General features: G+C 72.0%; 103 protein-coding genes (2 of these 103 running past the window's edge). 52 read left to right on the plus strand and 51 right to left on the minus strand.

Annotation, left to right across the window (positions count from 1 at the left end; translation table 11 throughout):
- The 3 genes in view from BLV39_RS28215 to BLV39_RS28225 are tightly spaced (at most 45 nt apart) and all read left to right on the plus strand, a layout consistent with a single transcriptional unit that may run on beyond the window.
- Positions 1-602 carry the 3' portion of a DUF998 domain-containing protein gene (locus BLV39_RS28215; protein ID WP_090799405.1) on the plus strand. Its footprint begins 16 nt before the window's first position, so only the last 602 of its 618 coding nucleotides appear in the window; its start codon lies off the left edge, out of view; it ends in the stop codon at positions 600-602.
- Between the two features lie 21 nt (positions 603-623).
- Positions 624-1,208 (plus strand): RBBP9/YdeN family alpha/beta hydrolase, encoded by a 585-nt coding sequence (locus BLV39_RS28220; RefSeq protein ID WP_090799408.1) that lies wholly within the window; start codon positions 624-626, stop codon positions 1,206-1,208.
- Positions 1,209-1,253: 45 nt separating this feature from the next.
- Positions 1,254-2,015, plus strand: coding sequence for an isocitrate lyase/PEP mutase family protein (locus BLV39_RS28225; RefSeq protein ID WP_090799411.1), 762 nt, complete (start codon positions 1,254-1,256; stop codon positions 2,013-2,015).
- A 119-nt stretch (positions 2,016-2,134) separates the two neighbouring features.
- Here BLV39_RS28225 and BLV39_RS28230 read toward each other — a convergent pair whose 3' ends face one another.
- Positions 2,135-2,704 (minus strand): GNAT family N-acetyltransferase, encoded by a 570-nt coding sequence (locus BLV39_RS28230; RefSeq protein ID WP_239083435.1) that lies wholly within the window; start codon positions 2,702-2,704, stop codon positions 2,135-2,137.
- 186 nt (positions 2,705-2,890) lie between these two features.
- On the opposite strand from BLV39_RS28230, the gene BLV39_RS28235 reads away from it, so the two are divergent.
- From BLV39_RS28235 to BLV39_RS28250, 4 genes are all read left to right on the plus strand, one after another.
- Complete coding sequence (locus BLV39_RS28235) at positions 2,891-3,187, plus strand: DUF3040 domain-containing protein (protein WP_176985111.1); 297 nt, start codon at positions 2,891-2,893, stop codon at positions 3,185-3,187.
- Positions 3,184-4,764 (plus strand): non-homologous end-joining DNA ligase, encoded by a 1,581-nt coding sequence (gene ligD, locus BLV39_RS28240; RefSeq protein WP_218137096.1) that lies wholly within the window; start codon positions 3,184-3,186, stop codon positions 4,762-4,764. The genes BLV39_RS28235 and ligD overlap by 4 nt, the downstream gene beginning before the upstream one ends.
- Before the next feature lie 108 nt (positions 4,765-4,872).
- Positions 4,873-5,646, plus strand: coding sequence for a D-Ala-D-Ala carboxypeptidase family metallohydrolase (locus BLV39_RS28245; RefSeq protein WP_090799419.1), 774 nt, complete (start codon positions 4,873-4,875; stop codon positions 5,644-5,646).
- Between the two features lie 35 nt (positions 5,647-5,681).
- A complete protein-coding gene (locus tag BLV39_RS28250) occupies positions 5,682-6,068 on the plus strand; it encodes a VOC family protein (protein WP_090799422.1) in 387 nt (128 codons plus the stop codon).
- A 296-nt stretch (positions 6,069-6,364) separates the two neighbouring features.
- Here the strand turns inward: BLV39_RS28250 and BLV39_RS28255 are convergent, their stop codons facing one another.
- Positions 6,365-7,561 (minus strand): cytochrome P450, encoded by a 1,197-nt coding sequence (locus BLV39_RS28255; RefSeq protein ID WP_090799425.1) that lies wholly within the window; start codon positions 7,559-7,561, stop codon positions 6,365-6,367.
- A 203-nt stretch (positions 7,562-7,764) separates the two neighbouring features.
- Here BLV39_RS28255 and BLV39_RS28260 point away from each other — a divergent pair, with 203 nt between their 5' ends.
- On the plus strand, positions 7,765-8,388 hold the full coding sequence (locus tag BLV39_RS28260; RefSeq protein WP_176985112.1) for a lamin tail domain-containing protein: 624 nt from the start codon (positions 7,765-7,767) through the stop codon (positions 8,386-8,388).
- A 136-nt stretch (positions 8,389-8,524) separates the two neighbouring features.
- Here the strand turns inward: BLV39_RS28260 and BLV39_RS28265 are convergent, their stop codons facing one another.
- Positions 8,525-9,751: an EAL domain-containing protein gene (locus BLV39_RS28265; RefSeq protein ID WP_090799428.1), complete on the minus strand. Its 1,227-nt coding sequence runs from the start codon at positions 9,749-9,751 to the stop codon at positions 8,525-8,527.
- A gap of 143 nt (positions 9,752-9,894) precedes the next feature.
- Between BLV39_RS28265 and BLV39_RS28270 the strand changes: the two genes are divergently transcribed.
- Positions 9,895-10,701, plus strand: coding sequence for a DUF4328 domain-containing protein (locus BLV39_RS28270; RefSeq protein ID WP_176985113.1), 807 nt, complete (start codon positions 9,895-9,897; stop codon positions 10,699-10,701).
- 79 nt (positions 10,702-10,780) lie between these two features.
- On the opposite strand, the gene BLV39_RS28275 is transcribed toward BLV39_RS28270, so the two are convergent.
- Positions 10,781-11,632, minus strand: a complete 852-nt coding sequence (locus BLV39_RS28275) for an arylamine N-acetyltransferase family protein (RefSeq protein WP_090800737.1) — start codon at positions 11,630-11,632, stop codon at positions 10,781-10,783.
- 81 nt (positions 11,633-11,713) lie between these two features.
- Here BLV39_RS28275 and BLV39_RS28280 point away from each other — a divergent pair, with 81 nt between their 5' ends.
- Positions 11,714-13,633, plus strand: a complete 1,920-nt coding sequence (locus BLV39_RS28280; RefSeq protein ID WP_176985114.1) for an MFS transporter — start codon at positions 11,714-11,716, stop codon at positions 13,631-13,633.
- On the opposite strand, the gene BLV39_RS28285 is transcribed toward BLV39_RS28280, so the two are convergent.
- A complete protein-coding gene (locus tag BLV39_RS28285) occupies positions 13,617-14,714 on the minus strand; it encodes a pyridoxal phosphate-dependent aminotransferase (protein ID WP_090799437.1) in 1,098 nt (365 codons plus the stop codon). The two genes, BLV39_RS28280 and BLV39_RS28285, sit on opposite strands and share 17 nt — an antisense overlap.
- A gap of 175 nt (positions 14,715-14,889) precedes the next feature.
- Here BLV39_RS28285 and BLV39_RS28290 point away from each other — a divergent pair, with 175 nt between their 5' ends.
- Positions 14,890-16,299 carry an OFA family MFS transporter gene (locus BLV39_RS28290; RefSeq protein WP_176985115.1) on the plus strand — a complete coding sequence of 470 codons (1,410 nt, stop codon included), beginning with the start codon at positions 14,890-14,892 and terminating at the stop codon, positions 16,297-16,299.
- Complete coding sequence (locus tag BLV39_RS45135) at positions 16,296-16,394, plus strand: MFS transporter small subunit (protein WP_425304718.1); 99 nt, start codon at positions 16,296-16,298, stop codon at positions 16,392-16,394. Before BLV39_RS28290 ends, BLV39_RS45135 begins: the two co-directional genes overlap by 4 nt.
- Here the strand turns inward: BLV39_RS45135 and BLV39_RS28295 are convergent.
- Entirely contained in the window at positions 16,378-17,349 is a 972-nt protein-coding gene (locus BLV39_RS28295; RefSeq protein ID WP_218137097.1) for an SLAC1 family transporter, read from the minus strand. The genes BLV39_RS45135 and BLV39_RS28295 overlap by 17 nt on opposite strands.
- Positions 17,350-17,408: 59 nt before the next feature.
- Between BLV39_RS28295 and BLV39_RS28300 the strand changes: the two genes are divergently transcribed.
- Positions 17,409-17,648, plus strand: a complete 240-nt coding sequence (locus BLV39_RS28300; protein ID WP_090799442.1) for a hypothetical protein — start codon at positions 17,409-17,411, stop codon at positions 17,646-17,648.
- Here BLV39_RS28300 and BLV39_RS28305 read toward each other — a convergent pair.
- Positions 17,632-18,282, minus strand: coding sequence for an O-methyltransferase (locus BLV39_RS28305; RefSeq protein WP_090799446.1), 651 nt, complete (start codon positions 18,280-18,282; stop codon positions 17,632-17,634). The two genes, BLV39_RS28300 and BLV39_RS28305, sit on opposite strands and share 17 nt — an antisense overlap.
- A gap of 215 nt (positions 18,283-18,497) precedes the next feature.
- On the opposite strand from BLV39_RS28305, the gene BLV39_RS28310 reads away from it, so the two are divergent.
- The 3 genes from BLV39_RS28310 to BLV39_RS28320 are packed head-to-tail and all read left to right on the plus strand — an operon-like array spanning position 18,498 to position 22,332.
- The gene (locus tag BLV39_RS28310; protein ID WP_090799449.1) at positions 18,498-19,340 is read left to right on the plus strand and encodes an SMP-30/gluconolactonase/LRE family protein; all 843 of its coding nucleotides are present in this window, start codon (positions 18,498-18,500) and stop codon (positions 19,338-19,340) included.
- Positions 19,337-22,102, plus strand: coding sequence for a glycoside hydrolase family 2 TIM barrel-domain containing protein (locus BLV39_RS28315; protein ID WP_090799452.1), 2,766 nt, complete (start codon positions 19,337-19,339; stop codon positions 22,100-22,102). Before BLV39_RS28310 ends, BLV39_RS28315 begins: the two co-directional genes overlap by 4 nt.
- Before the next feature lie 50 nt (positions 22,103-22,152).
- The gene (locus tag BLV39_RS28320) at positions 22,153-22,332 is read left to right on the plus strand and encodes a hypothetical protein (protein WP_090800742.1); all 180 of its coding nucleotides are present in this window, start codon (positions 22,153-22,155) and stop codon (positions 22,330-22,332) included.
- A gap of 1 nt (position 22,333) precedes the next feature.
- On the opposite strand, the gene BLV39_RS28325 is transcribed toward BLV39_RS28320, so the two are convergent.
- A complete protein-coding gene (locus tag BLV39_RS28325) occupies positions 22,334-22,783 on the minus strand; it encodes a carboxymuconolactone decarboxylase family protein (protein WP_090799455.1) in 450 nt (149 codons plus the stop codon).
- An 84-nt stretch (positions 22,784-22,867) separates the two neighbouring features.
- On the opposite strand from BLV39_RS28325, the gene BLV39_RS28330 reads away from it, so the two are divergent.
- Positions 22,868-23,713, plus strand: a complete 846-nt coding sequence (locus BLV39_RS28330) for a sigma-70 family RNA polymerase sigma factor (protein WP_090799458.1) — start codon at positions 22,868-22,870, stop codon at positions 23,711-23,713.
- On the opposite strand, the gene BLV39_RS28335 is transcribed toward BLV39_RS28330, so the two are convergent.
- A complete protein-coding gene (locus tag BLV39_RS28335; RefSeq protein ID WP_090800744.1) occupies positions 23,695-24,744 on the minus strand; it encodes an SDR family oxidoreductase in 1,050 nt (349 codons plus the stop codon). The genes BLV39_RS28330 and BLV39_RS28335 overlap by 19 nt on opposite strands.
- 77 nt (positions 24,745-24,821) lie before the next feature.
- Between BLV39_RS28335 and BLV39_RS28340 the strand changes: the two genes are divergently transcribed.
- Entirely contained in the window at positions 24,822-25,379 is a 558-nt protein-coding gene (locus BLV39_RS28340; protein ID WP_090799461.1) for a TetR/AcrR family transcriptional regulator, read from the plus strand.
- Positions 25,380-25,472: 93 nt separating this feature from the next.
- On the opposite strand, the gene BLV39_RS43170 is transcribed toward BLV39_RS28340, so the two are convergent.
- Positions 25,473-26,591, minus strand: coding sequence for an alpha/beta hydrolase (locus BLV39_RS43170; protein ID WP_176985116.1), 1,119 nt, complete (start codon positions 26,589-26,591; stop codon positions 25,473-25,475).
- 73 nt (positions 26,592-26,664) lie between these two features.
- Positions 26,665-26,883, minus strand: coding sequence for a hypothetical protein (locus BLV39_RS28350; RefSeq protein ID WP_090799470.1), 219 nt, complete (start codon positions 26,881-26,883; stop codon positions 26,665-26,667).
- Positions 26,884-27,084: 201 nt separating this feature from the next.
- Here BLV39_RS28350 and BLV39_RS28355 point away from each other — a divergent pair, with 201 nt between their 5' ends.
- Positions 27,085-28,611, plus strand: a complete 1,527-nt coding sequence (locus BLV39_RS28355; RefSeq protein WP_090799473.1) for an alkaline phosphatase D family protein — start codon at positions 27,085-27,087, stop codon at positions 28,609-28,611.
- Here the strand turns inward: BLV39_RS28355 and BLV39_RS28360 are convergent.
- Positions 28,608-29,447 (minus strand): aldo/keto reductase, encoded by an 840-nt coding sequence (locus tag BLV39_RS28360; RefSeq protein WP_090799476.1) that lies wholly within the window; start codon positions 29,445-29,447, stop codon positions 28,608-28,610. The two genes, BLV39_RS28355 and BLV39_RS28360, sit on opposite strands and share 4 nt — an antisense overlap.
- Positions 29,448-29,469: 22 nt before the next feature.
- On the minus strand, positions 29,470-30,375 hold the full coding sequence (locus tag BLV39_RS28365; protein WP_090799478.1) for an AraC family transcriptional regulator: 906 nt from the start codon (positions 30,373-30,375) through the stop codon (positions 29,470-29,472).
- An 87-nt stretch (positions 30,376-30,462) separates the two neighbouring features.
- Between BLV39_RS28365 and BLV39_RS28370 the strand changes: the two genes are divergently transcribed.
- A complete protein-coding gene (locus BLV39_RS28370; RefSeq protein WP_090799480.1) occupies positions 30,463-31,341 on the plus strand; it encodes an NADP-dependent oxidoreductase in 879 nt (292 codons plus the stop codon).
- Here BLV39_RS28370 and BLV39_RS28375 read toward each other — a convergent pair whose 3' ends face one another.
- Complete coding sequence (locus BLV39_RS28375) at positions 31,342-32,022, minus strand: TetR/AcrR family transcriptional regulator (protein WP_090800747.1); 681 nt, start codon at positions 32,020-32,022, stop codon at positions 31,342-31,344.
- Positions 32,023-32,077: 55 nt separating this feature from the next.
- On the opposite strand from BLV39_RS28375, the gene BLV39_RS28380 reads away from it, so the two are divergent.
- Together BLV39_RS28380 and BLV39_RS28385 are read left to right on the plus strand one after the other, a co-directional pair.
- On the plus strand, positions 32,078-33,088 hold the full coding sequence (locus BLV39_RS28380; protein WP_090799483.1) for an aldo/keto reductase: 1,011 nt from the start codon (positions 32,078-32,080) through the stop codon (positions 33,086-33,088).
- Positions 33,089-33,097: 9 nt separating this feature from the next.
- Positions 33,098-33,568 carry a PPOX class F420-dependent oxidoreductase gene (locus BLV39_RS28385; protein WP_090799486.1) on the plus strand — a complete coding sequence of 157 codons (471 nt, stop codon included), beginning with the start codon at positions 33,098-33,100 and terminating at the stop codon, positions 33,566-33,568.
- Here BLV39_RS28385 and BLV39_RS43715 read toward each other — a convergent pair.
- Together BLV39_RS43715 and BLV39_RS44845 are read right to left on the minus strand one after the other, a co-directional pair.
- Positions 33,565-33,960, minus strand: a complete 396-nt coding sequence (locus BLV39_RS43715) for a LysR substrate-binding domain-containing protein (RefSeq protein WP_204082589.1) — start codon at positions 33,958-33,960, stop codon at positions 33,565-33,567. The genes BLV39_RS28385 and BLV39_RS43715 overlap by 4 nt on opposite strands.
- The gene (locus BLV39_RS44845) at positions 33,906-34,106 is read right to left on the minus strand and encodes a type 2 periplasmic-binding domain-containing protein (protein WP_204082588.1); all 201 of its coding nucleotides are present in this window, start codon (positions 34,104-34,106) and stop codon (positions 33,906-33,908) included. The genes BLV39_RS43715 and BLV39_RS44845 overlap by 55 nt, the downstream gene beginning before the upstream one ends.
- 186 nt (positions 34,107-34,292) lie before the next feature.
- Here BLV39_RS44845 and BLV39_RS28395 point away from each other — a divergent pair, with 186 nt between their 5' ends.
- Together BLV39_RS28395 and BLV39_RS28400 are read left to right on the plus strand one after the other, a co-directional pair.
- Positions 34,293-34,733, plus strand: a complete 441-nt coding sequence (locus tag BLV39_RS28395) for a PhzF family phenazine biosynthesis protein (protein WP_204082587.1) — start codon at positions 34,293-34,295, stop codon at positions 34,731-34,733.
- Positions 34,730-35,368: a maleylpyruvate isomerase N-terminal domain-containing protein gene (locus tag BLV39_RS28400; protein WP_090799491.1), complete on the plus strand. Its 639-nt coding sequence runs from the start codon at positions 34,730-34,732 to the stop codon at positions 35,366-35,368. Before BLV39_RS28395 ends, BLV39_RS28400 begins: the two co-directional genes overlap by 4 nt.
- A 143-nt stretch (positions 35,369-35,511) precedes the next feature.
- Here BLV39_RS28400 and BLV39_RS28405 read toward each other — a convergent pair whose 3' ends face one another.
- Positions 35,512-36,462 (minus strand): RNA polymerase subunit sigma-70, encoded by a 951-nt coding sequence (locus tag BLV39_RS28405; protein ID WP_090799494.1) that lies wholly within the window; start codon positions 36,460-36,462, stop codon positions 35,512-35,514.
- A gap of 92 nt (positions 36,463-36,554) precedes the next feature.
- Here BLV39_RS28405 and BLV39_RS28410 point away from each other — a divergent pair, with 92 nt between their 5' ends.
- Together BLV39_RS28410 and BLV39_RS44370 are read left to right on the plus strand one after the other, a co-directional pair.
- Positions 36,555-37,115 carry a dihydrofolate reductase family protein gene (locus BLV39_RS28410; RefSeq protein ID WP_090799497.1) on the plus strand — a complete coding sequence of 187 codons (561 nt, stop codon included), beginning with the start codon at positions 36,555-36,557 and terminating at the stop codon, positions 37,113-37,115.
- A gap of 62 nt (positions 37,116-37,177) precedes the next feature.
- Positions 37,178-37,870 carry a hypothetical protein gene (locus BLV39_RS44370; protein WP_239083428.1) on the plus strand — a complete coding sequence of 231 codons (693 nt, stop codon included), beginning with the start codon at positions 37,178-37,180 and terminating at the stop codon, positions 37,868-37,870.
- 5 nt (positions 37,871-37,875) lie between these two features.
- Here BLV39_RS44370 and BLV39_RS28420 read toward each other — a convergent pair whose 3' ends face one another.
- Positions 37,876-38,826 carry an NAD(P)-dependent alcohol dehydrogenase gene (locus BLV39_RS28420; RefSeq protein ID WP_090799499.1) on the minus strand — a complete coding sequence of 317 codons (951 nt, stop codon included), beginning with the start codon at positions 38,824-38,826 and terminating at the stop codon, positions 37,876-37,878.
- Between the two features lie 17 nt (positions 38,827-38,843).
- Positions 38,844-39,278: an Rrf2 family transcriptional regulator gene (locus tag BLV39_RS28425; protein ID WP_090799502.1), complete on the minus strand. Its 435-nt coding sequence runs from the start codon at positions 39,276-39,278 to the stop codon at positions 38,844-38,846.
- A gap of 130 nt (positions 39,279-39,408) precedes the next feature.
- On the opposite strand from BLV39_RS28425, the gene BLV39_RS28430 reads away from it, so the two are divergent.
- The gene (locus tag BLV39_RS28430) at positions 39,409-40,164 is read left to right on the plus strand and encodes an SDR family NAD(P)-dependent oxidoreductase (protein WP_090799504.1); all 756 of its coding nucleotides are present in this window, start codon (positions 39,409-39,411) and stop codon (positions 40,162-40,164) included.
- Positions 40,165-40,176: 12 nt separating this feature from the next.
- Positions 40,177-40,725: an LOG family protein gene (locus tag BLV39_RS28435; RefSeq protein ID WP_090799507.1), complete on the plus strand. Its 549-nt coding sequence runs from the start codon at positions 40,177-40,179 to the stop codon at positions 40,723-40,725.
- Here the strand turns inward: BLV39_RS28435 and BLV39_RS28440 are convergent.
- The 6 genes from BLV39_RS28440 to BLV39_RS28465 are packed head-to-tail and all read right to left on the minus strand — an operon-like array spanning position 40,718 to position 49,677.
- Positions 40,718-41,773 (minus strand): glycoside hydrolase family 172 protein, encoded by a 1,056-nt coding sequence (locus BLV39_RS28440; protein ID WP_090799510.1) that lies wholly within the window; start codon positions 41,771-41,773, stop codon positions 40,718-40,720. The genes BLV39_RS28435 and BLV39_RS28440 overlap by 8 nt on opposite strands.
- Positions 41,770-44,391 carry a glycoside hydrolase family 2 protein gene (locus BLV39_RS28445; protein WP_204082586.1) on the minus strand — a complete coding sequence of 874 codons (2,622 nt, stop codon included), beginning with the start codon at positions 44,389-44,391 and terminating at the stop codon, positions 41,770-41,772. The genes BLV39_RS28440 and BLV39_RS28445 overlap by 4 nt, the downstream gene beginning before the upstream one ends.
- Positions 44,388-46,457 carry an MGH1-like glycoside hydrolase domain-containing protein gene (locus tag BLV39_RS28450; RefSeq protein WP_090799515.1) on the minus strand — a complete coding sequence of 690 codons (2,070 nt, stop codon included), beginning with the start codon at positions 46,455-46,457 and terminating at the stop codon, positions 44,388-44,390. The genes BLV39_RS28445 and BLV39_RS28450 overlap by 4 nt, the downstream gene beginning before the upstream one ends.
- A gap of 3 nt (positions 46,458-46,460) precedes the next feature.
- Positions 46,461-47,312, minus strand: coding sequence for a carbohydrate ABC transporter permease (locus BLV39_RS28455; RefSeq protein WP_090799518.1), 852 nt, complete (start codon positions 47,310-47,312; stop codon positions 46,461-46,463).
- A 14-nt stretch (positions 47,313-47,326) separates the two neighbouring features.
- Positions 47,327-48,277, minus strand: a complete 951-nt coding sequence (locus BLV39_RS28460) for a carbohydrate ABC transporter permease (protein WP_090799521.1) — start codon at positions 48,275-48,277, stop codon at positions 47,327-47,329.
- Entirely contained in the window at positions 48,274-49,677 is a 1,404-nt protein-coding gene (locus tag BLV39_RS28465; RefSeq protein ID WP_176985117.1) for an ABC transporter substrate-binding protein, read from the minus strand. Before BLV39_RS28465 ends, BLV39_RS28460 begins: the two co-directional genes overlap by 4 nt.
- Positions 49,678-49,935: 258 nt before the next feature.
- On the opposite strand from BLV39_RS28465, the gene BLV39_RS28470 reads away from it, so the two are divergent.
- The 5 genes from BLV39_RS28470 to BLV39_RS28490 all read left to right on the plus strand — a co-directional run bounded on the left by BLV39_RS28470 (position 49,936) and on the right by BLV39_RS28490 (position 56,999).
- Entirely contained in the window at positions 49,936-50,982 is a 1,047-nt protein-coding gene (locus tag BLV39_RS28470) for a LacI family DNA-binding transcriptional regulator (protein WP_239083427.1), read from the plus strand.
- A gap of 70 nt (positions 50,983-51,052) precedes the next feature.
- A complete protein-coding gene (locus tag BLV39_RS28475) occupies positions 51,053-52,924 on the plus strand; it encodes a glycoside hydrolase family 127 protein (protein WP_090799526.1) in 1,872 nt (623 codons plus the stop codon).
- Entirely contained in the window at positions 52,921-55,323 is a 2,403-nt protein-coding gene (locus tag BLV39_RS28480; RefSeq protein ID WP_090799529.1) for a glycoside hydrolase family 38 N-terminal domain-containing protein, read from the plus strand. The genes BLV39_RS28475 and BLV39_RS28480 overlap by 4 nt, the downstream gene beginning before the upstream one ends.
- Positions 55,320-56,450, plus strand: a complete 1,131-nt coding sequence (locus tag BLV39_RS28485; RefSeq protein WP_176985118.1) for a Gfo/Idh/MocA family protein — start codon at positions 55,320-55,322, stop codon at positions 56,448-56,450. The genes BLV39_RS28480 and BLV39_RS28485 overlap by 4 nt, the downstream gene beginning before the upstream one ends.
- 9 nt (positions 56,451-56,459) lie before the next feature.
- The gene (locus BLV39_RS28490; protein WP_090799535.1) at positions 56,460-56,999 is read left to right on the plus strand and encodes an isochorismatase family protein; all 540 of its coding nucleotides are present in this window, start codon (positions 56,460-56,462) and stop codon (positions 56,997-56,999) included.
- Here BLV39_RS28490 and BLV39_RS28495 read toward each other — a convergent pair.
- The gene (locus tag BLV39_RS28495; RefSeq protein ID WP_204082585.1) at positions 56,989-57,987 is read right to left on the minus strand and encodes a hypothetical protein; all 999 of its coding nucleotides are present in this window, start codon (positions 57,985-57,987) and stop codon (positions 56,989-56,991) included. The two genes, BLV39_RS28490 and BLV39_RS28495, sit on opposite strands and share 11 nt — an antisense overlap.
- 103 nt (positions 57,988-58,090) lie before the next feature.
- On the opposite strand from BLV39_RS28495, the gene BLV39_RS28500 reads away from it, so the two are divergent.
- A complete protein-coding gene (locus BLV39_RS28500) occupies positions 58,091-58,915 on the plus strand; it encodes a peptidoglycan-binding domain-containing protein (protein WP_090799538.1) in 825 nt (274 codons plus the stop codon).
- Here the strand turns inward: BLV39_RS28500 and BLV39_RS28505 are convergent.
- The 3 genes from BLV39_RS28505 to BLV39_RS28515 form a co-directional block, all read right to left on the minus strand.
- Positions 58,912-61,080, minus strand: coding sequence for an MMPL family transporter (locus tag BLV39_RS28505; RefSeq protein WP_090799541.1), 2,169 nt, complete (start codon positions 61,078-61,080; stop codon positions 58,912-58,914). The two genes, BLV39_RS28500 and BLV39_RS28505, sit on opposite strands and share 4 nt — an antisense overlap.
- 85 nt (positions 61,081-61,165) lie before the next feature.
- Entirely contained in the window at positions 61,166-61,930 is a 765-nt protein-coding gene (locus BLV39_RS28510) for a YaaA family protein (RefSeq protein ID WP_090800754.1), read from the minus strand.
- Positions 61,931-62,014: 84 nt separating this feature from the next.
- Entirely contained in the window at positions 62,015-62,962 is a 948-nt protein-coding gene (locus BLV39_RS28515) for a quinone oxidoreductase family protein (protein WP_090800755.1), read from the minus strand.
- A gap of 137 nt (positions 62,963-63,099) precedes the next feature.
- Between BLV39_RS28515 and BLV39_RS28520 the strand changes: the two genes are divergently transcribed.
- The gene (locus BLV39_RS28520) at positions 63,100-63,522 is read left to right on the plus strand and encodes a MarR family winged helix-turn-helix transcriptional regulator (RefSeq protein ID WP_090799544.1); all 423 of its coding nucleotides are present in this window, start codon (positions 63,100-63,102) and stop codon (positions 63,520-63,522) included.
- A 24-nt stretch (positions 63,523-63,546) separates the two neighbouring features.
- Here BLV39_RS28520 and BLV39_RS28525 read toward each other — a convergent pair whose 3' ends face one another.
- From BLV39_RS28525 to BLV39_RS28535, 3 genes are read right to left on the minus strand one after another with little or no spacing between them, the layout of a single operon-like run.
- Complete coding sequence (locus BLV39_RS28525) at positions 63,547-65,778, minus strand: FtsX-like permease family protein (RefSeq protein WP_090799547.1); 2,232 nt, start codon at positions 65,776-65,778, stop codon at positions 63,547-63,549.
- The gene (locus BLV39_RS28530) at positions 65,775-66,452 is read right to left on the minus strand and encodes an ABC transporter ATP-binding protein (RefSeq protein ID WP_090799550.1); all 678 of its coding nucleotides are present in this window, start codon (positions 66,450-66,452) and stop codon (positions 65,775-65,777) included. Before BLV39_RS28530 ends, BLV39_RS28525 begins: the two co-directional genes overlap by 4 nt.
- Entirely contained in the window at positions 66,449-66,970 is a 522-nt protein-coding gene (locus BLV39_RS28535) for a PadR family transcriptional regulator (protein WP_090799552.1), read from the minus strand. The genes BLV39_RS28530 and BLV39_RS28535 overlap by 4 nt, the downstream gene beginning before the upstream one ends.
- Positions 66,971-67,127: 157 nt before the next feature.
- Between BLV39_RS28535 and BLV39_RS28540 the strand changes: the two genes are divergently transcribed.
- Genes BLV39_RS28540 through BLV39_RS28550 form a run of 3 tightly spaced genes read left to right on the plus strand, consistent with a single transcriptional unit; the run spans position 67,128 to position 84,312 of the window.
- A complete protein-coding gene (locus BLV39_RS28540) occupies positions 67,128-76,550 on the plus strand; it encodes a Tc toxin subunit A-related protein (protein WP_090799554.1) in 9,423 nt (3,140 codons plus the stop codon).
- Entirely contained in the window at positions 76,547-83,854 is a 7,308-nt protein-coding gene (locus BLV39_RS28545; protein ID WP_090799558.1) for a SpvB/TcaC N-terminal domain-containing protein, read from the plus strand. Before BLV39_RS28540 ends, BLV39_RS28545 begins: the two co-directional genes overlap by 4 nt.
- Before the next feature lie 5 nt (positions 83,855-83,859).
- Positions 83,860-84,312, plus strand: a complete 453-nt coding sequence (locus tag BLV39_RS28550; RefSeq protein WP_090799561.1) for an immunity 26/phosphotriesterase HocA family protein — start codon at positions 83,860-83,862, stop codon at positions 84,310-84,312.
- On the opposite strand, the gene BLV39_RS28555 is transcribed toward BLV39_RS28550, so the two are convergent.
- Genes BLV39_RS28555 through BLV39_RS28565 form a run of 3 tightly spaced genes read right to left on the minus strand, consistent with a single transcriptional unit; the run spans position 84,298 to position 87,336 of the window.
- Positions 84,298-85,065, minus strand: coding sequence for a class I SAM-dependent methyltransferase (locus tag BLV39_RS28555; protein WP_090799564.1), 768 nt, complete (start codon positions 85,063-85,065; stop codon positions 84,298-84,300). The two genes, BLV39_RS28550 and BLV39_RS28555, sit on opposite strands and share 15 nt — an antisense overlap.
- 9 nt (positions 85,066-85,074) lie before the next feature.
- Entirely contained in the window at positions 85,075-86,619 is a 1,545-nt protein-coding gene (locus BLV39_RS28560) for a glycosyltransferase 87 family protein (RefSeq protein ID WP_090799567.1), read from the minus strand.
- 9 nt (positions 86,620-86,628) lie between these two features.
- On the minus strand, positions 86,629-87,336 hold the full coding sequence (locus BLV39_RS28565) for a hypothetical protein (RefSeq protein ID WP_090799570.1): 708 nt from the start codon (positions 87,334-87,336) through the stop codon (positions 86,629-86,631).
- A gap of 137 nt (positions 87,337-87,473) precedes the next feature.
- Here BLV39_RS28565 and BLV39_RS28570 point away from each other — a divergent pair, with 137 nt between their 5' ends.
- From BLV39_RS28570 to BLV39_RS28600, 7 genes are all read left to right on the plus strand, one after another.
- On the plus strand, positions 87,474-88,490 hold the full coding sequence (locus BLV39_RS28570) for a dihydroxyacetone kinase subunit DhaK (RefSeq protein ID WP_090799572.1): 1,017 nt from the start codon (positions 87,474-87,476) through the stop codon (positions 88,488-88,490).
- Between the two features lie 8 nt (positions 88,491-88,498).
- The gene (locus BLV39_RS28575; protein ID WP_090800757.1) at positions 88,499-89,119 is read left to right on the plus strand and encodes a DAK2 domain-containing protein; all 621 of its coding nucleotides are present in this window, start codon (positions 88,499-88,501) and stop codon (positions 89,117-89,119) included.
- 193 nt (positions 89,120-89,312) lie between these two features.
- Positions 89,313-89,879: an RNA polymerase sigma factor gene (locus tag BLV39_RS28580; RefSeq protein ID WP_090799574.1), complete on the plus strand. Its 567-nt coding sequence runs from the start codon at positions 89,313-89,315 to the stop codon at positions 89,877-89,879.
- Positions 89,872-90,423: a hypothetical protein gene (locus BLV39_RS28585; protein ID WP_090799577.1), complete on the plus strand. Its 552-nt coding sequence runs from the start codon at positions 89,872-89,874 to the stop codon at positions 90,421-90,423. Before BLV39_RS28580 ends, BLV39_RS28585 begins: the two co-directional genes overlap by 8 nt.
- Before the next feature lie 8 nt (positions 90,424-90,431).
- Positions 90,432-90,785, plus strand: a complete 354-nt coding sequence (locus BLV39_RS28590) for a hypothetical protein (RefSeq protein WP_090799580.1) — start codon at positions 90,432-90,434, stop codon at positions 90,783-90,785.
- A 61-nt stretch (positions 90,786-90,846) separates the two neighbouring features.
- Positions 90,847-91,338: a SigE family RNA polymerase sigma factor gene (locus BLV39_RS28595; protein ID WP_090799583.1), complete on the plus strand. Its 492-nt coding sequence runs from the start codon at positions 90,847-90,849 to the stop codon at positions 91,336-91,338.
- Positions 91,335-92,729 carry a hypothetical protein gene (locus BLV39_RS28600; RefSeq protein WP_090799586.1) on the plus strand — a complete coding sequence of 465 codons (1,395 nt, stop codon included), beginning with the start codon at positions 91,335-91,337 and terminating at the stop codon, positions 92,727-92,729. The genes BLV39_RS28595 and BLV39_RS28600 overlap by 4 nt, the downstream gene beginning before the upstream one ends.
- 203 nt (positions 92,730-92,932) lie before the next feature.
- On the opposite strand, the gene BLV39_RS28605 is transcribed toward BLV39_RS28600, so the two are convergent.
- Both BLV39_RS28605 and BLV39_RS28610 read right to left on the minus strand, forming a co-directional pair.
- Positions 92,933-93,211 carry a hypothetical protein gene (locus BLV39_RS28605; protein ID WP_090799589.1) on the minus strand — a complete coding sequence of 93 codons (279 nt, stop codon included), beginning with the start codon at positions 93,209-93,211 and terminating at the stop codon, positions 92,933-92,935.
- Positions 93,212-93,310: 99 nt separating this feature from the next.
- Positions 93,311-95,482 (minus strand): MMPL family transporter, encoded by a 2,172-nt coding sequence (locus BLV39_RS28610; protein ID WP_090799592.1) that lies wholly within the window; start codon positions 95,480-95,482, stop codon positions 93,311-93,313.
- A 104-nt stretch (positions 95,483-95,586) separates the two neighbouring features.
- Between BLV39_RS28610 and BLV39_RS28615 the strand changes: the two genes are divergently transcribed.
- The 5 genes from BLV39_RS28615 (at position 95,587) to BLV39_RS28640 (ending at position 99,719) form a co-directional block, all read left to right on the plus strand.
- Positions 95,587-96,159 (plus strand): TetR/AcrR family transcriptional regulator, encoded by a 573-nt coding sequence (locus BLV39_RS28615; RefSeq protein WP_090799596.1) that lies wholly within the window; start codon positions 95,587-95,589, stop codon positions 96,157-96,159.
- Positions 96,160-96,270: 111 nt separating this feature from the next.
- Complete coding sequence (locus BLV39_RS28620) at positions 96,271-97,035, plus strand: SDR family NAD(P)-dependent oxidoreductase (RefSeq protein WP_090799600.1); 765 nt, start codon at positions 96,271-96,273, stop codon at positions 97,033-97,035.
- A gap of 10 nt (positions 97,036-97,045) precedes the next feature.
- Positions 97,046-97,819, plus strand: a complete 774-nt coding sequence (locus BLV39_RS28625; protein ID WP_090799605.1) for an NAD(P)H-binding protein — start codon at positions 97,046-97,048, stop codon at positions 97,817-97,819.
- Positions 97,820-98,161: 342 nt separating this feature from the next.
- Entirely contained in the window at positions 98,162-99,016 is an 855-nt protein-coding gene (locus BLV39_RS28635) for an ADP-ribosylglycohydrolase family protein (protein ID WP_090799608.1), read from the plus strand.
- 28 nt (positions 99,017-99,044) lie between these two features.
- Positions 99,045-99,719, plus strand: a complete 675-nt coding sequence (locus BLV39_RS28640; RefSeq protein WP_090799611.1) for a YdcF family protein — start codon at positions 99,045-99,047, stop codon at positions 99,717-99,719.
- Here the strand turns inward: BLV39_RS28640 and BLV39_RS28645 are convergent.
- From BLV39_RS28645 to BLV39_RS28655, 3 genes are all read right to left on the minus strand, one after another.
- Positions 99,702-100,286 carry a TetR/AcrR family transcriptional regulator gene (locus tag BLV39_RS28645; RefSeq protein WP_090799613.1) on the minus strand — a complete coding sequence of 195 codons (585 nt, stop codon included), beginning with the start codon at positions 100,284-100,286 and terminating at the stop codon, positions 99,702-99,704. The two genes, BLV39_RS28640 and BLV39_RS28645, sit on opposite strands and share 18 nt — an antisense overlap.
- 158 nt (positions 100,287-100,444) lie before the next feature.
- On the minus strand, positions 100,445-101,332 hold the full coding sequence (nudC, locus tag BLV39_RS28650; protein WP_090799617.1) for an NAD(+) diphosphatase: 888 nt from the start codon (positions 101,330-101,332) through the stop codon (positions 100,445-100,447).
- 21 nt (positions 101,333-101,353) lie between these two features.
- A complete protein-coding gene (locus tag BLV39_RS28655) occupies positions 101,354-102,604 on the minus strand; it encodes a lipase family protein (protein ID WP_090799620.1) in 1,251 nt (416 codons plus the stop codon).
- 242 nt (positions 102,605-102,846) lie between these two features.
- Between BLV39_RS28655 and BLV39_RS28660 the strand changes: the two genes are divergently transcribed.
- The gene (locus BLV39_RS28660) at positions 102,847-103,422 is read left to right on the plus strand and encodes a hypothetical protein (RefSeq protein WP_143049912.1); all 576 of its coding nucleotides are present in this window, start codon (positions 102,847-102,849) and stop codon (positions 103,420-103,422) included.
- Here BLV39_RS28660 and BLV39_RS28665 read toward each other — a convergent pair.
- From BLV39_RS28665 to BLV39_RS28685, 5 genes are all read right to left on the minus strand, one after another.
- On the minus strand, positions 103,419-104,168 hold the full coding sequence (locus BLV39_RS28665; RefSeq protein ID WP_143049913.1) for an endonuclease/exonuclease/phosphatase family protein: 750 nt from the start codon (positions 104,166-104,168) through the stop codon (positions 103,419-103,421). The genes BLV39_RS28660 and BLV39_RS28665 overlap by 4 nt on opposite strands.
- 94 nt (positions 104,169-104,262) lie before the next feature.
- On the minus strand, positions 104,263-105,102 hold the full coding sequence (locus BLV39_RS28670) for an ABC transporter permease (RefSeq protein WP_090799629.1): 840 nt from the start codon (positions 105,100-105,102) through the stop codon (positions 104,263-104,265).
- The gene (locus tag BLV39_RS28675; protein WP_090799632.1) at positions 105,099-106,061 is read right to left on the minus strand and encodes an ABC transporter ATP-binding protein; all 963 of its coding nucleotides are present in this window, start codon (positions 106,059-106,061) and stop codon (positions 105,099-105,101) included. The genes BLV39_RS28670 and BLV39_RS28675 overlap by 4 nt, the downstream gene beginning before the upstream one ends.
- Positions 106,058-107,128 (minus strand): hypothetical protein, encoded by a 1,071-nt coding sequence (locus BLV39_RS28680; protein ID WP_090799635.1) that lies wholly within the window; start codon positions 107,126-107,128, stop codon positions 106,058-106,060. The genes BLV39_RS28675 and BLV39_RS28680 overlap by 4 nt, the downstream gene beginning before the upstream one ends.
- Complete coding sequence (locus tag BLV39_RS28685) at positions 107,112-107,663, minus strand: sigma-70 family RNA polymerase sigma factor (protein WP_239083425.1); 552 nt, start codon at positions 107,661-107,663, stop codon at positions 107,112-107,114. The genes BLV39_RS28680 and BLV39_RS28685 overlap by 17 nt, the downstream gene beginning before the upstream one ends.
- Positions 107,664-107,813: 150 nt before the next feature.
- On the opposite strand from BLV39_RS28685, the gene BLV39_RS28690 reads away from it, so the two are divergent.
- Positions 107,814-108,521, plus strand: coding sequence for a hypothetical protein (locus tag BLV39_RS28690; protein ID WP_090799639.1), 708 nt, complete (start codon positions 107,814-107,816; stop codon positions 108,519-108,521).
- A 165-nt stretch (positions 108,522-108,686) separates the two neighbouring features.
- On the opposite strand, the gene BLV39_RS28695 is transcribed toward BLV39_RS28690, so the two are convergent.
- The 6 genes in view from BLV39_RS28695 to BLV39_RS28720 are tightly spaced (at most 27 nt apart) and all read right to left on the minus strand, a layout consistent with a single transcriptional unit that may run on beyond the window.
- Positions 108,687-108,962, minus strand: a complete 276-nt coding sequence (locus BLV39_RS28695) for a YciI family protein (RefSeq protein ID WP_090799643.1) — start codon at positions 108,960-108,962, stop codon at positions 108,687-108,689.
- Positions 108,963-108,989: 27 nt separating this feature from the next.
- Entirely contained in the window at positions 108,990-109,916 is a 927-nt protein-coding gene (locus BLV39_RS28700) for an amidohydrolase family protein (protein WP_090799646.1), read from the minus strand.
- On the minus strand, positions 109,909-111,057 hold the full coding sequence (locus BLV39_RS28705) for a vWA domain-containing protein (RefSeq protein ID WP_090799650.1): 1,149 nt from the start codon (positions 111,055-111,057) through the stop codon (positions 109,909-109,911). The genes BLV39_RS28700 and BLV39_RS28705 overlap by 8 nt, the downstream gene beginning before the upstream one ends.
- Positions 111,044-111,910: an AAA family ATPase gene (locus BLV39_RS28710; protein WP_090799652.1), complete on the minus strand. Its 867-nt coding sequence runs from the start codon at positions 111,908-111,910 to the stop codon at positions 111,044-111,046. Before BLV39_RS28710 ends, BLV39_RS28705 begins: the two co-directional genes overlap by 14 nt.
- Positions 111,910-112,929: a xanthine dehydrogenase family protein molybdopterin-binding subunit gene (locus tag BLV39_RS28715; protein ID WP_090799655.1), complete on the minus strand. Its 1,020-nt coding sequence runs from the start codon at positions 112,927-112,929 to the stop codon at positions 111,910-111,912. The genes BLV39_RS28710 and BLV39_RS28715 overlap by 1 nt, the downstream gene beginning before the upstream one ends.
- Positions 112,926-112,977: the 3' portion of a xanthine dehydrogenase family protein molybdopterin-binding subunit gene (locus BLV39_RS28720; protein ID WP_090799658.1), read on the minus strand. 1,325 nt of this gene lie beyond the right edge of the window; 52 of the gene's 1,377 nt are visible here — the last part of the coding sequence; its start codon lies beyond the right edge, outside the window — the gene reads right to left on this strand; the stop codon is at positions 112,926-112,928. Before BLV39_RS28720 ends, BLV39_RS28715 begins: the two co-directional genes overlap by 4 nt.

The raw sequence follows: 112,977 nt of genomic DNA on the forward strand, positions 1-112,977 counted from the left end.
GGTGGGCCCTGGTCTCGGCGATCCTGGCCCCGATCTTTCTCCTTGCTGGACTCGTGCTGGGCACCGCCCGCCAGTCGGCCAGCTACAGCTCGACCCGCGACACCATCAGCGCGCTCGGCGGGCTCGGTGCCACCGACCGCTGGATCATGGTGATCGGCTTCACGGGCATGGGCATCTGCTTCATCCTGACCGGCATCGGCCTGCGCCCCGCCATGATGGCCGGCCGGGTCGTGATGGTCTTCGGCGGCAGCGTCTCACTGATCTCCGCGTTCTTCCCGCAGCCGGTGCAGGGCACCTCCGCGATGCACGGCCTGGTGGCCGGGGCGGCCTTCGTCGCGCTGGCGGTCTGGCCCGCCTTCGCCTTCCGCACGGACGACCTCGCGCCCTGGTCGTTGCGGCCGACCGCGTCGCTGGTCGCGACCGGGATAATGATCGGCCTGATGTTCTGGTTCGCCACCGAGCTGTTCAACCGCGGGGACCAGATCGGTCTCACCGAACGCTTCCTGGCCGCCGCCGAGTGCCTCTGGCCGGTCGTGGTGGTGTTCAACGCCCGCCAACTCGCCCCGGTGGTCAGCCACGCGGTCACCGACGAGCCGGGTTGACGGACGCAGCATGCTTTCCCCATGGCGCCCAACGCGGTCATCGTCCACGGCATGCCCCCATGGAACGAGTTCTACGATCCGACGCAGCCCTCCCCCTCCAACCACCATTGGCTGCCCTGGCTGGCCAAGCAGCTGATCATCCGGGAGATCCCGGCACACACACCGGAGATGCCGCACGCGTTCCGGCCCGAGTTCGGCGCCTGGAGCCGCGAGTTCGCCCGCTACGACGTGGGACCCGAGACGCTGCTGGTCGGGCACAGTTGCGGCGCCGGTTTCCTGGTGCGGTGGCTGACCGAGCACCCCGCGGTGCGGGTCGGGCGGGTGCTGCTCGTCGCGCCCTTCCTTGACCCGACCGGCCGGCGGGCGACCGGAATGCGGTTCCGTGAGGTGCTGCTGCGGCCCACGCTGGTCGGGCAGACCGCCGGACTGACCATCCTGCACTCCGACGACGACAACCCCGACATCCAGCGCAGCGTCGCCGAGCTCCGGGCGGCCCTGCCGGATGCGGGCTACGTCGAGGTGCACGGGCGCGGCCACCTGGCCGACGGTCCGGGCAGCACGCTGCCGGAGGCGCTCGTCGCGCTCGGGCTCGGCCCGCCCCGATAGGACATTGCCGCCGCGCGGCCCGGTGCGGCCCGGTAGCGTCCGGGCATGACGTTCCGAGAGCTCCACGACGGCGCGTTGCCCCTGCTGCTGCCCAACGCGTGGGACGTCGCCTCGGCGCTCGCGTTCGTCGAGGCCGGCTTCCCCGCGGTCGGCACCACGAGCTTCGGTGTCGCCGCGGGCCTGGGCATACCGGACGGCCGGGCCGCGACCCGCGACGCCTCCCGTGCCCTCGCCCACGCCCTGTCGGCCCTGCCGGCCTTCGTCTCCGTCGACATCGAGGACGGCTACTCGGCCGACCCGGGTGAGGTCGCGGAGTACGTCGCGAGCCTGGGCGTCGCGGGTGTCAACGTGGAGGACAGCACCGACGGACGGCTGGTCGAACCGGCCGCGCACGCCGAGAAGATCGCCGCGATCAAGGCCCGCAACCCCGACGTGTACGTCAACGCCCGCAGCGACACGTACTGGCTGGGCCAGGACGCCACCCTGTCGGCGACGCTGGAGCGGGCCGCGGCCTACGTCTCGGCCGGTGCGGACGGCATCTTCGTTCCCGGCGCGACGAAGCCGGCCGAGTTGCGCGACCTGGCGGTCAACCTCCCGGTGCCGCTCAACGTGTTGGTGATCCCGGAGCTGTCCCTGCCGCATCTGGCCGACCTGGGCATCCGCCGGGTCAGCACGGGCTCACTCCCCTACCGGGCCGCCCTCGACGCGGCGGTCGCGGTGGCCATCGGCGTACGCGACGGGGTGGCGCCGCCGGCGGTGACCTCATATGCGGAGATACAGGACCGCCTGATCCGCTACGCCCGTTAGTCCATGGCCAGGTCGTTCGTGGCCCGGCCGTTCGTGGCCCGGCCGTTCGTGGCCCGGCCGTTCGTGGCCTGGCCCGTTCGCGGCCTGGCCCGTTCGCGGCCCGGCCTGTTCGTGGCCCGTTAGTCCGTGGCGAGGCGGGCGTGCAGGTGCGTGTCGTGCCACCCGTCGGCGTGCTTGGCCTCGGCCCGCTTGGTGCCCTCCAGGACGAAGCCGGCCCGTTCGGCGACCGCGCACGAGGCCGGGTTGGCGGTCGAATGGGCGACCTCGATCCGGTGCAGCCCGAGCTTGCCGAACGACCAGCCCGTGAGCGCGGTCAGCGCCCGCCCGGCGATCCCGGCGCCGCGGGCGGTGGGTAGCACCCAGTAGGAGACCTCCGCCAGACCCTCGGCCAGATCGATCCGGCGCAGGCTGATCTGGCCGGCCACCGCGCCGTCGCGCTCGATCGCGAAACCGGCGCCGCTCTCCCCGCTCCAGCGGCCGCGCCACGAGGCGATCCAGGCGTCGGCCTCCAGCGGGGTCATCGAGCGGCAGTGCCAGCGCTGGACGTCCGGGTCGGCGTAGCCGGCCAGCACCAGCTCGCGGTCATCCGGACGCCAGGGCCGCAACCGGACACCGTCGCCGTCGATCTCGGGCTGTTTGGTCGCGGACATCGCGCCGGGCGGCACCGCGGGAGTCACAAGAGAAGGCACCCGGCGACGATATCCGCGCTGATCAGCCTGTTGCTCCGGGGGGCTTTGCTCTGCACCCACATACGCACCACCCCTGGGCGGCGGTGGTGCGTATGTGGGTGCAGAGCAAAGGACTGGGCGGCATGAAGGTCGCCGGGCTGGGTATGCGCCGATATGTACGGCATGACCACAGGTTGTACGGAGGCGATGGCCGTGCTCAGTCAGAGCGACCGGCAGCGGTTGGCCGAGATCGAGCGGCACCTGGCGCTCGAAGATCCGCGGTTCGCCAGGCGGATGCGAGGGCGCAGCCGGCAATGGTTGGGGCTCGTGGTGCCTATCGTGATCATCGTCGCGCTGCTCGCCCTGACGCCGATGATGCTGATCATGTGGAACCGGCCCGGCGTGGCCGCGCTGGGTGTCGTCGCGGCGCTCGCCATGATGACCTGGTTCGTCGGCCGCACCGCCTCCCCGCGCTGGCGCCGACGATCCCGCAACCCGTGGTGACCGCACGCGAGAAGCTCGCGCCCTATCGAGGCAAGCGGGACTTCGGCAAGACGCCCGAGCCGTCCGGCGCACGGAAGGCCGGCCCCAACTCTCCCGAGCGGCGCTTCGTGGTGCAGCGGCACCGGGCCCGCAACCTCCATTACGACTTTCGCCTCGAGATCGACGGTGTGCTGGTGAGCTGGGCGGTGCCGAAGGGCCCGACGCTCAGTGCCGGGGTGCGCCGCGGCGCGTACCACGTCGAGGACCACCCCATGGAGTACATCGACTTCGAGGGCGTGATCCCGGCCGGCGAGTACGGCGGCGGCGACGTGATCGTCTGGGACATCGGCACGTGGGAGCCGCAGGAGCAGGACCCGGCCAAGGCGATCGCCGACGGTGAGTTGCACGCCGACCTGCACGGCGAGAAGCTCAACGGCCGGTTCGTCTTCGTACGCACCCGGGCCGACGACTGGATCCTCCTGCACAAGAAGGACGCGTACGCGAAGCCGAACTGGGATCCGGAGAAGCATCCCCAGTCGGTCCTCTCCGGGCGCACCAACGACGAGGTGAAGGCGGACCCGGACCGGCTGTGGCGGTCGGACCTGCCGGCGGCGACGGCCAGCCTGGCCCTGAAGCCCGACGCCGGGACCGAGGCCGACCCGGACGAGCTCAAGGCGCTGGACCGGCTCAAGACCCAGGGCACCTGGCACGTCTTCGGCCGCGACCTCAAGGTGACCAACCTCGACAAGGTGCTGTTTCCGGGGCGCGGGCGGGGCAAGCCGATCACCAAGCGGGACTTCCTGCGCTACACGGCCCAGATCGCGCCGACGATCCTGCCCTACCTGACCCGGCGGCCGCTCAACCTGCACCGCTATCCCGACGGCGCGGGCACCAAGGGGTTCTGGCAGAAGGAGCTCCCCGGGCACGCGCCCGACTGGCTCGCCCGCTGGGACAACCCGGACGCCGCACCGGGCGACTCGCGGACCTATCTTGTCGCCGACGAACCGGCGGCGCTGCTGTGGGCGGCCAACTCCGGGGCGCTGGAGTGGCACGCGTGGACGTCCCAGGTGGACAAGCCGGACAAGCCGACGTACGCCCTGATCGATCTCGACCCGGGCACCGACACGAAGTGGGCGGACCTGGTGGCGCTGGCCCGGCTGCACCGCGACGCGCTGGACCATCTCGGCGTGCTGTCCCGGGCCAAGCTGACCGGCAAGCGCGGCATCCAGATCTGGATCCCGATCACCCGCGGCCCGTCGTACGCGACCACGCGCGCCTGGGTCGAGAAGCTGTCCCGCACGGTCGCCGCGGCGGCACCGGAGCTGGTGAGCTGGAAGTGGCAGAAGTCCGAGCGGGACGGTCTGGCGCGGCTGGACTACACCCAGAACGCGATCGGCAACACGCTGGTCGCGCCCTACAGTCCCCGGCCGGCGGCCGGTGCGCCGGTGTCGGCGCCGATCCACTGGGACGAGCTCTCCGACCGCAAGCTGCGACCGGACACGTTCACCATGAAGACGGTTCTGCGTCGGCTGGCGACCGAGGGCGACCCGTTCCACGACGTGGTGGTGGCCCGGCAGAAGCTGCCCCGGCTGAAGTGACGGAACTTTTTGCCGCGCGGCTGTCGTTAACCGGCGATTATTGACGTCGCCATCTCGCATGGAGATACTTCCATCCGTCAATGTTTCCCACTTGACGGGAGGCGCTCCATGCGCCGCGTACTCACCAAGCTTCTCGCAGTCCTCTCCCTCGCCGTCGCGTCGACGGCGGTCGGCCTGGTCACGACCGCGGGCGCCGCGCAGGCCGACGGTTGCTACACCTGGGGTCGCACGCTGTCCGAGGGCATGTCCGGCGAAGACGTGCGCCAGCTTCAGATCCGAGTCGCCGGCTACCCCGGCACCGGCGGCGTCATCGGGATCGACGGCGCCTTCGGCCCGGCGACCCGGTCGGCGGTGGTCCGGTTCCAGCAGGCGTACGGCCTGGGCGCCGACGGCATCGCCGGCCCCAACACGTTCAACCGCCTCTACGCGCTGCAGGACGACGACTGCACGCCGGTCAACTTCGCCTACGCGGAGCTCAACAACTGCAACAGCACCTGGGCGGGCGGCAACGTCTCGGCGGCCACGGCGCGGTTCAACGCCCTGGTCACCATGTGGAAGCTCCAGGCGCTCCGGCACGCCCTCGGCGACCAACAGATCCGGGTCACGAGCGGGTTCCGCAGCCAGGCCTGCAACTCCGCGGTCGGCGGGGCGAGCAGCAGCCGTCACCTCTACGGCGACGCCGCCGACCTCGGCGCCGGGCCGCACTCGCTGTGCACGTTGGCCCAGGCGGCCCGCAATCACGGGTTCGCGGGCATCCTCGGCCCCGGCTACCCGGACCACAACGACCACACCCACGTCGACGGCCGCCCGAGCCGCTTCTGGTCGGCACCCAACTGCGGCGTCGGCGGCCGAAGCATGCGGGACCCGCTAGACGACAACTGACCCCTTCGGGCGCCGCGGCACGGCATGTTGGAGCCATGGAGGTACTCAGCAGCCGCATCCTGCTCCGACCGTCCGACGTCGAGCGCAGCCAGCGTTTCTACCGGGAGGTGCTCGGGCTCGCGGTCTACCGCGAGTTCGGGCCGCCTTCGCATCCGGGGCTGGTCTTCTTCCTCGGCCAGGGGTTGCTGGAGGTCTCCGGCGGCTCGCCCGGTGAGGCGCCGGGGCCGGTGCAGATCTGGCTCCAGGTGCGCGACGTGCGGGCCGAGCATTCACGTCTGGTCGCGGCCGGGGTGACCGTCACCCGTTCGCCACGGACGGAGCCCTGGGGGCTGGTCGAGATGTCGATCGAAGATCCGGACGGCGTACGTATCGTCCTCGTCGAAGTGCCGCCTGAGCACCCGCTGCGCCGCGATCCTCGGTGACCGCACGCCGGCGAGCCCTGTCGAAGTGCCGCCTGAGCACCCGCTACGCCGCGATCCTCGGTGACCGCACGCCAGCGAGCCCTGTCGAAGTGCCGCCTGAGCACCCGCTGCGCCGCGATCCTCGGTGACCGCACGCCAGCGAGCGCTGGGCGCGGACGGCGACCCGCGCGGGTGACCCGCCGCCGCGACCCTGCGCCGTGAACCGCCCTCCGCCGCGACCGTCGGTGGATGCGGCGCGGACGCCGCACTGTCCGGTGTGGTCACACCCTCTAAAGCGTCCTAGGAAGATGGATTGGTCAGGTCGTGGTGACCGGGAGCGTGGCGTAGCCGCGCAGGACCAGGCGGTCGCGGCGCTCGGCGCCCTCGGCCAGGGCCAGCCGGGGCAGCATGGTCAGCAGGAGCGGGAACGCGACCTGGGCCTCGAGCCGGGCCAGCGGCGCGCCGAGGCAGTAGTGGGCGCCGCCGCCGAAGGAGACCGGCTGGATGTTGGGGCGGTCCGGGTCGAAGCGGTGCGGGTCCGGGTAGCGAGCCGGGTCCCGGTTGGCGGCGCCGAGCAGGATGGTCAGATCCGCTCCCGCCGGCAGCGTGAGCCCGTCCCCGACGTCGAGCGGCTCGGTGGTGGAGCGGGAGGTTAGCTGCACCGGCGAGTCGTACCGCAGCATCTCCTCGACGTACGCCGGCGCGAGGTCCGGATCGGCGCGCAGCCGGTCGGCGAGATCTGGACGCTCCAGCAGGATCGCGATGCCGGTGCCGAGCAGGTTGGTGGTCGTCTCGAAGCCGGCGACCAGCAACAGCACGAGGTTGGCCAGTAGTTCCGCGCCGGTCAGGCCGGCGTCGTCGGCCGCGGCGGCGACGAGGGCGCTGGTCAGGTCCTCCTGCGGTGCCCGCTGGCGCTCGGCGATCAGGCCGATGAAGTAGTCCTCCAGGTCGCGCCCGGCCACGTCCGCGAGCCGCATCTCCTCCTCGGTGCTGACCATCTCGAGCACCGCGGTCAGGTCGGCGGCCCGCTGGCGGAACCACGGCCGGTCGGCCTCCGGAATGCCGAGCAGAGCGCAGATCACACCGATCGGCAGCGGGTACGCGAACGCGGTCATGAAGTCCGCCTCGCCCGGCATCTCCTTGACGAGGTCCTGCGCCTGGGCGGCGATGACGTCGCGGAGGGCGGCGACACGCCGGGCGGTGAAGGTTGCGGCGGCTGCCCGGCGTACCCGCGTGTGGTCCGGCGCGTTGGTCTGCAACATGGACAGCACGATCGACGCGACACCACGGTTGTCCCGCCAGGTCGGCCAGAAACCGTCGTAGTCGGCGGCGTCCGCGACACGCAGGCCCGGGTCGCGCAGCAGGCGGCTGGTCAGCGCGTGGGTGCTGACGTACCAGCGGCCGTCCGGCGTGTCGAAGACCGGCGCGTGGGCGCGGATGACGTCGTACGCGGGGTACGGATCGAGGCGTCCTTCCGGCCTGGACAGCGACGTCAGAGCGGTCTGAAAGTCCATTTCGTGCCCTCCCCTGCCCCCAGCCACCCTAACGGCCGCGGGCCAATGCCGAGCGGACAGCTGATCATGACTGATCCGACGACCGCAATAGGATGAATTGGACGATTCGGACGTTACGGGACGTTTTTGACGTGCTTTTGGTGCCAGATGTCCGCAATGATCTGAACATCCCCGTTACACCAAGGACACCTTCGGAGGAAGTTGTGCGCAAGATCGTCGGAATCGCTTCCGCTTCACTGATCGCCCTCGGGTCCGTCCTCGTCGGTGCCGCATCGGCCTCGGCGGCGCCGCGCCCGCAGCGTCCGGCTCCGGCCGTCGTGCAGATCCAGTCGATCCAGTACGACGCACCCGGCCGCGACACCCGCACCAACCAGAGCCTCAACGGCGAGTTCCTGACGCTGGTCAACCACGGCCGCCGCGCCGTGAACCTGAACGGCTACGAGATCTCGGACCGCGTGAACCACGTCTACCGGTTCGGCAACGTGTGGATCGCGGGCGACGGCGGCACGGTCCGCCTGCACACCGGTAACGGCCGCAACACCAACCGCGCCGTCTTCTGGCGGAGTGGCAACCACATCTGGAACAACGACGGCGACACCGCCACCCTGACCGGCCCGCGCGGCCGGGCGATCGACAGCTGCTCGTACCGCGAGCGCGACTTCCGTGACGGCGATGGCCGTGACGGTCGCGATGGCCGTGACGGTCGTGATGGCCGTGACGGTCGTGACGGTCGCGATGGCCGTGACGGTCGCGATGGTGACGGTCGCGATGGCCGTGACGGCCGGGGCGACCGCGACCGCGACGGGGTGGGCCGGGTCGCCTGCTGACCCAGGTTTGATCGGGGAGGGCTCCGGTGGCTTCTGCCACCGGAGTCCTCCCGTTTTACCGTGGGCAGCCCTCGCGGTGCGTTAGCAAGGGTCCCTTCCTATGCGGAAAGCGTTAACAAGGGTCCCTTGCTTGGTCTTAGATCTGCTCGACGCGGCTGACCAGCGGCAGGGTGGCTTCGACGACGCGATCCCACTCGTAGCAGGTGCCGGCGACGAAGGCGTCGCTGCCGGGCTGGCGGCGGGCGAAGACACCGCTGCCGTAGCTGCTGCCGACCAGCAGGGTCGTCCGCTCCTGGCGCAACGGGTCGTCCTCGGCCAGCGGGATGCCGCGCACCCGGCCGCCCGGGGTGAACGGCACGCCGTGGCCGACCAGGAAGACCTCGACGCCGCGGCTGTTCAAGTAGGCGTACGTGATCAGGCTGTCCACCGCCATGTACCGCAGGTCGCCGATGTTGACGACGAGGATCGCCGCGTCCTTCGCCTGGGTCGCCTGGTTCTCGATCTGCGCCGACATCGCGTCCAGTTCGGCGGCCGCAGTTGGGCTGACCGGTTCGGTGCGGGCCAGCACGTCGTACGGGGTTGTGCGCTGCGCCGGCCGCGGGCCCACCCGCGCGAGCAGTTGGTCCGACGGACGGATGGCGGTCGGCAGCGGCCCCGGCCGGCCGAAAAGCCACCCCTGGCCGAGGGTCGCGCCGAGTGAACGGGCGACGTCCACGTGCTCGTGCCGCTCGACTCCCTCGGCCACGATCTGCGCGCCACGCAGCAGCGCGTCCTCGAGGACGGCGTTGATGACATGCGAGTCCGCCGCGTCGTTCTGGATGATCGTGCGGTCGAGCTTGATCACGTCGGGGTTGATCAGCGGCATCGCGGCCAGGCTCGCCGGGTCGACGCCGATGTCGTCGAGCGCGATCCGCGCGGTGCGCTTACGCGCGTCGCCGACGGCGTCGAGCAGCCCGGCGGGGCGGCGGGTCACCGCCTTCTCGGTGATCTCCACGACCACGTTGCTGTCACCCATCACCTCGGCGTACGCGGGTGTCACCCCGTCCTCGGTCTCGTTGCTGAGGGTGTCGGGGTTGAAGTTGATGAACAGGGCGAGCTCCCGCATCCCGGCGTCGTGGAACGCCCGGCTCGCGAGGACCGCGCACAACTCGTCGAGCTCGGCCGCCCGGCCGGCCTCCGTGGCCGCCGCGAACAACGCGGCCGGGCTACGCAGCCGACCTTCCGGCCCCCGGGCGAACGCCTCGTAGCCGACCGGCCGTTGGTCGACGAGCGAGACCACCGGCTGGAAGACCGGCTCGATCAGCCGCTCCCGCATGATGTCGTCGAACTCTTCGTCAACCGGAAGGTCTACCTCGAAGCCCATACTCCGAGCCTGCGATGAAGGCCGTGTCACCGCCACCGCTTCTGGTAGCTCGGGTCCGTTTTTATCCCGACGAAGAGCCAGTAAGAACCCATAGCGGGACGACCGCCATACTCTCCGGAAGCCGCGAAGGAGGTGTGGCCCCAGTGGCGGACCCGCCCGGACCCACGACGACGAGCCGGCTGGCGGTATGGGCGCTGGTCGCACTCGCCGCCGCCGACGTGCTGCGCACGGTGCTCGCGGTGGGCCATTACGAGCAGCGGATCGACTCGGTGACGCACGGGAACCTCGACCCGATCACGCCCGCGCTGTACGCCTATCTGCTGCTGGACCACCTCTCTCCGACTGGTGTTGAACCGTCCACTGTGGGGCGTCAGGTGTGGTTCGTCGTCGCTCTGGTCGCCGGGGCCGCCTTCATCGCCTGGCTGTACCAGGCGTCCCGCACCGCGCAACGACTCGCCGGCGCGTCGACCTGGGCGCCTGGGTGGGCGGTGGGCGGCTGGTTCATCCCGATCGCCAACCTGGCCATCCCCTACCTCGTGGTGCGAGACCTACACCGGGCCAGCGACATTCGGCCGCCCGACCAGGCGCGCGACCTGCACCAGGCCAGCGACATTCGGCCGCCCGACCAGATGCGCGACCCGCACGGGGGCGGCGACGCTCTGCCTCCTGAACAGGTGCTTCGGTCGCCTCGGCGTCAGCCGGAGCAGCGAATCCGGATCGGTCGATGGTGGACGCTCGTTCTCCTCACCGTTGCCTGCGTCGTGGTGCGGTGGCTCTACGACCTGACCACCGCGCGCGGTGGCGCATTGCACGGGACACAGGCCGACATGCGGTTCGTGACGTATCCCTTGTGGACTATCACCACCATCCTGTTCGTGAGAACGGCGAACCGCAGCGTCCGCCTCGTCAGGGAGGTGTGGCAGGGCCTGGGTTCTCTCTCGAAGGGCTGACCGGCCCGGACCAGGCCGACGAGACCGCGGCCTGGTCCGGGCCTCGCCTCGGTCCGCCGCTCACCGACTCGCGCGGACCCTACGCCGCCACCCGTGCTTCGTGGGTGGCGCGGACCCGGTCCCACAGGGCCGTGCGTTCCTCGGCGGTCACGTCGTCGAGGCCTAGGTTGAACAGGCCGGCAAGCATGGCCCACCACTCTTCCCGGTTGGTGACGTCGCGCCGGGCGATGCCGGTTGCGCTGACCGTCGTCAGGGTCAGGCCGCGCAGGATGTCGGCTCCCGCGACGTGCCTGCGTTGGGCGGTCAGTGTGCGGACGAAGCCGGACTCCGGCGACGTGGTCAGCTCGACGTGCATCGCCGCGAAGTCGGCAGGCATCGCCTCGGCCGTGCGGAAGTCCATGCCGACGAAGGCGCCGAACGGGGCGTGGGTCAGGCGCCAGCCGTCGGGCTCGACCGCCGAGTGGCCTAGGTGGAACGCGTAGGGGCCCTGCTCGAAGGAGCCCGGCGTCAACGGGACCGGTGCGTGCAGGCCGTCGCCTAGGCCCACGTCGGCGAACCAGACGCCGGCCGGGCACTCCGGTGTGGGTAGGCCGTGGACGGTCAGCACCAGGTGGTTGCCGTTGGCACCGACCGGCTCGGCGGCCGCGTGGCCCTGGACGCCGCCCACGTGCCAGCGCACGTCGTAGCCCAGCTCGGTGAGCAGCGCGGACATCGCGCCGTTGAGGTGGTAGCAGTAGCCGCCCCGGCCGAGACGGGCGATCCGGTCGGCTGACTCGAGCGGATCGACAGTGGTGGTGCGGCCGAGGTGGATGTCGAACGTGGTGTAGGCGATGCGCTCGGCGTGGGCACGGTGCAGCGTGGCGAGGGCGGCGGCGCTCGGCGGCTCGGCGCGCAGGCCGAGCCGACGGAGGTAGGTGGACACGTCGATCATGCGGTGACGCTAACGCGAGGGTGCGACGTTTTCCGTGGCGCGCCCACGCATCCCGGGCGGTGCGCCGGGTATGCGGCATTGGTGGAAGGCCGGCTGCCGGGGGTACGCGCGGGGGCCGGGCCGAGGCGTTTGATCGCCCGACTGTCGGAAGCTCTGGGCGGGCCGGTCCGGGCCCGCGTGATCGTCCTGTTGGCGTTCGTGCTGGCGCTGAACTCCGCCGACAGCGGGACGATCGGAGCGGTCGGCGCGCCGTTGGAGGCCGACCTCGGCATCTCGCACGCGCAGCTCGGCCTCTTCGCGACCGTCTCGTCCGGGGTCGGCGCTGTCGCCGCCCCGATAGCCGGCGTGCTCGCCGACCGGACCCTCCGGGTCCGGCTGCTCGCGATCACGATCGCCGTCTGGGGCGCCTCGATGGTGGTCGGCGGGCTCGCGCCGGACTACCTCTGGCTGCTGCTGTCCCGGATCACCCTCGGCGCCGCGGTGGCCGCCTCCGGCCCGATCGTCGCTTCGCTGATCGGCGACCTCTTTCCCGCCGGCGAACGGGCGAAGATCTACGGCTGGGTACTCACCGGTGAGCTGGTCGGCGCCGGCCTCGCCCTACTGGTCGGCGGCGACGTCGCTGCCTGGCTCTCGTGGCGGGCGCCCTTCCTCGGGCTTGCCGTGCTCAGCCTCGGGCTGGCTGCCGCGCTCTGGCGGCTGATGCCCGAGCCCAGCCGCACCGGCGCCAGCCGCTTACCACCCGCCGCAGGCCTGCACCGGCGACGGGACCAAGACCGCAGCCAGGATCCGATCCACGGCCGGGACCACGGCCGGGACCACGGCCCGGACCACGGCCCGGACCACGGCCCGGACCAGAGCCACAGCCGGGACGACGGCCAGCACCAGGTCCGCAGTCGGGACCTGGACCAGGGTCAGGATCCGGACTACGGCCAAGGCCAGGAAATGGGCCACGGCCGAAAACAGGCGGCGGACCACGCCCAGGAACAGGCCGCAGACCACGCCCAGGAACAGGCGCTGAGCCCCAGCCGGAAGCAGGCGCCGGACCGCGGTCAGGAACAGGCCGCAGACCACGCCCGGGAACAGGCGCTGAGCCCCAGCCGGAAGCAGGCGCCGGACCGCGGTCAGGAACAGGCCGCAGACCACGCCCGGGAACAGGCGCTGGGCCACGGCCGGGAACAGGCGCTGGGCCACGGCCGGGAACAGGCGGCGGACCCCGATCACGGCCAGGTGTTGGACCGTGGCCGGGAGGCTGTTCTTGACGAGGGGGTTCCGCCCGATCCGGGTCGGGTGCTGCGTGACGACCCGAACGCCATGAGCTTCTGGCAGGCCGCGCGGTACGTGCTCGGTATTCGTACTGTCCGGACGCTGATCGTTGCCACCGCGATCGGGTACTTCTTCTTCGCCGGGCTGCGCACCTTCGCATTGATCTTCGCCCTCGATCGGTACGGGCTGTCGCAGGGTCTGGTCAGCCTGGTCGTCATTCCGATCGGGCTGGGGGCGGTGGCCGGCACCCTGTTCGGCGGCCGGCTGACCGACCGGGCATTACGCCGACGCCACACGCGGGCGCGGGTCACGGTGCCGGCGGTCGCTTACTCGGCGGCCGCACTGTTCTTCCTGCCCGGCCTGCTCGTCGCCGAGATCTGGTTGTCGATCGGCTTCTTCACCCTCGGCGCCTGCTGCCTCGCCGCCGCCAATCCGCCGCTCGGCGCCGCCCGGCTCGACATCGTGCCCGCCGCGCTGTGGGGGCGCGCGGAGAGCGTGCGCACCGTGCTCCAGCTCGCCGCCGAAGCGGCCGGCCCCGTCGCCTTCGGATTCGTCGCCGACGAGCTCGGTGGCCCGGCCGGGCGCGGTGGCGGGCTGCGCTCCGCGTTCCTCATCATGCTCGTGCCACTGCTGCTCAACGGCCTGCTCCTGCTTCGGGCCCGGCGCACCTACCGCACCGACGTGGCCACCGCCGCCGCGGCCCGCCCGGCCGACACCCAGCTCACGAAGCCGCGTTGACCGCGGAGCCCAGCCGCTCCAGAGCCTCCCCGAAGACGTCCGGCGGCAGGTGTCCGAACCCCAGCCGGAACACCCGGTCGGACTCGAAGAACCAGGACCCTCGCCCCACCCGCACATCGCGCGCGGCAAGCGCGGCGTAGAACCGCGAGACCGACACCTCCGGCCGCAACCGCAGGCAGCAGAGCGCGCCGGCATCCGGGCGAAGCAGCTCCAGCGAAGGCACCTCCGACACCCAGGACGTCAGGGTGGCCAGGGCAAAGCCCAACGCCTCCCGCCGCGAACCCAGCACCGAATCCCGCTGCCGCAGCACCTCCAACGCCAGCAGCTCGTCGACGCCCGACCCGGTGATCAGCGTCGTGAACTTGGCTCGGCGCAGCCGCTCGTACAACGCGGGCGCGGTCGCGGTCAGCCAGCCGACCCGCAGGCCTGGGGCGCCATAGGCCTTCGACAGCGACGAGCACGTCACCACCGACGGGCCGAGCGACGCGGCCGACGGTGCCGGCACACCGTCGTACGCGCCGTCCCGGTAGGTCTCGTCCACCAGCACCACCGCGTCCGGTGCCACCGCCGCCACCCCGGCCACCAGGTCGGCCAGGTCGCGGGCGGCAAGACGTACGCCGGACGGGTTCTGGGGTGAGGCGACCGAGACCAGCCGGGTCGTGGGGCGGACGGCCGCCACAACAGCGGGCACGTCGAGCCGGTAGCCCGCGTCGAAGGACAGCGGCACCGTCGAGACCGAGGCGCGCAGTGAGTTCAGCACCGACACCGCCGGCGGGAAGCACGGCGTCGCCACCACCGCGTGGTCGCCGGCCTCGCAGGTGACCATGGCGAGCAGGAACATCCCCGCGACACCGCCGGGCGTCAGCAGCACCTCGTCGGCGTCGACACCAAGATCCTTGGCCACCACGGTACGCAGCGCGGGCGAACCGGGCGTCGTCCCGTACCCGATGGCCAGGTCGTCGAGCAGCCCCGGAGTGAGCAGCGAACCGAGGCGCAGCGGCGGGCTCGTGCTCTCCCCCAGGTCGTACCGGCACGGCTCGTCGACGAGGTCGGACATCGGCGTGGGCGGAAAGCGTTCCATCCACCGATGGTGGCCACAAAGCCGACGCGAGAGGCAGAGCCAATCGGCGGACGGTGGTCCGGTCGGCGACCCACCACGACCGCTCACCGCGAAGATCCGACCGCGCGCTTCGACATGCGAGACATTCATGATCGTCTTACTATCGAAACGGTTCATTGCGGCAGGAGGCACACCAATGGCCCTGTTATCCGCTCTCGATCGTGAGCACACCGTCGCACCCCCGGGGTTCAGCAGGTGGCTGATTCCCCCCGCGGCGCTCGCCGTGCATCTGTGCATCGGCCAGGCGTACGCCACCAGCGTCTACAAGAACTCGTTCGTCGCGCACTTCGGCGCGAGCCAGACCGCGATCGGCATCATCTTCAGCATCGCGATCGTCATGCTCGGCCTGTCGGCCGCCGTCGCCGGCACCTGGGTGGAGAACAACGGACCGCGCAAGGCGATGTTCGTCTCGGCCTCGTTCTGGGCCACCGGCTTCCTGGTCAGCGCGCTCGGCATCGCGACCGAACAGCTCTGGCTGGTCTACCTCGGGTACGGGGTGATCGGCGGCATCGGCCTGGGCATCGGCTACATCTCCCCCGTCTCCACCCTGATCAAGTGGTTCCCCGACCGGCCGGGCCTCGCCACCGGGCTGGCCATCATGGGCTTCGGCGGCGGCGCGCTGATCGCCGGCCCGGCCTCTCGCCAGCTCCTGTCGTTCTACGACGCGGGCTACGACCCCAACGTCAGCACCTCGGTCGCGTCGGGCGGCGCGCTCGTGGCGCTCTTCCTGACCCTGGGCATCGGGTACTTCCTGATCATGATGTTCGGGGTGTTCAACGTGCGGGTGCCGGCCGAGGGCTGGCGGCCGGAGGGCTTCGACCCGGCCACCGTGGCGGCCAAGCCGCTGGTCACCACCGCGAGCGTGTCGGCCGCCAACGCGATCAGGACGCGCTCGTTCTGGCTGCTCTGGATCGTGCTGTTCTGCAACGTGACCGCCGGCATCGGCATCCTGGAGCAGGCCAGCCCGATGATCCAGGACTTCTTCCGGGAGGGTACGACGTCGACCGTCGCCGTCTCGGCGGCCGCCGGCTTCGTCGGCGTGCTCTCGCTGTTCAACATGGCCGGCCGGTTCGCCTGGTCGTCCACCTCGGATCTGATCGGCCGCAAGCCGATCTACCTGGTGTACCTCGGCGTCGGCATGGTGCTCTACGCCCTGCTGGCCTCGGTCGGGCACACCGCGACCGCACTGTTCGTGCTGCTCGCGGGCGTGATCCTGTCGTTCTACGGCGGCGGGTTCGCGACCGTGCCGGCGTACCTGCGCGACCTGTTCGGCACCTACCAGGTGGGCGCGATCCACGGCCGGCTGCTGACCGCCTGGTCGGCGGCGGGCGTGGCCGGACCGCTGATCATCAACGGGTTCCTCGACGCGCAGGGCAAGCCTGGCTCGCTGACCGCCGAGGCGTACCGGCCGGCGCTGTTCACCATGGTCGGTGTGCTGGCGATCGGGTTCCTGGCGAACCTGCTGATCCGGCCGGTGCCGGAGCGGTATCACGAGCAGGCGGCAACTCAGGCGAAACCGACCAAACACAAGGAGGCGGCGGCATGAGTACGCGGCTCGCGGTGTCCTGGACCTTGATCGCGATCCTGTTGGGCTACGGAGTGGTGGAGACCGTGATCACCGCGGTCAAGCTGTTCCAGTGACCTTCGTCGGCGGCGTCGGCCTGGGCAGGTATCGGCCGCGGGCGACCGCGACCAGCGTGCGCAGGGCGATGCCGCCGACCAGCAGTGTGATCAGGCCGATCACCAACCAGCTCAGCGCGAGGTGGGGCGCCGGCCGGCCCATGTTGATCCAGATCAGCGTGACGTTGGCGACGACGGCGTAGGCGAACGAGAACGCCCAGAACCCGGGGCCGAACTTCAGCCGGACGAACGCGGGCAGGAAACGGAACTGGGCGATCACGAGGAGCACGCCGTACCCGGCGATGGCCGTGGCGACCAGGTCGATCCGGTTGCCGTTGAGTGCGAGGTAGGCCAGGCTGGCGACCGCCGCCGGCGCCGCCTCGATGGCCAGCGTCGGGATCAGTGGCGGCGCCAGCAGCGGGTTCACGAACAGCCGGTTCATGATGATCGAACCCATCACCAGCCAGCAGATCAGGCCCAGCCCGAACAGGAACTCGGCGAGCCGGCGCTGGCCGATGTCGGACGCGGCGGCGGACGCGACGAGTCCACCGGCGACGGTGGGCAGGAAGTAGCCCGGATGGATCTTCGGCGCGTCCAGCGGTGCGTAGATCCATTGCCCCGTGATCCAGCCGCCGAACAGCACCGTGAGCGCGATGAAGACGTCGACCACCGCCACCGCTGCCGTGTGCGCCCGAGGTTCCAGCCCCTGCGCGGCCAGCAGCATGGGCGTGATCAACGCGAGCGAGATGAACGGCGCGAAGATGTCGTCGGTCAGGTCGGCCCGCACGTCGCGGGGATGCCGGAAGTAGACGACGCAGCACACCGCCCAGACGACCCCCGCCAGGACCAGCAGTGCGTCGGTGACCCCCGCCGGGGAGATGCCGTACGACTGCGCCGTCTCCCAAACCCCCGCCAGGCCGGTCAGTCCGAACGGCATGCTGAAGACGTTTGGTGGCACTTTGGTGTGAGCTGCCACGAATGCGACGTTACCGGCTCAGGGTTCCCTCGCGCGGCCGCATCCGGCATCCTCGATGGATGGGTGAGGTCTACCCGCTCCCGGGAGTTGGCGACACCTTCGACGACGTACGCGACGGCGGACGCCGACTGCGGGTCAGCGTGTACGCGGACCGCGGCATGGTGGTGCTCTCGCTGTGGTCCGGTGTGGCCTGCCGGGCGTCGTTCCGGCTGGCCGCCGCCGACGCCGAGCGGCTGCGGGCCGCCCTCGAACTGCCGGCGGAGACCGCACCGGACCCGCCCGTCAGCGCTTGCGGATGAGAGTGACCCCGTCGCGCACCGGCAGCATGACGACACTGACCCGCGGGTCGGCGACGACGCGGTCGTTGATCTCGCGGATCGCGAGGTCGCCCTCGTCGGTGGCCGTCGGGTCGACGACCCGGCCGCCGCGCAGCACGTTGTCGAGCACGATCAGGCCGCCCGGGCGCAGCCGGGTGACCAGCTCCTCGTAGTACGCGGGGTAGCCCGGCTTGTCGGCGTCGATGAAGGCGAAGTCGATGTTCTCCTCGGCCGGCAGCGCCCGCAGCGTCTCGATCGCCGGCGCGATCCGCAGGTCGATCCGGTCGGCGACGCCGGCCCGGTCCCAGTAGCGCCGGGCGATCGAGGTCCACTCGTCACTGACGTCGCAGGCCAGCAGCGTGCCGCCGGGCGCCAGCCCCCGGGCGACGCAGATCGAGGAGTAGCCGGTGAACACACCCACCTCGACGGCCCGGGTGGCGCCGACGAGCTGGACCAACATGGTCAGCAGCTCACCTTCGTCGTGCGAGATCTGCATGCCGGCCGCGTCGGGAAACGCACGGTTGGTCTCGATGGCGAGCTCGCGCAACAGGTTGTCGGCCGCCGAGGAATGGGCAAGCACGTAGTCACTGATGGCTGGGCTGGTGATGTCGGGCATGATCCCTAGCCTAGGTCGTGTCCTGTCGCTCATCGCGAGCCGAGACGGAGTCCAGGTGTCGTCTGGTGGTGGCCCGGGATTGCCGGGATACCGGTGTTGTATCTCGGTGATCCCGGGACGCCGCCAGGCGGCGGCTGGGCCCGTCGCAGGCCGCGATGAGCGACAGGACACGACCTTTGATCGTGGGCACGCCGGGGTGGCAGGATGAGGCGGTTATGAAGATCAACGTTGAACAGGTCACCGACCGGCTTGCCGGGCACGGTGAGGGTCCGGCGTGGGACGCCGCGACCGGCCGCCTGCACTGGGTCGACATGCTGGCCGGCGACATGCTCTCGCTCGATCCCGGCGACGGCGCGGTCACCCGTACCCCCGTCTCGTCGGTGGTCTGCGCGATCCGGCCGCGCCGCGACGGTGGCCTGGTGCTCGCCGTCGAACGCGGTTTCGCGCTGCTCGACGCCGGCGCGGACGTGCCGAAGATCCTGCCCGAGCTGTGGCCGGCCGGTCCGATCCGGATGAACGACGGCGGCTGCGACCCCCAGGGCCGGTTCTACTGCGGCTCGATGGCGACCGACGAGTCGAAGGGCGCCGGCAAGCTCTACCGCCTCGACCCGGACCTGAGCGTGACCGTCGTGCTGGAAGGCGTGACCATCTCCAACGGGCTGGCCTGGTCGCGCGACGGCGGCACCGCCTACTACGTGGACTCGGGCACCCAGCGGATCGACCTGTTCAACGGCGATCTCTCCGACCGGCGCCCGTTCGTGACCGTACCGACCGACGTCGGCACCCCCGACGGGCTATGCCTCGACGCCGAGGGTGGCGTCTGGGTGGCGCTCTGGGACGGCGCCGCCGTCCACCGCTACGGTCCCGACGGCGACCTCGACGCGGTCATCCCGATGCCGGTGGGCCGCCCGACCGCCTGCGCGTTCGGCGGTCCGGACCTGACCGACCTCTACATCACCACCTCGCGCCCGTCGGCCGACGACCCGGCGCCCAGCGGCGCCCTGTTCCGCGCCCGGCCGGGTGTGGCCGGCTTCGCCGGCTACGGGTTCGCCGGATGAGCGCGCACATCGGCGACTTCGGGCGCCCGCACGGGACCGTCCCGCCACGGGCGGCGCTGCACACCGACGCGCCGTCGATCGACCTGTCCGGCGCGTGGCGGTTCCGGCTCTCCCCCACCGCGACCGGTCTCGACGAGTTCTGGGCCGAGGGTTACGACGACTCCGGCTGGGACGCCCTGCCGGTGCCGTCGAGCTGGCCGATGCACGGTTACGGGCAGCCGGCGTACACCAACATCACCTATCCGTTCCCGGTCGACCCGCCGCACGTGCCGACCGAGAACCCGACCGGCGACCACCGGCGCGTCATCGAGGTGCCCGCGGACTGGGCCGGGCAGCGGGTGCTGCTGCGCTTCGAGGGTGTCGACTCGTACGGGCGGGTCTGGGTCAACGGCGCCGAGGTCGGTGCCACCCAGGGCAGCCGGCTGACCCACGAGTTCGACGTGACCGCGCACCTGCGGGCCGGCGAGGCCAACGTGGTCGCGGTGCGGGTGCACCAGTGGTCGGCCGGCAGCTACCTGGAAGACCAGGACATGTGGTGGCTGCCCGGCATCTTCCGCGCCGTCACGCTGGAGGTCCGGCCATCGGGCGGGATCGACGACGTGTTCGTGCACGCCGGGTTCGCGGACGGCCGGGGCACGCTGCGGGTCGACGCGCCCGACGGTGCCCTGCTGTCGGTGCCTTCGCTGGGACTGCGCGATGTCGCCGTCAACACCGACCACGTGCTCGACCGCGTCGAGCCGTGGACACCCGAGACACCCACGTTGTACGAGGCCGCGGTGTCGACGGGCGCCGAGACCGTGTCCCTGCGGATCGGCTTCCGCACGGTCGCGGTGGTCGACGGACTGCTCACCGCGAACGGGCAGCGGATCTTCTTCCGCGGCGTCAACCGGCACGAGTTCCACCCCGACCTCGGGCGGGTCGTGCCGTTGGACGCCGTGCGGGCCGAGCTCGAGCTGATGAAGACGCACCACGTCAACGCGATCCGGACGAGCCACTACCCGCCCGACGCCGCGCTGCTCGACCTCTGCGACGAGCTCGGCTTCTGGGTGGTCGTCGAGAACGACTTCGAGACGCACGGCTTCGAGCAGAACGGGTGGCGGAACAACCCCACCGACGATCCACGGTGGACGGACGCGCTGGTCGACCGGATGCGCCGGACCGTGCAGCGCGACAAGAACCACCCGAGCGTCGTGATGTGGTCGCTGGGCAACGAGGCCGGTGTGGGCCGCAACCTGGCGTCCATGGCCGCCGTGGCGCGCGAGCTCGATCCGGACCGGCCGCTGCACTACGAGGGCGATCGGTCCAACGCGCACACCGACGTGCACAGCCGGATGTACGCGACGCCGGACGAGGTGGCCGAGATCGGCGCCGCGCCCGACGGGCTGCCGTTCGTGCTGTGTGAGTACGCGCACGCGATGGGCAACGGCCCCGGCCTGCTGAGCACCTACCGCGAGCTGTTCGAGCGCTATCCGCGCTGCCAGGGCGGCTTCATCTGGGAGTGGCTCGACCACGGCATCCGGCGCGGCAACCACTTCGCGTACGGCGGCGACTTCGGCGAGCCGGTGCACGACGGCAACTTCGTCATCGACGGCCTGGTCTTCCCGGACCGCACCCCGTCGCCGGGGCTGACCGAGCTCGGCGCCATCTTCGCGCCGGTCCGCCTCGTGCCCGACGGCGACGCGCTGACCGTCCGCAACGGCTACGACCACCGCGACCTGACCGGCGTCACGCTGGACTGGACCGTGGCGGTGGACGGCACGACGGTCGCCGCCGGCTCCCAGGCGGCGCCGGACCTCGCGCCCGGCCAGTCGGCCCCGCTGCCCGCGCTGCACGCCGATGTGCCGGCGGGCCGGGGCGAGGCCTGGCTGACCGTCACCGCCCGACTGGCCGGCGCGACCGTCGGCGCGGGCCAGGTCCGGCTGCGGTCGGCCGCGGACCGGCCACGCCGCTCCGGGCGCAGGCTGGTGGGCGACACACTCGGCCCGGCCGTGTTCCGGGGCGGCGACCTCGTCGCGCTGGGCGGGCTGGCGCTGCGCGGCCCCCGGCTGGACGTCTGGCGGGCACCGATCGACAACGACGTGTTCGGCCCCGACCCGGTCGCCGACCGCTGGCGGAAGGCGGGGCTGCACCGCCTCACCCACCGGGTCGTGGACGCCGCGGACGGCGCCGACGGCTACGTGGTGACCAGCCGGGTCGCGCCGGCCGGCAGCGACCGGGCCCTGCTCGCCACCTACACCTGGACGGCCGACGACGACGCGGTCACGCTGGCGCTGCACGTCGAGCCGACCGGCGACTGGGACGTCCCACTCCCCCGGGCCGGCGTGTCCATGGCGATCCCGGGCCGGCTGGGTGCGGTGGAATGGTTCGGCGGCGGGCCGGGTGAGGCCTATGTGGACTCTTCCGTGGCGGCCTTGGTCGGCCGCTACGAGTCCACGGTGGACGCACTGCAGACGCCTTATGTGCGGCCGCAGGAGAACGGCAACCGGACCAAGGTGCGCCAGGCGTCGTTCACCGACCCGACCGGTGCCGGGCTGGAGCTCATCGGGCATCCGACGTTCGAGCTGACCGCCCGCCGGTGGAGCACCGCCGAGCTGACGTCGGCCCGGCACACCGACGACCTTAGGCCGGGTCGCGACGTGCATCTTCACCTGGATTACGGGCACCACGGGCTGGGCACCGCGGCCTGCGGACCGCCGCCCGCCCCGGAGGCCTGGCTGCACGCCGAGCCGTTCGACCTCGTCGTCACCCTCCGCGCCAGATGATGTTCCGCCGGGCCGCCCCACGGGTGGCCCGGCGGATGCATCATGTGAGCATGGAGGACGACGAGCGCGTGGTGTTCAACGACGAGGAGGCCGCGTTCCTGCGGCACGCCCGGTTCGGCGAGCTGCCGCCCCGGGTGCTTCCGGACGAGCTGGTCGAGCTCCAGGAGACCGAGCCGCGCCCGATCCGGCCCGACGTGCTCCCCGACGAGGACGTCTGGCGCTCTTCCTGACTCACCAGGTCTTGCCGGCCCGCTCCTGGAGCGTCCGGTTGATCCGGTTGAAGAAGTTGGTCAGCGCGATCTCCGTGACGATCGCCGACAGTTGCGCCTCGTCGAAATGGGCGGCCGCCGCCTCCCAGATCGCGTCGGTCACGCCCGGCGAGCCGTCCTGGATCCGGGTCGCGGCCTCGGCCAGCGCGAGCGCCGCCCGCTCCGCCTGGGTGAACAGGGCCGTCTCGCGCCACGCGACCACGTTGTGCAGCCGCTCGTCCGTCTCGCCGTGCCGCTTGGCCGACGCGACTCCGGCGTACACGCAGGGGCTGCAGCCGTTGATCTGACTGGCCCGCAGATGGACCAGCTCGAGCACGAGCGGATCGGCGCCACCGGCCTGGATCCCCTTGATGAGCTGCTGGATCGCGCTCACGACGTCGGGGTTGCTCTGGTTCTTCAGACGTGCTGACATCCTTGCTTGCTCCTTCATCGGTTACCTGTGCGGTTCCGGGAGCGTCATCACCCATGACGGAGCAAGCGCGAGGAAGGTAACACCATGCTGGCCGAGGCCTTCGAAGCCCAACGCGACCGCCTGCGGGCGGTCGCCTATCGCCTGCTCGGCTCGCACGCCGATGCCGAGGACGTGGTCCAGGAAGCCTGGCTGCGGCTCTCCCGCCAGGACCCGGCCGGCATCCACAACCTTTCCGGCTGGCTGACCACGGTCGTCGGCCGGATCAGCCTTGACGTGCTGCGGTCGCGCCGCCCTTCGGCGTCGTACGACGAGCTCGTCGTGACAGTCGACGACGGCTCATCGCCCGCGGACGACGCCGCGCTGGCCGACTCGGTCGGGCTGGCGCTCCTGGTCGTCCTGGAGTCGCTGCGGCCGGACGAACGGCTGGCGTTCGTGCTGCACGACCTGTTCGCGGTGCCGTTCGAGGAGATCGGCCAGATTCTCGGCAGGTCCACCGACGCGACCAAGATGCTCGCCAGCCGCGCCCGCCGGAAGGTGGGCGGGACCTCTCCGCCGGTCTCGGACCTACGCGCGCAGCGCCAGGTGGTCCGGGCCTTCCTGGGCGCGGCGCGCACGGGCGACTTCGCGGCGCTGCTGCGCGTGCTCGACCCGGACGTGCGGCTGACCGCCGACACCGCCGACGGGGCGACCGTGACCATCGGTGCCACCGAGGTCGCGGCCGGGGCACGGTTCGGCGCCCAGGACGGCGCGCGCGGGCGCGGGGTGCTCGTCAACGGCCGACCAGGCTTCCTGGCCTGGCGCGCGGACGGCAGCCCGCTCACGCTCCTCGCGTTCGTCGTGGCCGACGGGAAGATCACCGCCATCACGACGATCAGCAATCCGGCCCGGCTCGCGGCTCTCGACCTGCCGGCTCAGCCGACCTGGAAGTAGTGGCCCTTCTCGAGGTCGTCGAGCAGCCCCGGCTGCATCGGCCGCCAGTCGAGCAGGTCGCGGGTCAGCGCGCTGGACGCCGGGTTGTCCAGCGCGATCACGTGCGCGAGCCAGCCGAAGTGCGCGCCCGGGTCGGTCACTTCGACGACGGGCAGGTCGAGCTGCCGGCCGATCACCTCGGCGACGGCGCGGATCGGCACACCCTCGTCGGCGACGGCGTGCAGAACGGTGCCCGCCGGTGCCTGCTCCAGCGCGAGGCGGAACAGCCGGGCGGCGTCGAGGCGGTGGACGGCGGGCCAGCGGTTGGCACCGTCGCCCAGGTAGCCCGAGAGCCCCGTCGCCCGGGCGATGCCGACGATGCTGGCCATGAAGCCGTTGTCGCCGTCGCCGTGGACGGTCGGGGGTAGGCGCAAGACGGTCGAGCGCACTCCGCGTTCGGCCAGGGAGAGGGTCAGGTCCGCGGTCGCGTGCCGGGCCTGCGGGCCGTCGGTGGGCCTCGGGACCGCGGTCGCGTGTCGGCCCTCGGGGCCACCGGTGGACCTCAGGTCCGCGGTGGCTTGCCGCGCCTCCGCGCCGCCGGCAGACCCCGGGTCCGCAGTGGCTTGCCGCGCCTCCGCGCCGCCGGTGAGCCGGGCCGCCGGCGCGTGGCCGTCGTGCTCGGTCGCTATCCGTCCGGGGGTGAGCCCGGCCAGGCCGGAGGCGATCACCAGCGGCCGGTCGGTGCCCGCGAGCGCCGCGCCGAAGGTATCGACGGCGCGGCGGTCGGCCGCGGCCGCACCCGCGAAATCGCCGGTGAACGCGATGTCGTGCTTGAACGCCAGGTGGATCACGGCGTCGGAGCCGGCCGCCGCGGCGCTGAGCGTGTCCAGGTCGTCCAGGTCGCCGCGGAGCACTTCCGCGCCGGCCGCGGTCAGGGCGGCGGCCGAGGCGTCCGACCGGGCGAGCCCGATGACCCGGTGACCCGCGCCGATGAGCTCGGGGACCACGGCCGAACCGATCCAGCCGGACGCGCCGGTGACGAAAACCCGCATGAGGGGTACCTCCATGTCAGTGACTGACATCAGCCTAGCACTGTGATGTCAGTGGCTGCCATCACTATGATCAGGGCATGGGTCGATGGGAGCCGAACGCGCGGGGGCGGCTGGAAGAGGCGGCGCTCGCGCTCTACGGCGAGCGCGGGTACGAACAGGTCACCGTGGCCGAGATCGCCGCCCGCGCCGGGCTCACCGAGCGCACCTTCTTCCGGCACTACGCCGACAAGCGCGAGGTGCTGTTCGCCGGTTCGGGGCTGCTGCGGGAGATCCTGGTCAAGGGCGTCGCCGAGGCACCGGCCAGTGCGGCACCGATCGATGTCGTCGCCGCGGCGCTGGCCGGCGCCGGCGCGCTGCTGGAGGAGCGTCGCGAGCTGGCCCGCGCTCGGCAGGTCGTCATCGACGCGAACCCGGAGCTCCAGGAGCGCGAGGTGGTCAAGCTGGCGACGCTCGCCACCGAGGTCGCCGGGGCCCTGCGCGACCGCGGGGTCGCGGAGCCGGCCGCGAGCCTGGCCGCGCAGACGGGCATCGCGGTGTTCCGGGTCGCCTTCGAGAGCTGGGTTGGCGACACCGGCCGGCGCGAGCTGCCAGACATCGTCCGGGAGTGCTTCGCCGAGCTCGGCACGCTGATCTAGGGCGTGTCCCGCCGATCAACATGAGCCGAGCCGGCGTCACCGCCAGGCTGCGGCTGGGCCCGTCGTAGGCCGCGTTGATCGGCAGGACACACCCTAGGCCACGCGGTCGAGGAATGTCGTGACGGCGGCCGCGTACCCCTGTGGGTCGACGTTCCAGGATGCGACGTGGCCGCCGTCGCGGGTTGAGACCAGGGTGACCAGGTCCGGGCGGGCCGACGCGTACGCGTGCGCCCGATCGGTGCGGACGAGCTGGTCGGCCTCGTCGACGAAGAGCAGCGCGGGCACGGTCAGCTCGCCCGGGTCCTGGTCGAGGCCGGCCAGCGACAGCCCCCCGCGCCACTCGGTGAACCGCTTCGCCGACCAGGTGATCGGGGCCGGCAGGTGGCGCAGCGCGGCCTGGAAGTCGATCACCGCGTCCCAGGACAACACGGGGCTGTCCAGAACCACGCCGCGGACCAGCGCCGCGTCCGCCACCGGCAGCCGGCTCAGCGCGGTCAACGCGGCGCCGCCACCCATGGACCAGCCGAGCAGGACGATCCCGGTCGCGCCGTTCTCCCGCGCGTAGCGGATCGCCGCGGCCAGGTCACGCCACTCGGTGTCGCCCAGGTGGTAGTAGCCGTCCGGACTGGCCGGCGCGTCCGGGTCGTTGCGGTAGCCGATCACCAGCGTGGTCAGCCCCGCGCCCGCCACGGTCGGCAGCACGCGCAGCGCCTCGTGCCGGCTCGCCCCCCGGCCGTGCATGGCGATCGCCCAGACGCCGGAGCGCTCGGCGCCCGGAGGTGGCACCAGCCACGCCGGCAGGTCGCCCAGCTCACCGAGCACCGGCACGGTCGCGAAGTCCAGTCCGAACGCGGCCTTGGGGTCGGTGCTGAACACGTTGTAGTCGACGTGGGCCGCGAGGCCGGCCCTCAGGTCGCCTAGCTCGCGCTCGGCGACCTGGCGCACCACGGTGTCGCCGTCCACCCGCGCGGACGTCGTGAGCCGGGCCGCGCCCTCGGGCCACATCAGCCCCAGCTCGATCGGCTTCGTGGTGTCCAGGTCGCGGCTGAGCGTGACCTCGTCGCCGTCGACCGCGAGCACCCGTACCGCGAGGTCACGGGTCCGGTCGACACCGAGCAGCTCGCCCGCGAAGTAGTAGCCGGCGCCGGCGGTGCTGAACACCCCGGTCACGGCCGCGGCGACGGCGCCGCCGACCAACCGCCGTCGGGTCACGATCACACCGGCAACATCATCACAAAACCCAAGATCATGAGACCGGAGTGTGACCTAGTCGGCCCGTCGGAGGCTAGTAACGGCGGCGCAGGAACAGGACGACGGCGCCGGACGGCACGACCAGGGCGAGCACGGCCAGGCTCACCAGCGAGACCATCGGCCATTCGGACGGCGGGACGGCTGCCGGGCGGGACCGGCCTTCGGCCGACGGCGCGAAGAACAACACGGTCACGGCGACCACGACGATCGCGATGGGCACGGCGCGGAGCAACCGGCGAAGCAGCAGGGACATGTGAGCCTCCGGTGGGCGTCCGGGGGGACGGGCTCACGCTAACCGGGCGACGCGCCGACCGACGCCGAATTAACAGTCATCTAATCCAGACTTGCAGATGCGTTATTCCATGACGGCTTCATCGCGCGGCCATCCGCCCGTCGCCCGCCCCCGGTAGGTCTGTCTGCGACAAACGCAGTCCCCATCGGAGGGAGCACGCACGTGGCATCGCAGAACTGGAGTCGTCGAGGGCTGTTGGGCGCCGCCGCCGCACTCGGCACGACAGCGGCGTTCGGCGGCGTACCCGCCTTCGCCGGCACACCCGGGCTGGTCCGCCGCGGCCGACCCGTGCTGACCCACGGCGTGCAGACGGGTGACGCGTACGACGGCGCCGCCAGTGTCTGGACCCGGGCGGACCGCGTCGGTCGGATGCTGGTCGAGGTGAGCGACCGTCCCGACCTGCGGCGTGCGCACACCGTGCTCGGCCCCGTGCTCGGTCCGGGCACCGACTTCACCGGCCGGACCCGGCTGCGCGGCCTGCGTGCCGGCACCAGGACGTACTACCGGGTGCGCGTCGTCGGCGAGCGCGGTGCGGAGAGCGAGCCGCTGACCGGCTCCCTGAGCGTGCCCGGCGCCCGCGACGACCTCTCCTTCGTGTGGACCGGCGACATCGCGGGGCAGGGCTGGGGCATCAATTCCGACATCGGCGGCATGCGGATCTTCGAGGCGATGCGGCGCGTACGCCCGGACTTCTACCTGTGCAGCGGCGACACCGTGTACGCCGACGGGCCGCTGACCGAGTCAGTCACCCTGCCCGACGGCCGGGTGTGGCGCAACGTCGTCACCCCCGAGAAGAGCAAGGTGGCCGAGACGCTGGCCGAGTACCGGGGCCAGTTCGCTTACAACCTGCTCGACGCCAACGTGCGCCGGTTCTTCGCCGAGGTGCCGCAGCTCAACCAGTGGGACGACCACGAGGTCACCAACAACTGGTACCCCGGCGAGATCCTCGACGACCCGCGCTACACCGAGAAGCGCGTCGACGTGCTGGCCGCCCGCAGCCGGCAGGCCTTCTACGAGTGGACGCCGATCGCTCCCGGGCCGGTCTACAAGAAGGTGTCGTACGGGCCGCTGCTGGACGTCTTCGTCCTGGACATGCGCACCTACAAGGACGCCAACGACGGCAACGTGTACGCGGACCCGCGCCGCGGCCTGCTCGGCGAGACGCAACGGCGTTGGCTGACCGAGGGTCTGCGCCGCTCGACCGCGACCTGGAAGATCATCGCCAACGACCTGCCGATCGGGCTGGTCGTGCCGGATGGCCCGGCCGCGCAGGAAGGCGTGGCGCAGGGCGACGACGGCGCGCCGCTCGGCCGTGAGCGCGAGTTCGCCGGCATCCTGCGGGACGCGCACCGGCACGGGGTGACCGGCATCGTGTTCGTCACCGCGGACGTGCACTACACGGCGGCGCACCACTACGACCCGGCGCGGGCCGCCATCGGCGACTTCACGCCGTTCTGGGAGTTCGTCTCCGGGCCGGCCAACGCCGGCGCCTTCGGCCCGAACGCTCTGGACGGCACATTCGGGCCGACGGCCGCCTTCGTGCACGCCCCGCCGGTGGCCAACACCTCACCGATGGACGGCTTCCAGCACTTCGGCGAGGTACGGATCGACCGCCGCAGCAAGGACCTCACGGTGAACCTCCGCGACCTCGACGGCGCGGTGCTCTGGACGAAAACCCTGCGGGCCTAAAACTCTTCCCAGGTACGCGGGTCCTGCTTGACGGGCTTGCCGACGTCGATGGCCGTCATGGCCGCGACGTCGGCGGGCTCGAGCGCGAAGCCGAAGATGTCGGCGTTGAGCCGCTGCCGGTCCGGGTTCGTCGACGCGGGCACGCTGGTGATGTCGCGGTCGACCAGCCAGCGGAGCACCACCTGGGCCGGCGCGATGGCGAGCCGTTCGGCGATGCCGGTGACGGTGGGGTGTTCCAGGATGCCGCTGTTGCGCTCCAGCGGGCTCCACGCCTGCACCACCGTGCCGTGGCGGGCCACCCCGTTGACGACGTCGACCTGGGCATGGGTCGGCGAGACCTGGAGCTGGTCGACTGCGGGGACCACGCCGGTCTCGGCGACCACGGCGGTGATGTGCTCGTCGAGGAAGTTGGACACGCCGACCGAGCGGATCAGGCCCTCCTGCTGGAGCGCCACCATCTCGACGTACGACTCGACGTAGCGGCCGACCTTCGGCAGCGGCCAGTGGATCAGGTAGAGGTCGACGTAGTCGAGGCCGAGGCGCTCCAGCGACGCGGAGAAGCCCTCCCGGACGTACGGCTTGCCCTGGTGGCGGCCGGCCAGCTTGCTCGTGACGAAGAACTCCTCGCGCGGCAGCCCGCTCTCCCGGATGGCGGTGCCGACCGCGTCCTCGTTGCCGTAGTTATAGGCGGTGTCGATCAGCCGGTAGCCGGACTCGATGGCGGCCAGGATCGCGTCGACCGCCGCGCGGCCCTTCGCGGGGTAGGTGCCGAGCCCGAGCCAGGGCATTTCGCGGCCGTCGGGCAGGGTGCGGGTCGGAATGGAGATCGGTGCCATGATCCCAGCCTAGATCGGCTGATCAGGCTGTCCTCCGCCAGCGTCCGGGTGCCGCACCGAACTGCCGCTTGAACGCCGCCGCGAAGGCGAACTCGGAACCGTAGCCGACCGTGGCCGCGATCTCTGCGAGCGGGGCGTCGCCGTCGCGGAGCAGCCCGGCGGCGAGCGTCATCCGCCAGCAGGTGAGGTAGCGCAATGGCGGCTGGCCGACCAGCCGGGCGAACCGGGCGGCGAACGGGGCGCGGGACAGCCCGGCCTCGGCGGCCAGACCCGCGACCGTCCACTGTGTCTGCGGGCTGCGGTGGACCGCCTGGATCGCGGTAGCCACCACGGGGTCGCTCAATGCGGCCGACCAGCCGCGCGCCGGGGTGTCCGCGACCGCGGTGTCGAGGCAAGCGCGCAGGATCAACAGCAGCAGCGTGTCGAGCAGCGCCGGCACGATCGCGTCGGTGCCCAGCCTCGGCCGGTCCAGCTCGGCGGCCAGCAGGTCGACGCAGGCACGCAACTCCGAGCGCTCGCCCGGCAGGTGCACGACTTCGGGCAGGTCGTGCAGGAGCGGATGGGTCCGGGCCGGGTCGAGCTCGTACGCGCCGCAGAGCGTGACCACCGCGGGCTCGGCCACGTCGACGACGGACCGGGCGGGGTACGGGCCGAGGGCATCACAGGCCGGCCCGAGCGGCCGGCTGTCCGGGTGGTCGGCGAGCACGTGGCCGCGTCCGTGCGGCCGGAACAGCACGTCGCCCTCGGCCAGCGGCACCGGCGGGCCGGCGGGCGGCACCAGCCAGCACGATCCGCGCAGGATCACCTGGAACCCGGCGGCGCCCGGCACCGGCGCGAACTCCTGCGCCCACGGCGCGGCGAACGCCACCCGGGCGGACCGCGGCCGGCCGGTGCGCAGGATGGCGACCACGTCGCTGAGCACGTCCACCCGGCGAGCCTAGAGCGAGACGATCACGTATGAAACAGGGACGGCGACCCATGGATCGTCCTCGCCGGCCCGCTTACGGTTCGTCGCATGAGAGCGATGCGCATCCACGGGTACGGCGGACCGGACGTGATCGTGGCCGACGAGGTGCCACGTCCGGTGCCGGGCGACGGCGAGCTGCTGGTGCGGGTCGCGGCGACGGCGTTCAACCCGTCGGAGGTCGGGCTGCGGCGCGGGCTGTTGCGGGAGGTGCTGCCGATCGGGTTCCCGTACACGCTGGGTTGGGACGTGTCCGGCACCGTGGTCTCGGCGGGTGCCGGTTTCGCGGCCGGTAACCCGGTCGTGGGCAGGCTCGATGCTGGCGGCGCGGCGGCGGACTACGTGGTGGCGCCGGCCGGCGCATTGGTGGGGTTGCCGCCAGGCGTGCCGGTGGCGGCCGCGGCGGCCCTGCCCGTCGCCGGTCTCACCGCGATGCAGGCCGTAGCCGACCTGCGGGCCGGTCAGCGGGTGCTGGTCAACGGGGCGGGCGGCGCGGTCGGCTGGTTCGCGGTGCAGCTCGCCAAGCGGGCCGGCGCGCACGTCGTGGCCACGGCCAGCGCGCGAACCGCCGCCACGGTCGCCCGCTCCGGGGCCGACGAGATCATCGATCACACGACGACCCCGCTGGACGGCGTCGGGGCGGACGTGTTGCTGCACCTGGCGCCGGCGGCGGCACCCGTTGGCGCGGTCCGGCCGGGCGGGGCGATCGTTTCCGCCACCGGCCCGGTCGTGGCGCCGCCGTCGGTGCGCTCGACCCACTTCGTCGTGGCCGCGGACCCGCGGCGGCTGGCCGAGCTGGTCGCCCTCGTCGCGGCCGGCGAGCTGCGGATCGAGATCGCGGCGACCCGGCCCCTGACCGACCTCCCGGCGGTGCACCAGGATGCCGAGGGCGACCGCCTACGCGGCAAGGTGTTGTTGGTGCCGGCCTGATCAGCGGGCGATGCGGTCCAGCCACTCGCCGAGCAGCACCTGCTCGGCCGCGCTGAACCGGTCGGCGACACCGGGCAGGGCGGCCTTGAGGGCCAGGGCGCGCGCCTGCGCACCCTCCGGCGCCGGGCCGGTCAGCACGGTGGCCAGCACGGCGTCGCGCAGGTCGGCGGAGAGGCCGGCGTGCGTGTCGAGGGTGCCGTCGCCCTGCGCGGCGATCAGCGCGAGGGCGGCGCCGACGCTGGCGGCGTACACCATGGGCGCGGCCGACTCCACCGGAACCCGCAGCCGGCCCGCGGCGGCGACCCGGTGCAGGATGCCGCTGAGCAGCTCGTGTCCCTTGCCGCTGACCGCCGAGGGCTGGCCGGGGCGCGGGTCGCCGTTGATCAGCTTGTAGAGCGCCGGGTTGTCGAGCGCGAACTGGACGTGCAGGTTCCAGCCGGCGATCAGGTCCTCGACCGCGTCGGCGCGGTGCTCCTCCGCCTGCTTGAGGGTCAGGTAGCGGGTCCACGCCTCGTACGCGACCGCGTCGAGGAGCCCGGCCATGTCGCCGAACTGGCGGTAGATCGTCTGCGCCTGCACGCCGGCCGCCGCGCTGACCGCTCTGGTCGAGACGGCCTCGCGACCGCCGCTGGACAGCAGCGCCTCCGTCGCGTCGAGAATCCGTTGCCGCGGTGTTGTCATCACCACATGTTAGCACCGATCACGTTTCAGCGTGATCGATGCTAACGTCTCGGCCATGACGACAATCGGCACCCGCAAGCTCAGCACGACCGGACCGGTCGTGGGCGCCCTCGGCCTCGGCGCCATGGGCATGTCTGACATGTACGGCCCGGCGGACGAGGACGAGAGCATCGCCACCGTGCACGCCGCCCTCGACGCCGGCATGAACCTGATCGACACCGCCGACTTCTACGGCTCCGGCCACAACGAGCTGCTGGTCTCCCGCGCCCTGCGCGGCCGGCGCCGCGAGGACGTCGTGATCAGCGTGAAGTTCGGCAGCCGCAAGAACCCGGACGGCACCTTCCAACCGGTCCCCTACGACGTCTCGGCCTCGGCGGTACGCGACCGGCTCGCCCAGTCGCTGCGCCGGCTGGACACCGACTACATCGACATCTACCGGCCGTCGCGGCTCAACCCGGCCATCCCGGTCGAGGAGACCGTCGGTGCGCTGAAGGACATGCAGGAGGCCGGCTACATCCGCCACATCGGACTGTCCGAGGTGGGCGCGGAGAACATCCGCCGGGCGGCCGCGGTCGCCACGATCAGCGACGTGCAGATCGAGTACTCCCTGCTCTCGCGCGGCCCGGAGGAGGCCATCCTGCCCACGCTGCGCGAGCTGGGCATCGGACTGACCGCGTACGGGGTGCTCTCCCGCGGGCTGCTCAGCGGCCACTGGACGCTCAACCGCGAGGTCGCCACCCGCGACTTCCGCGCGGCGCTGCCCCGCTTCAACGGCGAGAACCTGGCCGCCAACCTGCGGCTGGTCGAGGAGCTCGGCCGGATCGCCACGGAGCTCGGCGCGACCACGAGCCAGGTCGCCATCGCCTGGGTCGCGGCCCAGGGCACGGACATCGTGCCACTGGTCGGCGCCCGCCGCCGGGACCGCCTCGAGGAGTCGCTGGGCGCGGCCGAGCTGACCCTCTCCCCCGAGGTCCTGGCCCGAATCGAGGCCGCCATCCCCGCCGGAGCCGCCGCCGGCGGCCGCTACATGGACCAGCAACTGCACCTCTTGGACAGCGAGCGCTAGCCTTCTCAGGTGCCTAAGATCGCAACCGCCGACCGGGTCGGACGTGCTGAACTGATCGAGTTCGTCCGCACCCGGCACCGGCTCACCCTGGTCACCATCCGCCGCGACGGCCGCCCGCAGCTCTCCCCGGTCTCCGGTGGCGTCGACGAGGCGGGCCGGATCGTGATCTCCACCTATCCGGACCGCGCGAAGGCGGTCAACCTGCGCCGCAACCCGGCTGCCAGCGTGCTCGTGCACTCCGACGACTGGAACGACCCGTACGTCCAGGTCGACGGCACCGCCGAGGTCCTCGACATGCCGTCGACGGACACCGAGGACGCGCTGGTCGAGTACTTCCGCTGCATCTCCGGCGAACACCCGGACTGGGCCGAGTACCGCGAGGCGATGCGCCGCCAGGGCAAGTCCCTGATCCGCATCACCATCGACTCCTGGGGCCCGATCGCGACGGGCGGCTTCCCACCGGACCGCGCGCCGGCCTAGACCAGAAGGCGGAGAAGAGCCTCGGTCGCGTCTGTCAGCGGGTCGCCTTCCGTGCCCGGCCGGCGGACCAGGCCGAGCTCGACGTCGGGCAGGTCCGGCAGGCTCGACACCTCCGTGCCCGGATCAGCGACGGCCGGCAGCACGGCGGCGAAGCCGATCCCGGCCCGGACCGCGGCGAGCACACCGGCGAGGCTGGTGCTCTCGAAGGCGATCCGCCAGCCGCGGCCGGCGGCTTCCAGGGTGTCGAGCAGCGGTGCCCGCCACCGGCACGGCTGCGAGAACAGCACCAACGGCAACGGGTCCGCGCTCCGGTCGGCGCCAGGACCGCCGACCCAGGTCAGCGGCAGCCGGACCGTCCACCGTGGCGGGTCGGGGAAGTAGGACGGGTCCACAGCGCCAGGTGCAGGCGCCCCGCGCTGAACGCCTCGCGCATCGCCGGGCCGGCGGCCGTGAAGACCTCCAGCGTTGCGGCCGGATGCAGCCGGGCGAAGTCGGCCAGCGCCTGCGACAACGGCGCCCCGGCCGGGTCCTCGATCATACCCACTCCACAGTGACCGGTCAGGTCCTGCCGTGGCGCCCGCAGCGCCTGCGCCGATAGGGCCAGGATCCGCTCGGCGTACGGCAGCAGCGTCTCGCGCCCGGTCGCTACAACGGCGTCCTCGACCAGGGGTGGCCCGCGTTCCTGGGCGGTGCCGACGTCGCCGGCCTCCTTCCGGCGCTGTCGTTGTCGCCGGACGACCTCGACCCGGCGCTGGCGCCGGAGGTCGTGTCGACGGGGTTGCGCTACCTGGTGCTACCCGTCCGAGGCGATGCGCTGGCCCGCGTCCGGATCACGGCCGACCTCACCGCGCCGCTGGCCGCCCTGGGTGCCGAGTTCGCCTATCTGCTCGACGCCGCGGGCCTGGAGGGGCGGCACTGGAACAACGACGGGGTCGTCGAGGACGTGGCCACCGGGAGCGGGGGCGGGTGCGCCGCCGCCTATCTCCGGAGACACGACCGCATCCCCGACGGCGTGCCGACCGTGCTGCGGCAGGGCCGGTTCGCCGGCCGTCCGAGCGAGATGACCGTGACCGCACACGGCCGACCCGACGACATCCGCTCGGTCGAGGTCGGTGGCGACGTCGTCCTGCTCGCCGAGGGACGGCTGCGGGAGCTTCCCCGATGACCGGCGTACGCGGCGCCTACCTCGACGCCGCACGAGTCGCGTCCACCCTCCTGGCCGTGCCGGCCGTCGCCGCCGGCTGGGAGCGGCCGAGCGCGCTGGAGCGCTACGCGGTCAGCGGGCTGGCCGGGCACCTCGGTGGCCAGATCTTCTTCGCCGAACGGGCGTTGGCCGGGCCGGAGCCCGGCACCGCGCCCCTCACGATCCTCGACTACTACGCGCGCGTGGCGTGGATGAGCGCGGGCCACGACGGCCCGGAGCACCTGCGCATCCGGCGCGGCAGCGAGCAGGCGGCCGAGGCCGGACCCGCCGACCTGGCCCTGCGTGCCGCGGCCGCCGTCGACCGCCTGCCCGACCTCTTCGCCGCGACGCCCGCTTCCCGGCTGGTCCGGCTGCCGACCTGGCAATGGACGCTGACCTTCGACGACTTCCTGCGCAGCCGGCTGGTGGAGCTGGCCGTCCACATCGACGACCTGGCCGTGAGCGTGGATCTACCGACCCCGCCGCTGCCGCCGCAGGTCACCGAACCGGTGCTCGACCTGCTCACACGGCTGGCCGTCCGCAAGCACGGCCCGGTCGCGCTGCTGCGGGCGCTGAGCCGCGCGGAACGCGCGCCGGGAACCGTTGCCGCGCTCTGACCGCGCTGCTGCGGGCGTTGAGCCGCGCGGAACGCGCGCCGGAAACCGTCACCGCGCTCTGACCGCGCTGCTCGGCCGAGGGCCAGGCGGCTTCCGCGTGCGGTCCGCCGTCGGCTGGGCATGGCGGCCCCGCAGGACGGACCCTAGGGCGTCGGGATCGAGCGGGGCAGGCCGAAGCGGGGCAGGACGCCGTTCTCGAAGCGGGTCAGTGCGCTGATCCGGTCGCCGGCCAGAGTCAGCACGTAAAGGCCGACGCCGTGGCTGAGGCCGTCGGTGCCGCGGAGATACGCGCCGAAGGCCGGCTGGCCGTTCGCCCGCGTCGGGACCAGGTCGAAGCGGCGGCCCGCGCCGAAGATGGCGGCGCTGAAACGGGCGACCGCGTCACGCCCCACGTACTCGAACGGGATCGGCGGCATCGACATGAACACGTCGTCGGTGAGCAGGGCCACCAGGGCGGCGACGTCGGCCGACTGCCAGGCGGCGACGAAGCGGGCCACCACCGCGTCCTCGACCGGCGGCTCCGCGGGCGCGGGCGCCGGCATGGCGGCCCGGGCCCGCTTCAACGCGCTCTTGACCGACTCGACGCTGGCGTCCAGCATCTCCGCCACCTCGGCGGCGTGGAAGCCGAGGACGTCACGCAGGATGAGCACCGCGACCTGCCGCGGCGGCAGCGTCTGCAGTGCCGTGACGAAGGGCAGCGAGACCGACTCCGTCCGCTCGAAGCTGGCCTCCGGGAGCATGGTGTCCGGGAACGGCTCCAGCCAGACGACCTCGCCGAGGCGGGTGGGCTCGGGCGGCTCGACCTGCGGCACGTCCCACGCCTTGGCCGGGCGCCGGGCGGCCGACCGGCGGGCGTTCAGGCAGCGGTTGGTGGCGATCTTGTAGAGCCAGGTGCGCGGCGCGGCGCGGCCCTCGTACCCGGAGAGGCCCTGCCACGCGGCCAGCAGCGTGTCCTGGAGGACGTCCTCGGCGTCCTGAATCGAACCCAGCATCCGGTAGCAGTGCACCAGCAACTCCCGGCGGTACGGCTCCGTCAGCTCACGGAACGCCGCACCGTCGCCGGCTCGGGCCCGCGCCAGCACCTCGGTTGTCATGTCTCCACCCTTTCGCGCTTCTCCCTGTAAGGACACCGGCCTTGGGCAGAAGGGGGCGCCCCCTTCGAAGGGCAGGGGGTGTCTGTACCGGCATGGGAAAGATCATTGTTAGTGAGAACGTGACCCTCGACGGCGTCGGACAGGATCCGACCGGCGAGGAGGGCTTCGACCGCGGCGGTTGGTTCACCCGGATCTCGGACGCCGACCGCGCCGCGTGGGCCGAGGTCGAGCAGGCGGAGGCGATGGCCGCCGCGGCCTTGTTGCTGGGCCGGCACAGCCACGACTGGTTCGCGACCCGCTGGGCGGACCGCACCGGCGCGTGGGCGGACCGGCTCAACGCCCTGCCCAAGTACGTCGTGTCCACGACCCTGGACGAGCCACGATGGGCCAACTCGACAGCCCTGCCACCGACCGAGGTCGCGAAGCTCAAGGACACGATGGACGGAGACATCGTCGTGTACGCCAGCCGCCAACTGGTGCACACCCTGTTCGAACAGGACCTCGTCGACGAGGTGCGGCTGATGGTGTTCCCGTTCGTCCTCGGCGCCGGCGACCGGGTCTTCGGCGAAGCGGCCGGCTCCATGCGACTGGTGGAGGCCCGCCGGATCGGCGCCGACCTCACCTTCCTGACCTACCGAACTGTCCGTTTCTAGGATGCCGCGACCTTCCACGGTCACTACCGTGTCGCATCGACGTCCGTGGAAGGGGAGCCGAGATGTTCAACCGGCGCTGGGCGGCGGCGTTCGTCGACAACCATCTGGTCATCGAGCGCCGCCGCCTCCTGCCCTGGTCGAAGCCGGAAGTCAGGCGGATTCCGCTGGCCGCCGTCCGCGACGTCCGGTCCCTGTCCGCGACCGACTGGCAGCGCCGCCGCGCGCGGGTCACGGTCCAAGAGCAGAACTTCCTCGTCGGGTACGACGTGCGGTTCGCCGCCGTGCCGCCGCCGGTGGACACCGCACCACCGCGGCCACCCGCACCACCGGTCGCGGCACCGCCGCCCCGCAACGCCCGCGTCACCAGCCGTCCCGTGCGCGCCGGCGACGGCCGCCGGCCGGTCTGGCTGTGGCCCGAGAACGGGCGGGTCCACGCCTCGCTCTCGCCCGTCAGCGGGACGACGTCGCGCAACCTGACTCCCGCCGGGCTCGCGCGTCTGCTGCTCGCCGAGCCGGCCCGGTCGATGCCCGCGATCCGTGCCGTGACCGGCATCGACGACGACGCGCGGGCACTGGCGTGCATGCGGACCTGGGAGGAGCCCCCGGTACGAATCGTCACACCGGTCGACCTCAGCGCCGCGGACGCCGCCGGCCGCAACCTGGAGGCCCTGCAGCGGCCGGCGGGCATGGACCCGGACGGCAACGTACGCACGGTCTCCGGTGGCCTGCCCGGTCTGGGCAAGCGACACGGCTGAGGTCGTCAGGTGACCGTGACGACGACCTTGCCGAGTGCGCGGCCTTCACCGAGATGGCTCAGGGCCGCAGGCACCTCGTCGAGCGGGTAGCGCCGGTCGATGTGGGTGACGACGGTGCCGGCCAGACACAGTGCCGCCATCTCCAGCAGGTCGCGGGTGCTGTTCCGGACGACCAGCAGCCGTTGCCGGCCGACTAGCGGACCCGCGAGGAGGACCTGGAAGAGCGTGCCGACCGCGCCGCCGACCCAGAGGTAGCGGCCACCCGGTGCCAGGGCGCGGCGATGCGCCAGCACCGAGTGGTGGCCGGCCAGATCGAGCACCAGGTCGTAGCGGGACCCGTCCCGCGTGAAGTCGGTCTTCGTGTAGTCGAGAACATGGTCGGCGCCGACCGTGCGCATGAAGTCGAGCTTCGCGGCGTTGTCGACCGCGGTCACCTCGGCGCCGTCGAGTTTGGCCAGTTGGATCGCGTAGGCGCCCGTCCCGCCGCCGGCCCCGTTGACCAACACCCGCTGGCCGGGCCGCACGTGGCCCTTGGTCCGGATGCCCTGCCACGCGATCACCCCGGACTGGGGCAGGGCGGACGCCTCGTCGAACGACAACCCGGGCGGCTTGAGCGCGAGCACCCGCTCGCGCGCGATGGCGTACTCCGCGAAGCCGCCCTTGCGTTCGAGGTTGTCTCCGAAGACCTCGTCGCCGACCTGGAACCGGGTGACCGCCGGCCCGACCGCCTCGACCCGGCCGGCGATGTCAGAGCCCAGCGTCGGGACCCGCGGCCGGCGCAGGCCGCCGATCCGGGAGTAGAGCGGGCGGCCGACCAGCGTCTCCCAGTCGGAGGCGTTCACGGACACCGCCCGCACCGCCACGAGCACCTCGTCGGCCCGGGGCACCGGCCGGTCGACCTCCGCGAGGCGCAACACCGAAGGAGGGCCGTACGTGCTGTACGTCACCGCTTTCATGGGACGCAGTATGCCGCTCAGCGCGGTGCGGCGAGGACCTCACGGAGCACGTCTTCGAGCGTCACACCGGCCAGCTCACGCCTCAGGTTCTCCTCGATGCCGTCGTAGATCCCGCGCAGTGCCGGCTGGATGCCGTAGCCGATCACGCAGCCCTGGTCCGGGGTGGAGCGGTGCAGCGCGAACAACGGCCCGGGTTCGACCGCGTCGTGGACGTCGAGCAGGGTGATCGACTCCAGGTCGCGTGCCAGCGCCCAGCCCGCGCCCGCACCGCGCCGCGACTCCACCAGCCCGGCCCGGCGCAGCTCGCCGAGCAACCGCCTGATCACGACGGGGTTGGTGTTGGCACTGGTGGCGATCTGCTCGGACGTGGCGACCGCGTGGCCCTGGCGCTGGTAGAGACCGATCCAAGCCACGGCGTGCGCGGCGATGGTCAGCCTGCTGTTGGCGCTCACGAGAATCCCCCTTGCTGTAACCACCCATGTTACGACCAACACAGTCGTAACAACAAAGGTGGCGACTGCCGTCGTAACGGTTAGTGTTACGACCGACAGCGACGACGACCGATCAGGCGAGGTAGAAGACATGCAGAAGCCGCTCACGGGCAAGGTGGCCCTGGTCACCGGTGGTTCCCGGGGACTCGGAGCCGCGACCGTCCGGCTGCTCGCCGCACAGGGCGCCGACGTCGCCTTCACCTACATCAGCTCGGCGAAGCGGGCGCAGGAGGTGGTCGACGAGGTGACCGGCACGGGTGCGAAGGCCCTCGCCTTCCAGTCCGACCAGGCGGACACCGGCGGGGCCGTGGCGCTCATCGAGCAGGTGGTCGCGCAGTTCGGCGGGCTGGACATCCTGGTCAACAACGCGGCGATCTCGCCGGAGCAGGGCCGCACGGTCGACGACCCGGACGCCGACCACGCCGCGCTGGACCGGATGCACGCCACCAACTACCTCGGAGTGATCGCCATCATCCGGGCCGCGTCGCGGGTGCTGCGCGACAACGGTCGCATCATCACCATCAGCTCCGGGCTGGGCAGCCGGGTGGGCGTGCCCGGACTGGCCGACTACTCGGCCACCAAGTCGGGGATCGAGCGGTACACCATGGGCGTCGCGCGCGACCTCGGGCGGCGGGGCATCACCGCCAACGTCGTGGAGGCCGGGCTGATGGAGAGCGGGATGGAGCCACCGGACGCCGAGACCCTCCAGGCCATCGTCAGCGCCCTGTCCATCCAGCGGATGGGCCACCCCGATGAGATCGCCAGTGCGATCGCCTTCCTGGCGAGCCCGGCCGCGTCTTACGTCACAGGTGCCGTGTTGGACGCGCACGGCGGCTACAACGCCTAGTTCACTACAGCCGTGAACATCTGCGTCTTCCTCTCCGCCGCCGATCTCGACGAGCGCTACACCCGACCGGCCCGCGCACTCGGCGAGCTCATCGGCCGGGGCGGGCACACCCTGGTCTGGGGCGGCTCCGACACCGGGCTGATGAAGGTGGTCGCCGACGGTGCACACGAGACCGGTGGTCGGCTCGTCGGCATCTCGGTCGAGTTCCTGCGCGGTTTCGCCCGCACCGGCGCCGACGAGCTCGTGGTCGCCACGGACCTGGCCGAGCGCAAGGCGTTGCTGCTGGCCCGCTCCGACGCGGTGCTGGTGCTGGCCGGCGGCCTCGGCACGCTCGACGAGGTGACCGAGATCCTGGAGCTGCGCAAGCACGGGCTGCACGACAAGCCGGTGGTGCTGCTCAACACCGCGGGCTTCTACGACGGGCTGACCCAGCAGCTACGCCGGATGGAGGCGGAGGGCTTCCTGCCGGTGCCGCTGGACACGCTGGTGCACGTGGCGGACGAGCCCGCCGACGCGCTCGCGTACCTCGAGCGCCTGCCCACGGCGCCGCAGGTCAGATGACCTCGAGGTGGTCCGGGTCGAAGGCGGGCACCGGGCCGTGGTCACGGCCGGCGGCGTACCACCAGGCCGTGGAGGCGATGTCGTCCCGCAGCGGCAGGTAGCGGCCACCGGATCGCCAGCCGAGCGCCTGCACGGTGACCCGAAGGTCGGTGGCGAAGCGGATCGGGTCCGGGAGGTGCCACCGGTACATCCCGAACCGCTGCTGGCTGCGGTACAGGCCGTCCGGGCGGAGCACCTGCGGCATTCCCAGGTACGGCGTGCTGTACGCCGTGTACCCCTGCCCGGGCACGTCGAAGTTCCAGGCACCGCCGAAGTAGTCCTCGGTGCCGGTGCCGCAGATCGTCGGAAGCTCGTCGTCACCGTCCAGATAGAACTTGAGCTCGCCCTCGCCCCACCAGCCTGAGGTGTTGACGCCCCAGGCCAGGTACGTGCCGACGTAGTGCCCCGGCCCGGACACACCGTCCACGATGGTGTGTGGCTCGCGATCCGGCAGCGGGTTGCTCCGACGCCACAAAGCATGCAGGTACGCGGCGCCGGGCGGCACGTCGGTGAGCTCGTAGTCGATCTGGTAGAACAGCAGCGCCGGCTCGGGCCCGAGGTTCTCGACCGTCAACCGGGCACCGACCCGGTAGGGCATCTCCCAGTAGGCGTTGAACCCCCCGTGCGGGTTGACCGCCACCGGGACGGAGCTGACCTGGGCGAACTCGCCCCACCCCGAGCAGAAGAAGTCGCCGAGCGGCACGGCGACGGCCGGCTCCGGCGCGCCGTCCCAGTGAATCCGCACGATCAGCGAGCGCCAGTGCCGGGGGTGCGTGGTGCACCACAGATGCCGGATCACACCCGGGCCCGGCAGGTCGCCGAGCAGGTGCGTGGCGCCGGCCGGCACCTCGACGCTGGGCGAGATCTTCCAGCCGGGACCGAGGTCACGGGCCGCGGCGGCACCGGTGCCCGTGGTGGCCCCGCCGCCCGCGCCCTTCTCGCCGGTGGGGTTCTCCGGACTCACCGAGCGGCTCCGGCCAGACGTCAGCAGCGACGGACCCAGCGTCATCGTTCCCCTCCCAGCGCGCGCACCAACTGCCCGAGCAGGTAGGCCGCGCCCGTGTTGCGGCGCAGTCCCAGCGGCTGGTCGCCGCGGGAGCCGTCGAAGCGCAGCGTGGTGACGACCACCCGGCCGGCACCGTGCGGCACCTCGACCGCGTAGTCGTGCAGCACACCCGTCCGAGTGTCGACGCGGCGCAGCAGCGGCCGGGCGCCGACCGGCAGCGTCGCCGCGGAAAGGGCCAGGTCCGGGGCCAGCCCGGCGAACTGGAGGTCGGTCCAGCCGTCGTGCGGGAAGTCGCCCCAGGCCTCGTGCGACTCGATCACCTTGACCGCCTCACGCCAGAACGGCATCTCCGCGACCGGCAGGGGCGGGTTGGCGCAGGCGGCGTCGACCAGCAGGACGGCGTTGCCGCCGACCCGGACGTGCCGGCGCACCGGCTCGGTCCAGGCGGTCGCCAGCAGCACCGCGTCCGGTGTGTCCGCCGGGACCACCGCCGACGCGACGGAGGACAGGTCCGCCAGGCGGCCGGCCGGGTCGACCACCGCGACCGACCCGGCGCCGGACCAGCCGTTGTCGGGCAGGAACCAGAAGGACCAACTGTTGGAGGTGTGCTGGCCCGCGCAGTCGACCTCGACCCGCAGCACGGCCCGGCGCGGGCGGTCGACCACGGGTGCGACGAACTCGGCGATGCCCAGCCCGGTGACGCCGCCCGGCGCCGCGGAGGCGGCCAGCCGCCCGGACGCGACCGGCGCCCCGTCGACGAGGTCCACCCGCCAGGTCACCTCGGCCGGGCCGCCGCGCCGCCCGTGGTGGGCCAGCACGAGTTGGGGCCGGACCCGCGCGCCGGCCACGTAGCACCAGGTGTCCCAGGGTGCCGGCCGGTCGCCGCCCGCGACCCAGGCCCTCCGGCGGTCCCAGTCGAGGGAGACCACCAGGTCGGCGTTGAACTGCGCGAACTCGGGCGGCGACACCTTCAGCACGCCGAAGTCGTCCCACAAGCCGGCGGTGCTGATCGGGGTGTCGCGCTCCCCCGTGATCACGTAGCCGCTGGTGTCAGCGCGGGCGCGGACCGCCTCCAGGGTGACCTTGCGGTGCAGCACCGCCTGCTTCGCCGAGATCCGTTCCAGCTCGTCGCCGCGGTCCCAGAAGCCGTTGTCGCGCAACGTGTCCTCGTGTGCGGGCACGTCGTACTGCCAGCGGGCGCCCTGTGGGTTGACCGCCGGGTCGGCGCTGGTCCACCACGGCCGGCCGGCGGGGTCGAACCGGCGCAGGTCGCGGAACGTGTCCAGGTCGCAGAACTCGCCGAACAGCCACGGCCGAGGGGTACGCCACCGCGGCGCGAAATGCTCGAGGGTCGAGCGGAAGTACGCCGGCTCGCAGTAGAAGTGGTGGTCGTCGAAGTCCGCGAACTCGTCGAGCAGCCCGCCGTATGCCTCCCCGGAGCCGCTGTTGTCGCGCACGAGCGTGCCCGGCGCCAGCCGCTTGACCAGGTCGTAGAGCGGTCCGAGCACGTCGGCGCCGACAGCGGCGGACAGCTCGCAGCCGAGCGTGAGCAGGACGACCGACGGGTGGTTGGCGGCGGCCCGGACCAGCCGTTCGGCCTCGGCGGAGAGCTGCGACCGGAAATGGGGCGTCGGGTGTGGCAGCCACATCGGCAACTCGACCCAGAGCAGCATCCCGAGCTCGTCGGCGATCGCGAAGTAGTAGTCGGGCGGGAACCACAGGCAGAGCTTGACGCCGTTGAAGCCCAGCCGGCGCAGCTCCAGCAGATCCGCCCGTACCCGCTCGGGGCCGGGGTCGGGGTGCAGTCGGTCCGGATACCAGCCCCAGGACAGGATCATCCGAGGGAAGACCGGGTCACCGTTGAGCCGCAGCAGCGAGCCGTCCGCGGCGAACGTACGCAGTCCGGTGTGGACGGTGCGTTCGTCGCCGTCGGACGTGCGCAGGGTGACCGCGTAGAGCGCGGGGTCGTCCGGCGACCAGGGCCGCGGATCGGGGACGGTCAGCGAAAGAGGCCCGCTGCCGTCGCGCCACGCCGACGCGACCGGTTTGCCGTCCGGGTCGTGCACCTCGACGGTGAGCGAGCCCGGCGCGAGCAGCTCGGCCGTGACGGTGAGCAGGCCATCGGCGGTGCCGGCCACGTCGACGGCACCCAGCGCGCACGAGCCCGTCACCAGCAGCTCGACCGGTTGCCAGACGCCGCCGTGCGAGTGACCCCAGACGTACGGCAGGAAGCCGGCCAGCGTCTCACGGGCGGGAAAGGCACCCGGCACCGGCGGCGCGTCCGGCCCGCCGGTGAGGCTGGCCGGCTTCTCCGCACGGACCAGCAACGAGGCCGGCCGGCCCGGCGTCACGAGACCGGTGATGTCGACGTCGAAGCTGTCCCACATGCCGACGTGCCGACCCGCCGACCGGCCGTCGACGAGCACCTCGCACGCGTAGCTGACGGCGCCGAACCGCAATCGGATCCGGTCGCCCGCCGGGGGCACGACGGTGGCCCGGTACTCCACCGGCCCGGGATGGTCGAACGGGATGCCGGCCTGCTCCCACGAGCCGGGCACGGACACGGGCCGCCACTCGTCGGTGCCGACCAGCCGGCACTCCCAACCGGAGACGACGCTCACCGGTCCAGCTCCCAACTCTCCTCGTGCGCCCAGGCCAGAACGACGGCTCGGCCGGCCACCTCCACCTCGCACCCGTCGGCCCGCGGCCGCAGGGTCACGGTCACCGGGCGTCCGCGGTGGCTCAGCCGCACCGAGTAAGAACGCCCAGGCACCCGAAGGGAGGCCGGCAGGTTCGGGCGGACCAGCAGGCGGTCGCCGACGAACCGGGCACCGACCAGGACACCGAGCAGCAGGTGCACGCCGAACGCGCCCCAGCCGTAGCCCTCACCGCCGCAGCGACCCGACAGCGGCCAGTACTCGCAGGCGATCCCCGGCAGTGTCCGCTCGTCGTCGGTGGTCCGGGCGTCCCAGAACGTGTACGCGCGGTCGACGATGTCCGCGGCCACCGTGGCCGCCGCGTCGTGCTCCCCGGCGGCGCGCGCGGCGTCGACCACGGTCCAGACGAACATGGGCCACACCAGGTCTGCCGGGTCGACGGCCCGGATCGCGGCGCGCAGTCCCTCGGTCTGCTCGTCCCCGGCCAGGCCGAGGGCCACCGGCGCCAGCAGCATCACGTCGTCGACCTCGGTCGGCTCGCCGGTGCCGGCGTCCACATCGGCGTACCGCGTGCCGGTGAACAGCTCCGCGGTGGCATCGGTGTAGCGCCGGGCGAGGGTGTCCCAACCCGCCACGTCGCGGTCCCGGCCGAGGACGCCGGCGAACCGGGCCATCGTCCGGGCCGCGTGCGCGACGGAGGCGTGCAGGTCGACCGGGCGCAGGTGGCGGGTCGGATGTCCGCCGCCGAGGGGCTGGTCGCCGAACCGCGGCGAGAGGTCCTGGCCGGACTCCCAGCTACACGCGTGCGACAGCCAGCCGGCCGGGTCGGCCCGGTGCGCGAGCCACCAGTCGAGGTACGCGCCGAGATGCGGGTAGATCCGCTCCAGCCAGTCCCGGTCGGGGTTGGCGTCCCACAGGTGGTCGAGCACCAGCCACGGGTAGCCCCACTGTGGACCGGTGCCGCACACGCTGCCGTCGGCGGAGACCATGTTGTAGCTGCCGTCCTCGCGTGAGCACGGCACCTGGGGTTCGGGCGCGTCCGCGAAGGTGCCCAGCAGGAGGCGCTGCGCCAGCGCGGGGTCGGCGTAGCCGAGCAGCAGCGCGTCGATGGCCGCCTCGCCGAGCACCACCCGGGGCGCCTGGATCTGCATGGCGTCCCACGGCAGGGTGTAGACGCCGACCGGCGGCTTGACCATCATCCGCAGCGTCTCGAGGTCGTAGACCAGGCCGCGCCGCCAGTGTGCGGGCCAGTCGCCGGAGAGCACGGGTGCGGTGGCCCAGAACCGCCGGTCCTCCTCGACCAGGGCGGCGCGGACCGTGCGATGCCGCGAGCGGGCCTCGGCCAGTCGCTCGCGCGCCGAGGTGGCGGTGTGGCCGCGGGCCAGCAGCACGGTCAGGTCGTGGTCCCGCTCGCCGGCAAACTCGACGACCGCGGCCAGGTCGACCCGCTCACCCCGGTCGCCCAGCACGGTGACGGGCCCGGGCACGGTGTCCGGGAGACCGAGCGAGGTCCACCGGTCGGCCGCGGAAGCGTCGGTGGTGACGGCGACCGTGCCGCCGGGGTCGGAGACCCACAGCGCGAACGCCTCACCGTCCTCGAAGCCCTGGAGCACCACGGTGTCACCGTCCTGCCGGCCGACCAGGCCCGACTCGCCCCAGCCGAGGTCGGCGCCGATCTGGCGGGTGTAGTCGGCCCGGATCGTCAACCGGCTGCCGACCCGGCCGCACACCCGCGCGACCAGCACGTCGGGGCCGGCCAGGTGGAACTCGACCGACAGCGGGCCGGACCGGAACTCCATGCGGTCCTTGGAGTGGTACGGCGCGCTGTCCGGGGTGGTCACCCCGTCCGCGGCGATCCGCACGCCGGCCCGGTAGACCTCGCGGCGCCCGCCGTAGGCCTTCGCGTACGCCGGGAAGTGCCAGCGGAAGCCGATGTCGTGGGAGCGGACGACGCCCTGCGGGGTGAGCTTGCGGGTGTGGGTCGGGATGTCGAGGTAGCCGTGCGGGGTGTAGTCGTCGATCGGGAACAAGGATCAGCCCTTCACTCCGGAAAGCGAGATGCCGGCGACGAAATAGCGTTGCGCGCACAGGTAGACCAGCACGACGGGCAGCAGGGAGACCACGGACGCGGCCATCATCAGCGGCCAGTTCGGCTGCTCGTACGCCGAGGACGTGACGTTGAAGTAGGCCAGGCCGAGCTCGACGGTCCGCATGCTCTCGTCGCGTCCGATCAGCAGCGGCCACAGCAGGTCGTTCCAGGTGCCCATGAAGGCGAACACGGCCACCGTGGCCAGGGCCGGCTTCACCAGCGGCAGGAAGATCCGGAAGAACACGGTGAACTCGCCGGCACCGTCGATCCGGGCGGCGTCCTGGTAGTCGCGCGGGATCGTCAGGAACGCCTGCCGCAGCAGGAAGATGGCGAACGCGCTGGAGATGCCCGGCACGATCAGGCCCTGGTACGTGTTGACCCAGCCCAGTTTGAAGACGATCAGGAACAGCGGGATCATCGTGACCTGGAACGGGATCATCATCGTGGCCAGGAACAGCACGAAGATGGACTTCGAGCCGGCGAAGCTGAGCCGGGCGAACCCGTACGCGGCCGCGGCGCAGAACGCCACCTGCCCGACCACCGTCAACGTGGTGACCACGACGCTGTTGAGCACGTACGTGCCGAACGGCGCGAGGGTGAACAGGTTGACGTAGTTGCCGAAGTCGAACGTGTCCGGGATCAGGTCGGGCGGGTACGAGAACGTCGTGCCGGACGGCTTGAGCGACGTCGTGATCATCCACAGGAACGGCACCAGCATGAAGGCGCCGACGAGCGACAGGATCACGTAGGTCGGCAGGGCGCGCAGCACGCCGAGCAGGGTCTTGCGTCGGGACATCGGGTTCTCCGTCGTCAGATCAGGTTCGACTCGCCGCGCCGGCGGATGAACCACAGCTGCAGCAGGGTCACTACGAAGATCACCGCGAACAGCACCCAGGCCTGCGCGGAGGCGTAGCCCATCGAGAACTCCTCGAAGGCCCGCTGGTAGATGTGGTAGACCGCGACGTCGGTGGCGCCGAGCGGGCCGCCCTCGGTGATCACGTACATCGGGGTGAAGACCTGGAATCCGCCGATCACGCCGGTGATGACCAGGAAGATCGTCGTGGGTGCCAGCAGGGGCAACGTCACGTTCCAGAACTGCCGCCACTTGCCGGCGCCGTCGATCGAGGCGGCCTCCAGCAGCTCGGGCGGCACGGCCTGCAGGCCGGCGAGCCAGATCACCATGCTGAACCCGGCCGTCTTCCACGTGTTGATCAGGACGATCGCGAACATGGCGGTGTGCGGGTCGTCCAGCCAGTTCTGCTGCGGCAGGTGCAGCAGCCGGAACAGGTAGTTCACCAGGCCGGCGTCCGGGGACAGCAGCGTGATCCAGATGACCGAGACGGCGACCCACGAGGTGATCACCGGCATGAAGAACACCGCGCGGAACACGTTGACGCCGCGCAGCTTCTGGTTGACCACGACCGCGAGGGCCAGGCTGACCGCCATCCCGATCGGCACGGACAGCACCGTGTAGTACGCGGTGTTGTACATCGCGTGCCAGAACGGGTCGTCGCTGAACAGCGAGATGTAGTTGTCGAGCCCGACGAAGGGCGCGTCGAGGAAGCTCGGCGACGTCCACTCGTGGAAGGAGAGGTAGAGGCTGAACAGGATCGGCACCAGTGCGAACAGCACCAGGTGGGCGGTGGCCGGCAGGATGAACAGGTAGCCGACCCGCTCGTTGCGCCGGCGCCGGCGGCGCCGGGCCGGACGCTGCCCCGAAGGGGCGTCCAACCCGGCACCGACTCGGGCGGCGGTGGTCACTTGGCCAGTTCCCGGTTGATCGCGGTGATGGTCTCGCCGATCGTGCCGGCGACGGGTGCACCGCGGAGGATCTTCTCCATCATCCCGTCCAGGGCCTTCTCGATCGTCGGGTAGACGCCGATCTTCGAGCCGTACGGCGGTCGGCCGGCGGTCGTGGCGTCGACGAAGACCTTGTCGAGGCTGGCGAACTTGGCGTCGACGCTCGTCAACGACCCGGTGGCGGCCTCCGAGTTGGCCGAGATCGCGATGCCGGTGATCGCCTTGGTGTCCTGGTAGCCGCGGTTCGTGGCCGCCTCGATGAACTGTGCGGCGGCCTTGTACTTCTCCTTCGGCAGGTCGTGCCGGAGCACGAAGCTCGACTCGTAGAGGGCGGTGGCCTCGGTCGCCCGCTTGGGCTGCGGCACCACGCCGACCTTGTCGGCCGAGTAGCCCTTGGCGCCGGTCAGGCCGACCAGTGCCCAGTGGCCGCTGTCGTACATCGCGAACTTGCCGTCGAGGAACAGCGCGTTGGCGTCCGAGGCGTTGGTCATCTTCTCCAGAGTGGACGGTGAGGGTGCCACCTTGTGCTTGAGGACGAGGTCGGCGTACCACTGGATCGCCTCGACGGCGGGCGCCGCGTCCAGGAAGCCGCTCGCGGTCTTGTGGTCCGGCGAGACGACGTCGCCACCGTTCTGCCAGATCCGGTAGACCCACTGGTACGCGTACTGGCTGAGGCGGTAGCCCCACTGCACGACGTTGGCCTCGTCGAAGGCCGGGTCGAGCCGGTTGCGGCCGTTCTTGTCGAGGGTGAGCTTCTGCGCGGCGGCGAGCTGGTCGTCCCAGGTCCACCCGCGCTGCGGCGGTGTGATGCCGGCCTTGGTGAACAGCGTGGGGTTGTAGTAGACGACCATGGGGGTGAAGTCGTTGGGCAGGCCGTAGATGCCGCCGTCCTCGCCCTTGTGGATCTCGAGCACCTGCGGGAAGAACCGGTCGGTGGTCAGCGCCGGCAGCGCCTCGGTGACCTTGCGCATGTCGAGCAGCAGCTTGCGCGAGATCAGCGGCGCCAGGCTGGACGCGTCCTGGGACCACAGGTCGGGGGCGCTGCCGGAGGCCAGGTCGACGATGATCTGCGTGTCGAAGTTCGGTGGCGCCTGGATCGGGTCAATCTTGATCTTGGGATTCGCGGTCTGAAAATCGGCGAGGAACTTCTGGTACGCCTTGTCGAGCTCGGAGCCCTTCTCCTCGGGCGGTACCTGGAAGCCCACCACCTTCAGCGTGACCTCGCCGTCGGCCGTGACCTCGTCGTCACCGGAGCCGCAGGCGGCCAGCAACGGGCTGGCGGCGGCCACGGCGGTGGCGCCGAGTCCCCAGCGCAACAGCACTCGGCGGTTCACCGAGCTGCGCACGTCGTTGTCGTTCATCTCGCTCCTGCCGGGGGGATGTGGGGGGCGCGACGAGGGCCGACACCTCGCCGGTCGCCAGAAGCGTTCCGTCGGAAACTGGCTGGGAACGTAACCACCGCAGGGAAACGCCGTCAATGGTTGAGCTGTGGGAAACCAGTTTCTCAACATGAACCGATCTGGGCCTCTAGCTTTCCCCGCTCAGCGGCTCTACGTTCGATAGCCATCCGGCACCGAGCGTGCGCAATCGGTTTCTCGCACTGGCCTGAAGGGGTGGTAGTGGCGACAACGATCCGTGACATCGCCCGCGCCGCCGGCGTCTCGGTGGCCACCGCCTCCAAGGGGCTCAACGGCAAGGGACGGATGCGCCCGGAGACCCGGCAACGCATCCTGGACACCGCTCGGGACCTCGACTTCCGGCCCAACCGCAACGCGAGCTCGCTGACCACCGGACGCACGTACACGGTCGGCCTGCTGACCCGCGACGGCTACGGCCGATTCACGCCGCCCCTGCTCGGTGGCGTCGAGGACTCGCTGTCGGTCGACACCGCGAGCCTGCTGCTCTGCGACGCGCGCCGCGACGCCGTGCGCGAACGGCACTACCTCGACGTGCTGGCGGCCCGCCGCGTGGACGGGCTGATCGTCACCGGCCGGGCCACCGACCCGGCCCCGCCGCTGCCGCGCAGCCTGCCGTTCCCGGTGCTGTACGCGTACACCACCTCCAGCAACCCCGACGACAGCAGCATCACCGTCGACGACGAGCACGGCGGCTGGCTGGCGGCCCGGCAACTGCTGCGCCAGGGCTGCCGGCGGATCGCCCACATCACCGGCCCCGTCTCGGTGCTCGCCGTCCGGGATCGCGTCGTCGGCGCCCGGCGGGCCCTGGCCGAAGCCGGCCTGGAACTGCCCGACGACCTGATCACCTACGGCCCGTTCGCCGAGCGGACCGGCTTCCACGCCGCGCAGAAGCTGATGGCGAACGAACAGGTCGACGGCATCTTCTGCGGCAGCGACCAGATCGGCCGCGGCGTCGCCGACGCCCTCGGCGGGATCGGTGTGCGGATCCCGGACGACGTGGCCCTGGTGGGCTTCGACAACTGGACCCTGATCGCCAACGCCACCCGGCCGGGGCTGTCCTCGGTCGACATGAACCTCTACCGGCTGGGCCGGCTGGCCGCCGAGAGCCTGCTGCGCGCCATCGACGGCACCCCCGAGCCGGGCGTCCGCCGGCTGCCGTGCTCGCTGGCGATCCGCGCCTCCTGTCCCGCCCCGATCACCGACACCACCGAGTGGCTGGACGACAGCCCGCTAGTCCCCGACGCCTAGACCCGCCTTCTGTCACATCACGCCGGCCCGCACGGGGCTCGGCGGCACCTCACCGCGCTTGGAGTTCCGCATGTCTGAAAACCGCCATGGACCCGTCGTCGACACGTCGGCCAGCCGGCACGCGCGGCTCCGGCCCGTCGCGCCGCAGGACGTGCGGGTGACGGACGACTTCTGGGCGCCTCGGCTGCGCCGCAACCGGGACGTCACCATCCCGGCGCAGCACGCGCAGTGCGAGACGACCGGCGCGCTGCGCAACTTCGCCCGCGCCGCCGGCAGCGTCGGCGGCGACTTCAGCGGTCGGTACTACTCGGACTCCGACGTGTACAAGTGGATCGAGGCCGCGTCGTGGAGCCTGGCCACCGACCCGTCAGCGGAGCTCGGCGACCGGCTCGACGCGGTCATCAAGCTGGTGGCCGGCGCGCAGGACACCGACGGCTACCTCAACACCTACTTCTCGGTCGACCGAGAAGGCGAACGCTGGACCGACCTCGTGGTGCGGCACGAGATGTACTGCATCGGGCACCTCGTGGCCGCGGCCGTGGCACACGTGCGGGCCACCGGCGAGACCGCGCTGCTCGACGTCGCCCTGCGGGCCTGCACGCACATCGCCGAGCGGTTCGCACCCGGCGAGGTGCCCGGCACCTGCGGCCACCCCGGCCTGGAGATGGCCCTGGTCGAGCTCTACCGGACGACGGGCGACGAGCGCTGGCTCACGCTGGCCACCTGGCAGCTCGACTCCCGCGGCGCCGGTGTGCTGGACGGCAGCGAGTACCTGATCGACCACGAGCCGGTCCGGAACCAGTCGCGGGTAACGGGGCACGCCGTCCGGGCGCTCTACCTGTACGCCGGGATGGCCGACGTGGTCCTGGAGACCGGCGACGCGGAGCTCCGAGCCGCCCTGGAACGGCTCTGGGCCGACCTGTCCGGCGGCAAGACCGCGGTCACCGGCGGGGTGGGTGCGCGCTGGGACGGTGAGGCATTCGGCGACGCGTACGAGCTTCCGGACCGCGCCTACAACGAGACCTGCGCGGCGATCGCCCACATCTTCCTGGCCTGGCGCCTGCTGCTGCTCACCGGCGAGCCCCAGTACCGCGACGTCGTCGAGACCGCGCTGCACAACGGGGTGCTGCCCGGCCTCTCGCAGTCGGGCACGGAGTTCTTCTACCAGAACCCGCTCGCCGACGCCGGCCGGCACCGCCGGGAGCCGTGGTTCAGCTGCGCCTGCTGCCCGCCCAACATCGCCCGTCTGCTCGCGTCGCTGCCGGGCTACCTCTACACCACCAGCGACGAGGGGCTGTGGGTCCAGCTCTACATCGGCAACCAGGCCGACCTGCGGCTGGCGGACGGGACGACGGTGCGGGTCGAGCTGACCACCGGGCTGCCCTGGCGGGGTGCCGTCGGACTGACCGTGTCGCCGGCCGCGCCCACCGAGTTCACGCTGTTCCTCCCCGTGCCTGGCTGGGCCGGCGACGACGTGACGGTGACCGTCAACGGTTCCGCCGTGCCGGTGACCGCCGGATCGCGGCAGGTCGCGCTGCGGCGCACCTGGTCGGCCGGCGACACCGTGGAGCTGACCTTCGGCACCGAGGTCCGGGCGCTCGTGGCGCACCCTCGGGTGGCGGCCACCCACCACCGGGTCGCGCTGGCCCGTGGGCCACTGGTCTACTGCGTCGAGCAGGCCGACCACGACGCCCCGGTCGCGGCCATCCGCCTGCGTGGCACCGAGGAATGGGCCGCCGAGCACCAGCCGGACCTGCTCGGCGGGGTCACCACGCTGACCACCGCCGGGACGGCCGTGGCGGTCGACGACGGGCCGCTGTACCGGCCCTACTCGGCCGTGGCGGACGAGGCCCAGGTGTCGGTAACAGCCGTCCCGTACTACGCGTGGGCCAACCGGGAGCCCGGTGAGATGCGGGTGTTCATCCCCTTGGCTTCTCGATGAGCCGGCCGGTCTGGTACACGTTCGGCAACCACTTTCACTGGGTCGACATGCAGTGGCTGTGGGGGTACGGCGTGCTCGGCGCGTCCATCCGGGACATGCTGGCGTTCACCGCCGCCACGGGTGCCCGGGGAAACCTGAACTTCGACGGCGTCGGGTACGAGCGGATGGCGGCGGAGGAACCCGAGGCGCTGGCTTTACTGCGGCAGGCGGTCGCCGACGGCTCCGTGGAGATCGTCGGCGCCAGCTACGGCCAGCCGTACCCGCTTTTCCACCACGGCGAGTCGGCAGTACGCCAGCTCACCTACGGGATCCGCGCGGTCCAGCGGCTCGTCGGCGTGCGGCCGGTCAGCTTCTGGGAGGAGGAGTTCTCCTTCTATCCCCAGTTGCCGCAGCTTCTCGCCGACACCGGCTACCGGTACGCCTCGCTGTTCTTCCAGTGGACCTGGCACACCCCGCACGTGCCCGTCGAGGACGCCCCGGCCATCTGGTGGGAGGGCCTGGACGGGACCAGGATCCTGAGCACCCCGCGCGGGCCGCTCAACCTGCACCAGTGGCCGGAGGACTTCGCGGCGTTGCAAGCCCATCCGCTGCTGGCCGACTCACCGGCGCCGGTCATCCAGCAGTGGCTGGAGCTGCTCCCGTCGGCCGACTGGATGTGCCGGTCCGAGCTGCTGGTCGACGGGATGAAGGAGCTGCTGTCCACGCCGGGGCTCGACGTCCGGTTCGGCACGCTGTCCGAGGTGCTCGACGCCGTCGGCGAGCACGCGCCCGTACGGGCGTACACGATGGACGACGTCTTCCACGGGATGAGCCTGGGCAAGAACGGCGACCGTGGGCACCGGCGCAGCCGGGAGACCGAGCAGACGCTGCTGTCCGCCGAGTCGTTGAGCGTGCTCGCGAGCCGCCTCGGTCGACCGTATCCCCACTGGGACGTCTATCCGGTGTGGGAGCTCGAGGAGGGCTGGCGGGAGCTGCTGGCCTTCCAACATCACGACAACGACGAGTGCGAAGGGCTGTGCGGCCACGTCGGGTACGCCGGGCTGGAGCGCGGGCACACGTTGGCGCGGGCGGTGCTGGACCGGACCGTGGCTCACCTCGCCGGGCGGACCTCCGGGCGGACCGTGGTCGTCAACCCGCTCGGCTGGGAGCGGTCGGCGGTAGTCGACGGCCACCGCGTCACGGTGCCGGCGCTCGGGTGGACGGTGCTGTCCGACGGTCAGGCTGTTGCCCCGGTGACAGCGGTCGAGTCGGCGGACACCGTGACGTTGCGCCGGGGTGACTTCGCGGTCACCGTCGACCGGCGGCGTGGCGTGCTGACCCGGATCGGCAGCCTTGACTGTGGACCCTCCGGGATCGGCGGGTTGCGCTGTGAGCGCGACGGCGTCGAGGTCTCGTACACACCCGTTGCGGTCTCCCTCGACGGGGACCGGGTGGTGATCCGGCTGGGCTCGCTCGCGGGCGACGAGATCAAGCTGACCGTGGCGCTCGCGCCGGAGGTCGACGCGGTCGACCTGTCCTTCGACTCCGACGCGATCGCTACCCCGGACGGCCGGCACCACGCCAGCCTGATGACGCTCGTGGAGCCGGACCTGGACGTGCGGACCGTGCTGCACGACACCCCGTACGCGGTCACCCCGATCACCGGTCGCGGCCGCTACCCGCGCAAGTACCCGACCGGCGACTGGATGACCTCACCGCAGGCGTTCGAGGAGATCGTCGACCCGTTCACGGGGCTACAGCTTGTGGACCTCCTCGACGACGAGGGCAACGGGCTGCTCTGGCTGCACGACGGCAGCCAGGGCTTCCTGCGGGCGACGACCGGGTTCTGGAACGTGCTGTCCATGCGCGACCCGTGGGACGAGGACCAGTTCTCGGCGGAGCTGCACGCACGGGTGCGAGTCCTCCCGCACCACGGCCTGGACGCCGCCACGCGTTGGCGGCTGGCACAGGAGTTCACCCGGCCGGTCTTCGTGGCGCGGCCTGAGCGACCCGGCGGGGACCAGCCGGACTCCTACTCGCTGTTGCGGCTCGACGGGCTGCCGGGCGCCGCGGTCACGGCCGTCTACCGGGAGACGGGATACGCGGGAACCGGCCTGACCGACCACGCCACGGCGACGCTGGACCGGCCCGTCCTGGTCCGGCTCGTCGAGTTCGCTGGCGTCGGCGGATCGGCGGACCTGGTGGTGGACGGCACGGTCACCGGCGCCTGGCGGGCAAGCACACTCGGTGAGCTCCGCGAGGAGTTGCCGGTGGTCGCCTCGCGGGTCACGGTCGCGCTTCGGCCCTTCGAGATCACCACCGTCGTGCTGGACCTGGTCGAGGCCGCCAAGCAGTCCCGGGACCTGGACGCCCACCGCGAGGTGTGGGCGACCGTCCACCGCACGGAGGAGCCGTCGTGACCCACTTTCCCCGCGTCGCCCGCGGCGTGCACTCGTACCCCCGGGACGACTCGGATCCCGCGCCGCTCGGCCTCGGTGTCGTCGGCCTGCACGAGGGCCGCACGGCGCTGCTGGCCGCGTACCGGACCCGCGGTGTGCGCCCGGTGGCGGGCTGCGACCTGGACCCCGTCGCCCGGGCGGAGGTGGGCGCGGAGGTGCCGGAGGTGGCGATGACCGCCTCGTACGCCGACCTGCTGGCCCGCGAGGACGTACGGATCGTGGGCGTCTACACGCCGGACCACCTGCACGCCGAGCACATCATCGCGGCCTTCGAGGCGGGCAAGGACGTGGTGTGCACCAAGCCGATCGTCAACGACCTCGGCGCGGCCCGCGAGGTGCTGGCCGCCGGCCGGCGCACCGGAAGGCGCCTGCTGGTCGGCCAGTCCACCCGGTTCTTCGAGTCGTTCCGCCGGCAGCGGGCGGCGTTCGAGCGGGGTGAGGTGGGCGACGTCGAGGTGGTGGAGGCCCACTACACGCACCGGATGGACTGGTACTACGACCGGGCGCCGTGGATCGTGGACGGCACCGACTGGGTCTACCTCGGCCTGAGCCACCCGCTCGACCTGCTGCGCTGGTACCTCGGTCCGATCGCGACGGTGTCGGCCGTGGGCTCCCGCTCGGCGCTGGCCCGCACGCACGGCTGTGCCTCGTTCGACATCTACTCGGTCAACGCGACGACCGTCGACGGCCGCATCGGCCGGGTGTTCGGCCACTACGGGACGCACGAGCTGCCCAGGGCCCGCAACTCGATCGAATGCCTGCTGTACGGGGCGGCCGGCACCTCGATGGCGCAGTACCACGACATGCGCTACCTGCACACCGCGCCGGACGGCACCGAGGTGGTGGAGGACATGCTCTACGAGTACCGCCACTACCACTTCAACAACGAGGTGCACGGCATGCACTACGGGGAGTTCGCCAACTACCTCCAGTACTTCGCCGACGCGCTCACCTCGGGCGCCGACCACTCCCCCGACCTGACGGAGGGCATCGAGACGTTCTGCCTGATGGAGGCGGTCCGCCGGTCCGCACTGGCCGGCGGCGCCCCGGTCGACGTGGCCGAGCTGCTGGAGCAGGTCAAGTGTTAGGGTCGCGGCGTGCCTTCACCCCTTACTGAGCCGCTCCTCGCCGCACGCACGGCGCTGATCGTGGTGGACCTGATGCCGCGGATCGTCGAGCAGGACATGGGTCCCCACAAGGGTGCCGACGTGGTGGCCCGGGCGAGCCGTCTGGTGACGGCGTTCCGCCGGGCGGGCGGCACCGTGGTGCTGGTCCGGGTGGATCGGCCGGGCATCGCCGAGCAGCCACCCGGCAGTGGTTTCGTCCCGGAGATGCGGCCGCAGCCCGGCGACATCACCGTGGTGAAGCAGACCATCGGCGCGTTCTACGGCACGGGCTTGGCCGACCAGTTGCGCGACCGCCGCGTGGAGACGGTGGTCATGGCCGGCCTCGCCACGACGATGGGTGTCGAGTCGACCGGGCGCGCCGCCGCCGATCACGGGTTCGAGGTCGTCTTCACGGCCGACGCGATGAGCGGCGTGACGGCGGCCGAGCATGACCACGCGCTGACGGTGGTGCTGCCGCGGTTCGGCGACGTGGTGACCACCGACGAGGTGCTCGCCCGGCTCAGTAGCTGACGAACCCGTACAGCGCCTGGTGGTTGGACTTGGTGGCCGGGACGGTGTGACCGACCGGCGACGACTGCACGGTGCCCCGGACGAACAGGTAGTCGATCTTGCTTGATCCGCTGGTGGCCGCGGTGCCGTACCCGGTCATGCCGTAGCTCGACAGCACGCTGGCCGGGAGTCCGGTGCGGTTCGCGTCGATGCCGACGATCCGGATCGTCGACGCGTTGAGCAGGCTCGTCGCGTCGGCGCCGAGGTGGATGCCGCTGGCACCGATGCCCTTGTCACCCGCGCCGGCGCAGGCGTTCTGGCGATTCTCCTCGGGCAGGTGCATGGTGGCGGCGAACACCGTCGTCCCGGAGTCGCGGAGGGTGAACCGGGCCGCGATGGCGCTGGTCCGCTTCCACTTGTACTCGTTGACACTGGCGGCGTCGTTGCTCGGTGGCTTGTAGAGGGTGCAGCCGGCCCCGTTCGCGTACGCGGTGCCGGGCTTGAGCCAGCCCGCGCTCCAGTACTTCGAGACGTCGCCGGCCGCCAGGCTGAGCCGCTGCGAGTTGTAGATCAGGCCGTTGGTCTGCTTCTTCTTCAGGTCACCCAGGTCCTGCTGGCTGCACTTGTGCGTGCTGCCCCACGGCTCGGGATCGTCCCACGCCACGATCGCTTTGTAGGTGCCGGCCGGCAGGCCGAACTTCGCCGAGAGCTGGTCCGCGTAGGCGGTCGCCTGCCCGGTGCCGCGAATCTGTTGCACGATCAGCAGGTCCGGCGCCTGCACTCCGGCGGTCCCGGTCTGCCCCGCGTCGTCGACCAGCATCGAGGTCAGGTGGTCCGGCCCGGAGACCCGCGTACACGTGCCGTCGGCGTTGTTGCGGATCAGGTTCTCGATGTTGTTGTTGTATACCCGCAGCGTGCGGACGGCGGCCGCGGCGGGGGTGCTCACCACCAGGGTGGACAGGAGCAAGGCGACCGCCAGCCCCACGCCGTGAACAGTCCGGAAACGCATGGCAAAAAGCTCCCTCGGTCGTCTGCTCTCTGAAAGATACTACCGACTTCGACGCTTACCGATCTATGCTGCGTTCTCCACGATTCACCGACCGGGAGGCACGATGCAGCTCACCCGAAGGCACCTGTTCGCCACCGCCGCCACCGTGGTCGCGGCCGGTGCGCTCCCCGCGACAGCGGCCCACGCGGCGCTGCCGGAGGTCGACATGGAGGCGGTCATCAAGGCCGCGCAGATCGACCCCCGCCGGCCGGACACCGCGCTGACCCCGGGCGCCAAGGACAGCGTGCTCGCGGTCGAACGGGCCTTGCAGGCGCGCGGGTTCCTGTCGTCAACCTATGTGGACGGTCACTTCGGCACGAGCACGATCGCGGCGTACGCGGCCTACCAGCGCTCGCTCGGCTACACCGGCCTGGACGCCACCGGCCTGCCCGGCCCGACCTCGCTGCGGTCGCTGGGCGACGGGCGCTACACCGTGGTGCGGGCGATCTCACCGGGCAGCATCGTGACCCTGCGCGGCGTCCAGGTCAACACCCGCACCCGGACGATGCTGTACGAGGCCGAGCGCCTGCTGGCCCGCACGCTGACGCTGACCCAGGGCTCCTACAACACCAGCACCCCGGCCTCGGCCGGCACCCACGACGGCGGCGGGGCGCTGGACATCTCGGTGACCGGCCTGTCCACGACCCTGCGCACGACGGTGGTCCGCCAGTTGCGCACGGTCGGCTTCGCCGCCTGGCTGCGCAACCCCTCGCAGGGCGACTGGCCGTACCACATCCACGCGATCGCCATCTCCGACACGGACCAGTCGACAGGCGCGCAACACCAGGCCGGCGACTACTACCTGGGCCAGAACGGCCTGGCCAACCGCGGCGCCGACGACGGCCCGTCGGTCACCAAGCGCACGTGGGAGGAATACCAGCGGCTCTAGTGCCGCAGGCCGAGGCGGGCGTGGAGGCGGGCCAGCGGGCGCGGTGACCACCAGTTCCAGTCGCCCAGCAGCGTCATCGTCGCCGGGACCAGGACGCAGCGGACCAGGGTCGCGTCTACCGCTATCGCTACCGCAAGGCCCAGGCCGATCTGTTGCACCGTGCCGATCCGGCCCGTCAGGAAGCAACTGAAGACCACCACCATGAGCAGCGCCGCGGAGGTGATGATGCGGCCCGAGCTTTGCAGGCCGCGGCGCACGGCCACGTTGTTCGGCTCGCCCTGGTCGACGTGCTCCTTGATCCGGGCGAGCAGGAACACCTCGTAGTCCATCGACAGGCCGAAGGCGAACGCGAACACCGTCACCAGCACGAACGGGCCGATGCCGCCGACCACATGGGTGTGCAGCAGGCCGGACAGGAAGCCGTGCTCGAAGACCGCGTTCAGCACGCCGAAGGTGGCGCCCAGGGAGACCACGTTCATCAGGACCGCCTTGACCGGCACGATCAGCGAGGCGGTCATCGCCCAGAGGAGCACGACCATCGCGAGCAGGGTCAGGGCGATCGCGTACGGGAGGCGGGACAGCAGCAGGTCGTTGAGGTCGCGGTGGAAGCCGGCGATGCCGGTCACCCACGACTCGACCCCGTCGGGGCGGTCGGCGCGCGCGGCGTCGACCAGGCGCAGCGCCGCCTCGCCCTCGGGGTCGCCGATGGCGTCGATGTCGACGGTCGCGATGCCCGGTGCGATCTGCTCGGCCGGGCGGACGTTGAGGATGTCCGGCGAGTCGAGGGAACGGGCCCACGTCTGGAGGGTGTCCACGTCGGTGCGGGCGACCACGGTCACCGCCGGTTGGGCCGGGCGGGAGAAGTCGGCGGCCAGCACGTCGAGCACCCGGACCGACTCCAGCGAGCGGGGCAGGCCGTCGAGGTCGTCGACCTTGACCGTCATGGTCAGCAGCGGGAGGCCGGCGGCGAGCAGCACCGCCGCGGTGGCCAGCGCGGTGACCAACGGCCGGCGCTGCACGCCGCGGGCCAGGCGGTAGAAGAAGCCCTCATCTCGTTGGACGGCGCGCTTCGCAGGCTTGATCCAGCGCTTGAACACGCCCAGCAGGGCCGCGCTGAAGGTCAGCGCGACGAGCATCGCGACCAGCGCGATCGAGACTCCGGCCGCGCCCAGCGCGGACAGGGCGGTCACGCCGAAGACCAGGAGCCCGGCGAGGGCCGCCGCGACGGTCAGCGCGGAGAAGAAGATGGTGCGGCCGGCCGTCGCCCAGGCCGCGCTGACCGCGTCCAGTGGCTCGCGGCCGGCGGCGAGCTCGTCGCGGTAGCGGGCGACCAGCAGCAGTCCATAGTCGACGGACAGGCCGAGGCCCATCAGCGTGACGACGGTGACCGCGTTCTGGTCCAGGGTGGTGATGTTGGCGAAAAAGAGCAGCACGGAGAACGAGCCGGCGATCGAGACGATCGCACCGAGCACCGGGATCACGGCGGCGAGCAGGCCGCCGAACACGAAGATGAGCACGAGCAGGGTGATCGGCAGGGACAACTGCTCGGCGAAGGCCAGGTCCTTCTGCGCCTGCGCGTTGGCCTCGCGGTTGACCAGCCGGCCGCCGCCGACCTCGACGGTCGCCTGGGGCTCGCCGGCTGCGCGCAGCGCCGGCCCGAGGGCGCGGAGCTCGGCCACCGCGGCGTCGGTGGCGGTGTCGAGGTCGTCTCCCGACAGGTCGGCCAGCCGGGCCTGCAGGAGCAGGCCGCGCCCGTCCTCGGCGCGCAATGCGGCGGCGGAGGGGCTGTCGCCGAAGGGCGTGAGCACGCCGGTGATGCCGTTCACGGCGCCGAGCCTGCCGGCGGCGTCGGTCACCGCCGTGCGTACCGCCGGCGAAGTGGGGTCAACTCCCCGGACCACCCCGACGATGGACCCGGCCGACGTCGACGCGTCGGAGATGACCTCGTTGCCGGCTACCGACTCCAGTGACGCCGGGCCACGGTCGTCGTCGAGGCCCGCGAAGACCGGCCCGGCGGCGAACCCGCCGGCCACGACGGCGACCAGCCACAGCCCGAGGACGGTCCAGCGACGCCGGAAGCACCAGCGGCCGAGCCGGCCGAGCATGGTGGTCCGCGCCGGCAACGGCGTCGTGTCGGGCCGGATGGCCGGGGTCGTCTGCGTCATACCCGAGATCCTGCTCCGGTGTCCACCCTCGACACCTCCGGGGCCGGCCCGGACCCGAACCCCGACGTAGAGATAGGGGGAATGGTCAGGTTAGCCGGATGGACAGGCCCTTGCCGCCGAACTCGGCGCAGACGAAAGCCGGCTCACGCCCGGTGCCGTGCGCGGGCTCGTGCCGGTAGCCGATCTCGGCGAACTCGGCCAGTTCCTTGCCGCCGCTGGTGACCAGCCAGCGGGCGAACGCACCACGGGCGATCTTCGCGTGCACGGTGACGAACTTCGGCTGGCCGGACTTCGGGTCGACGGTGAGGAACTTGGGCGTGACCAGCCGCTCGGGGTCGACGTACCTGGTCACGGTCTTGCTGTACTCCACGGCGGCCAGGTTGACGATCGGCCCCTTCGCCGGCAGCTCATCGGCGATCGACCGGCCCCAGAAGTCGTACATGTTGCCGCGCGGGAGCTTGTAGCCCATCTCCAGCCGGTACGGGGCGATGCCGTCGAACGGGCGCAGGATGCCGTAGAGGCCGGACAGGATCCGCAGGTGCTTGTCGGCGTAACGGCGCTGGGCGGCGGTGAAGGTGTCGACCTGGAGGCCGCTGTAGATGTCACCGACGAACGACTCGGCGGCCGGCGCCAGCTCCGCGGGGTCGGTGCTCCAGTCCGCGAACTGCTGCCGGGTCTTGTCCGCGAGGTCCGGCGAGACGGTCATGATCTTCGCCAGCTTCGCCGCCGGCAACGCCCGCAGCTCGTCGACCAGCTCGCGGGCCTTGTCGACCAGCACGGGGGTGCCAGTGGGCTGATGCCCGGTGTTCGGCCGCCGCATGGTCTTCGAGCTGTGCATCAGGATGATCACCCCGCCCATTTTGCCCGCATCGGGGTACGCGGACTCCGGCGGCCCGTGCCGACGTACTCGCAAGCCCAGACGAGCCGCCGCGCCCTATCCCACTTTGAGCGCCAGCTTCCCGACGTAGTGATCGTTCAGGGCGCGATGCGCATCCTGGACTTCCTCGAACGGGAAGGTCCGGGCGACGTGGACCTCGAAGGAGCTCGCCTCGATGATGGCGTTCAGTCGATCGGTGCCGGCACGGCTTACATCCCCGTCGTAGTAGGACACGGTCGCGCTCGGCGGCGTCACGGGCGCGGGCATGACACCGTTCGGCCAAGCGATTCGTCCCGAGCTCTTGACCGCGCGAATTGACCGCTCGGCGATCTCGCCTCCCACGGTGACCAGAGCCGCATCGAGGCCGCCGGGTGCGAACTCGAAAGCAGCGGCCAACACATCGTCCTCGCGACCGTTGACGATGTGGTCAGCGCCCAGCCACCGGGCCAGGGCGACACCGTCGTCACCGGAGGCCACGGCCAACACCCGGATGCCGCGGTGCCGCGCCAGCTGCACAGCCATGTGGCCGAGACCCCCGCTTGCCCCGAAGACCATGAGCGTTCCCCCCGCTCGCAGGCCGAGCAGATCGAGGCCGCTCAGCGCGGTCAGGGCATCCCAAGGCATCGCGCCGGCCTGTTCGGTCGGGATCCGGTCGGGCACGCGCGCCACGAACTCCGCCTCGACAACGCCGTACTCGGCGTAGAAGCCGCCGCGCTTCACCGGCATCGTCGAGGCGTAGACCCGCTCACCGACGTCGAACTGGGTGACGTCGCGTCCGACCGCGGCCACCGTGCCCGCGGCATCCCATCCGAGAACGTACGGGAAGGTCGACGCGACACCGAAAGCGCCGTCGTAGGCCCCCGCACGCTCGAGCGCGTCCCAGGACGCGACACCGGCGAACTCCACCCGGATGAGGATGTCGTCGTCGCCGACCTCCGGCAGCGAAATTCGGCGCGACGAGAGCTCGTCGACTCCGCCGAACCGGTCAAGGACGACCGCGTTCATCTTCGGCTCCACGATCGCGCCGCCCGCCGAGCGCTCAATCCTGCTGTCCACTTAGCCTCCTAGTTACTTGATGGACTCAAGGATCATTGGATCATAGATACTTGAGTCCATCAAGCAATCGTTCTAGGGTGGAAGCCATGGCACTGCCGAACGGACCCGTAACCGCCTCATCAGAGGCCGAGGCCGTCTTGTTCGACCTGGTCGACGTCTACGACCGTGCCTACGAGGCGGCCGCGGCCGAGCTGTCGCTCAGCCCGGCGCAGGCATGTTTGCTCGGGCGACTCGACGAGCGACGCGGCATGAGCGCCTTGGCCGAGGAACTCGGCTGTGACGCCTCCAACATCACCCAGATCGTCGCGCGTCTCGAAGCGCTCGGCCTCGTCACCCGCGAACCGAATCCCCGCGACCGCCGAGTACGACTCGTCACGCGTACCCCCCAAGGAGACGAGATCAACCACCGATTCGCAGCAGCCTTTACGTTCGCCCGCACGGCGGTCGAACGACTCTCACCCGACGAACAGAACCAGTTGACGGCACTGCTGCGCAAAGCACTGAGCTGACCCGCACCCACGTACCCACCCCAGCTATTCGTTTCGGGCGGTCTCCGGGCCGGTGATGCGGCGCAGCAGCGGGAGCGTGGCCGCGATGATCGCGAGGGACGCGATCAGCCCGCCGCCGACGATCGCGTAGTAGCCCCCGCCCGGCGCGTGCAGCGGGTAGTCGAGCTGTGCCCGCAGGAACAGCGTCGCCGCGAGGAAGCCGGCGCCGATCGCGACCGCGGCCACCACCAGCAGGGGCACCACCGTCTCCAGGCCGACCACCGCGCGCAGCATCCGGATCCGCACCCCGGTCAGCCGCAGCACGCTGAACGGCCGTTTGCGGTCGGTCAGGCCGGCGATCACGCTGACCGCGAGGCTGCATCCGGCGATCGGCAGGCTGGCCAGGATGACCACGTCGGCCAGGTGCTGGAACTGCACGAGGGTCTGCGCCGAGTCGGCCTGGAACTCCGCCTCGGTGGCCGGGAACATGCCCCACGGGTTCATCGTGGCCAGCACCGTGCGTGCGCTCTCCTTCGCCGCGTCGGACCCGTCGGTCTGCACCACGACCGAGAGCATCCGCCGCGAGTCAAGGTCGGTGATCGCCGACTGCGGCCAGATCCGCTCGTCCGGCGCGACACCCGGTTCGCGGGGGCCGATCAGGTCGTTCCACACCGCGACGGCCTGCGCCCCGGGCGGGCACGCACCGTATTCCGGCACCTTGGCGAGGTCGGCGCAGGCGATCACACCGGGTCCCTCCGGGATCGCGGAGTCGCGGGCCCGTTGCAGGTCGCCCTCCTTGACGGCGAGCACCGCGCGTACGCCCGGGATGGCCGAAAGCTCCGCGGGAATGTCCGAGACGGACGGCGTCGGGGTGCCCGGCACCAGGTCCTCCGGCCAGAAGTTCGCCGTCAGCGAGGTGGCCTCGACCGAGCCGGCGGTCGGTTGGGCACGCTCGGCGACGTACGACGTGATCGCGCCGCTCGCCGCGGTCATCACGAACAGCGCGACCACCAGGCCGCTGACCGCGCGGAACGCCGCCATCGGGTCGTCGGCCAGCCGGCGCCCGGCGATCAGCGCCGCCGGTCGCTGCGCGCGGCCGGCCACCAGCCGCGCCGCCCGCATGGTCAGCCACGGCCCGGCCAGCACCAGGCCGGCCACCATCAGGACCACTCCGGCCAGGTACGCGTAGGTCTGTCCGTTGGTGGTCTCCGGCTTGCGCCCGACGAACCAGGCCAGTTCGGCGATGCCGGCGACCAGCGGGATCAGCCGCCACGCGCGGGGTGGCTTCGGTGTCACCCGGCGGGTGACGCCGAGCGGGGAGATGCGGACCCGGCGCAGCGCGAGCCGGGCCGCGACCGCGGCGCCGATCGGGATGCCGACCGCCACCGAGAGCACGTTGACCCAGGTGAGAGTCAGGTCGCTCGGAAAGAACGTGGCGCCGGTGAAGGGGATCGCGGCGAGCCCGGGCCGGACGGCGAGGAAGACACCGAACCCGAGCAGGGCACCCGCGGCCGCGGCGACGGTGGACTCGACGGTGGCCAGCAGCGACACCTGCCTGGGCGTGGCGCCGATGAGGCGCATCGCGGCGAACCGCTGCTCGCGGCGCGCGGCGGAGAGCCGGGTGGCGGTGCCGATGAAGATGAGCACGGGAAAGATCAGCCCGGCCGCGATGACCGATAGCGAGATCGTGAACATCGTGTCGTTGAGGCCGACGATGCAGCGTCGGCAGGTGGCCTCGCCGCCCAGGATCGCACTGACCTGCGCGGCCTGTGGTTGGGCGGCCAGGACCTGCGGTGTCTGCCCGACGATGACCAGCAGGGTGTCGGGGGACGGCAGGGCCGCGTCGCCGATCACGCCGACCTCCCGGCCCGGGAACCGGTCGCCGAGCTGCGGGGCGGGAACCGTACGGAGCAGGTCGTGCAGGGCCGGGGAGGCGTAGAACTCTCCTGGGCCGGGCAGCGCGGGGATGCCGGGCGGCACGGGCGCGGCCGGGCCGGTCGCGGCCACGTCGAGCCGAAGCAGCTCTTCGCCGCGGAAGTAGTTCTCCCGGCCGAGCCACCAGACCGGGTCCACGCCGGGCCGCGAAGCGGTGCTCGCCTCGGCGACGCCGGTGTTGAGCCAGGTGTAGCGCAGGTTCTGGGTCTTGGTGGCGTTGATGCCGGCGAGCGTGGCGAGCAGCAGGCCCGTGCCGAGGGCGACCGCCAGGGCGACGACGACGAGCCGGGTCGCCGCCTCGCGGCCGCCGGCGACGGCGAGGCGCAGGCCGAGAGCGATCACGACAGCACCGGTTCCGCGTCGAGGCTGGTCACCTTGCCATCGCGGACGATGACCTCGCGGTCGGCGTACGCGGCGACCCGGGCTTCGTGGGTGACCACGACGACCGTGGTGCCCTGCTCGCGGGCCGAGCCGACCATCAGGTCCATGACGTGCTCGCCGGTCAGTGAGTCGAGTGAGCCGGTGGGCTCGTCGGCGAACAGCACCTGGGGCCGGGCGACCAGCCCGCGGGCGAGCGCGACCCGCTGCGCCTGGCCGCCGGAGAGCTCACCGGAGCGGCGCTGCTGGAGGCCGTCGAGGTCGAGCCGGCCGAACCAGGTGCTCGCCTCGGCGACCGCCGCGCGCCGTCGGGTGCCGGCCAGCAGCAGCGGCAACGCGACGTTCTCGACGGCGGTCAGCTCCGGGACGAGCTGGCCGAACTGGAAGACGAAGCCGAACCGGTCGCGGCGCAGTGCGCTGCGGGCGCCTTCGTTCAGGGTGTCGACGCGCTGGCCGGCGAAGTGGATCTCGCCGGAGTCCGGCACCAGGATGCCGGCCAGGCAGTGCAGCAGGGTCGACTTGCCCGAGCCGCTCGGGCCCATGATGGCGAGGATCTCGCCCTCGGCGACCCGCAGGTTGGCGCCACGCAGGGCCGGGGTCTCGCCGAACGAGAGGGTCACGTCGCGTGCCTCGATCATCGGGCCACCGCCTTGGTGAGGGCGTCGAGCCGGGCGACCGTGGTGTCGATCCAGCGCAGGTCGGCCTCCAGGTGGAACAGGCCGTGGTCGGCGAGCAGCGCGTCGATCAGGTTGCCGCCGCGCTTGACCTCGGTCAGCTCACGCATGCGGGCCAGGTGGGCGTGGCGCTGGGTGTCGAGGTATTCCTCCGCCGGACGGCCCAGCATGATCGCCAGCACGACCTTGGCGAACAGCACCGTCTGCAGGTGCGGCTCGGGCTCGATCGGCTCGACCAGCCAGGAGTCCACCTCGGACGCACCTGTCTCGGTGATGATGTAGCGCTTGCGCTCCGGCCCGTCGCCGGGCTCGGTCGCGATCACCACCTTGCCGTCGCGGGCCAGCCTGGCCAGGGTCGCGTAGACCTGCCCGAACGGCAGGGGCTTGCCCCGGCCGAAGAACGTGTCGTAATCGCGCTTGAGGTCGTAGCCGTGGCTGGGCTCGCGTTCGAGCAGGCCGAGCAGGGTCAGGGGAACGCTCATGCCGAAGACCGTACACCACATGTATACGCTGAGGGTATACACCCGGTGAGCCGTCCTTTTCGGATTGATTCAGGGCTTTGTGCGGTCGGGACCAACTGTCGGATTGCCGCCCTCTCCGGACGCACCGGCATGTGGGGATAAATGAGGGGGTGTGGCCATGCCGCTCATCGTGATCCGTTTGCACCCGACTCAGGCGATCGTGGGCGACGACTTCACGCCCTACCTGACCGGCCTCACGATCGAGGCGTTCGACCTCACGGTCGCCAGCCCGCTCACCGGCGTCTCGCTCGGCGTGGCGACCTACCGCGCGCCCACTCCCACGCCCAACGACCCGTTCCGGCCCAACCAGGCGTCGGACATCGTCCAGCACTGGGCGCAGGGCGAGCCGGGCTTCCCCGGCCAGCCGGACGAGTGGAAGGCGGTCGCGACCGCCGTGCTGCTCCTCCCGGCCGCCGCCGGGCCCGAGCACACGTCACGGGACCTGCGGCTGGTGATCAGGCGCGGCACCAACGACCTGGTCCACCGCCAGCTCTACTTCAACGTGCCGGTCGACCCGAGGGCGACGCGGCCGGCCCGCCGCGACTTCCCCGACATCGACGTCACGAGCCTCTACCTGGCGCTCCCGCCGCCGGGGGCCGGCGCCGACAGCGACGACTACGTGGAGTTGCCGCGCGACGGGTCTCCGCCGAGCTACACCGACATCCGCAACGCGATGGAGGCCGTGCTGGCCGGCGACCCAGGCCCCGGCAACCCACCCGCGCTGGCCGATCTCACGCCGGTCCAGGCGCGGCACATCGCGTACGAGATCATCTGGAACCAGGCGTTCCGGCCGCTGCCCGGGCCCGACGACGCCCGGGACCTCGACGCGTACTACACGCTGCCGGACAGCGGCGGTGACACCGGCGACGAGATCGACCGCGCGACGTTCGAGGGTGAGCTCGAGTCGTACTACGCGCGGGCGAACGCCGACGCGGAACGACTCGCGCCCTACGTGTACGCGGTGTCCGCGGCGGTCCGGGCCGAGGCGTTGAGCACCGGCGCGGCCGAGGCCGGGTTCCTGATGCCGGTGTCGCTCAGCGCGGCGCCCACCGGATCGCGGTTCAAGTCGGTCCGCGTGGTGCTGGCCTCGGCGATCCCGCCCGTGGCGGCCCTGCAGACGCCGTTCACGGTACCGGCGCCGTACTTCTACGCGCTCGGCGCGATGCTGCCGACCAACATCACCGCCGAGAACCGCTACCGCCTGCACACCCTCGAGGAGGAGGGGACGCTGCGGGTCGCGCTCCAGGCCGCTGTGGACGCCGGCGTGATCGCGGCGCCGGCCGCCGTGAACGTGGCCCAGGCGGCGCGGCGACTGCGGGCGCTGGGTGCCACGGAGGGCGCGGCGCCGCGCTTCGCCACCAACGGCGGCGGCGCGGTCCAGGCTTCCGTGCGGGCGCTGGTCCAGGCGTGGTTGGGATTCACCGACACCGACGTCCTCGGGTTCTGGGCCGCGCTCGGCGATCCGCAGCAGCTTTCCGGGCACCTGGAACTGGTGCTGCGGGCGCTCACCCTCGAGCACCAGCCGCTGATCGACCAGATCAAGCTCGACTTCGCCGCGACCCGGGTCGCCGCCGTCGACAACCGCACCGAGGCCGAATGGACGGCACTGTTCACGGACGCGTCCCTGCTGCCGCCGTTCACCGCACCCGGTGACTTCGACGAGCGCACGGCGACCTTCGTCCGCCACGCGCAGCGCTTCTTCGCCGTCACCCAGGCGGTGCAGACCACGCTGCCCTCGACCCTCGATGCCCCGCCGGTCATCCCGCGCGACCCCGACGACCTGATCAGCGTCTTCGCGGCGACCGCGCCGGGCGGTGTCACCTTCGGGCAGGCCCGCTGGTCGGACGCCGAGGCGACCGCCTTCCGGGCGCACATCGCCACCATGGTGGCGGACGAGCCGGCGCGGGCCTGGCTCTGGCAGGCGGTCAGTGCGATCAACGAGCTCGCGTACGGCACCGACAGAACCTTCGCACTCATGGAGGCTCTGTACGCCCGGGGCTTCACGAGCCTGGACCAGATCGCCGCGCTGCCACGGGAGTCGTTCCGGGCCGCGCTGACCGGGACCGTCGCGTGGGCGGACGCGGACGACCTGCACGACCGCGCCGGCGGGCAGCCCGGCGCGGCACCGGCACCGGGCGCCGGTCCGTTCCGGCCCGTCAACGACGGCCGCCTGGTGAACTGCGTCCCGCCGCCGCACCGGTCCCCGCTCGGCCCGGTCGCCTACCTGTACGACCTGCTCCAGCTCACCGAGGCGTCGACCTGCGAAGGCACGCCGGAGGACGCCGACGCGATCAGCCTGCGCAACGCCGTCTCCGCGCGCCGGGGTGACATCGGTGACCTGGCCGCGAGCCGGGCCAACGCGCAGACGCCGATCCCGGTGGTCGACCTCGTCAACGAGTGCCTGGAGTCCGTCGTCGCCGGTGGCGTCGGTGCGGTCTACGACACGAACGCGACGACGCTCGGCGGGCACTCGCTGGCCGACCACGACCCAGCGGTGCTGTTCGCCGCGCTGCCCGAGCACTCGACGCCGGCCACCCCGGTCGCGAACCCGGCTGCGTACGAGCGGCTGCGGACGTCGTTCGCCGCGCCGTCGCTGCCGTACGCGCAGAGCCTCGACATCGTCCGCACCTACCTGGGTCACCTGCGGACCAGCCGGTTCGCCGCCATGCGGCGGTTCCGGGCCACGATCACCGAGCTCGCGATCGACCCCGACAACCAGCCGGGCGACTTCCAGGCGCACCTGTGGCGGTATCCGGTCACCCGTGACCTCGCCGCGGAGTACCTGGGCCTGTCGCCGGAGGAGCTGCGGGTCCTGCTCACCGACGACATCCCCGACGAGCCGCGAAAGGCCGGGCCGGCCCTGTACGAGCTCTACGGCTTCCCGTCCGCCGTCGTCGACGAGGAGCTCTGGACCACCCTCGTCGTCGGGCTGCCGGAGTTCCTCGCCCGGACGGGCCTGAGCTGGTGCGAGTTCCGTGAGCTGTGGCAGTCCGGGTTCGTGCGGTTCTCCCGCGCGGAGCTCGAAGGCGACGAGGAGGCCTTCCCCGACTGCGAGCCGTGCGACCTCGGCGCGCACCGGATCACGTTCCTGGAGCCCGAGTCCACGGTGGACGCACTGCGCCGGCTCGCGGTCTTCGTCCGGCTCTGGCGGAAGCTGCGCTACTCCTTCGGGCAACTGCGGGACCTCACGGTCGCGCTGGGGCTGTTCCGGCCGGACGGGTCGGTCGACCGCGACTTCGTGCGCCAGCTCGCGGCGTTCCAGTTGCTGCGCGACGAGTTTGGTCTGACGCTGACCGACCCGCCGGACCTGGACCGGTTCGTCGGCCGCATCGCCGCATACGCCCGGGACCGGCACTCCTGCGAGCCGCGCGCGCCGCGGTTCGTCAAGCTGCTGGCGGACAACCTGGATCCGCTGTCCGCCCTGGCGGGCTTCGACCCCGCGCCCGGCAGTGCCGACCGGTGGGACGCCCGGCCCAGCCACGTCCTGCGCTTCGCCGAGGTGCTGGCCAAGATCTACGCGTCGGACTTCGGCGTCGGCGAGCTGCTGTTCCTCTTCACCGCCGACCCGCACCTGGACGGCGACGACCCGTTCCCGCTCCAGCCCGCCAACGAGGCCCTGGACGATCCGTTCGCCCTGCCGGACGACCGGCTCGACCATTCACTGTGGACGCTGCGCGAGCGGCTGCTGGCCGCAGCCCCCGCCGAGGCCGACGGATGGACCTGGGACCGGGTCGGCCACGTGCTGCGCGAGCGGTTCGGCTTCGACCGCCCCGACGAGCTGCTCGCGTTCGGCGCCCACTTCTTCCCCCGTGCGGTGGGACTGCCAGGACGTTCGTACCGGGTGCCGCTCGCGCCGACCTCGGCGCCGATGTGGAACACGCCGCCCGGGCCGTTCCGCTACGACGGCGCCGCGCAGGAGCTGGTCGCCGAGTTGCCGCTGTCCGACGCGGCCGTGATCGGCAAGCTCCGCCGCATCCGCCAGCTCACGGCGGCCGAGCAACAGGCCGTGCGGGAGCTCTACGTCTCGCCCCGGGCCGACCTCGCGCCGTTCGCGTTCCTGTTCGAGGACTTCGGCGAGGCTCAGACGCGGCTGGTCGAAGAGCCCGACGAGAGCGCGCGCTGGAGCTGGTTCCAGGGCCAGTTCGCGCTCTTCCACCAGCGGTGCGAGTTGATCGCCGAACACCTGGCCGCCCACGTCGCCGCGTGGACCGGGCAGCCCGGCGGCGACGGTCCGGAGGTGGCCTGGACGCTGCTGCGCCACCTGTACGCCGACGAGAACGCCGCCACCGCCGCCTGGGAACGGGACGGCGGCCAACCGCCCGCCGTCACCTGGCCCGACCGGCCGGGCGCCGGCGCGTTCGCGGCCCTGCTCGGGCTCGTCGGCACCGGACTGCTCGCCGAGTACACACCGGACGGTGGCGCGCTGGCCTGGCGCGACGTCTGCGGCCCGGCGCGCGACGACAACAACAGCCCGGTGCCTACGGTCATACCCGCGCCGGACCTCGCGCCGACCGCAGCCGAGCGCGTCGCGGTGGACTTCCGCAACGGGTACGCCGTCGCCAACACCGACGGCGCTCCGCTCGGCGGCGCCGAGGGCTACGCGGTGCGCTGGACCGGCGTCCTGCTGGTCGAGGCCGACGGTCCCTACACGTTCGAGGCCGGGTCCGCCGCCGCGGGCAGCCGCTGGCTGGTCACGCTCCAACGCGGCCAACGCCGCTGGAGCGTGCTGAGCCATGACTGGCCCGACGAGCCGGGTTCCGCCGGTCGGTCGGCGCCCCTACATCTCACCCGGGGTGCCTACCGCCTGCGGATCGATCTGGTGCGTCCCCGCCCGGCCTACCGCGCGACCGACGAGCCGCGTCCCGCTGCCGGTGGCTTCACCCTGGAATATGCCGGCCCCGACACCGGCGACGAGCTGGTCGTCGTTCCGCGGTCCCGGCTGTTCCTGGAGCGCAAGGACGGCACCCTCGCCGATGGCATCGACGGCCCCGCCGCTGGTTTCCTGCGGGCCCGCTACGTCAGCAGCGTCCGCGACATCCGTCGCACGTACCAGCGCGCTTTCGGTGCCTTGCTGTTCGCCCACCGCTTCGGGCTCTCGGCACGCCCACTGGCCGACGACGGCCAGTCCGAGCTCGGCTACCTGCTCGCGCACCCCGACCTGTTCGCGGGCGCGTCCTACTACCGGGCCGGAGCGGCGGTGGCGACCCACCGCGCGTACTTCGACCCGAACCTGCTCCCGCTGCTGGACACCTACGGCGCGGCGGACGAGCGGTCGGCGCCGTCGGCGCGCCGCAGGCAGGCGCTCTTCGACTGGTGGGAAAGGACGTTCGACGCGACGGCCCTGCGTCGGGCGACCGCGAACGCGCTCGAGCCGCCGGTCTGGCTGCTGTTCCACGAGGCGGCCGAGAACCATCCGGACCTCGCCGGCCAGCTCCAGCGGCACATGCGGGTCGACGCTCGGCACGTCGACCGGGTGCTGACGTACGTCGGCCACGCCGTCACCACCGCCGACCTGGCCGACGAACGCTGGGCGACCCGGGTGTTCCACGCCGACGCCTGGCTCGACCGCCTCGGACGCGACTTCGCCGGCGGCGACATCCGCGCGGCACGGCCCGACCTATGGGCCGCGGATGACCCCGGCACCGCGAACCTCACCGCGTTCGTCCGCGACGGTTGCCTCGAGAGTGGACCGCCGCGCCGCTACGGCGACGTCCAGGCGCTCAACGACGGTCTGCGGCTGCGGGGCCGCGCCGCGCTGCTCGCCCAGCTCGGCCTCGACCCGCCCGCCGCCGCCGAGCTGCTGCTGCTCGACGTGGAGGCCGGCCCGCGCGAGCGCACGACCCGCATCGACGATGCCATCGGCGCGGTCCAGGCGTTCGTACGCCGGGCGCGCATCGGTCTGGAACCGGGCTTCACGGTCTCCCCCGCGTTCGCGCGGCTGTGGGACCGCGGCTACCACAGCTTCCGGGCCTGGGAGGCGTGCGCCCGGCGGCGGCTGTACCCCGAGAACTGGGTCGACTGGACCGAGATCGAGCAGGCCCGGCGCGGCGAGGGGTTCCGGTTCCTCGAGCACGAGCTGCGCCGGCGCGCCCTCACCCGTCCCCGCCCCGGCGGGCTGGTGCACTGGACGGAGACCGGCGCGCCCGGGCCGACCGCCCTGCAGGTGCGTGAACCGTCCCACCTGCGCCGGGTCGACCCCCGTCAGCACGGGTTGGACCTGCGTGGCACTCCCGATCGGCAGGCCCGCCCCGCGTGGCTGGCGGCGGCCGGCTTGCCGGCAGGCGGCGGTGGCGACGACATCGACCGAGCGGTCGCTGATCGGCCCCTGCCGTGGTGGGTCCGGGCGGCGATCCGGGTCGGTGTGCGGTTCGTCCGGGTCGCGGCCGCCGGCGACCCGCCCGCCGCGGCACCGCACCCGCCACGCGGCACGGCGCCGTGTTGCACCGACTGTGCCGAGCCACCCCGGGCAACGGTCGACGAGTACTACTTCTGGCTGCTCGACGCCCGGTTCTACCGGGCCGTCCGGCGCCGCGAGGGGGCCGACGAGGCGGGCGAGTTCCAGGTCGCCGACGACGGCAACGGCACCATGCGCGACCCGGCCAACCCCGAGGCCTCGTTGCCGTGGAGCTGGCACGACCCGAACCTGCTGCCCCGCCTGCTGCGCTGGGAGGCGGAGCCCGCGGTGCGGCTGGCCTGGTGCCGCGTCCACGACGGCGAGTTCACCCAGCTCCGGCGGTCGGCGGAGGAGTTGCGGGTGTCGGCGCCGGACCCCGAGCTGGTCTTCACCGGCCGCGAGGACGACTCGCTGCGCTTCACGGTGCAGGGTGGCATCGCGCCGCGCGGATACGCGGCGGCACCCCCACCGGGCTTCCGCTACGACCTCGCGACCGACACCGCGACGCCGGTGCCCGAGGTGCTGGAGCCGCCGGCGCCGGCACCGGGACGCCATCCGGGCGACCTGGACGCCTTCCCGTTCTTCGCCTTCCATGACCCCGGGGCACCGATCCTGCCGCTGTCGCCGCACGCGCCGGCGGTCACGGTCGCCGCGAGCCTGCGCGCGCACTGCCGGTACGAGGCGGCCCTGCGGTGGTACGAGCTCGTCTCGGCGCCCCTGCGGTCCGACAACGCCTGGCCCCGCCGGGCCCGCGACGCGGACGTGGCCCGCACGTGGTCGATCCTGTTGAGCTATCTGGAGACGCTCGACGAGTGGGGCGGCGCGGTGCTGCGCGCGGACACGGACGAGTCGGCCCAGCAGGCGCGCGTCCTCTTCGAGGCCGTCTCCCGCGTGCTCGGCCCGGCGCCCCGCACCGTGCCGGCCGCCGACGAGCCCGCAGCGCCCGGACCCGTCGTGACGTTCGTCCCCGCCGCCGGACCGCTGAACCCCAGACTGCTGGCCCTGTACGAACGCAACGCGGACCGCCTCCGCCTGGTCCACGCCGGCCTCGACGCGCGCAGGCTGCGCCCAGGCCCGCGGCCGGCATCCGGGCCCGACGCGCCACGCTGCCCCGACGACGAGTGGTGCGCGCCGGACAGCGGCTACCGCTTCACCTTCCTGATCCAGCGGGCGCAGGAGCTGGCCGGCGACCTGCGCTCGCTCGGCGCCGCCCTGCTCGCGGCCTACGAGAAGGGCGACGCGGAATACCTCACCTCGCTGCGCGCCACGCACGAGCGCCAGGTGGCCGACCTGAACCGCCGGGTCCGGCAGAGCCAGTGGCGCGACGCCGACTGGCAACTGCAGGCCCTGCGCAAGAGCAAGGAGATCGCCCAGACCCGCCTGCGCCACCTCACGCTGCTCATCCAGGACGGGACGATCAACCGCGAGGAGGAGTACCTCGCGCTCGCGGTCGCGGCACTCGCGTTGCGGGCCACCGGAAACATCGCCGAGGGCATCGCGCAGGGCATCGGCGTCATCCCCGACATCTACACCGGCGGCGCCGGCTGGGCGGGCTCACCGGTGTTCGTCACGCAGATGCCCATCGGCACCAAGCTCGCCGGGGTCTTCTCGACAGTCGCGCGGATCGCGAACTCGCTGTCCGAGCTGTCCAACCAGACCGGCGGGCTCCGGCTCACCCAGGGCGGCTGGGAACGGCGCGAGGACGAGTGGCGGCACCAGGTCGAGCTGCTCGACCTGGAGATCCCGCAGATCGAACGCCAGCTCCTGGCGGCCGAACGGCGGCGCGACGTGGCCCTGCACGAGCTCAACAACAGCGCGCGGCACGCCGCCGACTCCGCCGAGGTGCACGACTTCCTCCGCGACCGGTTCACCGCGCACCAGCGCTACCTCTTCCTGCAACAGGACACCGCGGCGCTGCACCAGCAGACGTACGAGCTCGCGCTGCACGCCGCCCGCCAGGCCGAGCGCGCGCTGTCGTACGAGCAGGGCCACACCGGGCGCACGTTCGTGTCCGGCGAGCTCTGGGACGACCTCCAGGAAGGCCTGCAGGCGGGCGAGCGGCTGGCCCACGCGCTGCGCAGGATGGAGCACGCCTACCTGGACGGCAACGTCCGCGAGTACGAGCTCACCAAGCACGTCTCGCTGCGGCTGCACTTCCCGCTGGAGCTGCTCACCCTGCGCTCCACCGGCCGGTGCGAGCTCGAGCTGCCGGAGTGGCTGTTCGACCAGGACTACCCGGGTCACTACCTGCGCCGGGTCAAGAGCGTGAGCGTGACGGTCGCGGCCTCGGTCGGCCAGTACGCCGGTGTGCACTGCCGGCTCACGCTGCTGTCCGGCACGACCCGCGTCGACCCGCGGCTGCGGGGTCCCGTGGCCGGTTGCTGCGGCGACGCGGACGCCTGCCGGTGCGGCTCCGGGTATCCGGCGCTGCCGGACGACCCACGGGTCGTGCGCACGTACGCGGCCACCGAGGCGATCGCGACCTCGTCCGGCCTGAACGACGCGGGCCTGTTCGAGCTGAACTTCCGCGACGAACGGTATCTGCCGTTCGAGTTCGCCGGTGCGGTGAGCCGGTGGCGGATCGAGCTGCCACCGGAGAACAACACGCTCGACGTCGACGAGCTCAGCGACGTCGTCCTGCACCTGAACTACACGGCCCGCGAGGGCGGCGACGCGCTGCGGGCGGCGGCCATGGAGCACGGCCGCGACCGGCTGCCGGGTGACGGGCTGCGGCTCTTCGACGTCCGTCGCGAGCTCGACGAGGCCTGGTGGGAACTGCGGCGGACGGCGGACGCCGGTGGGCGGTTGCCGGTGCGGCTCGGCACGGGGATGTTCCCGTTCGTCCCCGGCCGCACGGTGCGCTGGGTCGACGCCCTCCAGCTCGTCTTCGAGGCGCCACCCGCCGCCTTCCACCTCGTTCGGTTCACGCCGCACGGCGAGGGTGCCGAGCCGATCGCCGTGCCGTGCGTGACGAGCCGCGCGCATCCGGGTCTGTTCTGGGGCGTCGTCGACCTCGACGGGACCCGGCTCGGACCGGTCGGCCGGCAGACTGCCACCGACCTCGGCACGTTCCAGTTCCCCCACGACACAGGGACGATCCGCAACGCGTACGTGGTCGCGGGCTACCGCACGGTCGCGTCACGATGACCGCCGAACCCGTGGCGGAGGCGGCACCACCGCGGGTCGCGCCCATCGCGCTGCCCAAGGCCGGTGGTGCGGTCCGGGCCATCGGGGAGAAGTTCTCGTTCAACGCGATCACGGGCACCGGCAACCTCGCCGTCGGACTTCCGCTGAGCCCGGGCCGGGACGGGTTCACCCCACAGCTCGGCCTGACGTACGACTCGGGTGCCGGGAACGGGATCTTCGGGATGGGCTGGACCGTCGACCTGCCGGCCATCACCCGCCGCACGGACCAGGGGCTGCCGCGGTACCACGACGAGGAGGAGTCGGACGTCTTCGTCCTGTTCGGCGCCGAGGACCTGGTCCCGGAGCTTGACGGGCGGCTGCACCGCGTGCGCACCCGGAGGCGCGTGCACGGCGTCGACTACGAGGTGCTGGCGTACCGGCCACGGGTCGAGGGGCTCTACGCCCGGATCGAGCGGTGGGTCGCGCGGGAGTCGGGCGTCAGCCACTGGCGGACGATCTCCCGGGACAACATCACGACGCTGTACGGCGCCGACCCCGGCAGCGTCATCGCCGGCGACGACCCCCGACACGTCTTCTCGTACCTGGCATGCCGCCGGTTCGACAACCGTGGCAACGTCGCCGTCTTCGACTACCTGGCCGAGGACGCGACGGGTGTCGACCTGTCCGTGCCGCACGAGGCGAACCGGGCGGCCCGGGACCGGCTGCGGCAGCGCTACCTGCGTGCCGTGCGCTACGGCAACGTCGCACCCTGGTTCCCGGACTGGACTGCCGCCCGGGAACCGCCGTTGGCGGGCAACGATGGCTGGCACTTCGAGCTCGTCCTCGACTACGAGCTCCGGCCGGACCCGTTCTCGTCCTACCGCGCGGGCTTCGAGGTACGCACGTACCGGCGCTGCGGCCAGGTCCGGATGGTGCACCACTTCGCCGCCGAGCCCGACGTCGGGCGCGACTGCCTCGTGCGGGCGCTCGACCTGCGCTACGACGATCAGCCGCGCGGCCCCGCGTACTCCATGCTGTCGTCGGTCACCGAGGTCGCCTTTCGCCGGGCTGGCAGCGGATACCGGAGCCAGGCGATGCCGCCGGTCGAGTTCGAGTACAGCCAGGCGCGCGTCGACCCGACCGTCCGGCCGGTACGCACCGAGGGACCCGGACCCGGAGCCAACGGCTACACCTTCGTCGACCTCGACTCGGAGGGGCTGCCGGGCATCCTGGCCCGCGGCCCGTCGGCCTGGCGGTACGCCCGCAACCTCAGCCCGCTGGACCCGGACGGCGCCGGCTTCGCAGCGGCGAACGAGGTGGGCGCCCTGCCCGTCACGGCCGCCAGCCGGCGTTCGCAGCTCTTGGACGTGTCCGGCGGCGGGCGGCTCGACCTCGTCACGCTCGAGCCCGGCATGCCCGGCTTCTTCGCCCGGGAAGGCGGCGGCTGGGCGCCGTTCGTCGCGTTCCCCTCGCTACCCAATGTGGACTGGGACAGCCCGCACCTGCGGTTCGCGGACCTGACCGGCGACGGCCGGCCCGACGTGCTGATCGGCGAGGACGACGTCTGGACCATCCACCCGTCGCTGGGTGAGCGGGGCTTCGGGCCCGCCGAGCACACGCCGGCGGCCTGGGACGACGAGACCGGGCCGCGGGCCGTGCTCGTCGACAGCGCGAGCGAGACGCTGCAGCTCGCGGACCTCTCCGGCGATGGGTTCGGTGACCTCGTCCGCATCCGCAACGGCGAGGTCAGCTACTTCCCAAACCTGGGGTACGGGCGTTTCGGCCGCAAGGTGACCATGGACAACGCACCCTGGTTCGCCGAGCCCGGCCGGTTCGACCCACGCCGCGTGCGCCTGGCCGACGTCGACGGGTCGGGCACGACCGACGTGCTGTACATCAGCGACGACGGCGTCGACCTGTGGTTCAACCGCTCGGGCAACGGCTGGTCGGAGCCGGAGCGGCTGGACGTCCACGTGCCCGCCGACGCGGTCGCCTCGGTGCAGACCGTCGACCTGCTCGGCAACGGCACGGCCTGCCTGGTCTGGACGGCGCCCGGCCCCGCCACCTCACCCGCGCCGCTGCGCTATGTCGACCTGATGGGTGGGATCAACCCCCACCTGCTGATGCGGACCCGCAACAACCTCGGCATCGAGTCCCGGATCGCGTACGCGCCGTCGACCCGCTTCTACCTGGCGGACCGCCTCGCGGGCCGGCCGTGGCGGACCCGGCTGCCGTTCCCGGTCCAGGTGGTCGCGCGGGTCACCGTCTACGACTGGATCGCCCGCAACCGCTACGTCCGCCGCTTCGCGTACCACGACGGGCACTACGACCAGGCGGCCCGCGAGTTCCGGGGCTTCGCGGAGGTCGAGGAGTGGGACACCGAGGAGCGCCGGACCGACGACCCGCTGCTGTCCGGCGAGAACTGGAGCCCGGCGTCGTGGGCGCCGCCCGTGCACACCAGGACCTGGTTCCACACGGGCAGCGACGAGGCCTCCGTCGTCGACCCACGGACCTCGTTCGCCGAGGCCGCCGAGGCGCGCCGAGCGCTCAAGGGCCGGATGCTTCGGCAGGAGACCTACTCCGCCGACGGCGGCGTCCTCCCGTATCTGGTCGAGGAGCACACCCACGCCGTCCGGCTGGTCCAGCCTCGGGGAGCCAACCGCTACGCGGTGTTCTCGACCCACAAGCGCGAGACGCTCTCGGTCCATCGCGAGCGCTCCGCCGACGATCCCCGGGTCACCCACGAGGTGACGCTCGCGACCGACGAGTTCGAGAACCCGCTGCGCACCGTCGCCATCGCCTACCCCCGCCGGGCCGGCGTGGACCCGGAGCCCGGCCTGCCCGACCGGTTCCGCGAGATGCTGGCCTACGACCAGCAGCGGTTGCACATGCTGGCGGCCGAGCACCGCTACACCGACGCCCCGGGCGGTCCGGACGCGCACAAGACGCCGCTGCCGTGCGAGACGGTCCGCGGCGCGATCGACGGGGTGCGCCCGCGCGGCGACGTGTTCACCTTCGAGGAGGTCGCCACCGCGTGGGCGGCGGCCTGGAGCGCCGACCGCGACGCGCCGTACGAGGAGCTCTCCGCGGCCGACATCGACGGCACCGGCCCGCCGGCGTCGTCGGTCACCCGGCGGGTCGTCGAGCACGTGCGGACGGTGTACCGGCGTGACGACCTCACCGGTCTGCTGCCGCTCGGGCGGCTGGAGCCGCTCGCACTGCCCGGCGAGCTCTACCGGCTCACGCTGACACCGACCCTGCTCGACCAGGTCTTCGGCGACCGGGTCGAAGACGGCGACCTCCGCGAGGCGGGCTACGTGCGGCTCGACGGCGCCGACGGCTGGTGGATCCCGACCACCCGGGTCCACTACTCCCCCGGTGACGACGACCCGCCGGAGGCCGAGCTGGCCAGCGCACAGGCGCATTTCTTCCGGGTGCGGCGGACCGTCGACGCGTACGGCTCGGTCCGACGCGACGACCACGACGACTACGACCTGCTGGTGGTGCGGGCCATCGACGGCGTCGGAAACACGCACTCCGCCGTCAACGACTACCGCGTCCTGCGCCCGGCGGAGGTCACGGACCCCAACGGCAACCGCGTGGAGGTCGCCTTCGACACCCTCGGCCTGGTGGCCGGCACCGCCGTTCGCGGCAAGGTCTCCGAGTCGCTCGGCGACACCCTCGCCGGCTTCGAGCCGGACCTCGACGAGGAGACGGTCGCGGCCCACCTCGCGGACCCGCTGGCGGATCCGGCGGCCGTCCTGCGGGGCGCGTCGACCCGGGTGGTCCGCGACCGCGACGCCTACTGGCGCACCCGGGACTCGTCTCGTCCGGACGCGCCGGTCGAGTACACCTTGGAACGCGAGTCGCACGTCTCGGACGGCGATGCCGTCCGGTGCCGGCACACGTTCGCGTACGCGGACGGCTTCGGGAACCTGGTCCAGAAGAAGACCCTGGCCGAGGCCGGTCCGCACGACGGTCCACGATGGATCGGCACCGGTTGGGTGATCCTGGACAACAAGGGCCGGCGGGTCCGCGAGTACGAGCCGTTCTTCACGGCCACGCACCGCTTCGAGTTCGACGAGCGCGCCGGGGTCAGCACCGTGCACTGCTACGACGCGCTGGACCGTGTCGTCGCCACGGTGCACCCCGACGGCACCTGGCAGAAGACCGTCTTCCGGCCGTGGCACCGCGAGACGTGGGACGCCAACGACACGGTGCTCGTCGCCGACCCACGCACCGATCCCGACGTGGGCGAGCACTTCCGGCGTCTGCTCGGCGACTCGCCGTACGTGTCCTGGTACGACCGCCGGATCGACGGGACGCTCGGTGCGCCGGCCCAGGACGCCGCGCGGAAGGCGGCGGCACACGCCCGGACACCGTCGTTCGCGCATCTTCAGCCCCGCGGCGGCGTCTGCCTGTCCATCGTGGACCGCGGACGCGGGATGCGCGATCCCACCCGGACGGTCTACGACGCCGAGGACGCCGAGCTCGCCGTCATCGACGCGCTCGGCCGCCGGGTCATCGAGTACTTCGTGCGGCTGCCGCGGGCCGACGGCGGCACCCGGTACGTCGCGGGGCGGGACCTGGAAGGCCGCGAGCTGTACCAGAACCAGATGGACGGCGGCGCCCGGCGGGTGCTCCGCGACACGCTGGGTCATCCGATGCGCGGCTGGGACGCGCGGGGTCACCGCGTGCGGATGCGCTACGACCTGCTGCGCCGGCCGACGCACCGGTACGTGCGCGCCGACGGCGGCCCGGAGGTGCTCGTCACCCGCTCGGTCTACGGCGAGGGCATGCCGGAGCGCAACCTGTGCGGCGAGCTGTTCCGACACTACGACGCGGCCGGTGTCTGCGGGAACGACCGGTTCGACTTCAAGGGCAACCTCGTCGACCGGTCCCGCCGGCTCGCGCGGGGATATCGCGACGACGTGCAGTGGTCGGCGCTGGAGGAGCTCACCGACCCGGCCGAGCTCGACGCCGCCGCCGCTCCGCTCCTCGTGGCGGCCGACCACTTCACGTCGCAGAGCACCTACGACGCCCTGAACCGGGCGGTGCTCGCCGTGCTGCCCCACCGCCCGGACATGCGGCCGAGCGCGGTGCAGGTGGTCTACAACGAGGGCGGGCTCGCCGAGCGGGTCGACGCGTGGGTCCGGCTGCCGCAGGCGCCCGACGCGCCGCTGGACCCCGAGACCGCCGACGTGCACGCTGTTACCGCGGTCGAGTACGACGCACACGGCGAACGGGTGTCGGTGTCCCTGGGCAACGGTTCCGTCATCACCCGCGAGTTCGACGCCGAGACGTTCCGGCTGAGCCGGCTGCGGGCCACCCGGCCGGCCCGGTTCGGTCGCGGGCGGGTCGTGCAGGACCTGACCTACACGTACGACCCGGCCGGCAACGTGACCCGGGTGCAGGACGACGCGGACCTGCACAACGTGGTGTTCTTCCGCAACCGGCGCGTCGACCCGACCGGTGACTACACGTACGACGCGGCGGCGCGGCTGATCCGGGCCACCGGGCGCGAGCACGTGGGGCAACACGCCGGCCCGGGTCTGGTCGGCCAGCCTCATCCCGGCGACGGCCACGCCATGGGCACCTACGCCGAACGGTACGCGTACGACCCGGTCGGGAACCTGCTGGAGATCGTGCACCACGCCGCCGCCGGCTCGTGGACGCGGCGCTACCAGTACGGCCTGCCCTCGACGATCGACCCCGCCGAGACGGGCAACCGGCTCGCGGCGACCAGCCGGCCCGACGGCCGCTTCGACGCGGCGTACTCCTATGACCCGCACGGCAACACCACCCGCATGCCGCGCCTGCCCGAGCTGACCTGGGACGACCGGGACCACCTGCGGTCCTCGACCCGGCAGGTGGTGAACGCCGGCACCCCGGAGACGACCTTCTACGCGTACGACGCGGGCGGGAACCGGCTTCGGAAGGTCACCGAGCGGGCGACGTCGACGCGCCGCAGCGAGCGTCTTTACCTCGGACCGATCGAGCTCTATAGGGAGTACGCGGGCGACGGCGTCACGGTCACGCTCGAACGCGAGACGATGATGGTGTACGCCCACCGCCGCGCCGCCGCCATCATCGAGACCCGGGTCTTCGGCGAGGACCGCGCGCCCGAGCAGCTCGTGCGCTACCAGTACGTGAACCAGTTGATGAGCACGGCGCTCGAGCTCGACACGGACGCCGACGTCATCAGCTACGAGGAGTACCTCCCCTACGGGGGCACGGCGTACCAGGCCGTCCGCTCTGGAACCGACCTCCCGAAGCGCTACCGGTACGCGGGCAAGGAGCTCGACGAGACCGGGCTCTACTACTACGGCGCGCGCTACTACGCGCCGTGGCTCGGGCGGTGGTGCAGTCGCGATCCCGCGGGACTGGCCGACGGACCCAACCTCTACCTGTTCTGCCGCGCGAACCCGGTCACGATCACCGACCCGACGGGGCTGATCGGCGCCGTCCTCGGTGGCACGGCGCTCTACCTGCTCGGCGCGGCGGCGGTGGCAGCCGTCGGCGCCTGGTGGGTGTCCCGGCCCGAGTTCCAGGAGGCGAACCGCCGAGCGGCGGAGGCGATCAGCGACCGGATCGCCGAGCTGCGGGGTCCCTATCCACGGCCGACGCCGGCCCCTGCCCCGCCGGTCGACGATCCGGTGCCGGTGCCCGCACCGCCACCTCCGCTGCCGGCTCCGGCGCCCGCACCCGTGCCCGTCCCGGCGCCCGCGCCCGCTCCGGCACCGATCCCGGCGCCCGGCCCGACGCCCGCTCCCGCGCCGCCGATCACGGTGCCGGCACCCCGGCCGATACCCGTTCCGGCGCCGCAGCCGGTGCCCAAGGCACAGCCTCGCACCCGCGCCGAACCGCGCGTCGACCCCGTCCCGGACGTGAAGGAGGAGGAGCGTCGCCGCCCGGTCTACTGGTGGGTCACCTACACGAAGTTCAACCCCAAGACCGGGCGCACCTACGTGGGCCGCGCCGGCGGCTACGGAGACCCGTGGTCCGTGGTCGCGCAACGGGACGGTCCGGGCGGCCGCCGGCATCACATGACGGCGCAGGGCTTCGGTCCGGCAAAACTCGAGATGGCGCTGCCGGAACTCTCCCCCGATTGGCAGGACGACCCCGCGTACCTCGCCATTCGAGGGCGCGAGCAACAGTTGATCGACTCGTTCGGCGGATCGCGGCGGGACGCGGCACGCGAGGGCCGCCAGACGATGTCCGGCAACCTGAACCGGGGCGTCCGAAGGAACAACCCCCGCGGTCAGCTCTACGACCAGGCGGCGACTGCCGTGTTCGGGCGGATCGCGCCGTACACGGGATACTGAGCGACATGGGCACGCCCGGCACCGTGGTGCGGACGTCGCTGCCGGACGGCCACTACTACTACGGCCGGGTCCTCGAAGGCGTGTGGCTGGCGTTCTACGACCTGCGTACCGTCGAACCGGTCGACGACCTGGACCGGATCGTCGCCCGCCCAGTGCTGTTCGTGCTCGCCGTGCACGACGATCTGCTGGCGCCCGGCGAGTGGGCGACCCTGGGCGTCGTCCCGCTCGACGGCTCGCTGCGACCTCCCCGGTGGCACTTCATCCAGGACCTCGTCGATCCGGCGCTGTGCCGGCTCATCGACCTGGCCGGGCACATCCGGGCCGCGACGCACGAGGAATGCGTCGGGCTCGAACCGGCGGCGGTGTGGGAGCCCGAGCACATCGCCGAACGGCTGACGGACCACTACGCCGGCCGGCCCAACGTGTGGGTGGAAAGCCTGCGGTTACGGCCGACGTGACCCGGTGACGACCATCGCGTGGCCGAGGACCTTGGGATGGCGCAGCGGGTACGCCAAGGGCATCAGGTCCGCCAGGCTCGTCAGCTCCGCGATCGACGCACCGGCCCTGGCGATCGCCGACCGCAGGGCGTCCAGCGACGGGTAGAGCTCCGGGTCGCCGAACAGGTCCAGGAAGACGTACCGGCCGCCGGGCCGCAGGACGCGCAGCGCCTCGACGACGCCGTCGGTCTTGTCCGCGAGGTCGCGGATCTCGTGGAAGGTCAGACAGCTCACGACCACGTCGAAGCTGCCGTCGGCGAACCCGATGGCGCCGCCGCTCTGCCGGCTGAACGTCACCCGGTCGCCGACACCCTCGATGCGGGCGTTGTCGACGCACTGCCGCTGCGAGTACGCCCAGTCCTGTCCCCACGAGTCGATGCCGGTGACCCGCCGGTCCGCCGACGCCAGCGCCAGCTTGACGGCCAGGCTGCCGCTGCCGCAGCCCACGTCGAGCACCCGCCCGGTCCGCTGTCCGATCCTGTCGACGATCAGGTCGTGGACGCGGCGCTGGACGTCGCCGCCGCGCGGCGCGAAGCGGTACACGGTCAGCGCCAGGATCGTGGTGATGTAGCCGAAGATCGCGAACGGCACGAGGAACACCAGGAACCATGGCGACCAGAACGACAACGCGCTCGCGGCCAGGCAGGCGCCGCTCAGGGCCGCGAACCGCCGGAGCCGGGTCGTCCGGATCCAGGTGCCGTACACCGGTTCCATGCCGGCAATCTAGTCCGGGCTCAGCTCACGGCGGTAGGTGGCGAGCGCGTTGCCGGCGAGGTCGTAGGCGACCAGTTCCCCGTGCGCGAGGCTGGCCGACCGGAACGAGAACACGCGGCCGGCGGCATAGACGTCCAGCAGCGGAATCTCCCGCGGCCGGCCACCGGGTGCGGACTGGTACTCCAGCCGGGCGACCGTCGGGCCGACCACACCGTTGACCCGGACCTTGGTCTTCTCGGCGACCACGCCGAACCGGATCGCCAGCCCGCCGATGAACTCCGCGCAGCTCGGGTCGTCGCGGCAGACGTAGAAATAGCGTGGGTTGGCGGTATCCGCGAGCCGGTACGCCTTGAACGTCGGGTCGGCGGAGGCCGGCAGCGGTTGCACCGCCACCACGGCGACCGCGACAGCGGCGGCACCGGCCAAGGTCCAGCGCCGGGCGGTGCGCTGCGCGGCCACCGCGGCGCCGAAGCCGAGCACGCAGATCCCGACCGTGCCGAGCGCCCGGGCGTTCTCCAGCACGAACTGCACGCCCGGGGTGAACGAGACGTCGGCCAGCACGACGCCGAGCGAGAGCACCATGGCGGTCAGCAGCGCGCCGCCGGCCGCCCGGTGCACCGCACCGTGGGTGCCGATCAGCAGCATCGCGGCGAGTACCGGCCAGAGCTGGTGGTGTGTCCAGGACACCGGCGACGCCGCCACCGTGGCGCAGCCGACCAGCACCGCGGCCTTGGTCGGGTGTCCATCGTGGAATAGCTGGCGGGCGCGCACCAGGCCGACCAGACAGACCAGCCCCACCAGCGCCGCCCAGACCAGCGGCAGCCCGGACGCCGGCACACCGACGCGCAGCAGCATGCCCTGCACCGACTGGTTGCCCAGCGACGCGAGGTTGCCGATCCGCGAGGTCTCGAACATCGTGCCGGTCCAGTAGGTCCAGCTCTCCCCCGGCAACACCAGCGCACCGACCGCCGCGGCGGCCACGAACGCACCGGCGGCCCGCCCGGCGTCCCGGTAGCGGCCGACGGCCAGGAAGTAGACGACGAACAGCAGCGGGGTGAGCTTGACCGCCGCGGCCAGGCCGACCAGGCAACCGCGCCAGCGGGCCGGCGTCAGCCCGACCGCGTCGACCAGGGCGAGCAGCACGACGAAGACGCTGACCTGGCCGAACCGCAGGTTGCTCTGGGCCGGCGCGGACAGCAGCAGCCCGCACGCGACGGCGGCGACGAGGTCGGGCCGGCCGCGTCCGACCGCTGCGGCGATCGCCGCGAGCGCGGCCACCGTCGCGACCAGCCACAGTGGCTGGAGGAGCCCTTCGGGCAGCACCGCGATCGGCCCGAGCACCAACGCCGCGCACGGCGGGTAGGTGAACGGCCCACCGTTCTCGGCGACGAACTCGTAGAGCGGCCGCCCCTCCCACAGGTGCCGCATCGCGCCGTAGTAGATGTGCAGGTCGGAGAGGCGGTCCGGCCGGCGCAGCACGAGCGCGCAGGACACCAGCGCGACCACTCCGAACAGGACCCAGAGTGCCGCCGCCCGCCGCGCCGGAGTACCCATAGCGGCAACCTACTGTGTGGCCGCCACGAGCCGGGCCGCCGCTTCGTCGAGCAGCGAACGGGTGACCTGTTCGGCCCGCTCGGTGGTCAGCGCCGTGACGGTGAGCCGGCTGACCACGTCCTCGCGGGCCAGCGCCGCGTAACAGCGTTGGTTGACCTTCTTGACCGACTCGCAGAAGAACACGGCGTTCTCGACGCCCTTCAGCGGCGGCGGGTCGAGCCGGCGGATATCGCGGTGCCAGCCGTCGGCGTCCTGTGCCGGAATCGCCATCCGCGCGTCCGGGTTGACATCGTCCGTGTACTCGGTGCAGGTGAACTTGCCCTTCACCTGCTCGACCGCGGTCGCGGCCGACGGCGCGGCGAACACACCGGCGAAGCTCTCGATGGTCAGGTCGGCGCTCCTCCACAGCAGGCTCTGGCCCTGCTCGCTTCCGTACACGCCATTGCCCCGGCGGTTGTTGCAGAGACCCGACACGACATCGTCCGTCGCGCCCGAGGCGTTCTCGTAGGGGACCAGCCCGGCGACCGGCGCCCCAGGGCCGAACATGGCCTTCCGCACCCGGACTTCCGCCTCCGGGTCGAACGACTTGTGAGGCTGAACGCCCAGTTCCTCGTCCGACGGCAGCGTGTACGTCGTGGGTTCTGCCGGACCGCCGCAACCCGCGAGCACAGCGATGATCAACGCGAGTCCGAACACGGTGGCGGGACGCGTGCGCACGCGGATGCCCTCCTGCGAGGTTTGGGAACGGAGATCCCCACCGTACGCGGCCGATCCTCCGGACGGGTGCCGGCGGAGAACGCATGATGGTGGGAACGCACCGGTGACCGATACCGACCAGGAATCGAGACGAGCCGATGGCGGAACCTTTCTACGCCTCCAAGACCGAGTACGTCGACCGGGCCCTGCTCGGCTTCGCCCGGGACCATGCCGACGTCGTCGAGCTGAGCACCGATCCGGTCTACGTCCGCTCGATCGACCGGGACCCGCGCCGGCAGGTCGGGCTGCTCTCCGGTGGCGGCTCCGGGCACGAGCCGATGCACGTCGGCCTGGTCGGTCGCGGGATGCTCGACGCGGCCGCGCCCGGGCGGGTCTTCGCCTCGCCGCACAACCGCCAGGTGTACGAGGGCAGCCGCGCGGCCGCCGGCCCCGGCGGGGTGCTGCACATCGTGAAGAACTACACGGGCGACCGGATCAACTTCGGTATCGCGGCCGAGCGCCTGCGGCACGACGGCATCCCGGTCGCCCGGGTGCTGGTCGACGACGACGTCGCCACCGAGAGCCAGGAGACCGCGACCGGGCGGCGGGGCACCGGTGCCACCGTGCTCGTCGAGAAGCTGCTCGGCGCCGCCGCCGACCGCGGTGCCGGCCTCGACGAGCTCGTCGCGCTCGGCGAGACCATCGTCGGGCGGTCGCGCAGCATCGCGGTCGCGTCGCTGGCGCAGACCTCGCCGGTCACCGGCGAGCCGGGCTTCGATCTCGAACCCGGGCAGCTCGAGTACGGCGTCGGCATCCACGGCGAGCGGGCCAAGCACACCATCGCCCGGCCGTCGCTGGAGGAGTTGGTCGCCCGGATGGTCGAGGACGTGGTCAGCCACCTGCCCGGTGGCCGGTCGGTGTTCCTGTTCGTCAACGGGCTCGGCGGGACCACGTACATCGAGCTCTACAACGTGTTCGCGGAGACGGTCGACGCGCTCGCGAGCCGGGACATCGCGGTAGAGCGCAGCCTGGTCGGGCCGTACACGCCGGCGTTGGACATGAAGGGCTTCTCGATCACGATGACCATGCTGGAACCGTCGGTCGAGACGCATCCGTCCGGCGGCTGGACCGGTCTGTTCGACGCGCCGGCCTGGACCACAGGGCTCCGGAAGTGAGGCCGGCCATGCTGATGAACCTCTACCTCGAGGCGGCGGAGAGCGCGTACGGCGAGCTGACCCGCCTCGACCAGGCGGCCGGGGACGGCGACTACGGCGACAACCTGCGCGAGGGCCTGCGCGGCGCGGTCGCCCGCATCCCGACCGACGCCGACCTGGCCACCGAGTTCGAGACCGCGGCCACCTACTTCCTCGACGAGGTCGGCGGCACCAGCGGGCCGCTGATCGGACTGCTGTTCAACGACGTCGGCGGCAGCCTGGACCGGGGCGGTGACGGCGACGACGCGCTGGTCGCGGGGCTGGCGGCGGGAACCGCGGCGATCTCCCGGGTCGGCGAGGCCAGTGTCGGCGACCGGACGATGCTCGACTGTCTCGGCCCGACCGTCGACGACCTGCGTGCCGCCCGGCCTCCGGTGGACTGGACGATGGTGGCTAACCAGGCGTTCGACCATGCCCGCGCTACGTCCGACCTGTTGCCGAGGATGGGGCGGGCCTCGTACGTCGGTCAGCGGGCGGTGGGCAACCCTGACGCCGGCGCGATGGGCATGGCCCTGCTGTTCTGGGCGCTGGCGGTCTACCGCGACCCGTCCGGTCGAGCCCAGCTACCCGACCCGGCCCGCCTCCTGTGACACCCGGCGCCCGTCGGGCGCTGTTCCAGTCGTGGGATCACGACCCGGGGTCGGGCTGAGCGGACCCGCTCGGACTCGGCGGTGGGGCACGGCCGGGTCCCCCGGGTTGTGCGCCGGGCGCGGTGGTGGAATCGTCACCACGCGTCCGGCGTCCACTCGGGGAGGAGCGTCCCGTGCGGTTCGGCTCCATGCCGTGGTCATAGCGTCGCGGCGCGCGTCGCCCACCGAGCCCGATCCGCTGGCCGCGGCCCTGGCCGGCGACGACGAGGCGTTCCGCGCCCTCTACCGGCTCGTGCACCCCGGGCTGCTGCGCTACCTGCGCGTGCTGGTCGGCGCCGACGCCGAGGACGTCGCCTCGGAGACCTGGTTGCAGGTCTGCCGCGACCTGCCCTCGTTCACCGGCGACCTGGCCGGCTTCCGGGCCTGGTGTGCCACCGTCGGCCGGCACCGCGCGCTCGACCACCTGCGCCGCGTCCGGCGCCGGCCGGACACGGTGCCCGCCGAAGCGCACCTGGCCGCACTCGCCGGCACCGCCGACACCGCGGGCGCGGCGACGGACGCGCTCGCCACCGAGCGGGCCCTGGCGCTGATCGCGACCCTCCCCCGCGACCAGGCCGAGGCGGTCCTGTTGCGCGTGGTGGTCGGCCTCGACGCGATCAGCGCGGGCCGCGTGCTGGGCAAACGCGCCGGCGCGGTACGCACGGCGGCCTACCGCGGGCTGCGCCGGCTCGCCGAGACGCTGGAGCAGCACCATGACTGATCGCGACCCGCAGCTCGAGCGGATGCTCGAGGGCGGACCGCTGCCGCCCGCGCTGGCCGCGCTGCGGTCCCCGGCGCACCCGGCGGAACTGCGCGGCGAGGAGGCGGCGCTGGCAGCGTTCCGGGCGGCGCGCGCTTCCGCACCGCCGGCCGGGCGCGTCCGGGCCCGGGTGGTCGGCCGCGCGCTGGTGGTGAAGGTCGCGGTCGCCGGCGCGGTGCTGGCCGGCGGTGGGCTCGCGGTCGCCGCCGCGACGGGGACACTGCCCTCCCCGTCCTCGACCCGGCCGCCGGCCACCGACCAGCGCGCGCCGGGCCGGCCGGGCGGGGTGGTCCACGAGGACCGACCGACCGTGGCGCCGCATCCCGCCACGCCGCCGGTCACCTCCGCGCCGCCGGTCTCCCCGGGCGCGACACCGGGCAACGGCAACGGGAACGGCTGGGGCCGAGGTCACGGCACCGGCAAGCCGTCGAAGTCACCCAAGCCGACCAAGAAGCCGAAGAAATCGAAGGAGCCCAAGGCGCCGACGGAGGGCTCGACCGGCTAACCTGCCGCATGGCCCGCAGCGCTGACATCTCCACCGAGGACCGGATCCGCGACCGCCGCGCCCGCTGGTGCGCGAAGTGGATGAAGCTGACGTTCACCGTCGCCGTGCTGGCATTCGGCGCGAGTTGGTTCACCGCGGCGACGAACCTGGGCCACCCCCTGCTGCCCGCCCTGGCTCTCCTGTCGGTGCTCGCCAACGTGGTCTCCGCGGTGGTCATCCGGCTCGCACGGCGGGTGGCGCCGAGCCAGTTCCCGGTCACCTGGCGCGGGAAGGTCGGCAACGTCGGCGGGTTCGGCACGCACCTGCTGCTCACGTTCATGTCGATCCTGATGTTCCTGCTCGCCACGAGAATCTTCGACTGAGCCGCAACGTTTCCGGTGCCGCCCGGGTCGTGAAGGTAGCGACGGCCAAGAGGGAGTACGGGTGGCGGAGGATTTCCGGGAGTTCGTAGAGCTGCGGTACGGCGACCTGCTACGGATCGCGTACCTGCTCACCGGCTCCGCGCACGACGCCGAGGACCTGGTGCAGTCGGCACTGCTCAAGGTGATGCGGCGGTGGTCCAAGGTGGACGAACCGTTCGCCTACCTGCGCCGAACCATGGCCAACCAGCACATCAGCCTGTGGCACCGGGTCCGCTCACGCGAGTCCGTCGGCACCGAGCCGGCCGAGCGCGGTGGCGACGACCCGGCCGACCGGGTGGTCCGGCGCCAGGCCATGGTCGCGGCGCTACGTGGCCTGCCGCCGCGTACCCGCGTGGTGGTGGTCCTGCGCTATCTCGACGACCTGCCCGAAGCCGAGGTGGCCGCCATGTTGGGCTGGCCGGTCGGCACGGTGAAGAGCCATGCGTCCCGCGGCCTGGCCCGGCTGCGCGTCGCCCTCGGCGATCAGGAACTGATGAAGGGGAACCAGCGATGACCGTGGACGAACGCGTTCATGCGGCACTCGTCGACCTCGCCGAAGAGGTCCGGCCGGCGCCCGATCCCTACGGTCGCCTGCGGGCCCGGCGCTCGCGGGTTCGGCGGCGGCGGACGGCCCTGGGAGGCGCCGCGTTGGCCCTGATCGCGGCCGTGGCGACCACGCTGCCGCTGCTCCCCGACCGAGGCGGCTCCGCCGTCAACGACACCGACCCGGGGCGGTCCATCCACGAGTGGTCCGAGCGGCTACGGCTCTCTCCGATACGCGGGGCGTTCGGTGCGGCCAACCCGGACTACGTCGAGGAACTGGCTCGGCTGGTCCTCGAACGCCAACGGACCGGCGTGCTCCGGGTGAAGGAGCCGGTCACCGAGGTGAACGTGCTCTACCTCGACGACGTCGACCACGCCCGGGTCGCGTTCGTGGCGTTCCATCGCGCGACCCCGGACCCGAGAACCTCGTGGGAGAACGCCAGCGCCTGGCTCATCGCCAAGCCTGGCGCCTCCGCCGCCGAGCTTGCGGACCTGCGGCCCTACGCCATCGGCGACGGGCTCGGACCTGTCGAGACCATCTCGAACTTCGAGAACGAGGATGGTTCGGCCAAGGCCGACGTCGCCTTGGCGATAGCTCCGACCGGGTGCGTCGTCGAGTCCGCGCCTTTGCCGGCCGTCGACAAGTGGACTCCGGAGCCAACAGTGTCCTATGTGGTGCGCACCCGGGCCACCGAGCGGGCCGAGTGGTGGCGCGTGGTCTGCGACGGCGTGGTGAAAGAGGTGCGACCGGCCACGGTGCTGTATCCGCGAGCCACGCTCAGCGAGAAGCAGCTCGACGCCGCCCTGCGTGGCGCCGGCGGCACGGTTGACCGGGCTATGGCCCGCAAGGCGGTTCAGTCCGCTGGTGACCTGAACTTCAACATGACGATCGGTCCGAGCCGCGTCGTGTGGGGCGGTGAGATCGCCGGCTCGCAGCCGGACGCCAGTGGATCGTTCGACGGCCACGCCGTGATCACTGTGACGCCCTGGATACGCGACAGTTGGTGCGTCAACATCGAGATCGAATACGCGGCCAAGCAACCGGACAGCACGGTCGGCAGGGGTGTGCAGCAGGTCGCGCCCGCCGATCCGAGCGGCCCGAACGCGGCCCTGCCCATCCGGCTCGGGGAGGGAGCCTCCGTGCTCGTCATCGTGCCCGCCGGCGCGACGAGCGTGCGGGCGCTTCGGGCCGGGGCGGTCATCGACACGGCGGAGGTGACCGGGCAGGCCGCCGTCGTCGACGCCCGCGACGCGCCGGACCTGACCTTCGAGGCACTCGACCGGGACGGCACGGTCCTGACCAGCGCGACGATCCCCGTTGAGCGACCTCTCGACCTCGTCGCCGGCGTCGTCCCGTGGTGACGGCCCCACGCGCCAATCGGTCCATTGTGGTCCTCGCGACCAACTTCGACGGCACCACGCCGAAGGACGTCGTGCGGCGCCTTCCCCGGCCGCGGACGCCGCACTGGACGGAGTGAGCTAGACCGGCCTCGGGCCCGCCGCCCCACGGGCTGCGGCTTAGGACCGGAACGAGGGCGGCCCGATCGCTCGGGCCGCCCTCGTCGTCACGGAGCCGGTGTCGCCGATGTGTCGGCGGCGTTGCGGGTGCCCAGGAACCACGTCACGGCCACGCCGGCGATGGCCAGCACGATCTGTAGCGTGATCTCTTTCCAGCCGTAGTCACGGTCGTCGCCGAACAGCAGCGCGAGCAGTGCGGCGACGAGGGCGCCGGCCACCGCGAGCGCGGGTGCGAGCCACACCGCGTTGGCCTGCCGGCCCCGCAGGGCGAAGCCACCCACCACCCCGACGACCACGCCGATGATGATGGCGAAGAGGAAGTTCATGTCGGATACAGCCTTTCTTTCCTAGAAGGCGCCGATGGACCTGACATGTGTCCCAGGTTCCGTGACACTTGTCAATGCGTCACATCGGCGCCTTCCAGGTCAGGGCCGGTCCGCGAGCACCGCCTCGTCCGGAGCACGGTCGAGGTCCGCCGTGGTGGGTCGGGCGTCGTCGCCGTGGCCCGGCCACCAGGCGCGGCGGCCGATCAGCGCGGTCACGCTCGGCACCAGGAACATCGCCATCACGAACGCCGCGATCAGGATGCCGACGGAGACGGAGAAGCCCATCTCCATCAGGAACGAGACGCCGGCCAGCAGCATCGAGGCGAAGGTGCCCGCGAGGATCAGGCCGGCCGCGCCGACGGACGGGCCGGCGTGTTCGACGGCCAGGTCGGCGGCGGTGCGCGGGTCGTTGCCGAGCCGCGCCTCCTCGCGTAGTCGGGCGATCATCAGGATGTTGTAGTCGGTGCCGATGGCGACCACGAACAGATAGAGAATGATCGGCAGGGAGAACGACAGGCCGGGCCGGTCGGCGATGCCCTGGAAGACGATCACGGTCGCGCCGAGGGTCGAGAAGAAGCCCAGGACCACCGCGACGATCAGGTAGAGCGGTGCGACCAGGCTGCGCAGCAGCAGCGCGAGGATCACCGCGATCAGCAGGCCGGCGACCGGGAAGATGACCCGCAGGTCGCGGTCGTTGGCGTCCTTGATGTCGGCGAAGACGGAGCTGAGCCCGCCGACGTAGGCGCGGGTGCCCGGCGGTGCCGCCGCGTGTGCGACGTCGCGTAGCTCGCCGCCCGCGAGCGCGAGGGCCTCGTTCGAATAGGGGCTGCCGGCCAGCAGCAGGTCGAACCGCGCGACCGAAGCGTCGTCGCTCAGCGTCGCCGGGCTGCCGTCGGGGCCGGGCATGATGCTGCCGACGCCCGGCACGGCACGCAGCCGGTCGGCGACCCCGGCCAGCGATCCTGGGTCGATCCCTGCGTCGCCGTCGGCCTGGAGGATGACCTGGGTCGGGGCCAGCGCGCCGGCCGGGAAGCCGGCCTGCAACGCCTCGTAGCCCTCGGCCGATTCGGTGCCGCCGGGAAGCTGCGCGTTCTGGTCGTAGTCGGTCTTCATGAACAGCGAGCCGGCCGCCAGCGCGACCATCAACCCGCCGGAGACCAGCGCGACGACCGCGGGCCGGCGACCGGTGAACCGGCCGAGCCGCTGGAAGGTGGTGCCCTTCGGGGTGCGCTTCCAGCTCTTGGACGGCCAGAAGACCGCGGTGCCGAACAGCGACACGATGGCCGGGACGAGCGTGACGGCGGCCAGGCCCATCACCACGACCGCGATGGCCAGCGCCGGACCGAGGCTGCGGAACGCTCCGAAGACGGCGAGCAGCAGCGCGAGGAACGCGATCACGATGGCGCCGGCGGCGGACGCGATCACCTCACCGACGCGATGCACCGAGGTGACCAGGGCCGGTTTGGTCTGGTCACCGGCGCGCAGCCGTTCCCGGAAGCGGAAGAGCAGGAACAGGATGTAGTCCGTGCCGACGCCGTACAACACGATGGTCAGAATGATCTCGATCGACGGGTCGGCGTCCATGCCGAACACGTCGGCCATCGTGGCGATCAGCCCGGTGGAGACCACCGTGACGATGCCGACGATGATCAGCGGCAGGATCGCGGCGAGCGGGCTGCGGTAGATGATCAGCAGCAGCAGCACGATCAGGATCAGCGTGGCCGCACCGACGATGACGAGCGCGTCGTTGAACGCGTCCTCGTTGTCGGCGTACATCGCGATGTCGCCCGTGACCAGGCGTTCCAGGCCGGTGTTGGCGAGCACCGGGTCGCTGGCGGTGCGGATGTCCTTGATCGCGGCGGTCAGCGTCGGGTCCTGCGGATTGTCGCCGAGGCCGACGGTGACGAGCTGGACGAGCCGGTTGGGCGAGACGGCCTGCGGCGCGGTGACGGCTCCGGTGACCTTCGCGATGCCGGCGTTGGTGACCGCCTCGGCGAGGCGGCTCACGGTGTCCTGGTCGGCGGCGGTCAGCTCACCGCCGTCGGACCGCTTGACCACGATGGTCGCCGTGGCGCCGTCGGACTCGCCGAACGCTCCCTGGGCGATCTCCGTCGCACGGATCGACTCGTAGCTGCCCGGCAGGAAGTTTGCCTGGTCAGATGTGGTCTCCAAGGACGGCGCGAAGGCCACCGACGCCGCAGCCGCCGCCAGCCAGGCGACGATCACCCACCATCGCTCGTAGACGACGAACCGCCCCAACCGCTCGAACATCGCTCCCCCAACCTGCCGCACGGTAGGTGAAGAGCCTACTTCGTGCGCACCACCCCGCGCCGCCCGTTATTCTCGCCGGGCCGCGCTGAGAGCCGGCTGAGTAAATGAGGTGGACAGTGGACGTCGGCGCCGCGACCCGCGACCGGATTCGCGAGCAGGCGCTCGCTCTCTTCACCGACCGGGGGTACGTGACGGCGAGCTTGCGGGAGATCGCCGACCGCGTGGGCATCACGAAGGCGTCGCTCTACTACCACTACTCGTCCAAACAGGAGCTGCTGGTCGCGGTGGTCCAACCGCTGCTCGCCCAGTGGCGCGAGGTCGTCGTGGAGGCCGAGGCGAGCCCGCACTCCCCCGAGACGGTGCGGCGGACCCTGTGCCGGTGCGTCGACACGATGCTGGCGCACCGTACGGTCGCCAACCTGTTCCTGCGCGACACGGCCGGCATCCTGCCGGCGCTCGCGCCACTGATCGACGAGGTGGTGGAGACCAACCGGCGGCTGCGGGACTGGCTCGCCGGTCCGGCACCGTCGCAAGTGGCCAGGATCCGCGCGGTCGCGGTGCTGGACCTGCTCCGCGTGGCCCTGACCGCCGGCGCGACCCTCGGCGACGTGCCCGACTCCCTCGTCCGGCAGACCCTCCTCGAGTCGGCCGAGCTCGTGCTCTCCGGCCGCCCCTGACACCCGTCCTGCCCCGGCAGCCACGGAAACACACGTTCGAGCGGGGCACGGCCGACGGCCGGCGTAGCGTGGTGCGGAGGACCGAGACCGATCATCGGAGGTCGGACCGCGATGTCGACGCTCGACGACAAAGTAGTGCTGATCACCGGCACGGGCAGCGGAATCGGGCGCGTGGCGGCGCTGGCCTTCGCCCGCGAGGGAGCGAAGGTGGTCGGCTGCGACCTCAACGTCGCCGGCAACGACGAGACGGTCGAGGATGTCCGGCGCGCCGGTGGCCAGATGACCGGCGTCGCGCCGGTGGACCTGACCGACCACGTGCAGGTCGACCGGTTCGTGGAGCAGGCCGCCGGGGCGTACGGCGGGCTGGACGTCGTCTACAACAACGCGGCCGCGCTGCGCTTCGGCCCGATGCCCGACTACTCCGTCGAGGACTGGCACTACACGATCGCCGGTGAGCTGGACATCCCCTTCTTCGTGTCGAAGTACGCGTGGCCCCACCTGACCAAGCGCGGCGGCGGTGTCATCATCAACGCCGCGTCGATGGCCGGCATGATCGCCGGTGAGAACCCGCCGATGGTCGGGCACTGCGCGGCGAACGCCGGCATCATCGGCATGACCCGGCAACTCGCCCTGGAAGGCGCCAAGGTCGGGATCCGCGCGGTGACGATCAGCCCCGGGCCGACCCTGACCCCGGCCGCCGACCGCGACCTGGGCGACAACCAGGTGGCCCGCGACGCGATCACCGCCAAGACGCTGCTGAAGCGCTTCGCCCGGCCGGAGGAGGTCGTGGAGCTCGCGGTCTTCCTGGCCTCGGACCGGGCGGGCTTCATCACAGGCGCGAACTACGCGGTCGAGGGCGGCGCCAGCGCCTGGTAGTTCTATACGGATGAGAATCGCGGTCACGGGTGGTACGGGCAGAGTCGGCGGCGAGGTGGTGCGGCTGCTGACCGAGTCGGGTGGGCACGAGGTGGTGGCACTGTCCAGCCGCACCGCGCCGTACGACGATCCCACCGCACTGCGCGCCGCGCTCGACGGCGTCCAACGGCTGGTCTTCGTGTCCAGCGACGGCGAGGCCGCCCGCGTGCTGGTGCACCACCGCAACGTCCTCGCGGCGGCGGCCGACAGCGGTGTCGAGCACGTCGTGCTGCTCAGCGGGCTGGACGTCGCCCTGGACTCGCCGTTCTGCTACGCCTTCACCAACGGCGACACCGAGCGGCTCCTGCGCGCCGGCGACATCCCGTACTCGATCGCCCGGGCCGGTCTCTACACCGAGTTCTTCCTCGACCTGCTACGTCAGGCCAGCGCTGACACGGGCGAGGTCGCACTGCCCGCCGGCGACGGCCGGGTCTCGCTGGTCGCCCGCGACGACGTCGCGCGGTGCCTGGCCGCGCTGGCCCTGCGCGAGCCCACCAACGGGCACTACGACGTGACCGGGCCGGAGAGCCTGCCGGTCGCGAAGGTCGCGGAGGCGGCCGGATACCGGTACGCCGACGCCAGCCCGGCCGAGTTCGCGGCCACGCTGGCACGGCTCGGCGAGGAGCCGTGGTGGGTGTACGCCTACTGCTCGATGTTCGAGGCCATCCGCCAGCACCGATGGGAGCGGACCTCGGACGCCGTCCTGGAGCTCACCGGCCGTCCGGCGCTGGGACTCCTGCGATAGAAGCCTGACAAAACCTCACACAACCAAGAAAAACTTTGGCGAAGGTCGACGGACTGCGCGCAGCGGGCGCGGAACCGGTGGTCGTCGACGGGTTGGACCGCGAAGCGGCGATCGTGGCGGTGCTGGCCGCCGCGCCGGACGTGATCGTGCACCAGATGACCGCGCTGGCGAACGCGCACAGTCTCCGCAAGCTCGACCAGGAGTTCGCGGCCACCAACGAGCTGCGCACCCGGGGCACCGACAACCTGCTGGCGGCCCCCAAGCGGGCCGGCACCCGCCGGGTTGTCGCACAGGGCCACAACTTCATCTACGCGCGCTCGGGCGACCCGGTCAAGACCGAGGATGACGACACCCGGCGTCTACAACGTCGCCGACGACGAGCCGGCGCCGGGCGACGCGCTCGGCGCCCAGTTCTTCGTTCCCGGCACCAGCCTGGCGGCCCTTCGCGCCGGGCACCCACCGGACGCGCCCTGGCCCTGGACGGACGACACCGAGATGGCCTGCTCGGTCGTCGACGAACTGCGCGAGCACGGCCGGATCGACCAGGACCGGCTGGCCGCGCGCTTCGCCGCTCGTTTCGAGCCGTACCGCGGCTATGGCGGCGGCGCCGTCGTGCTGTTGCGCCAGATCCGCGAGGGCGTGCCCTGGCGGGTCGCCGCCCGGGCGGCGTTCGACGGCAGCGGTTCCATGGGCAACGGCGCGGCCATGCGCGTGGCGCCACTGGGCGCCTTCTTCGCCGGCGACCACCGCACCGCCGCGTTGCAGGCCATGCTGTCGGCGGAGGTCACCCACGCGCACCCCGAGGCCGTCCTCGGTGCCGTCGCCGTCGCCGTCGCGGCGGCCGAGGCCGCGCGCGGTCCCGCTCCCGCGGACCTGCTCGACGTGGTCCTCGACCACCTCGCCGAGAGCCGTGTCCGGTCCGGCGTCGCGCGCGCCCGGCGGCTGCTCGGTGCCAGCGTCGGCGAGGCCGCGTACGAGTTGGGCAACGGCTCGCGGGTCCTGGCCTTCGACACGGTCCCGTTCACGCTGTGGGTCGCCGCGACCCACCTCGACGACTACGCGGCCGCGATCACGGCCTGCGTCGAGGCCGGCGGTGACGTCGACACGACCGCGGCCATCGTCGGGGGCATCGTCGCGACGTGCGCCACCGTCCCGGCGGCGTGGCTGGTGCGCCGGGAAGCCCTGCCGACCGATTAGGCTGGTCTGGGCAAGATCAGGAGTGTGAATGGCTTTCCACCGTACGACGCCCCGTGTCGTCAGCGACGTCGACCGTTTCTCCACCGGGCGGCTGCTGGAGGTGGCGACCGCGCTCACGGTGGTCCTGTCGTTGCCGCAGTCCGCCGCCGACCGGGCCGACGCGCTCGTCGTGGCCACCGGCCAGGGTGAGGAATGGCGGCTCAGCCACGCGATCCGGATGTGGGAGACCAATCCAGGATTGCGCACCCTGTTGGTGGCCAACGGCAATCCCGACGAGGCGACCTATGTCGAGCTCACCGCCGACTACCTGCGCGGGCTCGGGCTGCGCCGCGTCGAGGGCGTCCACGTCCAGGCCGAGCCGGCGCCGAACACGGGTTTGCAGGCAGCCTGGATCGTCGACCGGGTGCGAGCGCTGGGCGTCACGAGCCTCGCGGTGACCGCCTCGGCGTACCACCTGCTCCGGGTCTATCTCACGATCCTGCGGACGATGGACGGCAGCCGCATCCCGCTGATCCCGGTGCCGACGGCCGTCGCGCCGGACACACGGGTGCCGGAGACCGGCGCGACCGCCTACGAGCTGACCCCCGGCGAGGTGGACCGCATCCTGACGTACGCGGACCGGGGCTGGCTCGCCACACCCGAGGAGCTACGCGACTACCTGCGCTGGCTCTGGCGCCACCACCGGTCACTGCTCGTCGGGTGATGACGCGCCGAGCAGGCGCAGCAGGCTGATCCGCAGCGCGGCGTCGGCCTCGGCGCGGGACATCCGGCCGGCGTCGGCCTCCTCGGCGGCGGCGTGGCCGATCCGGATCGTGAGGGTGGCCAGCCAGTCGGCGGGAAGCCGGTCGTCGAACTCGCCGGAGCGCTGGCCGCGGGCGATCACCCGGTTGAGCCGGGCGGCAACGGGCTCGTGGCGCTCCTGGTCCCGCGCGGCGGTCACCGGTACGGCGGTGGCGCGCCGGAAGAGCAGGCGGTGCTGGGCGGCGACGCGGGCGCTCGCGTCGAGCAGGCGCAGGAGGGCGTCGGTCGCCGGTCCGGCGTCGAGGTCCACGGCGTCGAGCTCGGCCATGGCCGCACCGGTGACCCGGTCCAGCGCGGCGGCGAGCAGGACCTCACGGGACGGGAAGTGCGCGTACACGGTCTGCCTGGTCACGCCGGCCGCCGCGGCGATCGTCTCCAGGCTGGGGTCGGTCGGCGCGTTCAGCAGCTCGACGGCGGCGTCCAGGATGGATAGTCGTCGGCGCTGGGCATCGGATCGGTAATTGGTCAATCTTTACACCTTGTAAAGTTTGGCGATCGCGATCTTACAGCTGTCAAAGATAACGGGAGGTGTGCGGCCTGACAGCGTTCGGCGCGGACCCGAAGCAGGTCATCTTCGAGGCCGACGGCCGGATGCGCGCGGCGCACCGTTCAGAACCCGAGGCCGTGTCACGGCCCCGCCCAGGACCGCAGCAGGTGGCCGCCGATGGAGTCGACCGGGCCTGAGCCAGGGCCGTCGACGATGCGCGCGACGACCTCCGCGCGGGTGAACCACCGGGCCTCCAACAGTTCCGCGCCGTCCACGGTGATGGTGTCGGAGGTGGCGGTCGCGAAGAAGCCGACCATGAGGCCCGCCGGGAACGGCCAGGCCTGCGAACCCTGGTAGGTCACGGCGCCGACCGTGACGCCGGCCTCCTCGGCGACCTCGCGGCGCACCGCGCCTTCGAGGCTCTCCCCGATCTCGACGAACCCGGCCAGCAGGGAGAAGCCGTCCGGGCCGGCGCCGTGGTGGCGGGCGAGCAGGCAGCGGTCCGCACGCTCGACCAGCACGATCATCGCGGGCTCGATCCGGGGAAACAGCTCGCGCCCACAGCCGACGCAGAGCCTGACGTGGCCCCCGTGCCCGCTCTCCGTCCGCCCGCCGCACGACCCACAGAATCGCGCGTGGCGGTTCCAGTGCAGCAGACCCCGCGCGTACGCCAGCGTCGCCAGAACCGGTCCTGGTAACGCACTCGCCAGTGCGCGCAGGTCTTGGCTGGAGTGCGCGGCGGCGAGTCGCAACGCCTCAGCCTCCTCGAGGTCGCCGAGGTCGGCGGCGAAGACCGCCGTCGTGCCGTCCACGCTCAGCAGGGCCGTCTGGCTCGCCTCCGCCAGGACGGCCGGGCCGGTCAGCGTGATCGGCCGACCGGAGGCCGTCAGCAGCGGCCGGTCGCGCCACATCGGGAGGATCCGGGTGTCGCCGTCACGCAACCGCTCGGCGACCCAGTCGGGATCCGCTCGCGAACGCGCGGCCCGGTCGCCCGGTGTCGAGGTGTAGGCCAAACCGTCGAACGCCATGTGGGGATCTTTCCCCACTGGTCAGCGCGGCCAGCCGCCGGTGGCGGGTGCGGCTGCCGCGTCCGCGAGCGTCTCCGGGCAGATCTGGCGCATGACGAGGTGCAGGCAGTTCTCCCGCTCGGGTTCGTCCCAGTAGCCGGCGTGGGTCAGCAGGCCGGTGCGTGTCCAGACGTTGCGGTACGTCAGCGTCTGGCTGGTGTAGCGGTGGCACACGGGCCGCACACCGGCGACCGTCACCACGTCGGAATTGTCTTCTGCCGGGGCGTACGCGTAATCGTCGCCGTCGACCATGTTCGACGCGAGAATGTCGGCCGGGATGTAGATGTTCGTCCACGGCAGGCCGGGCACGCGCTCCAGCCGGTCGTCGGCGTACGTCGGGAAGTAGAGCCGGACGAAGTCGAGCGGGCAGCCGATGGTGACGAGGCTGGCGATCGCGTCGCGGTGCCGAGCGTCCAGCGGCTGCGCCAACGACCGGCGCGGGAAGGCGAAGTCCATCGCGATCAGCGCGCCGATGCTGTAGCCGACGAGGTAGACCTTCCGACCGGGGTTCTTTTCGAGCAGGTCGTCCAGGGCGCTGTCGACAAGGCCGGTGACACCGGCGGCGTGCCGCTCGTCCTGGGCGTACGCGAGGACCTGCTCGAGCAGCTTGGCGCCACGGGCGACCGCGGGGCGCACGCTGAAGAACAGCCAGGTCGTCAGGGCGGTGCCGCCGACGGCGATCGCGTCCGCGGCGGTGTCCGGGACGTCGGGCTCGGTCCACACCCCGAGCGCGACCAGGATCGCCAGCCCGGTGAACACCGCGGACAGCATCAACAGGAACACCGCCCCGAGCCCGAGTACGAGCTGGAACTTGGCCACGGTGGACTTCGCGCGCTTGCCGGCCGACAGCAACATGAGCACCGCGCCGAGCAGGTGCGCGAGGGCCAGCCCGAAACGGCGCACGGTCGGTGCCACACCGGTGCCGGCGACGTCCGGAAGGTCCAACGCCGGGTGGTAGTCCACCGTGTAGACGTCCAGAACCGGGACGCCATCCACGTTCACGATGCGCCGGCCCTCGCTCAGTTGCTTGCTGAAGCTGGACAGCTCCTGCGCGACGTACGTGCCGGGGCCTTTGCTGGCCTTGATCGCGATCAGTTCCGCCACCCGGGCCGCCGAGTTGCGCGGAGACTTCCGAATGCCGGGCAGGAAGAGCGCGACCGGCGGCGGCGTGGCATCTGGGGCCCGCCGGGCGCGGGACCGGCGTGGTGTGGGCGCGGCTGGTGAGTCGGCCATCTCAAACTCCTTCGCCGGCACGGCGGCATTCGTGGCGCAGCCAGACTAGTCGGCCCTATTCCTGGTAAATTCGAATGCACGTAGCTGTCCCTCATTGGGATTAGTGAGAACGGTCGATCAGGCGACGACGATCCGGCGGCCGTGGTAGTCAACCGGTCACCTCCGCAGGTCAGAGGCGTGGCCGTCCGATATCGCAATAGCGGCTCCCGGTGCATTCTGCCTCGTGGGGCTAAGGAGGTCTCGTGGCCAGCAGCGCATTCCACAAATGGGTCCAAGATGGTCGGCCCTGGCGAGATGCCCGTCCCATTGCCGAGACCAAGGTGCTGCTCAAAGCCGCGCACCCGGGCACGGTGGTCGGCGTCCCCGTCCTGAAGCTCACGATGGGCGGGATCCAGGCCGACAAAACACACCTGGAAGCCGCGACTCCGAAGGACCACACGCCCTACTCCACTGACCCTTGGCCCGACCCGCTGCCGGCGACACCGGGCGGCTATGTGGTGTGCGCCATCGACTACATGGACGGCACGGGCGGCCTCGACTGCGGGGCGTTGTTCCCCCGCTGGCTCGAGGACTGCAAGGCCGGCCGCCGGCCGTGGACGAAGTATCTGATCTGGGAGGGCAAGAGCTACGGCTTCCGCACCGACTGGGAACCGCATGACGCGAGCGGCCACTTCGACCACATTCACGAGTCCGTCCGCACCGACTGGATCGCCAGGAGCATCGACGGCTACAACCCGTTCGTCGAGAGCCGCCAACTCCCGGAAGGCGACCTGACGCACATCAAGGCGCAGGAGAGCGGCGACCCGAAGTTGTACTAGGTCCTCAGCGTGACCGACAGCGCCGGGTGGTCCGTGGTGCCCGCCATGTCGATGACGCTTCGCCGGCCCGGTCCTGCCGCACCTGCCACGGCCACGTGCTGCAGACCGCCGTCCGAGCCGTCCGCGTACGCGGTGGGCAGGCAGGTCGAGAGGTCGCCGAGGTTGAAGTCGCCACCGACGACGACCGGGCCGGGGAACGCCGTCGCCACCGTGGTGAAGAAGTGGCGGCACTGGGCCAGCGCGATCAACGGGCTCGTGCTGACCAGGTGCGTGGTGCAGGCGATGAACCCGCGCGCGGCCGGAGCGCACAGCCAGGCCCGGCCCTCAGGACCGACCGGATCCTGGATCGGGTACGTGTCCCCGTGCCCCATGCGGTCGGTCGGGCGGCGGACCAGCAGGCCGATCCCGTACGGCTCACCGTCGCGGCAGTGGATCGGGTCGCCGACCCGCCGGTCGATGGCGGGCTGGAACGAGACTGCGGCGCTCGGTCCCACCGCGCGGGCCAACGTGTCGACGTCGTCGCGGCAGATCTCGTTGAGCGTCACGACGTCCGGCCGTTCGGCGGCGATCACGTGCGCCGCTTCGGCGACCGCGCGGCCGGTGTAGCACCCGGCCCAGCCGCTGTTGCACAGGTTCATCTGCAACACGTGCAGACCCTGCGGTGCCTGGGCGTCCAGCGCGGCGAAAGCCAGGCCGGCCACCATTCCCAATGTTGCCAGGTAGCGGTTGAAGCGGTGCGCGATCATCGTCCGCCTCGCAATCCCGTCGGAGGGCTGCGAGCCGGCTGCGTCGCGCCTAACCTCTATTCGCCGCCGCGCCGGTGAAGGATTGCCCAGAGTTTCACAGGTCGCGCCGGCGGAAGGCGAGGCCCGCCAGACCGAGGACCAGGGCGACCCAGACGGCCGTCCAGGCGAGGTAGGTCCACGTGAGCGACGAGTCGCTCATGAACGGGTGCCCTTGCATTCCCGGGCCGAGGTTCATCAGGATGGCGGGGTCCTGGAAGGCGTTCATGGCTCCGCGCCACAGGCCGTCGGTCGGCAGCAGCACCCGGGACACCGCGCCGATCCGCTCCACGCTCTCGTTGTCGAGGGCGTGCCCGACCCCGCCGACCACGCCGGCGATCCAGGTGGCACCGAACAGGCCGACCGAGACGATGCCCGACGCCATCGGCGAGATCACCGCTGACAGCAGCAGCCCGAGGGTGAGCAGCGCGGTGGTCTGTGCGGCGAGCAATGCCAACCCGGTCGCCGGCGCCGGCGGCCAATAGTCCATTGTGATCCAGACGATCAGGAATTGGGCCAGCCCGGCCACGGCGACGAAGCCGCTGCCGAAGACCGCCAGGCCCAGCCATTTGCCGACCAGCACCGAGCCGCGGCGGACCGGCCGCGCCAGCATCGCGAGGGCGGCACCCGACTCGATCTCGCCGGCCAGTGTCGGGCCGGCCAGGAACGCGGTGCCGAGCGCGGCGATCAAACTCAGCCCGAACATCACCAGATTGAGCACAATGGACGCTGCCAGCCTCGCCTCGCCGCTGGTGAGCCCGCCGAACTCGGCGTCGAGCCGGTAGAACCCCCACGCGCTAAGACCGAGCAGCACGAACGTCATCACGGCCAGGGCCCGCAGCACCTTCCGGCGGGCCGCCTCCCGCAGCGTCAGGGCGGCCATGGTCAACACGATCATCGGTGCTCCTCGGTGCCGGTACGCAGGATGTCGAGCAGCCGCTCCTCGAGGCTGATCCGCCCCGCCTCCACGGCGTGCACCCGCACCCCGAGCTCGACCAGGTCGGCCACGAGGTCCGGCACGATGTCGGCGTCCGGGTCGGCTGGCAGAGCGACGGTGAACAGGTCACCGTCGCTGGTGACCTCGCCGGCGGCCGCGAGCCGGGCGGACGCGGCGTCGTCCACCTTGTCGAGCCGCAGCCGAAGCTCGCGCTGCCCGAGCAACTCGGCGAGCGTGCCGGCGGCGGCGATCCGCCCCTTGTCGAGGATGACCACCCGGTCGCAGACCCGCTCCACCTCGCCGATCAGGTGCGAGTTGAGCAGCACGGCGACGCCCCGGGACCGCAGGGAGAGCATCAGGTCCCGCACGTCGGCGCGACCGATCGGGTCCAGCGCGCTGGTCGGCTCGTCGAGGACCACGAACTCCGGCCGGGCCACCAGCGCCACGGCCAGCCCGAGGCGCTGCTGCATGCCCTTGGAGAAGCCGCCGACCCGGTCGCCGGCCCGGTCCGCGAGGCCGACCAGGGCGAGGCATTCGCGGCGTTCGGCAGCGGGTACGGTCGCGCCGGCGAGCCGGACGTGCAGGTCGAGCACCTCGGCGGCGGTCAGCCACGGCTGGTACCGGAACAGCTCGGGCAGGTAGCCGACCTTGGACCGGGAGTGCGGGTCGCGGGCCGGCCGGCCGAGCAGCAGCACCTCCCCCGCGTCCGGCCGGACCAGCCCGAGCAGCATCTTGATCACCGTGGTCTTGCCGGCGCCGTTCGGGCCGAGCAGCCCGAGCACCTCGCCCCGGCCGACCGTGAACGACACGTCGTCGACCGCGGTCCGCTTCCGGTAGCGCTTGCGCAGGCCCGAACACCACACGGCGGCGGTCGGCGGCAGGTCCGCGAGGAGCTGCTCGGCGGTGGGTGCGGCGCTCATCGCGGACCCATCCCGCGGGCCACCGCGAGCACCTCGTCCCCGCTCAGCGGACCGGCCACGGCGGTGACGACGGTGCCGTCGAGCCAGAGCACGGCCGCCATCGTGCGGTCCCTCGACGTGAGCAGCGTGGCCGGCACTCCCCCGACCTCGGTGGCCGTGCTCTTCATGTGCTCGACCGACATGAACAACGGCAACGTCGTGCCCTCCGCGGAGAAGTTCTTGAGCTGCGCGGCGACGTTCGCCGGCAGGATGGGCAGGGACAGCAGATAGTCACGGGCTGTTCCGAAGGGCACCCCGGTGGAGTACGCCGTCGGCGTCACCGCGCGGACCACGACGAGCCCGGGCGTCGGGCGCCCCTCCCCCCACATCGCGGCCAGGCCCGGGCCGGCGGTCAGCCGGAACTGGCTGCCGTCCAGACCCGGCGGCGGTGGCGGCAGGGTGTGCCCCTTGGCGCGGGCCGTCTGCTCCGCGCGCTCGGCCGAGTAGGTGAACAGCGCGCTCGCCCGCGCCCCCACGTGGTAGGTCGGCTCGCCGCTGACCCCCTTCGGCAGATCGGTCACCCGTGGCACGGTCAGTCCCGTGGCCTTGGCCGCCGCGGCGGCGTCGGTGACCTGGCGGATCTGGATCGGCTCGATCGGCGTGAGCTCGCCGAACTCGTCGAGCTCCGGGATCTTGATCAGGTCGGCCTCGGGCGCGGTGACCGGTGCGATCCGCTCCGTGCGGAAGATCTGGAGCCAGTCACCGGCGGCCGCGGCGCTGGCCCCGGCCAGCAGGGCGGCGACCCCGATCGCGGCGACCAGCGGGCTGCGTATGCGCCACCGGCGAGCGGGTGCTTTTCTCGGCCGCTCCCGCGTCGCGACGGCGGTGGAGAGCCGCTGCCAGCCGGCGTCGACGTGGGCCGTCAGGTCTCCGCTGAGTGCTTCGGTGGCGACGGCCGCGTCCCGCTGGGCCGCGGCCAGACCCGCCCGACACTGCGGGCAGCCGGCGACGTGCGCGCGGTCGGCGTCGGCGACACCGGCCGGCTCGTCCAGGAGCCGGCGCAGCGTGCCGTCATTCGGATGACGCATGACGGTTCAACTCCTCCCGAAGGGCGATCTCGGCGCGCCGCACGGTGGTGCCGACGCTGCCGGGCGAAAGATCGAGGGCGGCCGCCACCTCCGCGTAGCTGAGGCCGCTGTGCCGCAGGACGAGGGCGACCGCCTGCTTGCGGGGCAGCCGAGCCAGCGCCGCGCGTACCCGCCGACGCTCGTCGAGGGTGACCACCGCGTCGGCGACGTCGGGCACGGAGGTGACGCTGTCGCGGGCGGCCACCTCCCGCACCGCGCGGCGCCGCCCGGAGCGCAGGTGGTTGAGCGCGGTGTGCGCGGCGGCGACGGACAGCCAGCCGAGCGCCTCACCGGCAGGAACGGCGGACCGCCCGAAGGTCAGAAAGACCTCCTGTGCGACGTCCTCGGCCTCACTCCGCGACCCAAGCACCCGGGCCGCGACGGCGACGACACGGGGGTACGCGGAACGGAACACCTGTTCGAGATCGGCCCGAACGGCTTGCGGCCTCGAAACCACCACGCCGCCCTTCCGCCCGGCCAGCACGTCAACGTCCACACCCTGAGAGCACCACCGCGGCCCCGGATGTGACACGGCTACGTTCTACGTCGTGCGGGCCATCCTCGTGATGCCGCCCAACACCCGTGGCGTGCGACTTCGATACACCGCGACAGGATCGCACGCGACGCCGTTAGTCCCGATATGGATATGACGCAGGAGGTGCGCCGCGACCTGTCGGTGACCAGGTCGGTGGCCGGCGGGCTGATCGTCGTCTGCGCGCTCGGCGCCGCCGGCTCCGCCGCCGTGCCGGGCGTGAACAACAGGTGGTACGGCACCGAAACGCTGCTCAGCTGGATCTATCCGGGCGCGATCTGGCCGCTGTTGGTAGCGCTCGCCGGAGCCGGCCTGGTCGTCATGAGACGGCCGGGGTGGGTCCGGGAGGCCGCCGTGGTGGCCGCGATCGCCGGTGCGCAGGCCGCCGGGTACGGCATCGTGGCCGCCAGAGACTGGTTCAACGCCTGGGGTGCCGGCGGCATGGCCACCCACAACCTCGCCACGGTGGTGACCTTCGCGGCCTCGGTCGCCATCTGTGCGACCGTCGCCATCTGCGTGGCCGTCGGGCTGCTCTGGCAGGAGCCCAGCGACTGCCGCACGCTGCTGCGCCCGGCCCGCTTTCGGCCCGTGGCCGTCGGAGCCGTCGTGGCGGTCGGGTTGCCGCTCGCACTCGGCGCGGCCTTCCGCGACACGGACATCACGAGCCTGGGCCAGTACGCGCTGACCTACTCGCTGCCGTGGGGCGCCGCACTGGCGGCCACCGGATGGCTCGACCGACGTGCCGCCATAACCGCACGAACGACGGTCGCCGTCTCAGCCGTCCTCGCGGCGCTGACAGTGGATACGGCTGTCTACGGCTGAACCGCCCGGCGGTGGCATCTCCTGGGAGCCCACATGTTCTTCCATGTACGCACATGCGAAAACACGTCGGCTCCTCGAACACACCTCGGTCCCCGCACGACACCTGGGCTTTCGGGCCCGGGGTGTGCAGCGCACTCCCCGGGCCTTTCCGCATTGACCGACGTGTCAGTCCGGGAGACCGATGGTGATCTTCCATTCCTTCAGGGCGCGGTCCTTGGTGACGTCGAGCTGGGTGTACGGGTCCTGCGCCACCAGGGCCTCCGCGCTGGCGAGGTCGTCGGCCGCCAGGACGATGATGCCGCCGCTGAGGTCGGCCAGCGGGCCCGCCAGCACGAGCGCGCCGTCCGCCTTCAGTTTGGCCAGGTGCTCCAGGTGGTCGGGGCGCTTCTCGGCGCGCAGCGGGGTGTCGTTGTACCCGTACGTGAGGATGAAGTGGGCCATCTGCTTTGTAGCCTTTCGCTAGCGGGGTCAGAGCCCGTAGACCCGGCGGGCCGTACGGGAGAAGACGTCAGCTTGTTCGTCCTCGGTGCGGTGGCGCAGTGCCTGCTTCCACGCGTGGGTCAGCTCGGCCGAGGTCGTCCACAGCTTCTCGACCGGCAGGTTCGTGCCGAACATCGCCCGCGACGAGCCGAATCCGTCGAGGACCTCGTCAGCGACGAACCGGATCAGGTCAGGGTCGACGCGGTGGACGAAGGTGCCCTGGCCGGTCAGCTTGACCACGACGTTCGGGAGGGCCGCCAACTCCCGCATGCCGGCCCGCCATGACGCCACCACGGCCGGGTCGGTCTGGTCGGTGAGCATTCCCGCGTGTACGAGCACGAACGTGACCGACGGGTTCGCAGCCACGAGCTCGGCCGCGTCGTGCATCTGGCCCGAGAACACCTGGAGCTCGAACAGCCAGCCGAGGTCCGCCAGGGCTGCGATGTTGGCCCGGAAGACCGGGTCCTTCATCGTGTCCGGGCCCGAAGCGAAGCGGAACTCCGGGCGTTCGTGCCAGTGGAGCTGTAGGCGCGTGCCGACCACGAGCCGGCTGATCGCCTGCTGCTCCCGCATGACCTCAACCGCGTCTTCGGCGAACAGGTCCGCGCAGCCCACCATGGCCATCGGCCAGCCGGTGCGCTCGTTCAGCTCTGCGATCCAGCGGACCTCGTCGACGACGCGGTCCAGCGGCCAGTTCGGCTGCACGTACACCGATGTCCTGATGCCCGCCGCCGCCGCGTCGTCGCGGTACTCCTGGATCAGGTAGTCGCGCCGGATCGGTTCGTAGGGTCCGAAGATCCGCGGGACCATCGGCCCGGACAGCCACGGCATGTCGGCCTGGCGCCAGACATGGTGGTGCGAGTCGACGATGTCGCCCGCGTACAGCGAGCCCTCGGACAGCGAGCCCTCAGACATGCGCGCTCCTTTGCGTCGTCGCGAACTTCCCACGCACCGCGGTCAGTGCTGTTTCCAGACCGTCCACCCCGGTCAGAGCATCGAGATCTGCGAGTACGGCCGACATCCCGCGCGTCAGCGGCCGGTAGGCCGGGTCGCAGGCCAGCGGCGACCACCAGCTCAACTGGGCGGCGAGCAGGGACAGCCGGCGGGTGGCCGCGACCATCGCCGTGCAGTCGCCGCGTTCGAGCCCGTCGGACAGGACGAGCACGAGGGCGCCGCGGGCCAGGTTCGCGTAGTCGTCGAGGAACGTCGCCAGGCTCGTGCCGATCAGGGTGCCGCCGTCGGCGTCGAGCACGACCTGGGCCAGTGCGGCGAGCGCACCATCCACGTCGGACGTCCGCAACGAAGGGGTCACCCGGGTCAGCCGCGTCCCGAAGGTGAAGACCTCGGCCCGGGGGCAGGTCGCGACGACGGCGTACGCGAACCGCAGGTAGTCCGCGCTGTGCTGCTTCATCGAACCGGAGACGTCGACGAGCAGGAGCACACGGCGCTGCCGCTGCGGGCGGTGGCGCCAGTGCAGCCGCATGATCTCGCCATGGGTACGCCGGGACTCCAGGTAGATCGCCCGCAGGTCCACCCGTTGCCGGCGGCCACCGGGGCGCCGGCGCCGGGACCGGGTCGTCGGGACGGCCCGGGGCAGCTCGCGGCAGAGCTCCCGGATGAGCTCGTGGGAGCGCGGTGTGGTGGCCGCGAAGCGCCGCACGCCTTCGGGGCTGACGTTGCTGGCCGCGAGCCCGTCGGCCCCCGCCGCGTCGGCCACGACGTCCTCGGCCTCGCCCGATCCAGGCATAGAGGTCGGCTCGTCCTCGTCCGCGCTCTCGTCGGCGGGCTCGTCGGTGACCACCAGGGCGTCGGCGGCGGTCAGGCCGAAGAACCGCCGGAACACCTCGTCGTAGACGTGGCGCTCGGGCTCGGAGGTCACCAGGGTGGCGGCGCCGATCCAGTACAGCTGGCCGGTGGTCGACGGCGCGAGGGTCTCGATGCCGGCGAAGAACTGGCTCTGCTTGTCGGCCGGGACGCGCAGGCCGCCGTCGTGCAGGCCCCGAAGAAAACCAAACAGGTGGTTTTCCGTGCGGGCGATCAACTCAGCGGTCGTCATCGCCGAAGACCTCAGCCGCGCGCGCCGAGACCAGTGCCCCGTCCTCGGCGTTCTTGAGCACCAACCCCAGCGACGCGCGCAGGGCGTCGGTCCATTCCGCGCCCTCGTCGGCCAGGGCGAGCGAGCCCTGCGCCCACGCGATGGCCTCGGCGATCCCGGGTCGCTTGAGCGGCCCCAGGGAACGGATGACGTTGACCGACCGCACGAGCTGCGCGGCGCTGCGGGCGCTGAGCCCGGGTGTCTGCGCCTCGACGATGGCCCGCTCGCGCTCCGGGTCCGGGAACGGGATCCAGTGGTAGAGGCACCTCCGCTTGAGCGCGTCGTGCAACTCCCGGGTGCGGTTGGAGGTGAGCACGACCAGCGGGGGCACGGCGGCCGCGATGGTGCCGACCTCCGGGATGGTGATCTGGAAGTTGTCGAGGAACTCCAGCAGGAAGGCCTCGAACTCGCTGTCAGCCCGGTCGATCTCGTCGATGAGCAGCACGGCGCCGGCCTCGCTGCGCAGCGCGCGCAGCAGTGGGCGTTCGAGCAGGAACTCGCCCGCGTAGAGGTCGCCGACGGGAGTGCCCTCGACCTCCGCGGCCCGCAGGCTCAAAAGCTGCTTGGGGTAGTCCCACTCGTAGAGCACCTGCGAGACGTCGATGCCCTCGTAGCACTGGAGCCGGATCAGCTCGCGGCCCAGGGCGTCGGCCAGCACGTGCGAGATCTGCGTCTTGCCGACGCCCGGCTCGCCCTCGAGCAGCAACGGCCGGCCGAGGGCGATCGCGAGCCGGACTGCGGTCAGCAGTCCTTCGTCGGCGAAGTACCGTCGGTCCTTGAGTTGTTGGCTGAGGGCGGTGTGGTCGAGCAGCATCAGGCGACAGGCTCGCCGTCGCGGAGGGCGTCGAGTCCACGTAGGACCGACTCCGGGGTGAACGGCATCGTCGTGAGGCGCACACCGCAGGCGTCGAAGATCGCGTTCGCGATCGCCGGGATCGGGGCGTTGGCGGTCATCTCGCCGATGCCCTTGGCACCGAACGGTCCGTTGGACGCCGGGCGCTCCAGGATGACGCTGGTCTGCTCCGGGATCTCGCCCGAGCCGGGCATCAGGTACTCCGAGAAGTCGACCGGTCCGTGTGCCCGCGACGCCGGATAGTACGGCTCGGTGGACTCGAAGATGGCGTGCGAGACGCCCATCCACGCGCCGCCCTCGACCTGCTGCGTGGCCATCGCGGGGTTGAGCGCCCGGCCGATCTCGTACGTGTTGTGCAGGCGCAGGACGGTGACCACACCGGTCTCGTCGTCTACCTCGACGTCGGCGACCGTGCACGCGTGTGCCTGGCACGAGTCCGGGTCCATCTCGCCGGTCTCCGGAACCGGGTAGCTGCGCTCCTTGAGGAACATGCCCCGCCCGGAGATGGACTTGCCCTGCTTGAAGTGGGCCGCCAGCGCGATGTCCGAGATGTGGATCTGCTTGGCCGGGCTGCCCTTGAGCCGCACGTAGCCCGAGCCGTCGGTCTCCAGGTCGCCGGCGTCGACCTCGAGCTCGTCGGCGGCCACCTGGAGCATCACCTCGCGGGCTTCGCGGGCGGCCATGATGACCGCGTTGCCGACCCGGTGGGTGCCGCGGCTGGCGAACGTACCCATGCAGTGCGGTCCGGTGTCGGTGTCCGCGGTGTCGACGATGATCTGCTCCATCGGCATGCCCAGCGTCTCCGCCGCGCACTGGGCGACGACGGTCTTGAGTCCCTGTCCGAGGTCCACGGAGGACAGACTGATCACGAAGCCGCCCATGGTGGTGGCGTGGATCAGGGCCTGCGACGGGTCACCGCCGAGGTTCATGCCCGTGGGGTAGTTGACGGAGGCGTAGCCGCGGCCGTACAGCAGCGTCATGCTCCGGCTCCTCTCGGTGTGGACGACGACATGGCCCGGTACTCCTCC

Origin of the sequence: Asanoa ishikariensis (assembly GCF_900107455.1) — a bacterium.
In the GTDB taxonomy this organism is placed as follows: Bacteria; Actinomycetota; Actinomycetes; order Mycobacteriales; family Micromonosporaceae; genus Asanoa; species Asanoa ishikariensis.

Excerpts from the sequence above, each read along its gene's own strand:
- BLV39_RS28285 (WP_090799437.1), bottom strand. The coding sequence starts at position 14,714 with ATGGAACGCTTTCCGCCCACGCCGATGTCCGACCTCGTCGACGAGCCG.
- BLV39_RS28420 (WP_090799499.1), bottom strand. The coding sequence starts at position 38,826 with ATGAAAGCGGTGACGTACAGCACGTACGGCCCTCCTTCGGTGTTGCGC.
- BLV39_RS44845 (WP_204082588.1), bottom strand. The coding sequence starts at position 34,106 with ATGATCGAGGACCCGGCCGGGGCGCCGTTGTCGCAGGCGCTGGCCGAC.
- BLV39_RS28535 (WP_090799552.1), bottom strand. The coding sequence starts at position 66,970 with ATGAGCGTTCCCCTGACCCTGCTCGGCCTGCTCGAACGCGAGCCCAGC.
- BLV39_RS28235 (WP_176985111.1), top strand. The coding sequence starts at position 2,891 with ATGGCCGTGCTCAGTCAGAGCGACCGGCAGCGGTTGGCCGAGATCGAG.
- BLV39_RS28640 (WP_090799611.1), top strand. The coding sequence starts at position 99,045 with ATGGCTTTCCACCGTACGACGCCCCGTGTCGTCAGCGACGTCGACCGT.
- BLV39_RS28455 (WP_090799518.1), bottom strand. The coding sequence starts at position 47,312 with ATGTCCCGACGCAAGACCCTGCTCGGCGTGCTGCGCGCCCTGCCGACC.
- BLV39_RS28530 (WP_090799550.1), bottom strand. The coding sequence starts at position 66,452 with ATGATCGAGGCACGCGACGTGACCCTCTCGTTCGGCGAGACCCCGGCC.
- BLV39_RS44370 (WP_239083428.1), top strand. The coding sequence starts at position 37,178 with ATGTTCAACCGGCGCTGGGCGGCGGCGTTCGTCGACAACCATCTGGTC.
- BLV39_RS28560 (WP_090799567.1), bottom strand. The coding sequence starts at position 86,619 with ATGGGTACTCCGGCGCGGCGGGCGGCGGCACTCTGGGTCCTGTTCGGA.
- BLV39_RS28275 (WP_090800737.1), bottom strand. The coding sequence starts at position 11,632 with ATGATCGACGTGTCCACCTACCTCCGTCGGCTCGGCCTGCGCGCCGAG.
- BLV39_RS28675 (WP_090799632.1), bottom strand. The coding sequence starts at position 106,061 with ATGAGCGCCGCACCCACCGCCGAGCAGCTCCTCGCGGACCTGCCGCCG.
- BLV39_RS28360 (WP_090799476.1), bottom strand. The coding sequence starts at position 29,447 with ATGGCACCGATCTCCATTCCGACCCGCACCCTGCCCGACGGCCGCGAA.
- BLV39_RS28350 (WP_090799470.1), bottom strand. The coding sequence starts at position 26,883 with ATGTCCCTGCTGCTTCGCCGGTTGCTCCGCGCCGTGCCCATCGCGATC.
- BLV39_RS28605 (WP_090799589.1), bottom strand. The coding sequence starts at position 93,211 with ATGAACTTCCTCTTCGCCATCATCATCGGCGTGGTCGTCGGGGTGGTG.
- BLV39_RS28440 (WP_090799510.1), bottom strand. The coding sequence starts at position 41,773 with ATGACGCTGGGTCCGTCGCTGCTGACGTCTGGCCGGAGCCGCTCGGTG.
- BLV39_RS28680 (WP_090799635.1), bottom strand. The coding sequence starts at position 107,128 with ATGCGTCATCCGAATGACGGCACGCTGCGCCGGCTCCTGGACGAGCCG.
- BLV39_RS28695 (WP_090799643.1), bottom strand. The coding sequence starts at position 108,962 with ATGGCCCACTTCATCCTCACGTACGGGTACAACGACACCCCGCTGCGC.
- BLV39_RS28655 (WP_090799620.1), bottom strand. The coding sequence starts at position 102,604 with ATGGCCGACTCACCAGCCGCGCCCACACCACGCCGGTCCCGCGCCCGG.
- BLV39_RS28585 (WP_090799577.1), top strand. The coding sequence starts at position 89,872 with ATGACTGATCGCGACCCGCAGCTCGAGCGGATGCTCGAGGGCGGACCG.
- BLV39_RS28590 (WP_090799580.1), top strand. The coding sequence starts at position 90,432 with ATGGCCCGCAGCGCTGACATCTCCACCGAGGACCGGATCCGCGACCGC.
- BLV39_RS28690 (WP_090799639.1), top strand. The coding sequence starts at position 107,814 with ATGACGCAGGAGGTGCGCCGCGACCTGTCGGTGACCAGGTCGGTGGCC.
- BLV39_RS28330 (WP_090799458.1), top strand. The coding sequence starts at position 22,868 with ATGCTGGCCGAGGCCTTCGAAGCCCAACGCGACCGCCTGCGGGCGGTC.
- BLV39_RS28555 (WP_090799564.1), bottom strand. The coding sequence starts at position 85,065 with ATGGAACCGGTGTACGGCACCTGGATCCGGACGACCCGGCTCCGGCGG.
- nudC (WP_090799617.1), bottom strand. The coding sequence starts at position 101,332 with ATGGCGTTCGACGGTTTGGCCTACACCTCGACACCGGGCGACCGGGCC.
- BLV39_RS28370 (WP_090799480.1), top strand. The coding sequence starts at position 30,463 with ATGAGAGCGATGCGCATCCACGGGTACGGCGGACCGGACGTGATCGTG.
- BLV39_RS28380 (WP_090799483.1), top strand. The coding sequence starts at position 32,078 with ATGACGACAATCGGCACCCGCAAGCTCAGCACGACCGGACCGGTCGTG.
- BLV39_RS28615 (WP_090799596.1), top strand. The coding sequence starts at position 95,587 with ATGAGGTGGACAGTGGACGTCGGCGCCGCGACCCGCGACCGGATTCGC.
- BLV39_RS28705 (WP_090799650.1), bottom strand. The coding sequence starts at position 111,057 with ATGACGACCGCTGAGTTGATCGCCCGCACGGAAAACCACCTGTTTGGT.
- BLV39_RS28325 (WP_090799455.1), bottom strand. The coding sequence starts at position 22,783 with ATGTCAGCACGTCTGAAGAACCAGAGCAACCCCGACGTCGTGAGCGCG.
- BLV39_RS45135 (WP_425304718.1), top strand. The coding sequence starts at position 16,296 with ATGAGTACGCGGCTCGCGGTGTCCTGGACCTTGATCGCGATCCTGTTG.
- BLV39_RS28335 (WP_090800744.1), bottom strand. The coding sequence starts at position 24,744 with ATGCGGGTTTTCGTCACCGGCGCGTCCGGCTGGATCGGTTCGGCCGTG.
- BLV39_RS28610 (WP_090799592.1), bottom strand. The coding sequence starts at position 95,482 with ATGTTCGAGCGGTTGGGGCGGTTCGTCGTCTACGAGCGATGGTGGGTG.
- BLV39_RS28315 (WP_090799452.1), top strand. The coding sequence starts at position 19,337 with ATGAGCGCGCACATCGGCGACTTCGGGCGCCCGCACGGGACCGTCCCG.
- BLV39_RS28225 (WP_090799411.1), top strand. The coding sequence starts at position 1,254 with ATGACGTTCCGAGAGCTCCACGACGGCGCGTTGCCCCTGCTGCTGCCC.
- BLV39_RS28245 (WP_090799419.1), top strand. The coding sequence starts at position 4,873 with ATGCGCCGCGTACTCACCAAGCTTCTCGCAGTCCTCTCCCTCGCCGTC.
- BLV39_RS28625 (WP_090799605.1), top strand. The coding sequence starts at position 97,046 with ATGAGAATCGCGGTCACGGGTGGTACGGGCAGAGTCGGCGGCGAGGTG.
- BLV39_RS28575 (WP_090800757.1), top strand. The coding sequence starts at position 88,499 with ATGCTGATGAACCTCTACCTCGAGGCGGCGGAGAGCGCGTACGGCGAG.
- BLV39_RS28305 (WP_090799446.1), bottom strand. The coding sequence starts at position 18,282 with ATGCCCGACATCACCAGCCCAGCCATCAGTGACTACGTGCTTGCCCAT.
- BLV39_RS28715 (WP_090799655.1), bottom strand. The coding sequence starts at position 112,929 with ATGACGCTGCTGTACGGCCGCGGCTACGCCTCCGTCAACTACCCCACG.
- BLV39_RS28665 (WP_143049913.1), bottom strand. The coding sequence starts at position 104,168 with ATGATCGCGCACCGCTTCAACCGCTACCTGGCAACATTGGGAATGGTG.
- BLV39_RS28265 (WP_090799428.1), bottom strand. The coding sequence starts at position 9,751 with ATGGGCTTCGAGGTAGACCTTCCGGTTGACGAAGAGTTCGACGACATC.
- BLV39_RS28290 (WP_176985115.1), top strand. The coding sequence starts at position 14,890 with ATGGCCCTGTTATCCGCTCTCGATCGTGAGCACACCGTCGCACCCCCG.
- BLV39_RS28340 (WP_090799461.1), top strand. The coding sequence starts at position 24,822 with ATGGGTCGATGGGAGCCGAACGCGCGGGGGCGGCTGGAAGAGGCGGCG.
- BLV39_RS28310 (WP_090799449.1), top strand. The coding sequence starts at position 18,498 with ATGAAGATCAACGTTGAACAGGTCACCGACCGGCTTGCCGGGCACGGT.
- BLV39_RS28700 (WP_090799646.1), bottom strand. The coding sequence starts at position 109,916 with ATGTCTGAGGGCTCGCTGTCCGAGGGCTCGCTGTACGCGGGCGACATC.
- BLV39_RS28220 (WP_090799408.1), top strand. The coding sequence starts at position 624 with ATGGCGCCCAACGCGGTCATCGTCCACGGCATGCCCCCATGGAACGAG.
- BLV39_RS28500 (WP_090799538.1), top strand. The coding sequence starts at position 58,091 with ATGCAGCTCACCCGAAGGCACCTGTTCGCCACCGCCGCCACCGTGGTC.
- BLV39_RS28670 (WP_090799629.1), bottom strand. The coding sequence starts at position 105,102 with ATGATCGTGTTGACCATGGCCGCCCTGACGCTGCGGGAGGCGGCCCGC.
- BLV39_RS28505 (WP_090799541.1), bottom strand. The coding sequence starts at position 61,080 with ATGACGCAGACGACCCCGGCCATCCGGCCCGACACGACGCCGTTGCCG.
- BLV39_RS28405 (WP_090799494.1), bottom strand. The coding sequence starts at position 36,462 with ATGACAACCGAGGTGCTGGCGCGGGCCCGAGCCGGCGACGGTGCGGCG.
- BLV39_RS28255 (WP_090799425.1), bottom strand. The coding sequence starts at position 7,561 with ATGGACTTTCAGACCGCTCTGACGTCGCTGTCCAGGCCGGAAGGACGC.
- BLV39_RS28550 (WP_090799561.1), top strand. The coding sequence starts at position 83,860 with ATGGGCACGCCCGGCACCGTGGTGCGGACGTCGCTGCCGGACGGCCAC.
- BLV39_RS28515 (WP_090800755.1), bottom strand. The coding sequence starts at position 62,962 with ATGAACGCGGTCGTCCTTGACCGGTTCGGCGGAGTCGACGAGCTCTCG.
- BLV39_RS28400 (WP_090799491.1), top strand. The coding sequence starts at position 34,730 with ATGACCGGCGTACGCGGCGCCTACCTCGACGCCGCACGAGTCGCGTCC.
- BLV39_RS28300 (WP_090799442.1), top strand. The coding sequence starts at position 17,409 with ATGGGTGAGGTCTACCCGCTCCCGGGAGTTGGCGACACCTTCGACGAC.
- BLV39_RS28475 (WP_090799526.1), top strand. The coding sequence starts at position 51,053 with ATGTCTGAAAACCGCCATGGACCCGTCGTCGACACGTCGGCCAGCCGG.
- BLV39_RS28545 (WP_090799558.1), top strand. The coding sequence starts at position 76,547 with ATGACCGCCGAACCCGTGGCGGAGGCGGCACCACCGCGGGTCGCGCCC.
- BLV39_RS28620 (WP_090799600.1), top strand. The coding sequence starts at position 96,271 with ATGTCGACGCTCGACGACAAAGTAGTGCTGATCACCGGCACGGGCAGC.
- BLV39_RS28600 (WP_090799586.1), top strand. The coding sequence starts at position 91,335 with ATGACCGTGGACGAACGCGTTCATGCGGCACTCGTCGACCTCGCCGAA.
- BLV39_RS28375 (WP_090800747.1), bottom strand. The coding sequence starts at position 32,022 with ATGACAACACCGCGGCAACGGATTCTCGACGCGACGGAGGCGCTGCTG.
- BLV39_RS28465 (WP_176985117.1), bottom strand. The coding sequence starts at position 49,677 with ATGAACGACAACGACGTGCGCAGCTCGGTGAACCGCCGAGTGCTGTTG.
- BLV39_RS28710 (WP_090799652.1), bottom strand. The coding sequence starts at position 111,910 with ATGCTGCTCGACCACACCGCCCTCAGCCAACAACTCAAGGACCGACGG.
- BLV39_RS28495 (WP_204082585.1), bottom strand. The coding sequence starts at position 57,987 with ATGCGTTTCCGGACTGTTCACGGCGTGGGGCTGGCGGTCGCCTTGCTC.
- BLV39_RS28410 (WP_090799497.1), top strand. The coding sequence starts at position 36,555 with ATGGGAAAGATCATTGTTAGTGAGAACGTGACCCTCGACGGCGTCGGA.
- BLV39_RS28520 (WP_090799544.1), top strand. The coding sequence starts at position 63,100 with ATGGCACTGCCGAACGGACCCGTAACCGCCTCATCAGAGGCCGAGGCC.
- BLV39_RS28540 (WP_090799554.1), top strand. The coding sequence starts at position 67,128 with ATGCCGCTCATCGTGATCCGTTTGCACCCGACTCAGGCGATCGTGGGC.
- BLV39_RS28570 (WP_090799572.1), top strand. The coding sequence starts at position 87,474 with ATGGCGGAACCTTTCTACGCCTCCAAGACCGAGTACGTCGACCGGGCC.
- BLV39_RS28250 (WP_090799422.1), top strand. The coding sequence starts at position 5,682 with ATGGAGGTACTCAGCAGCCGCATCCTGCTCCGACCGTCCGACGTCGAG.
- BLV39_RS28430 (WP_090799504.1), top strand. The coding sequence starts at position 39,409 with ATGCAGAAGCCGCTCACGGGCAAGGTGGCCCTGGTCACCGGTGGTTCC.
- BLV39_RS28635 (WP_090799608.1), top strand. The coding sequence starts at position 98,162 with ATGACGACACCCGGCGTCTACAACGTCGCCGACGACGAGCCGGCGCCG.
- BLV39_RS28480 (WP_090799529.1), top strand. The coding sequence starts at position 52,921 with ATGAGCCGGCCGGTCTGGTACACGTTCGGCAACCACTTTCACTGGGTC.
- BLV39_RS28320 (WP_090800742.1), top strand. The coding sequence starts at position 22,153 with ATGGAGGACGACGAGCGCGTGGTGTTCAACGACGAGGAGGCCGCGTTC.